This is a genomic window from Paenibacillus sp. J31P316 (assembly GCF_056269105.1).
In genome coordinates, this window is sequence record NZ_JBWDNI010000002.1 from 1149148 (window position 1) to 1237753 (window position 88606).

Below are 88606 nucleotides of genomic sequence, written 5' to 3' on the forward strand. Positions count from 1 at the left end.
ATCTCACTACTCATTATAGTCAGGGATTTTCGCTTTCATCATCGTCTTTCGCTAAATATATGCGGATGGTTGACCCTCTGTCGACGCGCGTTCCGGCTGCCGGCGACTGCCGGATGACCGTATCGCCGCTTCCTGCCGAAGAGAGGTTGAAGTTCATGTTCAAGTCTTCATAGATATCGGATACCGTCTTGCCGATGAGATTAGGAACGACGACGATCGGCGTCTCGCCGTACTTATATTCTTTGTTGATTTGCTTCGTGCTCGGCTGAACGCCCATGTAAGGCAGCGCATCCGCCATAATATTGTGTACGATCGGAGCCGCGACGACGCCCCCGAATTGAATGCCCTGCGGGTTATCGACCGCCACGTACACGACGATCTTCGGATTGTCGGCCGGCGCGAAGCCGACGAACGAGACGATATGCTCGTTTGGCGAATACCGGCCGTTGATGACCTTCTGCGCCGTACCCGTTTTGCCCCCGACCCTGTAGCCGTCGATGAACGCGTTGCGCCCGGTTCCTTTGGCGACGACGCTTTCCAGCGCGTTGCGCACCGTCGCGCTCGTTTGATCGGAGATGACCTTGCGGACGACCTCCGGTTCGACTTTGCTTACGACTTCGCCCGTATCGGAATTGACCCACTGCTTCGCGACATGCGGCTTATAGAGAGTACCCCCATTGATCGCCGCCGAAACAGCCGTGATCTGCTGGATCGGCGTAACGGATACGCCTTGGCCGAAGGCCGTCGTCGCCAGCTCCACCGGACCGACCTGGCTCATTTTGAACATGATGCCGTTCTCCTCGCCGCCGAGGTCGATGCCCGTTTTCTTGCCGAAGCCGAAGTTCTTAATATACTCGAAAAGTTTATCTTTGCCAAGCCGATTGCCCAAGGCCACGAAGCCGGGGTTGCAGGAGTTTTGCACGACCTCGAGGAAGGTTTGGCTGCCGTGTCCGCCTTTCTTCCAGCACCGCAGTCGCGCGCCGCCGATTTCAACCGCGCCGGGATCGAAGAAGTGATCCTGCGTCAGGTTGACTTTGCCTTCCTCCAGCGCTGCCGCCAACGTGATGATCTTGAACGTGGAGCCCGGCTCGTACGTCATCCAGATCGGCAGGTTGCGATTATAGATCGCCGGATCGACTTCCTTGTATTTGTCGGGATCATAGGTAGGCCTGCTGGCCATCCCTAATATTTCCCCATTATTTGGATCCATTGCAATCGCGATAATATCGTCGGCCTGGAACTTGACCATCGCCTGATCCAGCTCGCGTTCCATGATCGTCTGGATCTGCTTGTCGATCGTCAGCTCGAGATTAAGTCCGTCCTTCGGCGCCGCATAGGTATCGGACGAGCCTGGCATAAGATCGCCCTTCGCATCCGACAAGAACGAGACGTTGCCGTTGATGCCCTGGAGCAGGTCATCGTATTTGGCTTCGATGCCGGTCAACCCTTGATTGTCGATCCCCGTAAAGCCAAGAACGTGAGAGGCGAAGCTGCCAAGCGGATAATACCGTTTGTTATCTTCCGCTACCACGATGCCGGGGAGATTCAATTCTTTGATCTGCTGCGCCTTCTCGGTCGTGATTTTGCGTCCACCGGGCTTAATATAGACGATGAGCTGTTTCTTGGTAATCGTCGTGTATACGCTGTCCTCCGTCATGCCGAGCACGGCGGACAGCTTGGCCGCCGCGTCATGGGCATCCTTCACCTGCGCGGGAATCGCCATGATCGTCGGGGAACTAATATTATACGCAAGCAGGCTTCCGTTTCGGTCCATGATCTCGCCGCGTTTGGCAGCGAATGGAATTTCCCTTCGCCAAGAGTCCTCCGCTTTTGCCGCAAGCTCCTCGCCCTTCCACAGCTGCACGTACCCCAGCCTTCCGGCTAGAAGCCCGAAAGCAAGAACGCCAATGAGAAGCGCCGTGAATAAACGGCGCCTGATCGTTACGCTGGAAACCTTCACGTATCATCCCTCCGAAAAAGCTCGTAAAACGGGAACGTTCGTCCAACCGTCTCCTAATCCAAGCCTATTCGAAGAGAAAGGGGGATAGAACAAGCTATCCCCCCGGAATGCATTGGTTGGGGCTGGCCGTAATCAGCCATCCCCTTTGTCGTTGCCACTGTCTTCGTTGTCTCCGTCCCCGCCGCCCTCGCTGCCGGCTTTGGCGTTTATCTGCCGCAGCATTTCTTCATCCGGCGGCGCAAGATTCAGCTGCAGCACGGGCTGGCCGTTCAGCTTCGCCTGCATCTGCGACTTCACGAAGCCTTCGCCGTTCGCGATACAGCGCAGTTGAAGGTTGGTGCACATCTGCATCGCATCGCGAAGCGGCAGGCCGCTCATGTTCGGCGTCGCCAGCTTGCTCTGCTCTTGGGTCAGCAAATACACCTTCTGATCGGAACCGACGGCAGCCCCTGCTTTCGGGATCTGCTTCAGCACCGTGCCGCCGGTACCGACGACGATATAGCCCAGCTTCTTGCCGTCAAGCGTCTGCTTCGACTGCGAAAGCGTCTGGTTCGTTACGTCAGGCACCGCTACGGTCAATTCCTTGTTCGGCTCATCGTCCGCCTCGTTCTTCACGCGGATCGGTTCGACGCCAAGATGGCGAAGGCTCTGCAGCATGATTTGCTTGAAGATCGGGGCGACCGCCGAGCCGCCGGACAGGAGGCGATCGTTCGGTTCGTCCATGACGATGTAAAGCACGACCTTCGGATTGCCGACCGGCGCGAAGCCGATGAACGACAGCACGTATTTATCTTCCGCGTACTTGCCGGTTCCCGCGATAACCTTCTGAGCCGTCCCCGTCTTGCCGGCCACGCGGTAGCCTTCAATATAAGCGGCACGTCCGGAACCGACCTTCTGATCGGATACGACCTGCTCTAAATATTCGTCGACCTGGTCAGCCGTTTTCTCCGTGACGGCCTGTCTGACTACCTGCGGCTTGGTAACGACCGTTTTCTTCGTCACGGGATCATCGATCTCCTTGACCAAATGAGGTACGAGCAGCTTGCCTCCGTTCGCAACCGCCGCTACGGCAGCCACTTGCTGGATCGGCGTCACTTGAACCTTCCCTTGGCCGAACGCCGCTGTTGCGTATTCGACCGGATAATGCGGATTTACTCTGCCGGCAATTTCGCCGGGCAGTTCAATGCCGGTTTTCTTGCCGAAGCCGAAATCGTTGATGTAGCTCATCAGCTTGTCAGGCTTGAGACCCTCATAGCCCAGCTTGACGAACGCGACGTTACTGGAGCGTTTCAATCCCTCCAGGAAGGTGATGGTTCCCCAATCGGTATGAATATCATGGATCGTATCGCCTGGAACTTTAATGGAACCCGACTTATAGAATTCGTTCGGGTGGAACAAGCCTTCCTGGACGGCGCCGGCGAGCGTGACGATCTTGAACGTCGAACCTGGCTCGTACAGCGATTTGATGGCATGGTCATAGAAATTCGTCTGCGGATAACTCCAGTACGTGTTGGGATTGAAATTCGGAAAATTAGCCATCCCGAGAATTTCCATCGTCTGCGGATCCGCGGCGATCGCCGTAATGCTGAGCGGATGGTATTTGTCATACGCTTCCTTGAGCGCGTCTTCGATATAGTTCTGAATATCCGCGTCAAGCGTCAGCTTGACGTTCTTCCCGTCGATCGACGGCGTAAAATCGACGTTGCCGTTCGCGATAATAATCCCGTTGCCGTCCTTCTCGTACTTGATCTGTCCCTCGGTGCCGCGCAGCGTGCTGTCCAGCGACGCTTCCAGCCCCGTGACGGCATTCCCTTCCTTGTCCTCGTAGCCGAGCACATGCGAGGCGAGCGTCCCTTTCGGATAGAAGCGTTTCTTCTGATCGATGAGATAGATGCCGACGTCTTTCTTATTCGTCTGTTCGATCAATTGATCCCGGAAGCGAACGATGCGATCCGCGAGTTCCTTGTCGATCTTCCAGCCTTCGCTGCGAACCTCTCGCTGCTCGTAATAGGCGCCATTCTTCGTCTTCGCCTCGACGATGGCACGAAGCTCGTTCTTATCCTTGTTGAGCACGGTGCTCAGCTTGTTCACGATGACGTCCTCGAGCTTCAAATCATGGATGATCTTCGGATTGACCGCAACGGTGTACGCCGAAATATCCATAGCCAGTACGTTGCCGTTGCGGTCTGAAATCGTGCCGCGCGCCGGTATCAGCTTCTCCGACCTCGCCCACACTTCCTTCGCCTTCTCCGTCCAGAAATCCGCCTTTACGACTTGCACCCAGTAGATTCGGCCGACAAGCAAAACAAAAAGGAGGGTGATAACCCCTCCGACCAGCAGCGTGCGTAATTGTATGCGTTTCGTCATCGTCTTCACCTAATCCTTGTTTGCAAGCGTCGTATCGCCCGCAGATCCTGGCACCGTGACTTTAATCGACTGATCTTCTTTTTCGTCCACTTTCGCATAGCCGAGATCTTTAGCTTTCTGCATCAGCGTCTTCGGATCGTTCGCAATTTCCCGCTGTTTGACCAATTCGTCGATATGATTTTCAAGTTCCGTTTGCTTCGCCGTCAGCGTCGAAATCTGCTGCTCCATCTGATAGATTTGCGCGTAGCGGAAAATGACGACGCCCGCTACGACCACGCATACGAGAATGGTGAACAGGTACAGCAGCTTCTCCTGTACGGGTATCGACTTGCGCTTGACAACGACTTTCTTGGTCTCGCGATACGAAGGCTTCTGGTCAGGCTTTCGCTTCGGCTGCATCGCGAGATTCCCATTTACATAGGCCATTAAACGTTCCTCTCTCTCCTCGTGCTTCGTGTCGCTCGTCTATGTGTTCATTCATGATTGACGTCGTGATGTGTTCTTCCCTTGCTTTACAGCTTCTCCGCGACTCTTAGCTTGGCGGAACGTGCTCGCGGGTTCTGCTCCAGCTCGGCTTCGCTTGGCACGATCGGCTTGCGCGTCACGAGCTTCAGCTTCCCGTCGCCTCCACCGCAGACGCACATCGGAAAATCCGGCGGACAGGTGCATTTTTCAACAAATTTCGCAAACAGCTGCTTGCAAATCCGGTCCTCCAGCGAATGAAACGTAATGACGGATGCTCTTCCGCCCGGTTTGAGCACGCCAACCGTCTGCTCCAGCCCTGTTTCTTCCGCGCCAAGCTCGTCGTTGACCGCGATCCGCAGCGCTTGAAACGTCCGCTTCGCAGGATGAGGGCCCGTCCTTCTGGCTGCTGCCGGAATGGCGGATTTGATGATCTCGACCAGCTCGCCTGTCGTTTGAATCGGCGCTTTCTCCCTGGCCGCAATGATTTTGCGGGCAATCGATCTAGCGAATTTCTCTTCGCCGTAATTCGTTATGATTCGGGAAATTTCCCGTTCGTCCCAGCTGTTTACGATGTCGCTTGCCATCAGCATGCCGTCTTGGTCCATCCGCATGTCGAGCGGCGCGTCGTGATTATAGCTGAAGCCGCGTTCGCCCTCGTCGAGCTGCGGGCTCGAGACGCCAAGGTCAAACAAGACGCCGTCCACGCCATCGATATTCAAGTCGCGCAGCACATTCGCCAAGTAGCGGAAATTGCTCTTCACGAGCGTTACCCGCTCCATGTAAGCCGCCAATCGCTGCTTCGCGTTATCGAGCGCCCAATCGTCCTGATCCAGCGCGATAAGACGTCCGCCTGGTCCTAGACGCGAAGCGATGAGCTCGCTGTGACCGGCTCCTCCCAAGGTGCAATCCACATAAATGCCGTCCGGTTTGATCGCAAGTCCGTCAACCGCTTCTTCCTTGAGCACCGTTATATGTTGAAACATGATGTCATCCTCCCGGCTCTAAGGTCGCCGCCGTTCTTCCGAACATTATCGTCAAGAATCGGCTAAAAGTTAAAATCGAAATCCACAAGCTTCTCCGCAATTTCATTGAATGTTTCTTCCGACTGCTTGAAGTAGCCCTCCCAAATCGGCTTGCTCCAAATCTCCACCCGGTTCGAAACCCCGAGCACGACGCAATCCCGCTCCAGCTTTGCATATTCGCACAGCGTGTTCGGTAAGTTTACCCTGCCCTGTTTATCCAGCTCGCATTCCGTGGCACCGGAGAAGAAAAACCGAGAAAACGCACGCGCATCCGACTTCATCATCGGCAGCGATTTCAGCTTCTGCTCAAGCTGGCTCCACTCGCTTGGCGGATAGACGAACAAGCAGTTGTCCAATCCGCGCGTGATGACGAATTGATCGCCAAGCTGCTCGCGGAATTTCGCGGGAATAATGATACGGCCTTTGTCATCGATGCTGTGCTGATACTCACCCATGAACATGGACCGCTCCACCTCTCCCCCTAAATCCACCACTTGGCCCCACTTTTCACCACTACGGTTCAAGTATTCGCCACTGGAAAAGTAATTCCTGCTCTCCTTCCATGAATTTCTGAAAATAATTTATGGGATTAACCTTGTTACGATTTTGAAACCTTTTCGCTCTCTCGTTCGTGTAAACTGGAAAGCGGAGGAAGATCTACCGTCCATGAAAGCCGATCAACGAAGGCTCACGGCAACCTCCCGACTTCCTTGGAAGTCTAGAATCATTTGCACTTGAACCATCTTATCAGGGGGGCCTGCCCATGAACGGCACTACCGCCTTGCACGATATATGCGCCTTGCTCCGAAGTGTGGAACACTATTGTTATCAGGTCGCTTACTACGTGCTTGGCAATGACGGCGATGCTGCCGCTGCCAGTGAAGGCGCACTGCTTGCATTGGCTTGCGACTCGGCATTTGCAGCCGCCGCCGCTGAAGAACGCCGCGCGCTGGCGAAGAAGGCCGCTGTCGCTTGCGCCATGAACCGCGCGCGGGAGCGCCGCGCCTCGAGCACGCCAAAAGAGCTGAATCCCCAAGTCGCGAACGACTAGGAGATCCAGCTCTTTCAATTGCGCTGTGCGCTTGTTGCTTTATTTGTCAGCTTCGCCGTCCGCGTTCGGCTCTTCCTGCTCGGTCTTCGAGGCTTCGGCCTGCTGCGGGGCCGGAAGCGATACCGGGGCATGCAGTCTCTCGGCTGCGCGCTTCCTGCTGTTGTTTCGATAGACAACGTAGGACGGTATGCCGATGACGGCAAGCACCACGACGACCGGAATAGCCCCTGCGAGCACGACGACCAAACCTTGCAGGAACGCATACATGACATCCGCGCTGCCGCGGACCGCATCCGTAATCCGCTCCGCGAAACCGCGGTTCGCCTCGTCTTTCGTTGCGGCCGCATCCGTTACTTCATACATCCGAAGATCGATGGTCGAATAGGCGACGTTGTTATCCAGATAACGGATGCGGCCTTTGATGCGCTCGATCTCCGTCTGGACGTCGCCGAGCTGCGTCGAGATTTGCAGCAGATCGGCCGTCTTCGTCGCCTTCGACATGAAGTCGAGCAGTCTGGCCTCGACGACCTGCCTCGCTTTCAGGCGCGCCTGCATGTCTACATATTCTTCCGTTACGTCCGTCCCCTGCGCGCTGCTTTGAATGCTTAGATGCTCGATTTTCTCCAGCCCGTTCAAGAAACCGTCGAAGCCGGATGCCGGAATCTTGATCGTGAACGTGCCCCCCCTCTCCACCGCCGTCTTCTGATCCGCGAACTTCAACAAATAGCCGCCGGAGAGATGGATGAGATTGCGCAGCGCCGTCTGCGCGGTGTCATAAGCTTTCACTTCCATCGTAACGTTGCCTTTATAGACGATCTTGCGGTCGAAGCTTGGATCGGTATCGCTTGACGTTTCGCCCAAGACGGCTCCCGCCCCCGAACCTGTTCCCGAATCCGTCGCCGCAGCCGTCTCTTGAGAAGCAGGTTGGTCCGACGTTGCTTCATTCGCCGTTGACGAATTCGAGCTGGACTGCGTAGTCGCCTTTAACCTATCCATCGACATGTCGGCATTGCCGCCGTTCCCGGCGTCTCCCGCGGTACTCTGGTCGCTGTTCGCCGCCGAGCATCCCGCGAGCAGCCACGCCATCAAGATAAGACCTAACCATGCCGCCATCCATTTCCTGCCGTTACGCTGTCTCTCTGTACTCTTCCCTGCGTTTGTCATTGAATAGCCCCCTCTATGATTGATACGGCCTACTTACCAAACGTAGAAGAGCTTCCAAATGTTGCAAGCGCTTCTCGATAGCAAAAAGAGCCCTTCCGCAAGGAAAAGGCTCTTGATTCATCCAGCAACGTTATGATTAATGCTCCTGCCAGCTGTCGAGGTACGACTTCTGCTCGTCGCTCAGCTTGTCGATGCTCGTGCCGATCGCTTCCAGCTTATAGCGCGCGACCTGCTCATCGAGTTCGTACGGCACGTTCACGACTTTCTTGCCGATCGATTCGAAGTTGTCGTTGACGTATTTCAGCGACATCGCCTGCAGCGCGAACGTCATGTCCATGATCTCCGCAGGGTGTCCGTCTCCTGCCGCCAGGTTGACGAGACGGCCTTCCGCCAGCAAGTAGATGCTGCGGCCGTCCTTCAGAAGATATTCCTCTATATTGCGGCGCACGACCCGCTTGCTCGTGGACAACGCTTCCAGTTCCGGTTTGTTCACTTCGACGTCGAAGTGGCCGGCATTGGACAGAATCGCACCGTTCTTCATCACTTCGTAATGCTCGCCGCGAATAACGTCGCGGTTCCCGGTTACCGTGACGAAGAAATCGCCCAGCTTCGCCGCTTCGCTCATCGGCAGGACGGTGAAGCCGTCCATATACGCTTCCACCGCGCGGATTGCGTCGATTTCGGTTACGATGACCTGCGCGCCAAGTCCCTTGGCCCGCATCGCTACGCCTTTGCCGCACCAGCCGTAACCGACAACAACGACGGTCTTGCCCGCGACGACCAAATTCGTCGTCCGGTTGATGCCGTCCCATACGGATTGGCCCGTGCCGTAACGGTTATCGAACAAATACTTGCAGTAGGCGTCGTTCACAGCCACCATCGGGAAGTTCAGCGAACCGTCCTTCTCCATGGCTTTCAGGCGAAGAATGCCCGTCGTCGTTTCTTCCGCGCCGCCGCGGATTTGCGCCATCAGCTCCGGACGCTCCGCATGAAGAATGGACACGAGATCGCCGCCGTCGTCGATGATCAGGTCCGGCTTCGTTTCCAGCGCCTTGATCAGCAGCTCCTTGTATTCCTTCGGTTCCGGATTGTATTTGGCGAAGACCGTAATTCCGTCCTCCACCAATGCCGCGCACACATCGTCCTGCGTCGACAGCGGATTGCTTCCCGTAATCGTGACTTCAGCGCCGCCTGCTTGGACGACTTTCGCCAAGTAAGCGGTTTTCGCTTCCAGATGAAGCGAGATCGCAACCTTCAACCCTTTGAACGGCTGCTCCTTCTCGAACTGCTCCCGAATGCGGTTCAATACGGGCATATGCGCCGCGACCCAGTCGATTTTCAGATGCCCTTCAGGCGCAAGCGCCATATCGCGCACGATGCTGTTTTGTTTCTCGTTCACCGTCATGTTCAGCTTCCCTTCGTTTATAAATAAATCAAATAATGGCCGCCCGACCGATCATACGGCGCATCCAGCAGCTTATCCAGCCATGCGGAACCCGAGCGGTTCCAAATATCCGTCATATTCAATACCCGCTCTTGCGGCTGGTTATCCGGCCACAGCGCAAGCGCAACGCTGTCCTGTTGCTGCAGCGCGGTATCGAAGCGTCTCGCATGCGCCTCTTTGGTCCGTTTCTCCAGGTACGAGATTTGGTCCTGAATCCGGCGAAGATTGACTGCTCCCAGATCCTCCAGACCTCGCCCGATCGATGCCGACATCTCCATCACCGGCTTGTAAATCGCTTCGAATCCCGTCCGCGCGGCATCGAAACGTCCCTCGATATCGAGGTCATCCCGTTCTTTGAGCCAGCCAGCCCGATGTTCGTCGTAATGCTGCGCCACGTCGTAGAAGCTTAAGCCGTATTTGGCCATATGCTTCTCGACCGTCCCTTCCACGAGCGTGTAGGACATCCGAGGAATGATGAGCGGCATCTCCATGCCCAGGCAGCGGAAGGCTTCCCCGGTCAAGGTCCAATACGCGATTTCGCCATTGCCCAGGACGGCTCCGAGCACCGGCAGCAAATAATCCTGCATTAGAGGGCGAGTCAGCACGTTGTTGCTGAGCCGCTGCGGTTCTTGCTCCGCGATGCGAAGCAGCTCCTCGCGGGGCACGCGCACCGTTTCCTTGCGGTTACGGAAGTCGCCGTCCTGCTTATACAGCAGCACCCGCTCCTCGTCTTCGAACAGGAACACATTCGCGCAGTTCTCCGACACGTCGGCCGGGAGCGCATATCCGAGCTCCCGGACCGCGTTGGCCGTGCGCATATACGCGGCTTCCAGCTCATCGTTACGAAGAAGAATCTGTTTGAACATCTGCGCTTCCAACGCACGAACGCCGGCATCGTCGGAGTCCATGAGCACGAGACCGTGTTTGCCGAACAACCATCCCAACGTCAGGGCGAACCACTCGGACAAATCGCTGCAGCGCGCGGCGAAGCCCTCCAGCGTTTCCAACAGCTCGCGCTTGAAGGCGGTGTCAGGCAGCGAAGCACTCAGGCGCTGAAGCGCTTCGGTCAACTTAGACTGCTCCAGCTTCGTACGGCTTACCGACGTGCGGACGCCGAACGGTCGCGACACGGATATGCGCGTCAGCGCCGCTTCGCCGCTCCGGATGAAGGCATGATTCGCTTCTTCCCAATCATGATCCTCCCCCGCGATCCAGAAAACGGGCACCACTTGCGTCCCCGTCAACTGAGAGGCATCTTTGGCGGCCGCGATCGCGGTAATGGCTTTATGTATGACAAGCAGCGGCCCTGTCCAAAGACCCGCCTGCTGGCCGGTGACGACGACCGGCGCTCCGGCCCGGATCGCCTCGATATTCGCCAGCACGGACGGATGATCATTCGTTCGTTTATTATACGCCAGCAAAACCTCTGCTAGACGCTCGGACTCTACGCGTTTGTCCGCATGAGCTTTCAGCCAATTCAAGCGTCGGTGCCAATGCGCTTCCTCGGCGGGATGACTGCCGAATAATGCTTCTATCCCGGGGTGGCTTCGCTTTATGTAAGCTTCGGCGATCGGTTGACTGAAAGGCAGCTGGACCGATTCTGTTCTCATCGGGCAGTCTCTACCTTTCTTTTTCCGGTTTACAGGCTATGCATGGAGTGCGTTTTTTCTCACTTATTGTACACATTGTTTCGGTAACCGTCAAAATAAAACACCCTCCCATGATAGGAGGGTGCAGGTTCGGGATCATGCCGTGAACAAGCTCTTCCCGATGCCGATGCACATCAGGATCACATAACAGAAGCTCATTAAAAAAAAGCCGAGCCGCCAAATCGCCCGCATGATCCGCTGCATGTTCAGCGTCCCCTTGGAACGGTATTGCACGTTTCCGAGCAATCCGCCGCCGAGAAGCAGGATGAGCAGGATGCCGTACAGGCCGAAGCTGCTATTGAAAGTCTCGTTGAACAGCACCGCGACGCAGCCGATCAGGAGCGCTGTCGTAATGTCCATCGCCATGCGAAACGCTTTCTTGCGATCGCCGGTGACGCTGGCATAACCGAAATAGACGAGCAGAAACGGAATGACAGGAAGAACCGCCGAGATGGCATAGACATGCTTGATGCTTTCCCAAATCCACTGCATCCCGATTCCCCTCCTCCAGATCGATCAAGAAACATGCAGCGCCTCGACCAGCGCCAGTACGGCTTCGTTCATCGGCGACGGCAATCCGAGCTGCTTCGCGCGCTGGGCGATTCCGCCGTTTATCCAGTTGATCTCGGTCATTCGGCCCGCGCGAATATCCCGCAGCATGGATGACTCGTTGGCAGCCGTAGCGGCGCATACGCCGAGCAGCCGCTCCCAATGGTCGGCATCCGATTGCAGTCCGGCTGCACGCAGTATGCGTTCGCTCTCGTCGTGAAGTGTTCGCATCAGCTGAAGGCGGTATGGATCCTTGGGCAGCTCGCCGTTCTTGACTTGAAATATCGCCGTAAGCGGATTAATGACCGCATTAACTAACAACTTTAGGAAAACTTGATCTTTCATCTCTTTCGACAGTTTGGCTTGAATTCCTGCACCAATCAACGCTTGAAGCAACATTTTTTGCGGTTTGACATCGTTTTTCTCGCTTTCCGTCCAGCTGCCGAACGTCAACTGCCCCGTTCCGGTATGCATGACCGTTCGTGCATCCTTCCGAAGCGCGCCTTCTGTCGTTACGGCGGCATATACCGGCGATTGCGGCAGAGCTTGTCGAAGAAGCTCCAAATGACCGATGCCGTTTTGGAGCGCGACCAGCGGGACGCCGCCGGCCATGAGCAGCTTCAGCTCCCCGATCAGCTCCTCATTCAGGTTCGGCTGCTTCACGGCCAAAAGCACCCAATCCGGAGCGAACGCCCGTTGTCTTCCCGCTGCCGTATAAGCGTTCAAAGAGCTGGCAGGTACCGGCACCCGTAGCTGCGTTCCCGCGATCTCTATTAATAGAAGGCCTTCCGTCGACAAGGCTTCCGCCTGCTTGTCCGTTCGCGTCAGCAGCATGATTTGTTCCCCAGCCCGTGCCAGCCTTGCCGCATGGAGAAGCCCTATCGCACCGCCGCCGACGATGATGATTCTCATGCTCCCGCCTCGGCTTTCTTGTAAGATGTATACGGCTATCGTAGCAGAAACAAACTAAAAAATCCCGCCGCGGCCGATAGAGGCACGGAGAGATTTTAAGCGTGCTGCCGCCTTGCAGCGGCAAGCTAGTTATTCGATTCGTTCCAAATTGCCGTTCGCGTCCATTTTGAACCTCGGCTTTGCTTCGTCCTCTTCCGTCAAAACGGTGAGGCGGCGGGCGCGATCCATGATTTGAATGAGCGTTTTGTAATCGTCATTCACGGCACGGTAATCGGTTTGCGCGTTGTTCACTTCCAGCGACAGGCGTTCATTGATCTCGCGCAGCGTATGCAGCTCCTCGTCTTTCTCGCGCAGCTCGCGTTCAAGCGACTTGATCTGACGGTTGAGTTCCTGGTACGTGCCCTTCCACTGGCGCAAAAACCGAATGACGGTATCGATCGACAACGACTCTTCCGTCAACGGGTCGTTCTTGTATGCGCGTTCCTCGACGTCCACGACATGAATGGACGACACATGAGGGGCCGCGGCGTACGTTTGCTTTTTCATATAATTCCGTTTCTGACGCTGCTGCTTCGCGATCTGGATGGCATCCTCGTACCGTTTGCGTACGCAGCTGTTCCAGCGAAATCCGCAAGCGGCCGATGTCCGGCCAATTCGCTCGCCAACTTCCTCGAACGCGGCTAGCTGCGTGCTGCCTTCACGAATGTGCCGCAGCGTAACCTCGGCCAGGATAAGATCGTCATCCGGGCTCCAGGCATCTTGTCTCACTGCTGTCATGCAACCAAAACCTCCCAACATTAGGCGCTTACTTTATCTCTATGCCCTTGGTAGAGTTCATAGAATCTATCGGATACTAATTTGTATATCCATTTTTTTTTAGGCTCATACATGTTTTTTCACAAATTGAAGCAAACTTGTCTTATAGCGCGTCGACAAGGCAAAAAGTTTGCCAATTCGTCACGAGTGAAACAGTTTACAGTCGTTACCTGAAACGTTATAATGGGCAATAGAAATCGGGTCTAGACTGACGAGAGGGGGAGAAATCATGGCACGCATGTTCCGAGTGCTCGGTTTTTGGACGCTTGTAATCGCATTGATGGCGTTTGCAGGGCATATGAACGAGATGGCGCTCTTGTTCTTTATCCAAACCGCTGTGTTTGTCCTGTTAGGCTATTTGAACTTTTCCGAAAGAACTTACATGCTGATGTTCTGGGGATACATGTTTATCTCGTTCGTCGGCTTCACGTATTGGACGGTATTTGTAATGGGGAACCCATTCTAAATATACGGCTCCATCACTTTCAAAAAATAGCCAAAAGGCTGTTCCGGGAGACAAGCTCTCCGGAACAGCCTTTTTCAATGCCATGGAATCGGTTAACGGGCTTTCGGCAATCCAGATTTGTCCAGCACGAGCACTTTGAATGTCTCGCTCATCGCGTCGCTGAGCAGCAGCTGCCGTATGGAACGGTTATGCCGCGCTGCTTCGCTGAACGGATCCATGCCGTCATGCTGCAAGAGACCGGACAGCAAGCCCTCGTCGAGGAGAAACTGCTTCTGCGTGCCGTAATAGCGAGGCTTCCACCCCGCCTCCTCTCCTGCTGCCAGGCAGCCGGTGAAATTCACGTGCGCGGTCATGTCCTGACCTCCAGGGTTCTGAAACGGTTCATCCCGGGCAATATGGTCCTTATAGCAGAGCAGCGTGCCGTGCATGCGGTGAGAAGCCGTGAGTTCATGCGCGTCATGGCCGTAATCGATCAGCACGAGGCAGCCATGCCGAATGAGTCCGCCCAGCCTTTTGATCCAATGCTCGGCTTCCAGGTTCACCTCGGTGATCTGCCCCTCTCGAAGCTGGATGTCGTCCCTGCCAAGAACGCTTGCGATACGCTCATCGGACAACGGCATATAGACGTAACGGAATGCCTGTCCCTCTTGCTCTTGGACAGCAGCCGCGACGCCTAGCTCCCACAGCCTGCCAGCCTTCCGGACGACGCGGTGAACCGGCAGCGCGTCCAGCAGTTCGTTGGCGAGCACTACCACGTATCGCTCTTCTCCGTTGCCCTGCAGCGTTTCTTCCGCCTCCTGCGGCGTCATGAATGCAACAGCAGGCCCTTCGCCGAAATTCACGCTTCCTCTCGCCGCTAAACGGCGCTTCGCCTCGTCCAAATGAACGTCATTCCCATCCACAAGAGCGTAATGCGCCGAGGCCAGCCACAGAGCCGCATTCTCCTCCCACGCCGACAGCATTTGAACGGCCAAAGCGCCGGTGCCCGCTCCCCACTCCATGATCCATGCCGGTCTATCTTGCGCTTCGGCCAGCCTCGTAACATATCCCGCAAGCTTGCTGCCCATAATCGATCCGATAGCGGAGCTCGTATAGAAGTCGCCGGATTTGCCAATGCGAACGGATCCGCTCTTGTAATAACCGTCGGACTCGTCATATAGACACATCGCCATGTAAGCATGAAACGTGATAGCGGGAAGCCCAGCTTCACTTACCGGAACAGCCGCATCCAGCCAGCCTCTTCTCTCGCTTTGTGCGATCGTAGTTAAGATGGTCGTCTCCAACCGATTGAACTCTTCCAACGCCGTCATGCACCTCCAAGCCTAGGACAAAATCAAAGGTTCCAGATATAATAGATGCGTAGCGCGCATATAGTAGTGCATCCGCAAACGCCAGAAAGGGGGACGGGCCGTGCAAGGAACGAAACGCCGCTGGATTGCCGCCCTGACGGCAGGTGCGATCGCAAGCTGGCTGGCTATCTATCCCGTTCTCGCCGAACCCGCCGTGCCGCAAGACGAAGAGATCCGCAGCGTGCTCGAGAAAAGCTTGTCCGTTGTCGAAATCGACAAGGAGATTACGCGCATCCAAGCGGAACAAAGCGGTATCCAGGCCAAGCTGTCGTCCGCTCAAGCCGAGCTTGAGAAACAACAGACTGCCATCGACAAGAAGCGCGAGGATGCCGGGAAGGTTCTGCGCGCTTATTATACCGGAGAACGGGACGTGCTGCTGACCGCCGTGCTGTCCGCCCGCAATTTATCGGCCTTGCTGACGGTCATGGACTATTTCGATTATATTTTCTCCTCCGACAAAACGACCTTGAACGACTATACGAAGCAGTACAAGGCGCTTAAGAAATCGATCGCTTCGCTGAACTCGCAATCCGCGCAGCTGGATGAGGTCGAAGCCCGCTTGCAAACGCAGCGCAGCCGCGTAACCGCTCTGCAGAACGATGTCGATGCCTCGCTGAGCGGACGGTCCGATGCCGACAAGCTGCGATCGCTGATCGACGAATATACGGATTATTGGCAGAACGTCGGCCTTGTCGAGGTCAACCGTTATTTTAAAGCGTTGTCCAAAGCGATGGGGCATATCCCCGAGTGGGTGGAGAAAAACAAAGACATGCTGGATATCGACGGCTTTAATTATACGCTGACGATTCCGGACGACAAGCTGAACGCGTTCCTCCGCGAGCAAAACGAGATTTTCGACAATTTCGCCTTTGCCTTCGAGCCGGACAAAGTAATGATCACCGGTAAACGCGACGACCTCGAGGTCGAGCTGCTTGGGCATTATACGCTGGAAAAGAACGGCGCAATCCAGTTTCACGTCGATGAACTGATCTTCAACGGGCTTGCTTTGCCGGATACGACGCGCAAGCAGCTGGAGAGACAATTCGATCTCGGCTTCAATCCAGCGCAGATTGTTTCTTTCCTCAAAGCAAAGTCCGTGGCCGTAGAGAACGGAAACCTCATCATCAAGCTCTCCATCAGCCTATAGCTTTACTTAGAGGGCGGCGCTTCGGCGCCGTTTTTCGCTGTCTCCAGGGGCTCTTCGTTCCACTCCGAGATCAGCCCCGCCGCCGTCTCCGGTAAGAAGTCTTTCCCGTTGCCGCCAAGCGATGCGCATAATTCCGACCAGCGAACCCACCGCTCGCGCCATGGCGGATCCGGAGCCGCTGCCGCAGCCTGAAGCATGCGAGCGAGAAAATGGGGCGGCCGGTCCGCGATTTCGTTATAGACGAACTCGCCCGTCATGACGGATACGCGTGCCGGAAGCCGTCCGAAGATTCGATAACGGTCCAGCTGTTCGTTCGAAGCGGTCATGTCCTGGACCCATTCTCTTGCTTCGGCCAGCTTGTCCGTCTCTGCCGTCAGTACGAAGCTTCTTCCGTTCGTGCGCACGACCGGACTCTTCGTCGATCCGACCGTAAGCAGCGACCGCTCTTCATCCGTCATCGCGAAATAAACCGACCACGGAATCGTAGCGCCGAGCAGCGTCTCCGTACGAAAGGCTTGGAGCAGCCCGGCCCGTTGCGTCAACGGATCGAATCGCGTCAATTGCTGCGCATGCTCCGCCGCGAATTGCAGCTGCTGTTTCTGGCTGGCGTTGAACGGAGACAGTCCCGCCGCCGCTTCTGCATTCTCCGGGAATAAGCCGATCCAAGCCGATAGATCTCTTGCATCTGCCGTATTCAGGTTGAACGGGCTGAACCCGTCAGGCTTCAGCTCAGACAGCGTCGATACGATATTCTTGAAGGCGTTCATGCTTGAAGGCGGCTCTTGATTGCCTGCCGCTTGGAGCAGCTTCTTCGACCATACGTTCAGCGATGGGTTGCTGTCTACGGGCACGCCCCACAGCGAGCCGTTCCACTTCACCATGCCTGTGAGCGCTTCCAACAAGTCTGCGGCCGAATCTCCGGTTACGATCTCATCGACGGGAAGCAAGTATCCCAGCATCGCGAATTCGCGAACCCGGTCATCGTCGAGGAGCATGATGTCGAAGGACTCGCCGGCTTCGGATGCTTTCTTGAGCGCCTCGTCGGCATCCTCGGTATGGATGTTTGTCATCTCGATCGAAACGTTCGGATGACTTTGCTGATAGCTTTCGTTGCCTTTGACCCAATATTGAAATTCCGCCTCATCCATCGAGACGGCAATCGACAGCGTTGTCCGTTCGTGATCGTCGCCGTTCGCGACCTCCGGCTGCTGGCTGGAAGGTGTCCCGCCGCCTGGCGGCGTGATGGGCGAACCCGGCTTGCTGCTTAGGGAAACGAGCAAAGCCGCGCATAGCGTAAATCCGCTTAGCAGCAAAACAACCGCTTTTCTGCGTGACACCTTATCCCTCCTCGCCCATTTAAGCTAACTTACATTGTAGCAAGAAAGCGCTTTTTTGTCGCTATTCAATTCTTTCCCGCCCTGAATTGCTTCTCTCCGAGATATCCCTCATACTACCGATAGACGCTGAACAGAAGGAGAATGTTGCTCATGAAGACCGTTTGCAGCCTTGAACTGCATCTGCCCGAAGGCAAGCTTCCAGGGTATTACGCCCAAATCATCAAAGGCATCGCGGACATCGTTACGCTGCTCGACCGCCACAAAACGCTGCTGTTCGTGAGCGGGCCGGAAGAGTGCGAGGCCATCATCCAATTTACTTCCAAGTATAAAGTGGACTGCGAGGTCGGCACGTGGCTGCAGCTTGGACCGGGCTGGGAGCCGAACGATCGTACGTTCACCGACTATGGACTGCGCACGCGCGAGGGAAATGCATTCGTGGATCTAGGACTTGCCGCTGTCGTCGCGTTATCCGCTGCGGGGGATCCGTCTTCGGAGCTCGAACAAGCGCTCGAGCAGGCGGACGAGCATGCCATTGCATCCCTGACGCAAGAAGACGGCCGGCGGCTGCTGGCCGTCGACCGTCATCAGGTGGAGCTGATCGCAGGAATCGCCCGCGCCTACCGCTGCACGTATGAACTCATCCAACCAGCCGCCGCGCCGTCTATCCGTTAAAGCAAATCCGCCGCCAGCTGGGCGAGCTTGGAGCGCTCGCCCTTCTCCAGCGTCATATGGCCGCTGACGCCTTCCTGCTTGAAGCGCTCCACGATATGCGTGAGTCCGTTGCTGATGGAATCGAGATACGGATGGTCGATTTGCTCCGGATCCCCCATCAGTACGATTTTACTGCCCTCGCCCACCCGCGACACGATCGTTTTCACTTCATGACGGGTCAAGTTTTGGGCTTCGTCCACGATAATGAACTGCCCCGGTATCGACCGCCCCCTGATGTAGGTCAACGCCTCCACCTGTATGCTTCCGAGACCCATCAATATTTTATCGATATCCCCCGACTTCTTCGTATCGAATAAGAACTCCAAATTATCGTAAATCGGCTGCATCCACGGACGCAGCTTCTCTTCTTTCTCGCCTGGCAAGTAGCCGATATCTTTGCCCATCGGCACGACGGGTCTCGCGATCAGCAGCTTTTTGTATTTATGCTCATCCTCGACTTTCATCAGTCCTGCGGCCAGGGCAAGGAGCGTCTTCCCCGTTCCCGCTTTGCCCGTCAACGTAACGAGCGGGATGTCGTCGTTCAGCAGCAGCTCCAGCGCCATCCGCTGCTGTGCGTTGCGCGCCGTTATGCCCCACACGGGATCGTTGCTTAAGTACAGCGGTTCCAATCTCGCTCCATCCTGGCTCACCTTGAGCAGCGCGGATTTCGATGTCCCCATCTCGTCTCTGAGGATGACGAACTCGTTGGGGTGCAGCCTTATATGGAGCAGCAGGTTTTTGATCGTCAGGAAGCGGTACGTATAAAATTCGTCAATGACGGACGGATGCACCTTCAGCGTCAAATAGCCGGCATAAACCTCGGAAGGCGCCACCACCTGATCGGACAAATAATCCTGTGCGTCGATGCCCAGCACGTCGGCTTTGATCCGGACGAGCACGTCCTTGCTGACGATGATGACCGGCCGTTTCTCCCCCTTATCCTGCTCTTCCAAGTGATAATTCAAGGCCACCGCGAGTATGCGGTTGTCGTTCGACATTTCGCCGAACATCTCCTGCACGCGCACGAAGCTCCGATGGTTCAATTCGACTTTAAGCAATCCGCCGTTATCCAGCACGATACCTTCATGCAAGTGTCCGTTCTCTCTCATATGGTCCAGCAGCCGGGAAACATGCCGCGCATTGCGTCCAAGCTCATCGGCCAGCCTTTTCTTCGAGTCGATCTCTTCCAACACCACCGCGGGGATAATGACCTCGTTATCGTCAAAGGCAAAGATCGCTTGCGGGTCATGGAGCAGAACATTGGTGTCGAGCACGAATATTTTTTTCATCGTGAGCCCTCCTGGCGTTGGAATTTCGTTCAAGGCATACATAGCGCAACCCGCTTCTAGGTAAACTAGGTAGGATGCAAACCCGAGCTGTAAGCGGTGCTTACGTCAAGGGTAGGATGCATACCCGAGCAGTAAGCGGGGCTTACGACTAGGGAAGGCTCCGTACCCGAGCTGTAAGCGGAGCTTACGACAAGGGCTTGAACAAAAGATGCAGACTTTAGAAAGGTCAGGTGGCGAATATGAGGAAATGGCTGGTACCCGCTATGCTCCTTTGTTTGCTGGCAGCAGGGTGCAACACCGTTGCCCGCAATGAGACATCACCCTCTCCGCAGAATGATAATCGCGTCCATGCACAGCAGAGCTCCCCGCAGAAGAAAACCATCAGCAGCCCGAAGCAGGTCGCCGCGCATTTGGAGGAATTGGCGCGTCATGTGCCGGGCGTAAAGGGCGCGCACTGCGTGGTCTTTAAAAATAAAGCAGTCGTCGGTATCGACGTCGCCGGCAACCTGGACCGTTCACGCGTCGGTACTGTCAAATACGCGGTTGCGGAAGCGTTCCACAAGGATCCCTACGGCGTCGACGCCATCGTTACCGCAGATATCGACCTCTCCCACAGGCTCAGCGAGCTCGGAGCCGATATTAGACGCGGCCGTCCAATCGCCGGCTTAGGCGAAGAAATGGCCGACATCATCGGCCGAATCGTGCCGCAAATTCCGCGGGACGTGCAGCCTATGAAAATGGAACCGAAATCCACGGAACGGAAGAACCTCGATCGCCAGCTCCAGCAGGCCGGCTCGAAAAACCAGAAGAAGCTTTAAACGTGATGTTGTTCGAAACTAGTTGAGACAGATCAAGGTCAAACAGGTGGAGCAGCAATGCGGTTACGTCGGCGTTGGAGTCTGCCGGAATAAGAAAACACCGTCAATGAACAGAAAAAGCCTAGTGAACGCTCACTAGGCTTTTCTCATGGCTGCAAACACCTGTCCATCCAGTTTGTCCGCAGCTCTTTTGTCATAGGTTTTCTCATGTTCCGGTCCAGCGGACAAGCGCGCGCCGTAAAACATCGCATCGCGGATTGAAGCGATGTCAATGTCGAAGCAGACGAGCTTAAAGGGTACTTCTTCCAATGCTTCCGAAGCAAGCTTCGCTGTGCCGTAGATCGTTTGAACGGTTCCCGGCGCAAACAGCGTAACGCTTACTTCCGCTTTCGAAGTCATGTTCGTAGACAAGCGCGAGCGGCCGTCAATCGCGAATCTGAGCGTGGTACGGTCGACCGCATAAATCCACGAGATCGCGCTGGACGTTGGGGAGCCGTTGTCCGTATCGATGGTGTGCAGAAGAACGAACGGGTCGTGATTCAGCGCGCCAAACAATTCGTCAGTAAGTACTGTGACGGGTTCGGTCATCCGCATGCCCTCCTTGCTTAACGTGTCATGAATGCTCCGATGGACCCATTATAGCATAGCAGTGTCCCTACTTCCACCCGTCATTCAGCCAGTTTTGCTTGAAGCGCATCCTTCGCGGCCTGCAGCTTGCTTTGGTCCAAATAGACGTAAGGGCTCTTCCACGTTCCTTCGAGCGGAATGAACGTAATGTCGCTGCCGCTGATGCCGTAATACGTCTTGAGCAGGTTCTCGACTTCGCTTGACGGGATGTCCATCCGCAAATTGTTGCCTACCGCACGGATGACGCCGGCGATCTTGGGCACGCCGGAGAATGACTTCAGCTTGTCAGCGATTTGGCCAAGCACTTGGCTCTCCCGCTGGTTGCGGTCGAAATCGCTGGACATGTTCTTGCCGTCATTCGACTTGCGGTAGCGGACGAAATCAAGCGCATCGTCGCCCATCAGCTTCTGACGGCCTTTGGACAAATCGATGTCCGTACCGTCGGCTTTATCCACGTAATGCATGTCCATGTCGACATCGACCGTTACGCCGCCAATCGCATCCACGACATCGGAGAAGCCCTGGAAGTTGATCATCGCGGTATAGTCGAGCGGAATGTCGAAAAACTTGCCGAACATCGTACGCATGCCTTTTTTCGCTGCTTGCTCCGCTTCCTTGTCTTTCAAGCCGTCGTTATGCTCCTGCCTGAGGAAATTCGCGTAATACGCATTCGCCTTGCGACTGTTGTAGCCGCTCACCTGAATGCGCGAATCCCGGGGAATGGAGACGACTACGGCAGACTTGGTCTTGGGATTCATCGCTACGATCATCATGACGTCCGTATTCATCGTCCCCGTCTTCTTGCGGGTGTCAATGCCGAGCATCATTAAGGTGACCGGCTTCACTTTCACGGAATCTTCAGGCGCCACGACAACGGTCGGGTCTGCATCCGTCGTAATATCCTTCAGCGCTTGTTTGGACTCAAATATCAGGTAGCCAATGTAGCATGCAGCTCCGACGAGCACAAGGAGAAGAACAGCCATGATACGGCGCGGCCAGTAGTTTTTCTTCTTCGGTCGTAAATCTTTGTCAGCCGTCCTTGTCATAGGGGTCCACCTTCGTCAGTTGTATTTCGGATTCTGGTTGATGTCGGTCAGCAGCTGCTCGGCGGCTTCTCTCGGGTACATCTGCAGCTTCGTGCGGTCATCTTTGACATACTTCACATGTATCATCGTGTCATCCGTCTTATGTACGAGCAAGCCCGTCACGCCATGGTCATCCGTCAAGATTTCGAGAAAGAAATCGCGGGTGTCCGCAGCGGCGCGGTCATCGGGACGCTGCTCGGCAACGAGCTGAATTTGCAGCCAATTAAACAGGGCATCCTCGAGGCGCAATGGCGTTAGACCCCTTCCGCGTCGGATCTGCTGCTGCGTTTGGCTTTGATTTTGTCGTAGAGCTGTCTGCCGCGAAGCAGAAGCATCATGAAGACGGCAACGGCCATGCATTGGAGAATCGGCAGCTTGTCGAATTGCAGGACGAACAGCACGAAGGCGCCAAAGGCCATGATGGCATGAACCAAAATCTCTTTCAGAATCGGCAAACGCTTCTGCGCGCGGAAAACGGCATTAAAGATATAAATGGTAAACGCGAGAATCAACACATACGTTAAGACGGGATGATCATGAAGCCAAGTTTGCATCCGCTCTCTGCCTCCTTCTATTCCTCTTCTATAAATAGCATATTGAAGCGCCTGACGCAAACGGCAGGGCAACCGATCTCCATATAGGAAATCCGCTGCCCTGCCTCCGTCAAAGCTGTGGCGATTCTAAACTTGCCTTAAATTATACGCCTGCTTGGGCGGTTTTGCGTTGTTTCTCCGCACGTTCGCGCTCGCTCTTATTCAAGAGCTTCTTGCGCAGGCGGATCGATTTTGGCGTTACTTCGCAGTATTCATCGTCGTTCAAGTATTCCAGCGCCTGCTCCAAGGAGAACAGCACCGGCGTTTTCAGACGGACAGTGTCGTCTTTACCCGCGGAACGAACGTTCGTCAGCGCCTTTTCTTTGCAAATGTTGACGATGATGTCGCTGTCGCGGTTGTGCTCGCCAACAATCATGCCCTCGTATACGTCAGTTGCCGGTTCCAGGAACAGCAAGCCGCGGTCTTCCACGCCGAGCATGCCATAGAATGTCGTTACGCCAGTCTCGCTGGAAATCAATACGCCTTGATGACGTCCGCCGACGGAAGATCCTGCAAGCGGTCCGTAGTTGTCGAAGGCATGGTTCATGATGCCGTAGCCGCGCGTGAGCGTCAGGAAGTTCGTGCGGTAGCCGATCAGGCCGCGCGCAGGAATGATAAACTCGATACGGACTTGACCGTTGCCGTTGTTGACCATGTTGACCATTTCGGCTTTGCGCGATCCCAAGCTCTCCATTACCGCACCCATGTTTTCTTCGGGTACGTCGATAAGCAGGCGCTCGTAAGGCTCGCATTTCACGCCGTCGATTTCTTTCACGATAACTTCCGGTTTGGATACTTGAAGCTCGAAGCCTTCACGGCGCATATTCTCGATCAGAATGCCCAGGTGAAGCTCTCCGCGTCCGGATACGATAAAGGCATCCGGGCTCTCGGTTTCTTCGACGCGCAGCGCAACGTCGGTTTCCAATTCTTTGAACAAACGCTCACGCAGCTTACGGGACGTTACCCATTTGCCTTCGCGGCCCGCGAACGGGCTGTTGTTGACGAGGAACGTCATTTGCAGCGTCGGCTCGTCGATCTTCAGAACCGGCAGCGCCTCCGGATTGGCCGGATCGGCGATCGTCTCGCCGATATTGATCTCCCGGATACCCGCGATGGCTACGATGTCGCCTGCGCCGGCTTCTTCAACCTCGACGCGCTTCAAGCCTTGGAAACCGAACAGCTTCTCGATGCGCGCTTGCTTCGTGATGCCTTCGCGATTGATGACCGCGACGGATTGACCTTGGCGGATTTTGCCGCGGTTAACGCGTCCAACCGCAATTCGGCCGAGATATTCGTTATAATCAAGCAGCGTAACGAGGAATTGCAGCGGTTCTTCGATGCTCTCCGTCGGCGCAGGGATATGCTCGACGATCGTCTCGTACAGCGCCTGCATGTTCTCGTCTTGCTTCTCCACGTTCATGCTTGCCGTACCCATAAGCGCGGAAGCGTAAACGACAGGGAATTCCAGCTGTTCGTCGTTCGCGCCTAGCTCGATGAACAGATCCAGCACTTCATCGACGACTTGCTCCGGACTTGCGTTCGGACGGTCGATCTTGTTCAGGACGACGATCGGCGTCAATTGGCTCTCGAGCGCTTTACGGAGTACGAATTTCGTTTGCGGCATACAGCCTTCGAAGGCATCGACCACAAGCAGCACGCCGTCGACCATTTTCATGATCCGCTCCACTTCTCCGCCGAAGTCGGCGTGTCCAGGGGTATCCACGATGTTGATCAGGTAGTCCTTATAGTTAACCGCCGTGTTTTTGGCCAAAATGGTAATACCGCGTTCCCGTTCCAAATCATTGGAATCCATTGCGCGCTCTTGCACCGTTTCGTTATCGCGGTACGTGCCCGATTGTTGAAGCAGTTTATCGACTAGCGTTGTTTTACCATGGTCAACGTGCGCGATGATGGCGATGTTTCTGATGTTCTCTCTGGCTTGCATTGTAAGTTATCCACTCCACTTTTTATTTATAGTCTGTTTAACACCAAGCTTCATAAACCGTGCCAATCCATTGCAACCTTACCAGCGGGCCTTCCGTCCCAGCACAAGCCATGCACCCGCCGCGATCAGCAAGACAGCTATGATGTATAACCCCCAGCCCCATACCAGCATGATCAGGAACAGGCATACCGCCGCAAGCGCCAATACGATGGCAAGCGTTAGCGGAAATCTCGGACGGTACGTGTCGAAAAGATGATATTCGTACAATCCGGCTGCGACGCTTAAAATCATAAACGGCCATACGTACTGCATGTTGTTCCAGCCGAGTGCCATACAAAAGAAAAAAATAAAGGCGTTAATCGTCAAAATCGCTCCAGGGACCAATACGTATGGAGGCAGCAATCGTCCGAAAAACAGCACGTGCAGCAAAATGCCGGGTATCAACAGAAAGAGTGGCCAGAAGTTTGTGCCGATAAACGCAAACAGCCCCAATTTTCCGAGTAAAATCACAGCGCCGGCGACCAAAAAGAGAAGTCCGACGGTGTATTGATTTTTCGACATGCCTAAGTTCCTTTCTCTCGACACTTTTTTAACATTTACTAGTGTAATGGAACGGAAGGCAAAAAACCAGTGAAAGTACTGCAAATTACTGAAAATAATAGGTTATTTCATTTTTTGATGCGCAAGAGTGCCACAATTATGACGAATGGAACGAATAAGACGGGCAGCGCTTTGATCATTACGGCCGCATTCTCGGCCAGCAGCCGGTGGATAGCCGGGTCGTGGACGAGCATCTCTCCGGATGCGTAACCAAGCAGGCCTCCGCCGATATAGACCAGGGAAGGAAATTTACGAAGCATATCGCTGAGCAGCTGGCTGCCCCATACAATCATCGGGATGCTGAGCAGGATTCCAAGCAGGATAAGAACGGGTTCTCCTTGCGCTACGGCTGCAATCGCCAGCACATTGTCGAGGCTCATGATAAAATCCGCGATGACGATCGTGCGGACCGCTCCCGCGAGCGAGCTGACCTTGCGCATGGCATGAAATTCTTGGGCATGATTCGACGCGTCCATGATGAGCTTCACGGCAATCCAGAATAACAATATGCTTCCGCCGGCCTGGAGGTACGGAACCTGCAGCAGCGATAAGGCAACCAGCGTGAGCGCACAGCGCAGACCAACGGCTGCAACGGCCCCCCAGAGAACGGCCTTGCGCCGCTGCGCGGGCGGCAGCTGCTGGCTTGCAAGCGCTATGACGACGGCGTTATCACCGCTTAAGAGCACATTGATAACCATGATTTGAATAAACACGATCAAGCTGTCCAATTTGTCCGCCTCCTGCGAAGAAACGGCTATAGCCCGTCCTGATCGAGGACGAAGCTGGTTTCTTCCTTTTGAAATAGTTTCCAGGGAGGATGGTGGAAAGTGCGCTCCGCGTAAAGAAAGCTCCCGTCTATGAACGGTATGTTCCAAATGGACAGCTTATGTTTGCGATTTTTTTTGAATCCTTTCGCCTCCGGGCTCGTATGAGGTGTTAGCTATCGCAAGCAGAAAGGGTGTTGAAACAAAATGGACTTCTTCTCACTTGAATTTTTCACGGCACTCGCGACGATCGTCTTCATCGACTTGATCCTTGCCGGAGACAACGCAATCGTTATCGGGCTAGCTGCCAGAAAGCTGCCGAAAGAGCAGCAGAAAAAAGCGGTCATCTGGGGAACAGTCGGGGCCGTCGCCATCCGAGCCGTCGCAACCGTGCTGGTCGTCTACCTGCTCCAGGTGCCTTGGCTGATGGTGGCAGGCGGTGTCCTGCTGCTGTGGATTGCTTATAAATTGCTGGTCGATTCGGACGCGCATGACGATGTCCAAGCCGGCGGTACGCTATGGCAGTCCGTTCGGACCATCATCATCGCCGACGCGGCCATGGGGATCGATAATGTCATCGCCGTCGCCGGCGCCGGACACGGCAATATCCTCCTCGTCGTCCTTGGTCTCATCATCAGCATTCCCATCGTCGTATGGGGCAGCACAGTATTCATCAAGGTCATATCGAGTTATCCATGGATTGTCTATATCGGTTCCGCGGTCATCGCTTATACCGCCGCGAAGATGATTACCCACGAGAAACGGCTGGAGGAACTATTCGACGCAAGTCCGGCTTTCGAATGGTCGTTCATGATTTTGGTCGTAATCGCCGTCGTAGCTTTCGGTCTGCGCAAGAACCTCAGACGCGGCAGATCGGTCCAAGTCGAAACCGGCAGCGAATCCCTTTAAGCGGCCATGCCATTCATATCCAAACAAAAGATCGCCTTCCCGATTGCGGAAGGCGATCTTTTGTTTGGCTTGCGATTGTAATGCAACAACTGTCGAGCCAAGAGCAGCTTAATGCCGCTTAACTCTTTAGTGTCCCATCATCATGGCCGGATCCGGTGCATCCCCGCCGGCTAATTTATCTTCTTCTTTCAACCGAGGTTTGCGAAGAATCAAGGAAAGCAATACGCCTACGGTCGCAATGCAGGCGGACAGGAAGAACGTATCGCCGTAACCGGCTACGACCGCCGTCAGCGGATTCGCTCCTTCGCCCGCTCCTGCGGCATGAGATGTGATTTGAGAGGTCAGATAGCCCGTGAGACCGGCAACGGCGAACGATACGACAACCTGTTGCGCTGCCGTCGTAAGCGGCGTTACGCGGCTTACCAGCCGCCTTGGAGCCGAATTCAGCACATGCGTGTTCAGCGGCATCATGGAGAAGCCCATGCCAAGACCCATCATGCAGATAGCTACGATAATTAGCCATAAGCTCGTGTCGACCGTAACGCCCGACAGAATGAACAAAGCTGCGGAAACGACGGCAAGACCGGCGAAAGCAAGCGGCCGCGCACCGATTTTATCGAAGAGTCTGCCGCTGATCGGCATGCCGATCCCTGCGCATATCGCCTGCGGCATGAGAATCCATCCCGTGTCCAGGGCCGAATAGCCTTTGACGCCTTGAAGATAGAGCGGCACGATCAGCATGGCGCCGAACAACGCGAGCTGTACGATCCAAGTCAGAATGATGCTGCGCGTAAAGTCGGACGATTTGAATACTTTAAGCTCCAGCAGCGGCTGCTTCTGGCCTAGCTCGACAAAAATGAAGATGATTAAAGCGACCCCGCCTACGATAAGACCGGTCAGCGTCGATGTCGAAGTCCAGCTCGTGCCGCCTTCGCTTACTCCGTATGCCAGCATGGCGAAAGCAATTGGCGCCAGGCACATGCCGATGACGTCCAAGTGAGGCGCAGTTTGACGGTCGGATCGAGGTAAAAATTTAACGCCAAGGAAAAATGCGATGATGCCGATAGGCAAATTGATGATGAAGATCCAATGCCAGCTGACGGAATCGACCAGCCATCCGGACAGAACCGGCCCGAAAGCCGGCGCCATCAGCATAGGAATGCCGAGCACGCCCATGATGGAACCGCGGCGCTCCGGCGGCGCAAGCTTGAATACCATCGCCATCCCGATCGGGGAAACCATTCCTCCGCCCAAGCCTTGAAGCACGCGGAAAATGATCAGCTGCTCCGGGGTCTGCGCTACTCCGCACAGAACGGATCCGAGGGTAAACAACGTAATGGTCACCAGGAATATCTGCTTGGAACCGAATTTATCCGTCAGCCAGCCGGCAAGCGGAATGACTGCAGACAGGGCCAGTGTATATCCGGTAACCGTCCATTGGATGGTTTTCAAATCGGTGTCGAAATATTCGACTAACTTCGGAATGGCATTGTTGACGACCGTGCTGTCTAGAATAACCATGATCATGCCTACGATAATGGCCATCAGCGGTGGAAGAATGACTTTCATCGAGAAATTATCGCCGCCATTTGCGGGTAGTTGCGCTGGAGGTCGAGCGGACATAGATGCCTCAGCTTTCTGCTCTGCGAGCGGTATATTTGTAAAAATAATGATCCAGAAAAAAATCGATTTGTTCCTCGACGGACGCGCTGATCAGCAGATCTCCCGCTTCCATCGCTTTTTGCTTGTGCGCGAAAGTGCCCTTGATGATGGGCGACAGAATCGCCGCGAACATTTGCTGCATGATGAGCATCGTCGTTTGCCTGCTGGACGGACCGATGATTTCCGTCAGCACGGCTCTCAGCTTCTCGAACCCCTGACTTTTGAGAAACTCGGCATATTCCGTTTGCGATTCGAAAAAATGCTCTTGGCCAAGCAGGCGTTTGATCAGCTCGGGATGCTCTTGAAGCGAGTTCGTGTACGAAAGCATGAAATTCTTCAATCGCGCAAGCGGAGGCAATTCAGTTTCGTCGAATGCAGAGAAGGCTGCCCGAAACGAAGTAAGCTGCAGCTTGAGCGTTTCACTGATTAGCTTCTCCTTCGAGCCAAAATAATAATTGACGAGCGCTACGTTTGCTTCAGCTATGCTGGCAATTTTGCGGATCGTTACCCCTTCGAGCCCTTCGGCTTTAATCAATTCCAAGGTTGCGGCAAGAATTTTTTCTTTTGTCGAGGGAATCACTCCGATCGGAAACGTTGATCCATGCTTAAACATCCACTTAAACGATGATTTAAACATTGATTTAAACGTTGTTTTAAACAGTGTTTAATATACCTTGAAAATCGCCCGGCTGTCAAACCTTATTGTTGCTGCGTTCCGTCTGTATATGCAAAAAAGAAGCTGCCAGCGAAGTCATCATGAGCAGATGATTCGCGGACAACTCCTTCTATTCCCAGCTGTTCCTTATACTTGAATTCTTTAACTCTCACTTCCTATTTACTCCATCCTTAAAACCAATCGTCTTGGCCCGCCGATTCCGCTGCCGATCGAATCTCAGGGGTTATCGTCATCGTCTCCACCGTCAGAACCGCCTGATGAATCATCTCATCCAGGTTGCCAATGCTCGCTTCGGCTTTCTCGACAATGCTCAAGTTCGGATTCGTCGTCGGATTCTTCGGTACGAATAAGGTGCAGCAGTCCTCATACGGCAGGATCGACGTTTCGAACGTCCCGATTTGCCTGGCAATGCGGATGATCTCGTTCTTGTCCATCGTTATGAGCGGCCGCAGCAGCGGAAGCTCCGTCGTACGGCCGATAACGTTCATGCTGCCGAGCGTTTGGCTGGCCACTTGTCCTAGACTGTCGCCTGTCACAAGCCCCATCGCTTCCCGCTGCCCTGCGATCTGCTCCGCGATGCGAAGCATGGATCGGCGCATCAGCGTGATGATGAGCGAATCATGGTTGCATTGCGCGATGGCCGTTTGAATATCGGTAAACGAAACCAGATGCAGCTTAACGGAGCTGCCCGTGAAATGCACCAGCCTGCGAACCAGCTCGATGACCTTCTCCGTTGCCTTCTCGCTCGTGAACGGGTAACTGTGGTAATGGACCGCTTCCAGTTCCAAACCCTGCCGCATCGCGAGGTACCCGGCAACGGGACTGTCTATGCCGCCCGACAGCAAGAGCAGCGCCTTGCCGTTCGTGCCGTACGGATAGCCGCCCGCGCCCGGTACGACGCTATTGAAGACATAGGTGCCTTCCGGCTGAATCTCGACGCGGAGCTCGACCTCCGGCTCGCGGACGTTAACCTTAAGGCCCGGCAGTTCGCGGAGCACATGTCCGCCGACCAAATGGTTCATTTCTTGCGAATCATGCGGAAAAGCTTTATCGACGCGGCGAACGGATACCTTGAACGTCTCCGGCTGCTTCGGAAGTGCCTGCATGACAGCGAGCGCAGCGTTTCGAATGGCCTCCAGCTCGCTTGGCGCACGGAGAATGGGGCTGAAGGAAGCGATGCCGAAGATCGACTTCAGCTTCACCGCCATCTCCTCATAGGGCTCGCCGTTCAAGGTAACATAAATTCTGCCATACGCCCTGACGATTTCGGCGCGCGTATAGTCTGCCAGTGCTTTCCTCACTTGCTCCGTGATTCGTTTGTCGAACTTATCCCGGTTCTTGCCTTTCACTGTGAATTCCCCGAATCGAAGCAAAATCATATCCGGATTCATGCCGTTATCCCTCTTTTCGTTCCAGCGGTTTTAATTTGTGCACGACTTTGCGGAGCATGCCGCACAGCCATTCAAGCTCGGCCTCTCCGTGCTCGTCCCCGAAGCTGATGCGGATGCCGCTTGCTGCTCGGTCTCTGGATAATCCCATCGCGAGCAGCACACGGCTGGGCTCATCGCTTTTCGAAGAACAGGCCGATTTGGTGGATGCCAATATCCGGTGTTTCTCGAGCATATGAACAATAACCTCGGGCTTCATGCCGGGGTATGAGAAATTAACGATGTTTGGCGCGGCCCTGCCGCCGACCGTGACGTCCGAACTGCCGTTCAATACGAGCTCAGGGATCGCCGAGATACAAGCCAGCAGACGCGCTCGCAGCGCGTACATGCGTGTCTCCCTCTCCGACTGGCTCTCAACCGCGAGCCGAAATGCCTTGGCCGCCGCCACGATCGCCGGAACGTTCTCCGTGCCCGGACGAAGGTTCCGTTCTTGGCCGCCACCCTGATACACGGGCGCAAGCTGGAGCCCCGGACGGACATAGAGCAGGCCGGCTCCTCTCGGCCCGCCCAGCTTGTGAGCAGAAGCCGAGAAGAGATCGATCCGGCTGCCTTCGAGATCGACCTTCACTTTACCGACGCTCTGCACCCCGTCCACATGAAAAATGATGTTGCCGCGGCTCTTCAGACGGCTGCCTATATCCGCAACGGACTGAATCGTCCCGGTCTCGTTGTTCACGTGCATGATGCTGACGAGCGTCGTCTGCTCCGTCAACGCTCCTTCCACGTCGTCGGCGGATACGATTCCCTCTTCGTTGGCTGGCAAGTATGTCACCGTCCAGCCTTCCCGTTCCAGTTGCTTGCATGTATCGTATACGGAAGGATGCTCGATGGCGGAAGTAATCAGATGTTTGCCTTTGCGCCCCAAGCTGCGGGCTGCGCCGACAATCGCCATATTATTACTCTCCGTCCCCCCCGACGTGAAGAGCCAATCAGCCGCTGCAGTGCCGGGAAATAAGCCCGCAACGACCATTCTGGCCCGTTCCAGCAAATGTCCGGCCTCTTGTCCGCCGCGATGAAGCGAGGATGGATTCGCATAATGCTTCGCCATGATTTCGGTCATCGTGCGGATGACTTCTTCATGCGGCGGCGAGGATGCGCAATGATCGAAGTAGTGCATGTTCAAGTATTCCTTTCAAAACGCGTTTCCTACTAGTATCGCATATAAAAGAAAAAGATCAACGAAAGAAGGCTTTTGCGGCATATCCTTGCCGCAAAAGCCTTCTCCGCGATCTTCCTGTAAACTGGCATCTAGACTCGAGACTCGGCTCTACGCCGAATAGCCCGACTTTGCGTTCAATACCTTCGTTACATAACGCTGCGTCTCGTCAGGCAGACGGCTCATCAGCGACCGGAAATCGCTGTCCGTTTGGATGCCCGCCCGGTCCACTCTGCCGGGACCGGCATTGTAAGCCGCCAAGGCCGCTTCTTCATTGCCGCCGTATTTGCGCATCAAATAAGAGAGAAACTTCGTGCCGCCTTCGATATTCTGCTGCGGATCGAATGAATTCGCCACGCCCAGGCTGCGCGCGGTGCCATCCATAAGCTGCATCAGCCCTTTGGCGCCGGAAGAAGACTGCGCGTTCGCGTCATAGCCGGATTCCGTATGGATGACCGCTTTGATCAAGGTCGGATCGATACCGTACTTCGCCGCCGCTTGATCGATCCATGCATCGTAATCGGCTGTATTGCCGGTGCCCGAATCAAGCTGCGCATTCAAGCTGCTCAGCATCGGAGCGAGCGAGCTCAAGCCATTCGCAGGCATTAAATTGGCATATGTAGAGAGATCGTCCGTTGTGGAAACACCGCCTGAACCGCCGGCCATGTATTGTTGAAGCAGCGTATCGAACATCGAGGAACCGTCTGCTCCCGTTGTGGTGGACAATACGTTTTCGTTGCCGTTCAAGTCCAGGCTCGGCAGCATTTGCAGCTGCAGCAGCGATTTCATAATCCGCGGATCAATGCTCATGTCGTAAGTTACCCCCACCGTCTTCTGCTTTTATTCGACAAAGATTAACACTATTTTACATCGAACCGCGATTTCGCGCCAATGAGCCGATAGTCCCATGCAGGAGCAGGAATCGTAAAAAACCGGCCAGGGAATATCCCCAGCCGGCCGGTTCTTAGGTTATCGCATAATAAAAAGGGACAAGGACCAGATAAGCGAGAACGGCGATCATGCCAAGCGCAATGGACGTTATGCCCAGACCGCGCGCTCCTTGCCAATAAGCGATGAAGCCGACGACGACGGCAGTCGCGCCAAGCACCACCGGCCAAACAATCCAAGACAAGACGGCCAAAACAAGTGCTGCCCAGCCTGTTGCCACGCCAGCCGATTTGGTTTCCCGAACGACTTGATTCGTCAACCTGGTTGTCTGACGGTCCGGATAATAATCGCGCATCGAGGCGTTCGGAACGGCAATTTCCGCCGCTGCTTCCTCGTTGTACGCCCTCATATCGGGGTGGTACAACGGGCCTGTCGCCGTGTCGTCGTGCGGACTATGCTCGAACCTTTCGTGACCGTGGTTTTCGCGTTCCATGCGGCTTCACTCCTTTGGTTTAAAGGTTTGACAGCAAGTGGACGCACTGTTATCGGCTTTGTCCTGATGGTCGTGCCCGAAATGTTCTTCGGCGAATTCGGCATCAAAGTCGACGTTGGCATGACGGTCGATGTCGACCATGATTTTGTCGGCGCCGCATTGATTTCCTTCGCCCCAGAAAGAGCAGTTTGCAACGCTGCAGCTTACGCTATTCGGCATAAAAATCACCCCCGGTATCAAGTTGCCCGTACCGGGGGTGAGTTATGTCTGCCTTATTTTTGTCCTTGCATGCGGCGCTGCGTCATGTAGTCGCTCTCGTAGTACGAAAGGTCGTCGCGCAGCTCCTCGAAAACTTTCGAAACGGACAATACGATGTCGCGTCCCGTACGAACCGGCTTCTTGCGGAAACGGATAGCATCTTGTCCCGTGTAAGCATAACGGCCGTCTTCGGAATAGCATTCGTTCTTCGGATAGAAAAATGCATTAACGCATTGGTGGTAGACTTCGTAAAGCGCGCGTTCCGCGAAATCCGTATCGAAATTAGGCCGTCTTAGCGCAACGCCCAGCTTCTCGTACGCTACTTCGGAAAAAACCAGCATGTGGCGGAGATCAGACAGCAATCCTTTATAGAAAAGCTCCGATTCGTTTCCTTGGTCCTCGGCAGTGAGCTGCGGAAGAGCATTTTCGTTCAGAAACGATTCCAGTTGGCTGATGGCTAGCTTCAATTTTTCCCTTGTTGATTCGCTAATCGCTTTTACGTTAGTCGAAGGCATGATTGGTAGATCCCCTTTCATCATCGCGAACAATACTTAAATCATCAACATCGTACCACAAATATGAAACAGATGGTACTGTCGTTTCAACCGGAAGACCGTATATTTTCCCCCGGCGGACGTTACCCTAAGGCTTAATGGCGAGGCGCGGAGCTCACTGTCATCGCGCTTGCAGGCGTCAATTCAGGGAGGAAAATACGATATGACTCGACGTAAATGGATCGGCTGGTTCGCGGTGCTGGCCGCGATCGCTTTGTTGATACCGCTCACCCCATGGTTCAGCGGTCGCGCACCGGGCGAGACGAATAAGAATACGAAGCAAATGAGCACGATGACGGCGCATCAGGAACGCCAGATGAAGCTGGCTGCCGTGAAATCGGACATGGATGCAACCGCGCTGCTCTGCACGACGGAGTGCTCGCGCAACTTTGAAAAGCTGATTCGTCACGAGGCAGCAGCGCCGATGAACAAGCAGCATCTGCAGCATATGATGAAGATGCATAAGCAGATGGTCTATGTCTGGTGGCATCATCAAGGCGGCAGCATTGCGCAAGGGGATAAGCCTGCCTCCGATAAACTGAATGCGTTGGTCAGCCAAGCGAAGAAGCAGGTTATGGCTGGTACAGATTTTGCCTCCTCCCCTCTTCAAGCGAATGGTCACCGTTATATGGTGATCGGAGAGGCGGATAAGAAGCATAAAGGCGACGGGATCGTCGGCGTGCTGCTGCAGGATATCGTCATGAAGGTGCAAGATCATCAGCGCCGTAATCTCCGTCTCGTTCCGTATCCGGCGGAAGGCAAATACAAGATCGAATCGGTCAAACCGAATTCCACGACCGACATTACGGTCAACAACGGCGAGCAGAACGGGAACGCCAGCCATTACCATCTCAACGAAGTCGTGGTCAGATTCAAGGTGCAGCCTTCCGCCGACGAAATAGCTCGCATTCAGCGGGATATTAGCGCGCTTTCGACGAGAAAGCTCGGTTATACGTATGTTTTCCGCTCGCGGGTTATGGAAGCCGACGATATGATGAGATATTTCCAACGCAGCCGGAACGTCGTCTATGCGGAGCCTCATTATTTGTATATGACCAATGATGCTCGAACCGGAACCGAAACTCAAAAAAAATCTGGACATGGCTCCGTTACTGGCAACGTGGGCACGGATTCCGTTGCGAATTCGAATTCGGATACGGACATCACGCCGAACGACGCGCTCTACTCCCAGTACCAATGGAATCTTCCCGTCATCGAGGCGGAGAAAGGCTGGAACCTCTCCAAGGGCAGCGATCAAGTGCTGATCGGCGTACTGGATACGGGCGTGCAGGCCGATCATCCGGATTTGATCGGCAAGCTTGAAAAAGGCACCAATTTGGTCGACGACACGAGCCCGCCCGACGACGACGTCGGACACGGGACGCATGTATCCGGTATTATCGCGGCTTCCGTCAACAACGGCGAAGGCGTGGCAGGCATCACATGGTACAACAAAATCGTTCCCGTCAAGGTGCTGGACTCGAGCGGCGCCGGATCCACCTATTCCGTCGCGGAAGGCATCATTTGGGCGGCGGACCATGGCATTAAAGTCATCAACATGAGTCTCGGCAATTATGCCGAAGCCCAGTTCCTTCACGACGCCATCAAATACGCGTATGACAAGGATGTCGTGCTGGTCGCAGCCAGCGGCAATGACAATACGGAACGCCCGGGCTATCCAGCGGCGTATCCGGAGGTGCTGGCGGTCGCATCCACCAATGCGGACAGCACGCGTTCCCCGTTCTCCAATTACGGCAATTACATCGACGTGGCGGCCCCTGGGATGAGCATCGCGAGCACGTACCCCGGCAGCCAGTACGCCGCACTCTCCGGCACTTCGATGGCCAGTCCGCATGTCGCGGCGCTGGCGGGGCTGATCCGCTCCATCAATCCGGACCTCAAAAATACCGAGGTGATGGATATTATCCGTCAATCAGCGAAGGACCTCGGCAATAAAGGCAAAGACAATTATTTTGGATACGGGCAAATCGATATCGACAAAGCGCTGATGGCCGCCCGTCAAACGAAGGTCTCGCTGCAGCAGTTCCCGCAGCAGGTGGAGCGGCGCTTGGCGCAGATCGCCCGCAAATACAGCTAAGCCCCTGCCGGCTCAACTGATGCCTTCTAGCCGGGCTAGCTCCGCTAATAGTCGCTCATGACGCCATAGACGAAATAACCCGCAAGGCATAAGCCTTGCGGGTTATTTGAGCATATGGAAAGCTTGCCGTAAGCCGGGTTCTGTACTTCGCGTGGTATAACGGGAACTACCCTTCCACTTGTGAAGCGACAATCATCTATCTAGGCCTGCCATTGCTGACCGGCTCCAGCGACACACCCGAACGCTCCCCGGGCAAGGGTGCAGCGCGAAGCTGCTGCGTTCTCTCGGTCTTGCTCCAGATGGGGTTTACCAGCACCGTTGTCACCAACGGTCCTCGTGGTCTCTTACACCACGGTTCCACCCTTGCCTGTGCCGCGCGCGAAGCGCGGCCATCGGCGGTCCATTTCTGTGGCACTATCCTTCGGCTCGCGCCGACTGGACGTTATCCAGCATCCTGCCCTTCGGAGCCCGGACTTTCCTCTCGCGGCAACGAGGCCGCCAGCGATTGTCTGTCAAACTTTCCGTGTAGTCATCAGTATACTAAGAAAAGAGACAAAGCTCAAGCCGGAAAGATTCCCTCCGTTTCCTCTACAGGAATCGGAACGGTTCCGTATTGATTTGCGACGGAATAGCTTCCGTCGCGTAGCTGCGCTGCTGCAGCTCTTGGCGCAGCCAATCTGCGAGCCGCGGCTTCATCAGTTTCTCGATATTATGGCCGGGATCGATAATCGACAGACCGGCAGCCAAGGCGTCATGCGCCGTATGATAATCGATATCCCCCGTCACAAGCACGTCTGCGCCTGCGAAGGACGCATGGCGAATATACCTGGACCCAGCCCCGCCGAGCACGGCAATCTTGCGGACAGACCGCTCAGGATCTCCGACTAACCGAAGGGCAGGCACATCGAAGGCTGACTTAGCCCTCGCTGCGAGCTCCCCTAATGTAATCGGCGCAGGCAGCTTGCCGACCCGACCCAAGCCGAATACGCGGCCCTTCAGCTCGACAGGATACAGATCGTACGCCACTTCCTCGTACGGATGCGCCTTCAGCATCGCTTGGACGACCTTCCGATGCGCGCTGTGCGGCACGATCGTCTCTACCCGGACTTCGCGAACGCGCTCCAGGCGGCCGGCTTCGCCAATGAATGGCTTGGCTTCCTCGCCCGGTTTGAACGTGCCGACGCCCTCGATGTTGAAGCTGCAATGGCTGTAGCCGCCGATTTGACCGGCTCCGGCATTCCAGATCGACTGCAGCACCTTTTCGTGATGCGCTTCGGGGACGAACACGACCAGCTTATACAGCTTATCGGTGTGCACATCCTCAAGCGAAGAACGTCCTTCCGCAGGGACGCCCAGCATGTCAGCCATCCAATCATTGATGCCGCCGTCCGCAACGTCGAGATTGGTGTGCGCGATATAAACCGCGATATCGTTCTTAATGAGCTTCTCGTACAGCTTGCCGGCAGGCGTCGACGTATCCAGCTTGGCCAGCGGCCGGTAGATGATAGCATGGTGCGCAACGATCAGCTCGGCCCCAATGGCGATCGCTTCATCGACTACCTCAGGCGTAACGTCAAGCGCCACCAGCACCTTCGTGATCTCCTTTTGAAGCGTGCCCAGCTGCAGACCGATTTTGTCGTTCTCCATCGCGATATGCTTCGGAGCCAGCTGTTCTAGCAGCTGGACGACGGTTTGACCGTTTGCAAACATGACAGTACCTCCTCGATCGCGTTGATCTCGCCGCGCAGCAGCGCCTCTTTCTCACGTGATTCGGGAAGCTCGGATTGCGCCATTTGTTTGCAAATCCGTTCAAGCTTCCTCATCTCGTGCCGCCATTTGTTAGGCAGGAGCTCCGCGCGTTGACGCAGCAAATAAGGACCCATGCGATAGAGCCACTCTTGCTTCAACCCGGGTTCCATAGCAGCCGGGAGGAACGAAGGGTCGTACAGACGCTCGTTCGTGATGTCGACTGGACTGTCCGCCGCGCGAAGCGCATGAAGCACCTCGTACATCTTCCCGTCTTCTTCCAGAAGCGTCTCGCTTTGGAGTACGTATCCATGCTGCGTCAACCATTTACGCACGATCTCTTCGCCTACGTTCGGCTGCAGCACCAGTTCCCGGACGCCTTCCAGCTTACCCGCCAGCCGTCCCGTTTCGAGGATGTCCGCCATCAAGGCTCCGCCCATCCCCGCAATCGTGACCGTATCCGCCTCACGTGGCGCAAGCACGCCTAAACCATTCCCTTGTCTAGCTTCGATGACCTTCGTAAGTCCCGCCTCGGCAATCTGTTTCCTAGCCGCCTGATAGGGACCGTAATTCAACTCTCCAGCGATCGCTGAAGGACATTTGCCGGACTGAAGCAGATACACCGGCAGCAGGGCATGGTCGGAACCGATATCCGCCGCGCGCGCGCCTGCCGTTACGCAGTCCGCAATCGTTTGTAATCGTTTTGACAGCTTTATCATTTCAAGCAACCCACGCAATCCATTGTTTTCGAAGCGAGAAGAGCAAGATGCCTCCCGCAATTATTTTGACAATAAGCTCCAATTGCAATTCGGCCGCACCGTCATTGAACATGGCCGTGTACAGCTCGGGCATGAACCAGGCCGCAGCACCCGCAATGAACAATATCGATGCCGATGATTTGGTCCACCGTTGAACGAACCAGCTGGACCAGCCGAATACGAACGAAAGGGGCAGCCAATACAGCTGAATTTGATACCATTCCGGCTCATCCGTATTATTCGACAGCAGCCAGGCATACACGAGGAAGGATGCCAGCCACCCGCACAAATGAAGCAGCGGAATCCTCGCGCCGATGCCGAAGGCTACCCATACGAGCGCGCAAAACGACAACAGACCTGCTTTCCAGCCCCATTCGCTCAAATCATGCAGCCCTAGTATGTACAATCCTGCGCCAAGCATGAGCAGCATTCCTGCTCCGATCAAACCTAGTCCCATCGACTCATTTTTAGATCGGTACTTATGACCTAGAAGCAACAGCAGATAGACGCCCGTCACCGACACGGCCATTTGCAATAGCGGATGAAAAACGTTAAAATAAAGAACAACAAAACAAATCAAGGAAAAAATTCCAAATGTAAGGAGCCATTGTTTCGCTGATGCTCCCTTCACCACAATCGCTGCCCTGCCTGCGAATGTTGCCGGAGCCCGGGTCTCCCCTTCCTCCAGATACAGGTTTAGCAGGAAGTCGCAGTATTGCTCTGGAAGCAGCTTCGATCGTTCCCAATGCTCGATTTCTTTAACAATCGTCTTTCGGCGCTCCTGATCCATAACAGCCCGTTGTCCCTTTCTTGGCGCATGATAATGACTTGCTGTAAGAAATATCGGCGGTAAGGCTTCGAACTTCCAAAAAAGACCTTGCTGCTCGCGCAGAAAGGTCCCGGATTGTTATTCAAGAAAATCTTTCAATCGCTTGCTGCGGGAAGGGTGACGAAGCTTGCGAAGTGCCTTCGCTTCGATTTGCCGAATCCGTTCGCGAGTAACGCCGAACACTTTGCCGACTTCCTCCAAGGTGCGGGTACGGCCGTCATCGAGTCCGAAACGCAGTCGCAGCACGTTTTCTTCACGCTCGGTGAGCGTATCCAGCACGTCCTCCAACTGTTCCTTCAGGAGCTCGTAAGCCGCGGCATCCGCCGGAGCGAGTGCTTCCTGATCCTCGATAAAGTCGCCCAGATGCGAATCGTCTTCTTCCCCGATTGGCGTTTCCAGCGAAACCGGCTCCTGCGCGATCTTCATAATTTCCCGAACCTTCTCGGTACTCAGATCCATCTCTGCCGCAATCTCTTCCGGGCTCGGCTCGCGGCCCAGCTCTTGAAGCAATTGACGGGAGACCCGAACGAGCTTGTTGATCGTTTCAACCATATGGACCGGGATTCGGATCGTACGCGCTTGGTCCGCGATCGCACGGGTGATCGCTTGTCTGATCCACCAAGTTGCGTACGTACTGAATTTGTAGCCCTTCGTATGGTCGAACTTCTCGACGGCTTTGATCAAGCCCATGTTGCCCTCTTGAATCAAATCCAAGAACAGCATACCGCGGCCTACGTAGCGCTTCGCGATACTTACAACGAGCCGAAGGTTAGCTTCAGCAAGCCGGCGTTTGGCTTCTTCGTCGCCGTTCTCGATCCGCTTCGCCAGTTCCACTTCGTCATCTGCCGACAACAACGGGACGCGGCCGATTTCCTTCAAGTACATCCGAACCGGATCGTTTATTTTAATGCCTGGCGGGAGTGCCAAGTCATCGTCGAAGTTGAAGTCGTCTTGTTCGCGTTCTTGATCATCCCTGTTGCCAATCGGAAGATCATCGTTCTCGTTCACCACTTCAATTCCGATATCGTCAAGCTGTTCGAAGAACTCATCGATTTGTTCCGGATCCTGATCGAACGGCGAAAGCTTCTCCATGATTTCTTTGTAGGTTAAGGAGGATCTTTTCTTCCCATGTTCAATCAGCTGTTCTTTGACGAGTTCCAGCCTTTGTTCAGTATCCAATTCAGTATGTTGATCATTCGCCATATTCCGACTCCCTCCTCCCTAGAACGATCATCCTACCGACCTTTCAGCTGTCTCTCTAGGGCTATAATCTCACTTGCAATTTGTGCCGCTTTCAGCATGTCGCCTGAGCGCTCCGCCCGTACCATGGCTTCTTTTTTCTGTTCGACCTCTCGGAGCTTAGGCACTTTCACGATTTCATTCACGTAATCGTCGAGCAATTGCTCGTCGAAAGGCATGTCATCGTCCATCATGAGAATGGAGGCGGCCGCCCGTTCAAGACGGTCATCCTGAAGCGACGCTACAAACCGGCTAACATCCGGATCATGGCCTTGCGCATAATAAGCGTATAAGTAAGCAGCAAGCGCTGCGTGATCCTCTACATGAAAAGCTTCTCCAAGCTTCCGATGCACCGTGTTCGCGACATCCGCGCTTTGCAGCATTTGCGCAAGCAGCTTGCGCTCGGCTACCTGATAAGCGGGTAATACGGGCGGTGCAGAGGATGTACGACGGTTTTCACGGTTTTCATTCCTACCATTATTCCACGAATTGTCGTTATTATCCCTTTGCGGTTTCATTTTTTGAAGCTGCTGGCGCTGCGCAAAACAGTCCTGCTTCAGCGAATCCAAGGACATATCGAACTCCCGGGACAGCTCTTTCAAATAAAATTCCCGCTCTGTCGGTGAATCCAGCACGGCAATAATGCGCACGGCTTCAAGCAAGTAATTTTTCTGTCCCTCTTCTTCTAGGAGTATATGGTTTTTCTTTGCATATAGTAATTTAAATTTTGTTGCAGAAACCGGATGTTCGATAATTTCCCGCATGAACGTATGCGCACCGTTCTGTTCGATAAATTCATCCGGATCCATGCCTCTAGGCAGCATGGCTACTTGTACGCGCAGCCCCGCTTTCTCCAAAATCGGTATCGTCTTGAGCGCAGCGGCTTGTCCCGCATTATCGCCGTCGTAGCACAGCACCGCATCGTCTGCATTACGCTGCAATAACGCCGCATGCTCCTCGGTCAATGACGTTCCCATGGAGGCGACGCCATTCGTCACTCCCGCACTCCAAGCCTTGATGACATCCATATAGCCTTCGAACAATACAACACGCCTGCTCTTGCGCAGCGCCGCCCTTGCATGATGAAAGTTATACAAATTCCGACTTTTGTTAAACAGCATCGTTTCCGGCGAATTCAAATATTTCGGTTGTCCTTCACCGAGCATCCTGCCGGCCAGTGCAATCACTTTACCGTCGCGGTTCCATATCGGGAACATGACCCTGTCCCTGAATCGATCGATATACCCGCTCTTGTCCTGCTTCCCGATCAACAGCCCGCCTTTCTCCATCAGGGAATTATCGAACTCCCGCTTCTCCAAGAAGCGCGCGAGCGTATCCCATTCCGGAGGTGCATAGCCGATCAGGAATTGATCGATCTGCTTGTCCGTAACGCCTCGATCCCGCAAGTACTTCAGCGCCGGTTGTCCATGCGTCGTGTTCATAAGCAGATAATGATACAGTTTGGCTGCCAATTCATGAGCTTGAATCAGCTTGTCCCGATCTCCGTTTCCTTCGTTCGACGGACCCTCGCCCGAACCGGTCCAAGCAATCGGAATTCCGGCTTCTTCCGCTAGAACGCGCACGGCCTCCGGAAACGAATATTCTTCGATTTCCTCGATGAACTTGATGGCGTTGCCGCCTTTGCCGCATCCATAGCAGTAGAAGATCCCTTTTTCCGGCGTGACGGTAAAAGACGGCGTCTTCTCGGAATGAAACGGGCAAAGCCCTTTCATGTATTTCCCTTGTTTCGAGAGGTGAACGTACTTTCCTACCGTTTCGACGATATCGTGATGCTTCAGCACCGCTTCAATGACGGAATCCGGTATTTTCCCGTAAGCCATATACTTCACCTTCATCCTAAATGACAAGTAATACTATTCGCTACGGTTCAGCATTTTCCTGCCGAGACGCCAAAACTTTTGTCAGCTTTTGCTGAAACCGAACCCGATCCTCGTTCGACATCGCTTTGGGGCCTTTCGTTCTTCCGCCTCCCCGGCGCCGCTTCGCCAGTTCATGCCTCCGCTCCATCAAATAATCGATGTTGCTGTCATCGTATTGCTGACCTCTCTGAGAAAGCGCAATCGCTCCTTTGGCGATAACGATCGTCGCAAGTCCGAAATCCTGCGTAACGACGATGTCCCCGCGCCGAATATGGTTCGCAATATACAAATCGACCGATTGATCGCTCCGGTCCACCTGCATGATCGCTACGCCGTTCTCCGCCTGAAGCCGATGATCATGTGAAGCTACCATAAGAACCGGCACAGCATGCATCCGAGCAATTTCGACAATTTCCCGCTTTACCGGACAAGCATCGGCATCGACTACGATCGTTGGCATTGCCGTCAATTTTGCACCACCGCATCTTCATGTAACTTCCGTACTATTATATACGGCAAATAACCAAAAAATCCTGCCGCTGCGCTCAAACGGATTCGATGTGCTCCAGAATGAGGCTCGCCGTCTCTTCCACTGCTTTGTGCGATACGTCAATGACTAGACATCCGAGCCGGTCCATGATGGATGCCGCATACTGCAGCTCGAACTCAATCCGTTCCGCCTTCGCATACGAAGCACTGTCCGGCAGGCCAAGCGCCTTCAACCGTTCCTTTCGAATGCCGTTCAGGTACCTGACGTCGATCGTCAGCCCGACGACCTTCTCCTTCGGAATTTGGAACAATTCAGGCGGCGGACCGACCTCTGGAATCAAAGGCACGTTCGCGACCTTGAACTGCTTATGCGCCAAATACATCGACAGCGGCGTCTTGGAGGTACGCGACACGCCTACAAGCACGATATCGGCTTTCAATATCCCGGTCGTGTCGCGCATATCGTCGTACTTGACGGCAAACTCCACGGCTTCAACCTTGCGGAAATAATTTTCGTCCAGCACATGGTTGAGTCCCGGCTCTTGACGGGCCTTGCGGTCCGTCTTCAGCTCCAGGCTCTTGATGAGCGAACCGAGCAGATCAATCGCCGTTACGCCGTGCTTATCCGCGAACTCGACCATGCGTTCGCGCATGCCGGGCAGCACGAGCGTATACAGCATGATCGCGTCATGCTCTTTGGCGAGCCGCACGAACCGTTCAAGCGATGCCTCGTCATGAACGAAAGGCGCACGGCGGATATCGGTATGGATAGGATGAAATTGGGCTACCGCAGCCCTGACCACCAGCTCGCCGGTATCGCCGGCGGAATCGGAAACGACATAAATGATCACTTCAGGCTGCGAATCTGCCGCCATTTCAATCCCCTCCTAAACATCATGAATACGAAAGCGCGTGCTGCCGATTACCATACCAGCTTGGAGAAATCCGCGACCCGCGTTACGCTTCCCGCGATCGAGGCCAACGTTGCCAGCCGGTTCTTCCGTACCGCTTCGTCCTCCGCCATAACCATGACGTGGTCGAAATAAGCATTGATCGGCTCCTTCAGTCCCGCAAGCTTGGAGATAGCCGCAGCCGCATTGCCTTGTTCGACAAGCTCATTCACTTGATCACTTACAGATTGCCATGCACTGTAAAGCGAGCCCTCGGAATCGTCCGCGAACAATTGGGGATCCACATCATTAGACGCGGCTTTCGAAGCAAGGTTGCACACCCGATTAAGCGCGTCCACGACGGTCTTGAACTCTTCGCGTCGATCACCAGCGGCGGCCGCTGTAACCGCTGCGGCACGATCGACCGTTTGGCGCAAATCGTTGTATCCGACTGCCATGACCGCGTCGACGACATCATACCGGATGCTTTGCTCCGCAAGTACATTCTTCACGCGAAGCGCCAAGAACTCGTACAAATCTTTACGTATTTCGTCAGCATTCCGTTTCAATCCGCGCGCGCTGTGGACGTCAAGCGCCAGATCGAACAACGTGGCGAGCGGCAGCTTCAAGCCGTGCGCAAGCACGATCTGTACGATACCGGCAGCTTGGCGGCGAAGCGCGTAAGGATCCTGAGAACCGGTAGGAATAATGCCGATGGAGAAGCAGCCGACGATCGTATCGATTTTATCCGCCAAGCTGACAATCGCGCCTGCGATGGAAGCCGGAGCGCGATCGCCTGCGAACCGCGGCTGGTAATGCTCGTTGATCGCTTTCGCAACCGTTTCGCGTTCGCCCGCTTTGCGTGCGTAGTCTTCGCCCATGATGCCTTGAAGCTCAGGGAACTCGTAAACCATCTGCGTCACGAGATCGAACTTGCAGATCGCTGCCGTACGTGCGGCATCCTCGGAAGCTTGCGCATCCAAACCGAGCGCGGCAGTCAATTTGCCGGTCGTAGCCACGATGCGGCGGACTTTATCCGCGACCGTGCCGAGTTCCTCGTGATAGACGATCGACTCCAGCTTCGTCAGTGCATCGCTGATCGCCAGCTTCTGATCTTCGGCGTAGAAGAACTTCGCGTCGGACAGACGCGCGCGCAGCACCTTCTCGTTGCCCTTCGCGACATTCTCGATCGACGTCCGGTCGCCGTTGCGCACCGTAACGAAATAGGGCAGCAGCTTGCCGTTGCCGTCCAGTACCGGGAAGTAGCGCTGATGCTCGCGCATCGATGTGATGAGCACTTCCTGCGGAATGTTCAGGAACGATTCATCGAATGTGCCGAATAACGCATTCGGGTATTCAACGAGGAACACGACTTCTTCCAACAAGTCTTCCTTGATCGCGATATGCCAGTTTTTCTCTGCGGCCAATTCGTTGATCTGACCGACGATCAGCGATTCCCGCTCCGCCACATTGACGATAACATGCTGCTCCTTCAAGCGGGATACATAATCAGCCGGTGCCGGAATGTCCGTCTCCGAACCGAGGAAGCGGTGTCCGCGCGTCGTTCTGCCGCTTTGAACGGCCGTGATTTCCATCGGCACGATCTCTTCGCCGAACAAGGCGACCAGCCATTTGATCGGACGGACGAAACGCAGGTCGTAATTACCCCAGCGCATGTTTTTCGGGAAGGACATCGACGTGATGAGCGACGTCAAGCCTTCCGGAAGCACGTCGGCCGTAACGGTGCCGATGCTGCTTTTGTTCGCGTAGATATATTCGACGCCGCCGACTTCCTTGAAGAAGAAGTCGCTTGGTTCGACGCCTTGACTGCGGGCAAAACCAAGCGCGGCTTTGCTCCACTCGCCCTGCTCGTTCAAAGCGATTTTGCGTGAAGGCCCTTTTACTTCCTCGTTGACATCGGCTTGCTTCTCTTCGACGCCGCGAACGAGGATTGCAATACGGCGCGGCGTGCCGTACGCTTCGATTTCACCGTGTCCGATACGGCTCGTCTCCAGCCACTTGGCAGCCTTCTCCTTCAGTTGGTTCATCGCTCCGCGCACGAAACGGGCCGGTACCTCTTCCAATCCGATCTCAAGCAGCAAATCCTTAGCCATTGACGTTCACTCCTTTCTTCAGCAATGGGAATCCAAGACGCTCGCGCTCTTCCAAATACGTTGCCGCGCATGCCCGCGCAAGATTACGCACGCGCATGATATAACCGGTACGTTCCGTTACGCTGATCGCGCCGCGCGCATCCAGGAGGTTGAACGTATGGGAGCATTTCAGCACATAATCGTAAGCCGGGAAAACGAGCTTATGCTCCATCGTTTTCTTCGCTTCTTCTTCATACATGTTGAACAGCGAGAAGAGCATCGCCGCATCGGATGTTTCGAACGTATATTTGGAATGCTCGAATTCCGGCTGCAAGAAAACGTCGCCGTACGTCACGCCGTCCACCCACTCCAGATCGAACACATTCTCTTTCTCTTGAATGTAGGAAGCCAGCCGCTCCATGCCGTATGTAATTTCGACGGCAACCGGATTGGCATCGATACCGCCGACTTGCTGGAAGTACGTGAACTGCGTAATTTCCATGCCGTTCAGCCACACTTCCCAGCCCAAGCCCCAGGCGCCAAGCGTCGGCGATTCCCAGTTATCCTCGACGAAGCGGATATCATGATGAAGCGGATCGATTCCGAGGCGCTTCAAGCTCTCCAGGTACAATTCCTGAATGTTGTCCGGCGACGGCTTCAAGATGACTTGAAACTGGTGATGCTGGTACAGACGGTTCGGGTTCTCCCCGTAACGGCCGTCCGCGGGGCGCCGCGAAGGCTCTACGTAAGCGACATTCCATGGCTCAGGTCCGATCGAACGCAGGAAGGTCATCGGATTCATCGTGCCCGCGCCTTTCTCCGTATCGTACGGCTGAACAAGAATGCAATTTTGTTCCGCCCAAAACTGCTGCAGCGTCAAAATCATGTTTTGAAAATTCATGTTCGACTTCTCTCCTTTAATGATGATCCCCTTCATGTCCTTCCAGCAAGCGAGAACACAAAAAAAGCTCCCGCCTCTACGTCTGGTCTCAGACATAGGGACGAAAGCTTATGCTTCCGCGGTTCCACCCTACTTGGCTTTAAACCTGCAGCCACTCAAGTTCATGGCCTGCGGTTAAAGCCCGCTTTTAACCTTGCATCAAACTCCGGAGCGCCTTTCATCGATCTGGCCCGTCCGGGCTCCCACTATCCCCGGCTCGCTTGAAACGGACGATGCATATCGACTACTTTCTCCATCATCGCTTATTCACATAATAACCTATCTTATCAATTTCAGGACTTCGTGTCAAACTACGCCATCTATGCTTCAGCCGTCCTCAGATCGAATAACGATCCATCTGATCCAGGAACGAACGCGATTTGAGCGGAATACCGATCAGCGTATCCATTAATAGCCTCATGGCCGCTTTGAGCTGCAGCTTCGTTTCGTCCTTGACTTGAATGTTGCCTAGGCGCCTTAAGTCCATATGCTGGTAAAGTCGGAGCAGCTTAAGCGCTCCATCGCTGAGCGCTATCGCGTGCACGTCTTTATAGGCGCAGCGGCTGCATAATACCCCGCCGCCGTTCGCGCTGAGCGCCATCGTTCCAACCGTATTGCCGCAGGAAACGCATTCGCCGAACTCGGGGCCGTAGCCTGCCGCCTGGAGGATTTTCATCTCGAATACTTGCGTCGTAACCAATAAGTCCTTGCCTTCGGCGAATGCATTCAAGCAGGCATTCAGCTGTTCGAACATAAATGCGCTTGCGTCTTCTTCCTGCAATGCGCGGTCTACCAGTTCCGCCGCATAAGAAGAATAGGCCGTCATATCAAGCTGCTCACGCAAAACATGGTGAGACTCGATAATCTCACCATGCGTCAGCGTCCCAAGTCCGCTGTTCCGGAAAAAAAGATACTCCCCATGCGTAAATAGCTGCGAAAGGGAGCCGTGACGGCTTTTAAGCTTTTTTGCACCTCGAATGATGATGCCGGCTTTGCCGTGCGTATTGGTAAGCAGCGTCACGATTTTGTTGCCTTCCCCATAATCCGTGCTGCGGATGACGATACCTTCTGTCCGCACCTGCATGAGCTTCTCCCCCAACTCCAGCGTACGGCCATCCTTACACTGTTAAAGCGCCGTCGCTCTCGGCCGCCGAGTCCCCTTCTTCCTCCGGAGATTCGGCGCTTGCCGCCGCTTGCTGCTCCATCTCCCTGTAAAGCAAGAAAGCTTCTACATCGCCGGTCAGCGTAAAATACTTCCACGAAAAATTTCGCATTCGTATTCATCCTTTCCGCGCTCAGAAATGCTGCTCACGGATTAGGATGCGATGAAGGGATGCAGCTTATGCCCGCTCAATTATTGTCAGATTCGGGTTATAGCGGCATTAGTCGTTGCGGAAGCCAAGATCCTTGAGCACCCGATCCTGGTTGCGCCAATCCTTCTTCACCTTGACCCATAGCTCAAGGAATACGCGCGAACCGAGCAGCGTCTCGATGTCGCGGCGCGCTTCCTTGCCCACTTGCTTCAGCAATGCGCCCTGCTTGCCAATGACGATGCCTTTCTGCGAATCGCGTTCAACGAAGATGACTGCCCCGATATAGACGACGCCGTTATCCTGCACCTTCATATCCTCGATGGCTACGGCGATCGAATGCGGCACTTCTTCGCGCGTCAGATGCAAAATCTTCTCGCGGACAAGCTCTGCGCAGACGAACTGCTCCGGATGATCCGTTACTTGGTCGGCCGGATAATATTGCGGGCCTTCCGGCAAATAGCCGCCGAGCACTCTCAGCATCGTATCGACGTTGTTGCCTTTCAAGGCGGAGACTGGAATGATTTCGGCGAAATCATGCAGCTCTTTATATTGAACGATGAGCGGCAGCAGCGCTTCCGGCTCGATCTTGTCGATTTTGTTCATGATGAGAAATACCGGCGTCTTGACCTTCTTGAGCGCTTCGATGATGAAGCGATCGCCGCCGCCGAGCCCTTCCGAGGCATCGATCAGGAACAACGCCGCATCCACTTCGGCGAGCGTGCTGATCGCCGATTTAACCATGAAATCGCCAAGCTTGGACGTCGGCTTATGAATACCCGGCGTATCGAGGAAGACAATCTGTGAATTGTCAGTCGTATATACACCATGGATCTTGTTGCGCGTCGTTTGGGGCTTATCCGACATAATGGCGATTTTTTGCCCGATGACTTCATTGATCAGCGTCGATTTGCCTACGTTCGGCCTGCCGACGATCGCCACGAAGCCGGAGCGGAATTTTTCTTTGGATCCTTTGGATCCGTTAATAGTCGTTGCATTCATAGGTGGTCTAATGTCTCCTTCTTATCCAAACATTACGCAATGTTAATTTCGGTTCAGCTGCGCGGACGAAAATGCGCCCGGCAGCAGCTCGGCGACCGTCGAAATCCGCCAGTCGCCTTTCATGTTCCCCATGATGACGGGCATGTCAGGCGGGCATAGCTCCACGAGCACCTGCCTGCATACGCCGCATGGCGTAATCGGCTCGTCCGTATCGCCGACGACGGCAATCGCCGCAAAGCTGCGCGCTTCATGGCCGTCCGCGATGGCCCGGAACAAGGCGGTTCTCTCCGCGCAGTTCGTAGGGCTATATGCCGCGTTCTCGACATTGCAGCCCGCATGCACGCTGCCTTCTGCATCCAGCAGCGCAGCGCCCACTCGAAATTGCGAATACGGGACGTAGGCGCGTTTTCGTGCTTCGATGGCTTGAGCCATCAGATGACGGTAGGGATCCAGAAGATCCTGCTTCGTTAGTTCGGACATGCTGGACACTCCTTCTCTTCTTCTAAGAATCGGGGATGATATGCGGCACGAATACGATAAGCCCGACGACGACCGCCGTGACGGCTGTCAGCAGCACCGCGCCGGCTGCGGTGTCTTTTGCCGCTTTCGCGAGCGGATGCTGCTGCGGGCAAGCTAGATCAACGACATGCTCGACGGCGGTATTCAGCAGCTCGGCTGCCAGTACCATCCCCTGGACGATTACGATCGCCAGCCATTCCATGCGGGATAGACCGAACAGCAGCCCAGCCGTATTCACGATGATAACAGCCGCGAGATGGATTCTCATATTCGCCTGCGCAGCCAAGGCGCCTCGAACACCGCTCCAGGCGAACGCTACGCTGCGCAGAAAACGGCTCATTAACGGGTCAATCCAGCTTGCTGCAGCACCGCTTCCTGCTTCTTCGTCATGACGGCTTCGCTTTCGTCATCCTGATGGTCATAGCCGATCAAGTGAAGGAACCCGTGTACGAACAGGAAGCCCAGCTCCCGCTCCAAGGAGTGCCCGTACTCTTCGCTTTGCAGCTTCGCGCGCTCGACGGAAATAATGATATCCCCAAGCATGCCTTCGTAAGGGATCGGGTCGCTCTCGTCCTCGACTTCGTAGATGATGCCAAGCTCTTCGTCGGTTTCTTCCTGCATGGCGAACGACAACACATCCGTCGGACGGTCGATGCCGCGGTAATCTTTGTTCAATTGATGAATCTCATTATCGTCGACGAAAGAAAGCGTCACTTCGCCTTCCGTCAAGCCTTCCGCTTCGCCGGCCAATTGAAGAAGCTTCTCCAATACACCGACGAACGCTTCGGAAATGTTCACTTTTTCTTGATCATTGCTCCAATCCAACTGCAAACTCATGCCAGCCGCTCCTTTGGTTTCACGTCTTCCGGATATTCAATGCGCGAATGAAAAATACCGATGATGGTTTCTTTCAGCGTTTGCGCGATTTTCTCAAGCTCTTTCAGCGTCAGGTCGCATTCGTTGAATTGACCGTCGTCCAAGCGGCCTTTGATGATTTTGTGGATCATCGACTCGACCTGTTCCATCGTCGGGCTGCGCATGCTCCGCACCGCCGCCTCCACGCTGTCGGCGATGCCGACGATTGCCGCTTCCTTCGACTGCGCTTTGGGGCCGGGGTAACGGAAATCGTCTTCCGTGAAATCGGGCTCTTCGCCCGCTTCTTCCGCCAGCTTGATTGCTTTGACGTAGAAGAACTTCAAAAACGTCGTGCCGTGATGCTGCTCCGCGATGTCGCGAATCGGCTTCGGCAGCTTATGGTTTCTCAGCATTTCCACCCCATCGCGCGCATGGGCGATAATGATCGATTTGCTCAGCTTCGGCTCGATGGAATCATGCGGATTTTCATAGTTTGTCTGATTCTCGATAAAATAACTGGGCCGCTTCGTTTTTCCGATATCATGGTAGAAGGAGCCTACCCGGCAAAGCAAGCCGTTCGCCCCGATCGCTTCCGCGGCCGCCTCGGATAAATTGCCCACCATGACGCTGTGATGATACGTCCCCGGCGTCTCCGTCAACAGCTTGCGCAAGAGCGGATGGTTGGGGTTGGACAGCTCAACCAGCTTCAGCGCGGACAGAATGCCGAACGTGACTTCGAAGAACGGCATAAGACCCACGACCAGAATCGCCGTCAACAAGCCGCTCGCGAACGCGAACGCGACCGTCATGATGAGATCGCTCTTCGCCGGCAGCTCGCCTAGCAAAATGATCGCCAGCACGCTCGCCGAACCGAACAGACTGGCCATGATGCCGGCTTTCAAAATCGTGGAACGCTGGCTGGCCCGGTGAATGGCGAAGATCGCGGCGAACGATACGACTGCCGTCGTGAACCCGTAATTAAAATCGAATATGCGGCCGGATTCCGTATTGAAGATGATGCTTCCCACGATCGCGAACAAAAACGAGCTCACGACCGCCAACTGAACGTCCAGCAGCATGACGATCAACATAGCTCCCATCGCGGTCGGCGCCAGATAACCGACATAAGGCATCGTCTGCGTCTGCGTCAGTTCGATAATGGACATGGCCAGGATGTTCAAGGCATAGATGAGCAGCAGCATCGTCAACTGCGCATTGCTGTACCCCGTCCGCGTGCCGCCGCTTAAATTCGTCGCTCGCTCGAGATAACCGTAAATCACGATCAGGAAGAGGACGGAGAATAAAAGCAGTCCCAGCTGCGGCCAGTAATTTTTCTTCGTTTGCAGCAAGCCGAAGGAAGACAGACGGTCGTACATTTCCTTGGATACGACTTCGCCTTTATGCACGATAATATCCCCTTGGCCGAATACGACGGGCGGGGTATTCTCCTTCGCCGCCACGCGGGCGTCGTTCGTCGCCTGCTTGTCGAGAAACTTATTCGGCATGATGGCATAGCGAGCCAGCTCCTGCACGATCTCCCGCGATTTGCGCTCGCTGAGCGCGCTGGCGTTGACGAGCTCCGCTACCTTCGTTCGCGCCGTTTCCGCTTCGCGCAGCGAATCGCCCATCAGCTTGTGGACGATGGATACCGCCACGACCTGCATATCGCCGAGCTGAGCAGGCGTCAGCTGCGGCATTTTGTAGAAGGTTTCCTCCGGAATGCGATACGTCTGCTGCTTGACAACGTTTGCCATTTCATCAAGCAGCGAATCGTTATACGTGCCGTTGCCTTTGTTCATTCGCACGAACTGATCCACGTAATCGACATACATTTGAGGAATTTCGCTGCGGTAGATCGATACTTTGTTCTCGAGCGTCACTTGATCGTCCTGATTCAGCTGCTCCATCCGGGCAAAAACCTGCTCGAGCAGCGTCTCGCTGCGTAGCGCCACGATGGAATAGATCGGTTCCACCTGCTCGGCCGCCTGCTCCTGCGCTTGGAGCGTCGCTTTCTCATCCTTGATCTCCATCGGCGCTTCGATGTCGCGATCGCTCGCTTTATTCAACTGGATGTTATACGTCTTGGGAAGAACATGCGATGCCAGACTAAAATAAAAAAGCAGAACGAACAGAAGCAGCAATAACCATCGAACGGCAACGCTGTTCTTCCATCCACTCCAACCGATTGACTTTCCTTCATTTTGGCCTGTCTGCTGATTCGCCATCGTTGCTATCCTCCTAGAACTTGCATCCCCCTGATCCCCCGTACTTCGTGGGACCTTCAGGGACTTCGTCCCTTGGACCCTATCTAGAGCATGACTTTTACTTTAATTTTATAGATTAATACGTTCGAAAACTTAAATGAGTTCAATACTTTTGAAAGTACCAAATTTTGATTAAGGTCAAAAACTTGGTTAAGGTCAAAACCTTTTTAAAGGTCAAAACCTTCACCAACTAATTTGAATACCATCAAAAGAGTTTCACAACCCCCTAAATCCCCCTTGCCTAAGGGGGACCCCAGAGACTCCGTCCCTGGACCCGGATGGGGCGTGACTTCTACGGGGCCGTCTTCGAAGCTGCTTTGTTCGAGGGCTCGTTTTCGTCCGCTCGTGCGGACACACTTTTCAGGCGGCGTTCTTACGGTGCTTGGGCTCCCCTTCAAAGCAAAACTTCAAAGCGAAACTTCAAAGTAAAACTTCAAAGCATTCTTAAAGAGTTTCGCAACCCCCTAAATCCCCCTTGCCTAAGGGGGATTTAGGAGACTCCGTCCCTGGACCCGGATGGGGCGTGATTTCCACGGGGCCGTCTTCGAAGCTGCTTTGTACGCGGGCTCGATTTCGTCCGCTTGTGCGGACTCACTTTTCAGGTGGCGCTCTTACGGTGCTTGGCTCCCCTTCAAGGCATCCCTTCAAAGCAAAACTTCGGAAGCATTACTTCTTCCAACTTGCTATCGACATATTTCGGCAGCTCTTGGCTAATTATGACGGTGCCGCCTGTCTTCCTTGTGCCGTGAAGCTTTCAATAAAATAAAGGAGCAAAGCGAAATCATTCGCTTTGCCTTGTCTGCTGTTTGTGTTAGGCGTTGAATAAAGAGGCCGGAGCGGTAAGGCGTTCGTAATTGGTATCCTTACCGACTCCTATGCGAGCGGTTTCTGCCGTTGCTACGCTTGGCTCTCCGCGTCGATATTATAGGCCGTGATGATCTTCTGAACCAATGAATGCCGTACGACATCCTGCTCGGTAAAGATGATGAAGCCGATCTCCGGAATGTTCTGCAGGATGCGCTGCGCTTCGATCAGGCCGGAGCGTTTGCCCCGCGGCAAATCGATTTGGGTGACGTCGCCGGTGATGACCATTTTGGAGCCGAAGCCTAGACGGGTCAGGAACATCTTCATCTGTTCCGGCGTCGTGTTCTGCGCTTCGTCCAAAATGATGAACGCATCCTCTAGCGTCCGTCCGCGCATGTACGCAAGCGGCGCGACTTCGATCAGCCCGCGCTCGAACGCCTTCGTCGTTTGATCCGGTCCGAGCACGTCGTGCAGCGCGTCGTATAACGGCCGCAGGTACGGATCGACCTTCTCCTGCAAATCCCCCGGCAGGAAGCCGAGATTCTCGCCTGCTTCAACGGCGGGCCGAGTCAGGATGATCCGCTTCACGGAGCCTTCCTTCAGCGCGGCAACCGCCAGGACGACGGCCAGATACGTCTTGCCCGTACCGGCTGGTCCGATACCGAAGACGACGTCCATTTTTTTGATCGTTTTCACATAGTGGCGCTGGCCAATCGTTTTTACCCGAATCGGTTTGCCCCGAAACGTCGTCGTGATCTCCGCCTTGAACAGATCAAGAAGCTGATCGGCCTGCAACGTCTTGGACAACTCGAGGGCATAGGCGATATCCCGCTCCGAAGGCGTGTACCCGCCTCTCACCAGCTGCTGCAGCACCGTATAGAACTGCTCCAGCGATTCTACGTCGTCCGCCGGGCCGGAAATCGCGATTTCCGCATCGCGCGACATGATATCGGATGACGATTGCTGCTGGACGAATCGTAAATATTTATCCTGCGGGCCAAACAAAGCCAGCCCTTCCGCTGCATTAGCAAGTGGAATTTTGACTACCTTGAATTCATTCGGCAAAAATACTCAGTCCCCTTGCATCTGAACTAACGGTCTCTCTTTCACGATCGATTGATCCACTTCAAAAAACACTTTCATATAAACTTTACCATTGTCCGTCTTTTGATGCAAAATGTTTTCCGCGACGATCTGCGCATCGGGGCCGACCTTGGCGAGCAGATCCGCCCGCGCCTGCTGGATGCCCTCGGCTTTGGCTTCTTCGGCGCTGATCGTCTGCTGCTGCATCTTCACTTCCATGATCGTCTCTTTCATCCGCCCGAAAGGCAACTTCAGCGTACGCCAGGCGGCCTTCTCCTCCTGCACCACGCGCTCGTACATCGCGTATGGAATCTTGCCGTAGCCGCTCACCTGGAGGGCGCGTCCGCCCGCAACGCCATACCAGATGACCTTCTTATTGCCGGTGTACACTTTCGACGTCCTCGTGAGCGGAGACACGATATCGTATTCATGCCATACGATTCCCTTCACCTCGCCCTTAGCCACGACAGCTTTGCCGTTCGTCTCGTCGCCCAATAAGCCCGAGATCAGGACATCCCCCTGCTTCACCTTCGTATGGGGCTTGACGACAGGCCTGCCGGACTCCGCCATGACCTTCGTGACGACCGCGTCCGTCGAGGCGACCAGATGACGCGGACTAAGCGGCGTCTTCGCATCCGGCGTCTTCGATTCCACGACCCGGATCGTAATATGCGTGCCGCGTTTCTCGACGCCGATCCACGCCGCCCCGGGCAGCTTTTGCGCAAGATGTCTTGAAAGCACGGACGTGTCTTCCAGGCGGAACGACCATTGAAACGGATAAAGCCCTTCCGACTTGGCCGCCTGCATGATTTGCTCCTCCGACAGCTTGTCGTTGCCCTTAACGTCGATCGACCATATGAGCGAGGACAGCAAATACATGCCGATGAAGAACAGGACGAGCCCGGCCGCAAAAAAAACACGCTTCCGCATGCGCTGCATCCAGAACGGAAGGCCCGTACGCGTCTGCACGTGCACGCGGCAGCCTGTCCGTTTCAAGATCGGACGAAGCCGAAAAAAATCGTTCACGACGACTTGGCACTGCAGCCCGTCCTCCTTCGTGCGGCGAATGGACCACAGCTGCAGTCCATCCGCGAGCGCTTCGTTCACGAGCCTTTCAATCGCCTGGCCGCGAACGGTAATGGTAACGAAACCCCGCAGCCAGTGCATCCATGTCGCATCCATTCCTCTATGCCCCCTTATTCTCGCACCTCGATATTCTTGATTAAGCCCTCTATGAATACTTCTTCCGTCCAGATGGTTCGGATGATCAGATCGCTGCCGGTCACTTCGAGCTCTCCTTTGCTGAGCGCAAGCCGCAGCTTCTCGCTCGAGAAATGAAGGACGCCGCGATGGTTTTCAATATACAACTGCCGGTCGCCGATCATCGTAAGCCTTGGAAGATCCATGACGACGTCCTGCGGCAGGTCCAGCAAATCGGCAGCCATTTTTCGAAGTTTGCGGTTAATGCGGCGCATCCAATCAGAGGCCCCCTTCCCGTACTGTACCAAACTATGCGGGAGCGGCAGGAAATATGAGAAACGCCAGGCAGCTCGCAGGATGATGAAAAAATAAAAAAAGCATCCGCCCCGAAGGAACAGATGCTTTCAAAAATAGTTTCGTTTATTTGCGCTGTAACGGCTTCTTCGATCTAGGCGGCCCCAGGATCTCGGACAAGATGAAAGCTTGCCGTAATTCATTGCCTTTCGGCATATGGAAGGAAGCGCCCTGCGGCGCCTGCCTCTTCGAAGCAACTGTCATGGCACTGCTGGCCGGTTTAGGTTTCGGAACGGGAGTCTTCTCCTCTTCTACAGACCAGTCGTACATCGCGATTCCCAACTCTGGGTGCTCCATGCTGACGCCTTCGCCGGAAGGCTTCGTCTGCGACGTATTCAGCGTGCCGCCGACTGGACGGCTTTGTTCAGGTGCCTGCCTGCGCTGATCCGCAGGGCGCCGTTCCGCCTCCGCAGGGATAGGACGCGGGCGCTCAGGCTGCGGCGGGCGCTCGGTCTGAGGATGTCCGGCCGCCGGCCGGCCGTTCGGTCCGCCGCCAAACGGCGGCATCCGATTCCCACCCGGTTTTTGCTTGCCGCGCGCTTTGTTCAGCATCGTTAGCAGAAACCCGACGATGATGATCACAACGTAGAAATTGGACAACAGCAGCTTCAACAGCTCTTGCATGCGTTCACCTCCAGCCGAGTATGGACACGCTCATGACCAGCAGTCATTACCGTTCTTCCTTCTCGGGCCCGTCGCCTTTGCCGATGGAATTACGCATGCTCGTATCTGCTTCGATGTTCTTGAAGTTCATATAATCCAGTACGCCGAGCTTGCCTTGCTTCAGCGCATCGGCCATAGCGAGAGGGACTTGGGACTCGGCTTCCACGACGAGCGCGCGCATCTCGACGACGCGTGCTTTCATCTCCTGTTCATGTGCGACGGCCATAGCGCGGCGTTCTTCCGCTTTCGCTTGCGCGATGCGTTTGTCGGCCTCGGCTTGCTCGGTTTGCAGATGCGCGCCGATGTTTTTGCCTACGTCAACGTCCGCGATATCGATGGACAAGATTTCAAATGCCGTTCCGGCATCCAAGCCTTTGCCTAACACCGTACGGGAGATGAGGTCTGGATTTTCAAGCACGTCCTTGTGGGATTCCGAAGAACCAACCGTCGTGACGATACCTTCGCCGACACGGGCTATGATCGTTTCCTCGCCGGCGCCGCCTACGAGTCTGTCGATGTTCGCGCGGACGGTTACCCGTGCTTTAACCTTCACTTCGATACCGTTCTTGGCTACCGCGGCAACGATCGGCGTTTCGATGACACGCGGATTAACGCTCATTTGGACCGCTTGAAGCACGTCGCGGCCGGCAAGGTCGATCGCCGCGGCACGCTCGAATTCAAGCTCGATATTGGCGCGCTGCGCCGCGATCAAGGAGTTGACGACGCGGTCGACGTTGCCCCCCGCGAGAAAATGGCTTTCCAGCTGATTGATCGTTAAGCCAAGACCCGCCTTGGTGGCCTTGATGAGCGGATTGACGATCCGGCTAGGCACGACGCGGCGCAGCCGCATGGCTACAAGCGTAATGATGCCGACGCGCACGCCCGATGCCAATGCGGAAATCCAAAGCATGATCGGGAAAAAGCTCATAAATACGGAAATGGCGATTATAGCCAATACGACGATGATAATAACGGTTACTGTCGGATCTAATGTCAATTGAACCCCTCCAATTTATTCGTTTTCGTGCAGCTGCCTGACAACGACGCGAGTGCCTTCCACTTGTATGACGACGACTTCCGCATTCGGCTGAACGAATTCGCCCAATGTGACGACGTCGACCCGTGCTTCTCCGATTCGGATCGTACCTGCGGGTCTAAGCGGCGTAATCGCAATCCCGCGCTGGCCGAAATAATCGGATTTGTTCACCGAAGAACGGTAGCCGTGCTCATTGGTGAGCTGATCGCGGAGAATGAATTTATGCCAAACTCCCTTGTGCGCGAATCGCTTCGCGACGATGATGACGATGACGGCCGCGATCACGACTGCAGCTGCAAGCGAGAGGAGAGCCGACTTCGGATTCGGAGCCGCGAGCAGGACGCCAGAGACTAATGAGGCCGCTCCCAGAATGCCAAGTATACCGAAGCTCGGGATAAAAAACTCCGAGAGCAGCAGCAGCAGCCCGATGATGAACAGCGCGACGTCTTCGAATCCGGCGAACCCCGATACGTAATGGCCGAAGAAATAGACAACGAAGGCCAGCATGCCGATAATGCCAGGTGCTCCAAAGCCGGGAACCATGAACTCGATGGCAATGCCGGCAATGCCGATGATCATCAGGATCGTCATCACCGCGGGATGCGTCAGAAATTCGCCGATCTTCTCCATAACGCTAGGCTCGTACGTGACGACGTTCGGCTGATCGAGGTGCAGGCCATTCAGCGCCTCTTCCACCGTTGCAGCCGTATATTCCGCATACCCTACCTTGACCGCGTCCTGCGCGGACAGCGACAGAATATCGCCCTTCTCCTTCGTCCGCCCGAGTTCTTTGAGCTCGACGACGAGCGACGTGTTAACCATGGCCGCTGCGATATTAGGATCGCGCTCGTTGAGCAGCGCGGCCGCCTTCATCTCCTCCGTCCAGACGGAAATCGTCTTGGGATTATCAATGAGCGTGCCGCTCCCGTCCACGACAGCGGCCGCGCCGATCGTGCTGCCCGGCTGCATGACAATTTGCTGCGCGTTCAACGAAATGTACGTTCCCGCGGACACTGCTTTCCCTTGCACGTACACCGTGGTCGGAACCTTGCTTTCGCGGATGAGCTCGCCGATATCGAGCGCGCTGCTGACCGTTCCGCCGAGCGTGTTCAAGACCAGCAGCACCCGGCTTGCTTTGGCTTCCTCCGCTTCTTCATAAGCCCGTTCCAAGTAGTGATACAGCCCCGAATCTACCGATCTGTCCGCCTCGACGACATATACGGTTGCACCCGCGGACGACGATGTCCCTCCGTCCGCCGCCGATGCGGATATGCCCGATAGAACGAGACCGAGCAGAACCATGACGGGCAGCAGCCAATTGATTTTGCGCCGAACGAATTGCCGCACAGATGTCCCTCCTTCGCGATTGAACGTACGACGTTACTCGATCCTCTATTACGGCTGATGCGTGAAAACGTTCCAATTAGCTGTGCGACGCCTCTTTCAGCCGCACCGCCGTCCAATCCGTCCGGTAAAACCGGATCATGATGGCGAGACCGAAGACCATCAAGAACGAATAGAGCGCCAGCCAAGCTCCCATGCTGCCCCAATGGAAGACGAAAATGAACAAATACGCGAGCGGGACGAAGAGAAGCCAGCTGACGACAAACGATATGCGAAGAAGGAACGTCGTATCCCCGATTCCGCGCAATCCGCCGGCATAGAAATTAAGCAGCCCGTCAAAAATTTGCAAATAGGCGGACACCTTAATGAGGTAGGCGGCCAGCACATACACCTCTGAATCATCGGTATACATATGCGTAATTTGATCCGCGAAAATAAATTCAACGGTTCCGAGCACAATGAGAAAGATCGATCCGAGGATAGCCGTATCGGTGCCGACTCTTCTTCCGAGCAACGGCGTACCCTTGCCCACGAACTGGCCGACCAGAATGGTCGCCGTGGAGCCGAAGGCGAAGGCCGGCATAAATCCGAAGGACATAATGCTCAGAGCCACCTCGTTGGCTGCCAGCGCCTGGTCGCCGAGCCGCGCTACGAACGCGGTAAAGATATACATGGATAAGCTGAGGGAGAATTCCTGCATGCCCAGCTTGCCGCTCTCCAGCATGATCAGCTTCATTTCCACCCATTTGAAGGTTAGCGTCAAATATTTGCGCGTCTGGAACTTCTTGTTCAAAATGACGAAGAAGATAAATGCGCAAATGAGCGTCTGGGCGCTTTCTCCGATTAGTATGGCGATCCCGGCACCCTTTAACCCAAGTTCAGGCAGTCCGAACTTGCCATAGGTCATGGCATACGTGAGGAGCAGAATCGGTACGTTCGCCATCAAGGACACGACCATGGACATCTTCGTTGCCCCAATGCCGCGAAGGAAACCATGAAAAGCAAAATTAATGATTCCGAAGGACATGGCATAGAATCGCAGCTCCAAATAAAAGCTGCCTGTTCGCACGAGGTCCGCCGAGCCGCCGGTCCATCGCAGCACGTCATCCGCGCCGACGAATCCGACGAAAGCGATTAACAGCGCGAAGGCCAGACACATATACATGGCAATATAGGTCCGCTGAATCCCCCGCTTCATATCGCCCGCGCCGTGATTTTGCGCAACGAGATAATTAACCGTATGACCGATACCGGAAAACAGCGCGAACGCATTATACATGATGATGTTGGAGACGCCGACGATCGCGATGATGAGCGAACCGAGCTGACCGACGATAATCAGATTAATCGTCCCGACCACGGTAGCGCTTGCAAAGGAAACCAAGGAAGGGATGGCCAGCAGCAGGATCTCTTTCCAATTACGTAACATGTGCTTGGATGCCTCGTTTCTGTAGGTTAGCCCTAATTGTCCCCCAGCCGGAGACGATATGTCAATAGCCTCCAATTGCAGGAAAAACGAAAAAACACTCCCCACGTAGAGGAGTGTTTGGCTGTAGCCTATGTTATTGCAGAAATTGCTGCACAAATGTGTTTACTAGTTTACCATCAGCACGCCCTTTTGTTTTAGGCAAAAGTGCGCTCATGACTTTCCCCATCTCGGCTTTCGAAGAAGCACCGGTCTCCTGGATGGTCTGCTGAACAATCAACTTGATCTCTTCTTCGGTCAGCTGCTGAGGCAGGTATACACTAATAATTTCAATTTCTGCTGCGACATCTTTCGCAAGATCATCGCGGCCGGCTTTGTCAAATTCTTGGAGGGAATCTTTACGTTGTTTGATCTCACGACTTAAAATATCAAGCACTTCAGCGTCTTCGAGCGGCCGCTTCAGATCAATCTCCTGATTCTTGATGGATGAACGAATCATCCGAATCGTAGTGAGCTTGAACTTCTCTTGGCTCTTCATCGCCTGCTTCATATCGTCGTTCAATCGTTCGCTAAGGTTCATTGTGGAAGGATCCTCCTAAAACTTTCTCTTGCGCGCAGCCTCGGACTTCAACTTACGCTTCACGCTAGGCTTCTCATAATGCTTGCGTTTCTTCACCTCGGCCAATACGCCATCCTTTGCGATGGTACGTTTGAAGCGGCGGAGTGCAGCATCGATCGTCTCGTTTTTGCGAACTTTTGTTTCAGACACCAGTTTTCCCTCCCTCCGAATCAGACCGTCCAAGAAAGTTAACACGGTTCATCAAATTTAATTATAGTGGATAAAGAAAGGCAGTGTCAACTTGATTGGACATGCTATTTTTTGCACGTTAGTTTAAGCCCTTTAATTTGGCCCCGCCAAGCACGTGAATATGCAAGTGATAGACGACTTGTCCACCTTCGTTGCCGACGTTATTGACAAGCCGATAACCGGATTCCGCAATGCCCTGCTCTTGCGCGATCTGGCGGGCGACGGTGAACAATTCCGCGATCAGAGCGTCGTCTTCGGCCGTCACGTCGTTCATGGTCGGGATATGTTTCTTCGGAATAACAAGAATATGTATGGGTGCCGCAGGCTGAATGTCGTGAAACGCAACGATGCGCTCGTTCTCGAACACTTTCTTCGACGGGATGCTGCCTTCGATGATTTTACAAAAAATACAATCCATGCATGACTGCTCCTTTCCATCGAAATGTTGCCTTCTATTTTCCATCATAACGAAAAAAAGGCAGCAAGTCCAATGCCGCGAACCAGCGTCCGCCGGGGCACGCTGGTTCTATTCGCGCAGCGCGAAGTTTACTGCGGGCGGTTCAATAGAATGGCAGAAGCGATAAGCCCAGCAAGGCGCCAAGCGGAAACACCTGCCGGTAGAAACGGCGGCGCGGAAAGTAGGGATAAGGATAGATCGGCGGGTAGAACGGGCCAGGGAAAAACGCGCGGTCCATCCCTCCGCAATGCGGTACCGCGATGCAGACGACCTCCTCGTCGATATGCTCGACGAATCCGTCGCAGCACCAGCCGTCGTGCGTTTGAACGAGCACGTAACGATGCATATGGTCGTGACACCATTTTTTCATATCATGCTTATCGTTCGTTGCCGGTTTGCCCGGGACTGGTCCTGTAGGCGTTTTGGACGCCGGGGAGACGACTGTTCCCGTGGACTTTTTACCCGATGGGGAGACAACCGTTCCCGTGGACTTTTTGCCCGCTGGGGAGACGACCGTTCCTGTGGACGCTTTGGCGCCGACAGGGGAAGTGGACACCTTCTTCTCCATGCTCAACATGACCTCCTTTATTCTCCTACCATGATATTCGCCCGTGGGCAAATGGCGCCTGGGAACGCGTAAAATGGGCGTTTGACGGGTGAGAATCGATGCCGATTTGATAGGACGAACCGTCCAAAATGAGATGGATTGGCCAAAACGCCGGACGTATAATGGGTTACAGATCCAAGCGCGGCGCGGCGCTTGGGAGGTAAGGACGAGCTGCTCGTCAAGCCTTGCGCGCGGTCAGGCCCAAGAGGCCGTCAAAATCAGGGGGAGAAGATTCACGATGAAAATAGCGATTATCGGAGGCGGACTTGCCGGGCTCACTGCAGCCGCTTATTTATCGGAACAGCCGGATACCGAAGGCGTATTGTTCGAGAGGAGCCCTCAGCTCGGCGGACGGGCATTCACGTATGAGAAGGCAGGCTTCACGTTAAACTACGGGGCTCATGCCATCTATGGTCTTGACCGCCATACGCTGTCCGTCATGGAGCGCGAGCTGCATCTGCGCTTCGGCAGCAAGCAGGTCGACAAGCGCAAGGTGATGTACGAGAAAGGCGAGCATCTAACGCCGGCCCCGCTCGATTTCAGAAATTTGGTCAAGACGGATATTTTGTCGGGCATGCAGAAGGTGCGGTTCGTCGGGGAAATCACGGCCATCATCGCGAATATTCATCAAATCAAGCATTATGCGACGCTTGGCGACTATTTGGCGGAATCCGGCGCAGCCGAGGACGTCAAAGAGCTGTGGGAGCATCTGGTATGCAGCAATTTCTTCATCGCGCCCGAAGACGCACGCCGCGTTCCGGGCGCCGTCATCAGCGAATACTATCATAACCTGTTTCTCTCCAACCGGCCCGTCAATTACGTGCTGGGCAGCTGGGCAGTCATTACCGACCAGCTCCGCGACAAAATCGAGTTGGCGGGACGCTGGTCGATCGCCATGCAGGAAGGCGTCGACGGCATTCAGTACGATCGCGGCAAATACGTGCTGAAGACGAAAGCACGCGAAGAAGCGTTCGACCGCGTCGTGTTCGCCATGCCCGTTCAACAGGTCGTCAAGCTGCTGCGAGGCACGCCATGGGAGCCTTTCCTCGAGCCGTACGAGCATAACTCCGCGACGGAGGTCATGGTCTATGACGTCGGACTCAGCCGCGTCGTCGCCCGGCCGTTCAGCTACATCAGCGACATGAACCATAAAATGTTCATTTCCGACGTATCCGCGACGGATCATACGCTCGTTCCGGAGGGCGGACAGCTGCTGCAAGGAATCGCGTATCTAAGCGACGAGAACGCCGGAGGCGAAGGCGACCGCAAAACGTATTTGGAGGAGCGGACGCAGCAAATGGAGGCCCTATTCGACCGGCATTATCCCGGCTGGCGAGATGCCGTTGCCGTCAAGCGCGTATCCAAGAAGGCCATGGTGCAGAGCGTCAAGAACGTTGCCGGCAACAAGCTTCTGCCGATCCGGATCGAGAACATGCCCTTCTACTTCTGCGGCGACGGCTGCGAAGGCAAAGGCGAGCTGGCAGAGCGCGCTTTCTCCAGCGGGCGACTAGCTGCGGAGCTGCTGGCGAAGGAATTGGCCCGGGTGTGAGGAATGTGGAAGTGAAATGGGAATTAACAAAAGAACGGCCGCGTATCCTGCGAGGGATACCGCGGCCGTTCTTTGTTGTACTTACGTGTTTACTGCTACGTGTTTACGTGCTTAAAGATAATGGCGATATTGACGGTCGTTTGAATCAGCCTTTGAAGCTCAAATCGGCTGGCGCGTTCATCTGCTCCAGGAGCTTGCCGGCGATCGGCGGCCATTCCTTGTTGACCAGAATGATGAGCGCCTGCTCCTGATTGATCGTGTCCTGCTGGAAAGCCGACAGCTCTTTCTCGCAAGCTTGATAGATTTGAACCAAGCTCTGCAGATAAGCCTTTTCTCCATCGTTCAGTGGCCCATCATGATTGCCGATCGCTTGCAGCGACGCCAGCGTCTGATCCATGAAATCGGCTGCGCTGCGTTTGGCTGCCGGAAACGGCTTGCCGTTCACGTCCTCCGCCTCCCGGATGAAATCCGTCACGGCCGATGCATTCACGTAAGACGCGAGCAACTTGCTCTTGGCTGTCATGCGGCCGGCAGCATCCGTCGCGCCTGCCATTGCCGCCGACTGCTTCTCCGCCTCGCTCAGGAAGACTTTCGCGGTTTGAGCGGACTGCAGAATCCCGGTTCCTTGATCGACGCGGTCCGTTTGCGCGTTCTGAAGGTTTCTGGTGTATAAAAACACGTTGCCGATTAAACTGAATGTCAGCAACAGAAGTACGACCGGCGTGAATATCGGCCGTTTCGTGCGCGGCTCTTCCACAAAGCTGCCCCCTACATCGATTGTTCCGCCATCGGCGGGCTTAATGCCCGTCCCATCGGCATTCTCTTCCCTACGTTAGCGGTTTCCCGCCCAGAAAGCAACCGGGGGCAAGCAACGTTAACAGATCCGTCACATCGTTTCGAGTTCGACGGAGCTTCCTCTGCCGAACGGTTCCGACGGCGTGACGATCAGCCTGCGCGGCAGTCTCGCCCGGAGCTCCGGCACGTGGCTGATGACGCCGACCGCGAGCGTCTCGTGATGCAGCTTCTCGAGCGCGGTGATCACCGTATCAAGCAGCTCGGGGTCGAGCGTGCCGAAGCCTTCGTCCAAGAAGAAGAACTGCAGCGGATACTTGCCGCGAAGCTGAATCTGACTAGAGAGCGCAAGCGCAAGCGCGAGCGAGGCCAGGAAGGTCTCCCCGCCGGAGAGCGTCGAGACCGGCCGGCGGATGCCGCCTCCGGCGTCGTCGCGGATCACGAAGCCGCCCGCCGAGTCGACCTCGAGCGCATACCGCCGCTTGGTCAGGAAGCCGAGCCGCTCCGATGCGGCTCTGCATACCTGAACGAGCTGCTCCTCCGCGACGTACTCCACGAACGCATTGCCGCGGAATACCGTCTGCAGCGATTTGAGACGGCCTGTCAGCCTTTCCATGCCCAGGCGCTTGGCTTCCAACGCGTTCCACCGCTCCTGCTTGCCTCGGAGCGATTCCAAGTCCCGATCGGCCTTGGCCGCGAGCTGAAGAAGCTGCTCGTTCTCGGCTTTCAACCGCTCCACGTCCGCGGTCGATTGCTCCCACTCCTCCTCGGTCAGCGTACGCCCGCCGAGCTGGTCGCGGAGCAGCCGGATCTGCGCGGCGTATTGCTGCTCCTGCTCGCGATGCCGGGCGATAATGTCCGCCATCGCAGCTTGCTGCTGCAACAGCGGCTCCAGAGCGGCAATCTCTTCCGCGCCGTCGAACGGCGAGCGTGCCAACGCGGCTTCCCATTCGCCGGCTGCTTCCCGGTTCCGTTCCAGCGCAGCGCGCTCCGCTTCCGCGGCGCCCGTACGCTGCTCGGCCGCCTGCTGCAGCGCTTGCTGGGCCGCTTCATGGCTTTGCGTCAGCTGCATGTTCCGATCGCGGAGAGCAGCGAGCTCCCGCTCGGCGTCCTGAATGAGCTTGACCGCGGCTTGACCATCCGTGACGGCGTTGACCTGCTGTTCTTTCTCGGCCAGTTGCTGCCGTTGGGCGGTCAGCGTCGCTGTCAGTTGAACGGCTTCCAGCTGTGCTTCTTGAGCCAGCCTGCCGCTCTCTTGCAGTGCTTGCGCCGTCTCCTCGATGTACGTGACGCTCTTATCCAACCGAACGCGCAGCTCGTCAGCAGCTGCCTCCCTCCGGTCGAGCTCCTGCAGCGTCTCTTCCGCCGCAGTCGGCTGAAGCTCTGGGCCGAACAGCGTCAGCCATGCGGAGCGTTCGCGATCCAAATCTGCCTCGCATTGGTCGAGCTGAGCCAACGCGCGGCCTGCAAGCGCCTGCTGCGTCGATAATGCCGCCGTGCTTTGCTCCAGTCGGCGAGCCGTTTCTGAGCAGCGCATTCGCGCATTCGCAGCCGATTTATCCGCCGCGGCGAGTTGTTGCCCATTCTGGTCGATCAGCTCCCGCAGCGAGGCGAGCACCTGCTCGCCATGCTCAAGCGCCTCCGAGGGTTGCGCAGCCCCGGCCGGATCCAGCGCTTCGAGGCTGACGATGCCAGCCGGAATCGCGGCTTCTGCAGCCGCTGCCGCTTCTGCCAGCCGGAACGACTGACTGTCCATAGAGCTGGCGGTTTCTTCGCCGCGTCCAGCTTCTTGGAGCGATTCCAGCACGCGTTCCACAGCCGATTCCGCTTTGGCCTGCAGCGGAGAGAGCTCCAGCTGCAGCTGCTGATAACGGCCGCCCAGTGCTTCCCATGCCTGAAGCAGCGCGTCGTCTGACTCGTTCGCCGCCGATGGCGCGGCGTGGCGAACGTGGCGTTCACTGGAGCCGCAGACTGGACAAGGCTCCCCGTCCTTCAGATCTGCGGCTAACTGAGCAGCCAACTGCAAGCGCTGCTGCTCGCGCAGTCCTTGACGGACGCGCTCCATCCATCCGGGAAGCGCTGCTTGCATCGTGCGAAGCTTGCCGCCGATATCGGCAAGCATGCTTCGTACCGGCAGCAGGCGTTCGGCTTGCGCGGTTAGGGCTGCGACAGCCTGTTCATGCTCGGCCTTGGCGGCATCCTTAGCCCGCCCTACCTGATCGCGCAGTGCTTCAGCCGCGCCCTGTTCCTTCCGCGCCGCTTCAGTCTGCGCTGCGAGCCCGTTATATTGCTGCAGCCGCTTCGTCAAGCTGCTGCGCTTCTCCCGGTCCGCGGTTGTCAGCTCCACGTCCTTCAGCTCCGCGCGCAGCGCCGTTTGTTTGGCCGTTGCGCGGCCCAGCATCTCCTGCGCCTTCGCGGCTTGCTCGCCGAAGCTGCGCTGGCGTTCCGTTGCGCTGTCCGCTCGCTGCGCGACGTCCGCGATGCCTTCCGCGAGCGCGGCGGCTTCGCCCTCGAGGCGCTGCGCGCCCGAGAGCTGGTCGAGCCGCCGCGCCAGACGCGGCTCGCCTTCAGCGGCCTCGGCGGCGGCGGCCGACCAGGCTGCGGCCGCGGCCGTGGCCGCCTCCTGCCGCGCGGCATGCGCCAGCGCGGCGTTCTCGCGGCGCGAAGCGGCTGCGCGCAGCGCCGCTTCGGCCGTGCCCGCGGCGGCGAGCGCCGGCAGCAGCCGCTCCGCCGCCGCCAGGCGCTGCAGCTCGCGCTCCAGCTCCGCTACGCGCGGAGCTTCCGCCTGCAGCTTCGCGTGCAGCGCTTCCTTCTCGCGCAGCGCCGCCAGCCGCTCGCGCACCTGCGCACGCTCCGCGTGCTGCCGATCCGCTTCCGCGAACAGTGCCCGCGCCTCGGCGGCTGCGGCTGCCGCTTCGCGGTACCGGTCCGCAGCCGCGGAGACGGCCGCGTCGGAGGCGTCGCCGAGGCCCAGCTGCTCGGCCGCTGCCTCCTGGAGCGCGGCATCCGCCGCTTTCATGCGCTGGCTGAGCTTCAGCGCCAACCCGTCGCCGTACCGTTCCATATGGAACAGGCGCTGCAGCATGGAGCGCCTGTCCTTGCCGGTCAGCGACAGGAACTCCGCGAATTTCCCTTGCGGAAGAACGACCGCCCGCGTGAAATCCTGCATGTTAAGCCCGATCTGCGCTTCCACGCAGCGCGTGACGTCAGCCAGCTTGTCCGCGATGACGACATCCCCGGCATCCGTCACTTCCACGAAGCGGCTCAGCGTATTGCTGACGGACACGTCGCTGCCGCGCTTGAACTGCCGTTCGACGCGGAACCGCTTCTGCTCTCCGCCGCCGGACAGATCAAACGTGAACGCCACGGCCAGCGTCTTCTCGGCTTGGTTCATAATGCCCTGCGTCCCGTTAGCCGCACGCTCCACTTTGCCGTAGAGCGCAAGCGTCACGGCGTCCAATATGCTGGACTTGCCGCTTCCCGTAGGACCGAAAATACCGAATACGCCGGCTTCGCACAGGCGCTCGAAATCAACTTCCTGCACCTCGCGATAACTCTGCAGTCCGCTCAATCGCAGTTTAATCGGCTTCATGCGCCTTCACCTCCTGCCTGAAGTTCGCGGCCATCCTCGTCCGAGGCGGCTGTCGGCGCTTCATTCTCTACATCTTCCGCGATCAGCTCCAGAAACAATTGAACCGTCTCCGCATCGGGCTCTCCGCCCCCAGTCTGCCTGGAGAAGAACCGGCGGAACAGCTCCTCGGCGGGCAGCTGCTCGCGAGCTCTCGCATCCAACTCGACCATCGCCTCCATCTCAGGATAAACCGGTCGGATGTGGACGAGACCTTCGTGCTGGCGCCTAAGCTGCTGAATATGCTGCAGCGTCATCGCCTCAGACATATGTATGCTGAGATCAATCCATGATCTTGCATCCCGCCCCTCCTCGAGCCAGCCGTACACTTCGGCGAGGCCGCCCTTGGCATTCCAGCTGACCAATGGCCTGCCTGCGCTGAGCGGAATTTCGCGCGGCACGACGAGCTTGCCCGGCTCCGCTTCAAAAACGGTCACGGCTTTGGCCTGCCCGGCTTCCGAGAAGCTGTAGGCGAGCGGCGAACCGCTGTAACGCATCGTTTCATCGCCGGCTACCCGCTGCGGTCGGTGCAAATGGCCCAGTGCCACGTATTGCGCGCCGATTTGGAGTGCCGACGGATCGACCGTATAAGCGCCGCCGATCTGGATCGGCCGCTCGGAGTCCGTCTCCAACCCTCCCAGCACGTAAATATGACTCATGGCCAAATTGACCGTGTCGCTGCGGAAAGCCGATCCCAGCTGCTTCATCAGCCGGCCGACCCGCTCCGAATAGGCGCTCCGAAGCTGACCTTCATCGGTCGCTTCGCTCAGCAGCTCGCGCAAGCGGGATTCCGACGGATACGGAAGCGCCGCGATGACCGCCTGCTCGCCGGTTCGAGGTACGTCGATAATGAGCGGTATATCCGTTGGCATGCCGACAAGCCGGATCCCGCTGCGCGCGGCTAGCGGCGCGGAAGCAGCTACGCGGTCCGGATGATCGTGGTTGCCCGCGATAACGGCAATCGTCCGTTGTCCGCCGTCCGCGAGCCGCGAAACGGCTTCATAGAAGAGCCCCTCCGCCGCGGCGGGCGGATTGACGGAGTCGTAGACGTCGCCGGCGAGCAGGACGAGGTCGATGCCCTCGTCCTTCACCAGCGCGGCAAGCTCGTCTACGAAGGCCGCTTGCTCCTCGATCCGGCTGCGGCCTTCCAGCGAACGGCCGAAATGCCAGTCCGCCGTATGCAATATGCGCATGTGTATTCGTTCCCCCATCCCATGATCCAAGATGACGCGGCTGACGTCGTCCCAAAGCGGCGCAGCGTCGTTCAATCCTTGGACATACAAAGCCAATTTATATTCGTCATACTCGGCATGCTTGTAAGTTAAAACAATTTGACCGCTTTCCCGCCGTCCAGGAAAAAGACATAACATTCATCCACCTTGCGGCCAAGAATGCCTGCAATCGCATCTGCGTAAAGCGTTAACTGGAAGCGATGGCGCTCCGCCGCTTCCGTCCAGCGTCCCATGCGCACGCGATCCGTTTTGTAATCGAGCAGCACGAGTCCGCGGTCGTCCTCGAAGAGACAGTCGATGACCCCTTGAATCAGGATCGGTTCATCGCTTACGCCTTCCGACAGTCCCGGATAGACGCGGGAAGCCGGCAGCGTGCAGCTGAACGGCGTCTCTCGTCTCACCCATGGCGCCGCGAGCAACCGTCGCCCGACCTCTTCGCGGAAGAAGGCTGCGGTTCCCGCAACGTTCACCGCGTCCGCTTGCTGCTTCGTAAGCATGCGGCGCTCCACAAGACCAGCGACCGAAGCGGCTATCGTATCATCCGATACGCCTTCATGTGCGCCGAGCGGTATATGCTGCATGACCAGATGGCTGACCGTGCCTCGTTCCGCCGGCGTAAGCGATACCTCCTCCATGAACCGCGGACGCCGCAGCCGGAACGTATACTCTCCGCCTCGGTTAGCGTTTCGAGCGGAAAATCCGCCGCTCGACTGGCCCGGCTCCGCATCGATACTCGCTTCATGCTGCACGCCTTCCGCTAGCCCATCCCCAGATTCAACCGATAGCGGCTCTGACAACGAAAAGTCGCTGCTGAATAAGTCCAGCTGCTCCAGCACCAGCTCAGAGTCAGTAAGCTTCGTCAGCAATGCCTCTGCATTTGGCATTGCCTCTCCGCTTCCTGCTTCTTTAGCCGCTGCATCCTCAACCAGCGAATGGCTTTCGACTTCTTCCAAGACCGCATCGTCATCTGCGCTTGCAACCTCGGGAAGGAGCAGCGCATCTTCATCCATGCCCATTTCCGCATGGAGCCGCTTCATCTCCGTGACCGATGTTTTCGCGGCGGTCATTGCCGCCTGCAAGAACGGATACTGCCAGCTGAGCCGCCGGTCGATTTCGGCCGCGGTACCCGAATCAGCCGCTTCGTCAACGAGAGCAAGATGCTGAACGGCAGTCATCCGGCTTTCGAACTCGGCTCTGGCCGCCTCGTCTGCCTCCAAAGCTGCGGCTGCCTCTAAGCCGAGCAATGCCGCGGGGACAACCGACGTACGCCAATCGCGGAACGCAATAACCGTCCCTTCTGCGGCTGCCGAAGGCGAAGTCCCGCTTGCTGCTTCATTCTCTGACAACATACCTTCCGTGCCCGCCAGGATGCCGTCCTCCATAGGCTGGACGATCGCCCCTGCCGTTTCAATAACGGCATCGCCAGCCACAATGGATCCGGCAGCTCCATCGTCGGTCTCGCCTGCCTTGAGCGCTCCGTCTGCGTCATCCCCGATCTCCAGCGCATCCACGCGCTCGACCGAGAGCGGAATTCCCGCTCCCATCGCAAGCGGACCGAGCCAATCCAGAAACCGCGCAGCGCCCGCGATGCGGAAATCCGGCAGCTGGCCCTCCGCGTCAAGCGCAGACTGCCATCGCTGCAATTGCTTCTCGGCATCGCCGACGGTGCCGACGAGGAACATTTTCTCCTTGGGCCGCGTCAGGGCGACGTACAGAATTCGCATTTCTTCCGCCAGCGATTCCATTGCAAGCCGCTGCTTGATGGCCAGATACGGCAAGGTCGGATAAGCGACTCGAAGATCCGTATCGACGTAACGAGGGCCGAAGCCCAGCTGCTTATGCATCAAGAACGGACTATGCAAATCCCGGCGGTTGAACGACTTGCCAAGACCGGCCGCGAAGACGACAGGGAACTCCAACCCTTTGCTCTTATGAATGGACATGATGCGCACGACATCTTCCTGTTCCCCGAGCGCCCGTGCCGTACCAAGGTCACCGCCGCTGTCCCGCATCCGGTCGATAAACCGGAGAAAACGGAACAAGCCGCGCAGCGTCGTCGCCTCGTACTGGCGCGTGCGGTCGTGCAGCGCGCGAAGATTGGCCTGACGCTGCAGGCCTCCGGTCATGCCCCCTACCAAATCGTAATAACCTGTTTCCCGATAGATCCGCCATAAAAGATCGGCCAGCGACCCTTGGCGTGCCTCATTCCTCCATGCTTCGAGCGCTTCCAGGAAACGGTTCAGCCTGGTCCGTGTCTCGTCACGCACCGATAGATCATCCGCAGCTGTCCGTACGGCCTCGAAATAAGACACGCGTCCGCCTGCGATACGAATGCGAGCCAGCTCCTCGCCGGATAAACCGACGATCGGCGAACGCAGCGTCCCGGCGAGCGGAATGTCCTGGTACGGATTATCGATAACGCGCAGCAGAGAGAGCATCGTTTCGACCTCCGTCGCTTCGAAGTATCCGCTGCTCAGCTCGGCGTAAGCAGGAATGCCTTGCTGCTGCAGCTCTTCGATAATGACGGGCGCCCACTGCTTATCGGCCCGAAGCAATATGACGATATCCCGCCATGCCAGCGGACGCTTGCGCCCTTTCTTGCCGTCATAGACGAGAAAAGGTTCTTCGGCTTCCGCTCCGGCCATCCCCTTCAGCCGCAAAATCTGACTGGCAATCCAGCGAGCTTCCAGCTGCACGACCTGCAGATCCTCTGCGTTTTCGGTCGGCGACTCGCCGTCTTCGGCTTCCGAAATCGCGTCAACGTCGGCAGCTTCGGTCCGTTCCTCTCCGTCCTCGCCGTTTCCGCGGTCGAGCACCGCAAATTCTACCGCATACCGCTCGGGCGGCCCGCCGTCACTCGCAGACGGATACGAGGCGCCGCATACGAGCTCGGCCCGCTCGTCATAGTCCATCTCGGCCGCCTTCTCCCGCATGATCGCGCGGAACACTTCATTGACGCCGTCCACGACCTCTTGGCGGCTGCGGAAATTGCGGGCGAGATCGATACGCACGCCATATTCCGCATCTGGATTTTCGCTAGCCGCAGCTGCTTTTCCGACAGGAAAATTCCCAGCATCCCTAATCTCCTTAACCCCTTTAATCTCCGAGGCCGCCGCGTAAGACTTGTATTTGCGCAGGAACAAACCCGGCTCCGCCAGACGGAACCGGTAAATGCTCTGTTTCACGTCGCCGACCATAAAACGGTTGCCTCGGCCCGGCCGGCTGATCAGCGTCACGATCGCTTCCTGCACCATGTTCGTATCCTGATATTCGTCCAGCAAAATCTCATCGAACTGCTGTTGGTACTCCAATGCCGCCGGAGACGGCGTCATGCTGTCCGGCGTCGAGGAGGCGTCCCGCAAAATCCGCAGGCAATAGTGCTCCATATCGCCGAAATCGATCAGACCTTTCTCCAGCTTCGCCGCCTCAAACCGGGTACCGAACTCATCCACGAGCCCAGCCAGCGTCTCCATAAGCGGCGCGGATTCCCGAAGCTCCGCGGCAAACTGTTCCGGAGTCCTCATGAACAGCTCGTCGTTCAAGCCGCCGATCATCTTCTTGGCCTGCTCGCGCAGATCCTTAGCCTGCTGCTGCAGCGCTTTGTCGAACGTATCGCCGCGTTGGCTCTTCAGCTTGCCGAAGCTCGCCGACGCAAACGCCTCATGCCAGCTATCCCATGAGCCGTTCCCGACTTTGCCGATCAGCGCGCGCACAACTCCGAGGTCATCTTGAAACGTCTCGCCGTACGCATCGGGACCTGCCGGCAGTTGCGTCAGGACCAGCGCCTGTTCCAGCAGACTCTCAGCACCCTGCAGCGTCAGCGCGACGGCGCTGCCCAGGCTCGACACCCATTCCGAGCGTCCAAGCTCCGCAGCATCCTGCACGCGGAACGAGGCGGCAGCGTCTTGCAGCCACGCCTTCGGCCAGGGATGGCTCTGCGCGAAATTGTACAGCTTCAACACGAGCGCATAGAGCGGCTCATCCCCGCGCTCGCCGCCGAACCGGTCTACAAGCGATAGGAACGCCCCGCCTTCCGGTCCGTCCAGTTCGGCATAGCGTTCTTCGAACAGCTCGTCCAGCACGTCCATGCGCAGCAGCTCCGCTTCCGTCTCGTTCGCGATCCGAAACCCCGGATCAAGTCCGATGAGCGAATAGTATCGTCGGATAACGTCCAGACAGAAGGAATGCAGCGTCGTTATCGATGCGCGGCCCATGAGCGCGAGCTGTCTTCGCAGATGGTCGGAGTCCGGTTTCTTATCGAGCTCCTTCTCGAGCGCGATCCGGATTCGCTCTTTCATCTCGGCGGCTGCCGCTTTCGTGAAGGTCGCGACGAGCAGCCGGTCCACGTCGGTATCGGCGGCGATCTTGCGTATGATCCGCTCGACAAGCACGGCCGTCTTGCCCGACCCGGCCGCCGCCGCGACGAGAATATTGCTGCCTCCCGTCACGATGGCGCGCCATTGATCGTCCGTCCAGGTGCTGCCCGGCGGCTTGGCCGGCACCGGCATCGTTTGCTCACTCATCGTCATCGTTCTCCTTCCTCATTATCTGTTCGTCCCTGCTGCTGCGGATCGGCCAGATCCGTCTCATTCGCTTCATCCGAGTCTTGGCCCGCGGCGAGCAGCGTCCACACCTCGTCCTTGCCCGTCTTCTGCAGCTTGTTGTACTCGTTGCCTTCGATCAACGGATCGAATTGGCAAACCGGCTTGTAGTCGCAGAATTGGCACGGCGTCTTACCGCCTAGGCGATAAGGCGAGATGGACACGTCGCCTCCCGCGATCCGGTCGCCGATTTTGCGCAGCGTGCCGCGCACGGATTTGCGCAGCGTGCCCCACTGCTCGTCCGATACGACGGAAGAGCTGCCGTAGAAGCCGCCGTCCTTCTTCAGCGCCAGCGGAAGCAGGTCGGAATAGCCGGTGGAGAGCGCATTGTCCATCAGCTTGACCGTCTCCTCGTCCGCGAGGACAAGGCCCTTCAGCTTGAAACGTTTCAGCATCTCCGATCTCGCCTTCGCCGGCGGCATGCCGTTCGAAGACGAGAGCAGCGGATTGTGCACGTGAAAATAAAGCGCGCCTGCCGCTTTGGCCGGCTGCCCCAGCCATTCCGGCGCGTGCGTCAGCAGCACGTCCAGGTACGTCAGCATTTGCAGCGCCATGCCGTAGGCGACTTCCTCCAGCCGCAGCTGCTTCGCGCTGGATTTGTAATCGATGACGCGCAGCAGCAGTCCGTCCGCGGTCTGCGCGGCATCGACGCGGTCGATTCGGCCGACCATCTCAAGCGTCCGTCCTTCCGAAAGCGGAATGGTTACCGCCGGCAGCGGACCTTCGGGCCCGAAGCCGATCTCCAGCCCCACCGGGCGAAACTCCGCCCGACGCGCATGCTCGCCGAGGATTACCGCGGCTTGGCTGACAATATCGCTAAGCTTGCGCGCCACGTATTGATGGCGGCTGCTGCTGAACAGAATCTGAGACTGCAGCCGCAAAGCCAGCTCGTTTACGATTCCCGTGCAGTGCACGCGCAGTTCCTCTGCCGTCAGCGAACCCCACCGGTCGCCGAGCGTCTCCGTCAGCCGGGTAAGCGCGGCGTGGAACAGCTGCCCGATATCCGGCGCGGCCAGCTTGTACTGATCCCGCTCGCGCAGGCGAAGCCCGTGAATGGCAAAATGCTGGAACGGACATGACACGAAACGTTCCATTCGGGATACGCTCCCCCGCAGCAGCTTGCCGTACAGCATATCCGCCGTCTCGCGGGACAATGCCGGCTCCTCGTTCGTATAACGCAGCGAGCCGACCAGCCGCTGCAGCTTGTGCTGCCACTCCGGTCTGACCGCATACCAGTTGTACGACTCCCACCAGAGGGGAGCCATGACGGTACCATGCCGCCAAGCCCGCAGCTGCGTAATCAGATACGACAGCGTCCGATCAGGGTGAGCGATAAACGACTGCTGCTCTTCTTCCGGCATGCCTGGCACCGGCTCTACGGCCGTGCCGTGCTCTTCCAGTCCGGGCAGCAGCCCCTTCACATGCCGAATAACCTCCGACGGGAGCAGGCTCTTGCCTTCCTCGTCCGCGAGCGGCCAGCTGATCCACAGATGCCGGCTCGGCGTCGTCAGCGCGTTATAGATCATGAACCGCTCGTCCAGCAGCTTTCTGCGGACGCCGGGCGCCATGACGATCCCGCCGCTCTCGAGCTTCTCCCGTTCCTGCTCCGTCAGCACGCCGTCCTCTTTCATCCGCTGCGGCATAACGCCGTCGTTCGCTCCCAGCAGGTAACAGACGAGCACGTCGCCGGAGCGCGTGCGGTCCATGCTGCCGATCAGCACCTGATCCAGCGAAGGCGGCACCGAAGCGAGCTTCAGGCTTTCGAGTCCCGTTTCCGCCATGCCGGCGAACAGCTCGATGCCCAGATCCTCCGATCCGGTCATTTCGGTCAGCTGGTCCAGCAACTCCATGACGCCATCCCAGATTTGCCGATGCTCTCTCGCGCGCAGCGTGTTGCCTGCGGCAATTTCCTTGCGGCTCCAGCGTTCCAGACGGTCTGCCGCCTCTACGTTCATCAGCAGGCGGTACAACGCCTCGCACATGCCGCGGACATCCGCCGCTTTCTTCAGCTCCTTGATAAACTTCTTCAATACGGGGACAACGGCTTCGCGCGCGGCCAAGACCGCTTGAAATTCGCGCAGCTCCCGTTCGCCGGCCTGCACGGGATCGCCGTCCAGCGTATCGCGCGCAAGCGGCTTCCACTGGCTGAGAGACAGCCACTTGTTCCCGTTCATGCCCGTTGCGAGCGCGTAATTCTCCAGCAGGTCGAACGTTTCCCGGGTTAGACTGCCGTCCTCCGGCAGGAACAGCTCTGTTTTGATGCAGCGGAAAACCGCCTCGAACCGCCAGCCATAGGTCGCGATCTCCAGCGCGGAGCGGATAAATTCGACGAGCGGGTGGTGCAGCGCGGCATTCTTCTGATCGAGGAAGAACGGAATTTCGTAATCGGAAAAGACGGCCTTGATATAATCGTTGTAATCCGGCGCATTGCGGACCATGACTGCCAGGTCCCGGTACCGGAGACGCTCGTCCCGTACCCGCCGTACGATGTCGCGCGCCACGCCCTCCACTTCAGCCCTTCGGCCGGATGCGGCATGAAGCGAGATCGCTCCGTCTTCAAGCTCCGATTCCGTCAGCTGGAGGGGCTTCCTCCCGCCATGACCGTAATAACGCTCCACGTGCGCAAGCATCGGGCTGTCCTTGAAGCGGTAAGGCGTGCCGTCAAGCAGCAGCGGCTCTTCGACGTCCACCCCATTGTTCACGGCGAGCTCGCGGAGCTTCAAGAACGTTTCGGCCGTCGGACGGAACAAGTCCAGCTCATGCGGCATTTCCCCGTTATCATAGTGCTTGTCCAAGCAGAGGGTCACGGTCATATTGCCGGCATGCTTCATGAGCGCTTCCAGCGCTTCCAGCTCCTTAGGCGTGAAGCCGTGGAAGCCGTCGACCCATATCTCGCAATCTTTCATGGAAGGCGATTCGCCGAAGCCGCGTACCAGCCAGCCCAAATAATCCTCCGCGTCGACGTACAGACCGGCGAGTTCTTCCTCCAGCCGGCTCGAGATAAGCTCCAGATCGCCAAGCTTGCGTCTCAGAAGCGAGCTTCCGGACGCAGGGAGATGATGCTCTCCGAATCCTTGCAGCGCCTCGGCGTCGATGCCGTACCTCTTCCATTCCGTCATCAGCTCGCCCAGCCGTTCAATGAAGCCGTGCTGGCTCTCGCTGCCTTGAAATAGCTGCAGCTGCGCGTTCAGCCGGGACACGATTTTGTAGAGCAGCATGTTTTTGCCGTTCTCGCTGATCGGGGTAAGCGCCGTGCCCCCGGTTTCCTGCATCACCCGAAAGGAGAGCCGCCGGAAGCTGAGCGCCTGCGCCCGGATCGTTCCCGTTAGCGGCGACTTTCGCCCCCCGAGCAGCGCGTATTCCGTTTGGAAGGTCGCCTGCTCCGGTACGAGCATGATCAACGGAGCGCCGTCCGGCTTCTCCAAAATCCGGCTCGTGATCGCCGACAAGCAATGATGGGTCTTGCCAGCCCCCGAGCGGCCGATTACAAAACGAAGCGCCAATGCGCTCACCTCCCCATTCTCATTCTTCGATTCTTCTATTCTAGCATACCGGCTGCTATCTGTTCATTAGAAATACGAATGTTTGTTCGTTAATGGAGCAGGTAAATCCTGTTCCGCCAGCCGTAGCAGCGTGGAAGCAATCAAAGCAGGAACAAAAAAAGCGACCCCTCAAGGAGCCGCCTCATCTTTTGCCTATTTTTCGAACTACCATTCTATCCGATCTAACCGAGTTATCCGATATAACCGTCTCACCCGTTGCCGGAGCAACCCGCTTCTTCCTGCTAAGCTTTGCTGCGAACCTCGAAAATGCCGAATTTCAAGTAATGACCCTCGTTAACGCCTAGAATCTGCGGATGGTCCTTCCCGGCGGCACGCCACTCGATGAGACGCAGAATTTTGCCCGCATCGGCGGCCGCTGCCTGGATCGTCTCCAGGAAGAGCTCTGGACGCATATGGTACGAGCAGCTTGCCGTCACGAGATAACCGCCTTCGTTCACAAGCTTCATCCCGTGCAGGTTGATGTCCTTATAGCCTCGGACCGCTCCTTCGACCGCATGCTTCGATTTCGCGAAGGCCGGCGGGTCCAGGATGACGACATCCCACTTCCGCCCCGCGTCGCTGCTCAGAGGCTTCGAGGTGTCCAGCTTCGCCCCTTTGGCATTCGCCGCGTTACCGCGATCTATCCGCTCCTCGACGCCCTTCACCTGCGTGCGCAAGTATTCGAAAGCATCCGCGACGACAAACTCAACGCGATCCGTGAAGCCGTTGCGCTCGACATTGCGCTGCGCCGTCTCGATGGCATGGGCGGAGACATCCAGGCACGTTACTTTCTTCGCGCCGTACTTGCATGCATGGAGCGTGAAGCTGCCCGTGTGCGCGAAGCATTCCAGCACCGTGGCGCCGTCCCAATACGGGAAGGTGACGATTTTGCCATTGGCATTGACCGGCACGAGCGCAGGCTCCTTCAATTCGTCGATGACGCCCGTATCGTCGGCTTCCGCTGCCGCTTGACCGGTACCGGCCCGGTCGACGAGACGAATGCCGCTTCGTACGCCCCAGCCCTTCATAAGCGGAGCGATCGAGGCGCGATTCTCCCGCTGATCGAAGAAATAGCCGGTTTTCTGCCCTTCCACGATATCGACCTCAAGCTTCAGTCCATTCTCGATGATCTCTACGATCCGCGGACACTCGCCGTATAAGGTTCCCGTGCGCTCTTCCAGCCCTTCCAAGCCGCGAACGGAAACATCGCTTCTCTCGTAAATGCCCTTCGGCTCGAAGACCGCGACGAGCGCCGCTACAAGCGCTTCGCGATGGACTTCCATGCCGAGCGTCAGCAGCTGAACGACGAGCACTTCACCGAAGCGGTCGACGATGAGTCCAGGAAGAAAATCCGCTTCGCCGTAGACGAGGCGGCAATCGCTGCCGTTCACGAACCTGTCGCGATGCTGCTTGCACCGCTGCAGCCGTTCCGTGAAGAACGCTTCGTCCATCGCTTCCAGCGGCTTGTAAGCCGTCACGCGGATCGTAATCTGAGAGGCGGGATTCCAATACCCGGTCGCCAGATAACGCCCTTGATGATTGATGACGTCCACCAGCCCTCCAGGAGCCGCTTCGCCTTCCATCCGATCGATTTCACCGGCAAATATCCAAGGATGGCCGGATTCCGTTCTCTTTTTGCGTTCCTTCTTTAATACCGCTTTTGCGCGTTCCATTTCGTGATCTCCGCCCTTTTCGCTGCTGAATGCTTGTCATGCCTGTCTTCTTGTGCGCATATGTATCGTTACCTGATTGTAAAGGAGTTCAAATCGTTATGCTCTATGCGATCGCGCTGCCCATGATCGGCGGCTTCGTCTTGTTCCTGTCCGGCATGCGGACGATGGAATCCGCTCTCCAGCGGTCCGTCGGCCGTCGTCTTCACCGGATTCTGGCAAGGTTCACGTCCACGCCGCTGCACGGCCTTGCGGTCGGAACCGCAGCAACGGCTGTCCTGCAGAGCAGCACAGCCGTTACGGTTATGTCCATCGGAATGGTGAATGCCGGACTTCTGACGTTTCCGCGCACGCTCGGAATCGTGCTTGGCACCAATATCGGCACCTGCTTGACAACGGAGCTGCTCGGATTGAACCTGGGCAGATACGGCCTGCCGCTGCTAGGCTTCTCCGTCGCGTTATGGCTGCTGACGGCGCTCTTCGGCGAAATGGGATTCGCCCGCAGCCGCACCTCCGGTACGGGAACTGCACGTCTACTCGCCCCGCTGCGTACATGGGCCGTCGTGACGGGCGGGTTCGCCCTGCTGCTCATCGGAATCAGCATGATGCAGTCCATTGCGCCAGCCGTGCGGTCTACCGCCTTTTTCGACGCTTTCCTGTCCCGCGCCGATGCCAGCGTTTTCTGGGGGCTGGCGGCCGGCATCGTACTGACGGCCGCGATTCACAGCAGCGCCGCCGTGATCGGGATCGTCATGGGCTTGGCGGAAACCGGCGCCATGCCGGTCGAGGTCGGCGTCGCCATCGTCCTCGGCGCCAACGTCGGCACCTGCGTCACAGCCGTCATCGCGGCCATCGGCGGCACGCGCTCCGGCCGTTTCGTCGCTTGGTCGCATGTGCTGCTCAACGTCGGCGGCGCCGCTCTGTTCGCGCCGTTCACCCCGCAGCTGGGAGCGGCTGCAGCTTGGCTGAGTTCATCTCCTGTCAGTCAGATCGCCCATGCGCAGACCTTGTTCAACGTCGCCTGCTCGCTGCTCGCGCTGCCGCTCTGTTATCACCCGCGCATCAGGAAGCTGAACGCCGCTTGATGCTTAATGATCAGCGTCGAACGGGCCGTTAAGATTCTTCCGCGATTTTCAGCCCGAGCAGCCGCAGCGCGCCGCCCAGGATCCGGTCGTTATTGTGATAACCGGACTGCTTCTGACGTCTCCAAGCTTCCGTTGGCGCAAACCATTCGACGCCGCGGATTTCCTCCACCTGCGCCTGAAGCTTGCCGCCGATGGCTTCGACCAGATAATAATGGACCTCTTTATCGACGAGCCCTTTAGACTCATGGCTGTAGCGATATTTGATCTGATCGATCGGAGACACGATGGCGCCTTGTATGCCGGTTTCTTCCACAATTTCGCGCAGAGCCGTTTGCTCCACCGTCTCGCCCGGCTCCATCTTGCCTTTCGGCAGCGATATCTTGCCGTAACGGTCTTGAATAAGCTGGATTTGCAATTCGCCGTTTACCCGGCGAAATACGACGCCGCCTGCAGAAATTTCCTTCATTTCGCGTCTCCCCTCCGCCCTATCGTGATTGGCTCATTATGTAGAGCAAAGGATTCTTCCGCCGCCATCGAACAGGGGCTTCAGAATCCTTGCAGCGAACACTATTCCGTTAGGCTTGCGCCTGCATCGCCTGCGGCAGCGGTTTGCGCTTCGCTTCTTCCGCGCGCGCCGCGCCTTCCGGACGCACTGCGGCGGACGTGTGCTCATCCACGACGCGAACCAGCTGGCCGTAGCATTCGTTGACGCCGGCCTGCGTGACTTTCACGCGGCACAGCTCGCCTAGCAGCGATTCGGAACCCTCGAACACCACTTGGATGTAGTTGTCGGAGTAGCCCATGACGCGGCTTTCACCGGATGGTCCCTTAAGCTCGCGCTCCGGAATGACGTCCAGCACTTGGCCGACGTACTTCTCGGCGTATTTCAGCTGCATCCGCTCGGACAAGTCGATCAGTTGATGAACGCGTTCGTTCTTCACTTCCTCGTCAACCTGATCCTCCATGCGCGCGGCAGGCGTTCCCGTCCGTTTGGAATACGGGAAGACATGCATTTCCGCGAAGCCGAGCTCTTCCATGAACGCAAAGCCGTTGTTGTACATCTCTTCGGTTTCGCCGGGGAACCCGACGATGACATCCGTCGTGATCGCGACGCCCGGCATCGCCTCGTGAAGCCGGCGGATTTTTTCCGCGAACTGTTCGACCGTATATTTGCGGCGCATCCGCTTCAAGACGTCATTATCGCCCGCTTGAAGCGGGATATGCAGATGCCGGCACATTTTGCTCGACTTGTTGAGTACCTCGATCATCTTGTCGTCGATTTGGCTCGCTTCGATCGAGCTGATCCGAATGCGCTCCAAGCCTTCGATGGCGTCAAGATCCCAGATCAGATCCGTCAAACGGTAGTTCTCCATATCGTCGCCGTATCCGCCGGTATGAATACCTGTCAGTACGATTTCCTTGTACCCTGCGGCCACAAGCTGACGCGCTTGTTCCAGCACGCTCTGCGGATCGCGGCTTCGGGACAGACCGCGCGACCACGGAATGATGCAGAACGTACAGAAGTTGTTGCAGCCTTCCTGGATCTTCAGGAAAGCGCGCGTGCGCTCTGCGAAGTCCGGTACGTCGAGCTCTTCGAACTCGCGCGTCTTCATAATGTTGCGAACGGCATTCACGGGCTTGCGATCGTTCTGCAAATCCGTAATATAGCCCATCAGTTTGTCGCGATCCTGCGTGCCGATGACGAGATCGACGCCCTCGATCGCGAGGATCTCAGCCGGCGATGTCTGCGCGTAGCAGCCCGTCACCGCGATAATCGCGTCCGGATTACGGCGGATGGCGCGGCGGATGATCTGCCTGCTTTTCTTATCCCCCGTGTTCGTCACCGTGCATGTATTGATCAAATAAACGTCCGCGGTCGTCGTCTCGAAATCAACCTGTTCATAACCTTCGTTCTTGAACAGCTGCCAGACCGCTTCCGTATCGTAGAAGTTAACTTTACAGCCCAATGTGTAAAAAGCAACCGACGGCATGTCGTTAAACGCCTCCCATTTCTCCGGATTCATACATGAGGCAGGCGAGCCCAACCATCGCAGCGGTTTCCGTGCGCAAGATTCGCTTGCCGAGACCGACGATAACCGCGCCGGCCTTCTCTGCTTCTTCGGCTTCCCGTTCGGTGAAGCCGCCTTCCGGGCCGACGATGAGGAGAACGCGTCTCGCCTCGTCACCCCAATTTGCGCATTGATCGGCGACGGCTTCTCGCAAGCCCCGACCTCCGCTTTCCTTCTCATAGCAAAACAACGCCAAATCAAACGCAGGGATCAATGCCAGCAGCGCCTTCCACGGCTCGACGGCATGGATGGCCGGAATACGGCTCCGATGCGCCTGCTCGGCGGCTTCCTTGGCAATTTTGCCCCAGCGTTCCAGCCGCTTGGCTTCTTTCTTCCCGTCGTACTGGACGATCATCCGCTGGGACTCGAACGGCACGAATGCCGCTGCCCCGATTTCGGTGCCCTTCTGGATGACCAGCTCCATCTTATCGCCCTTCGGCAGGCTTTGCGCGATCGTTACCGACCATTCCGGCTCTCCGCTGATCGGCAGCCACTCCGCTGCTTCCGCTTCCACCTTGCCAGGTGATAACGAGACAATCTTCGCCTCCGCCACGCGGGAAACGCCGTCGCTCACCATGATGACGTCGTCCGTTTCCATGCGCATGACGCGCGTTATATGATGAGCATCGTCTCCGGCAAGCGCAATCCGGCTTCCTTCGATCTGCTCTGGCGTTACAAAATATCGCTGCATGGCTGGCATTACCTTTCCCGTCAAATCGCAGGCCGACCTATCATCGGTCTACGTGAAAACTCCAACCTACATCATACACGTTTTGCCCACGCTCCGCCAGCCGTCTTAAACATTTTCCAGCGGGCCGTCAAAGGGTTAACGTGAAGCATCGTAAGAAAATTTAGCCCAGTCGACGTTGTCGAACACCAGTTCGCAGGTGCGGATGAGCCACGATATAATATCGCCGGAATACGCGAACAGCGGATCCAGCGTCTCCGCGCGCAGCGATGGAATAAACACGATCAGCAGGAAAACGAAAATGCCCCAATGCGCGTTCTGATCCATTCGGATGCGTACGTTCGTCGGCACAAGATCTTGAATGATGCGATAACCGTCAAGCGGCGGAACCGGAATAAGGTTGAAGATGAAGAGCATGATGTTGATCGTGATCAGATAATACAAGAAATGCACGATTGCGCGGTGAGCGCCGATCGAGCCTGCATCCAGCAGCCCGGTCTGATTCAATACATGGACCGCCAATACGCCGATGGCAGCCAAAATCAAGTTGCTGATCGGCCCCACCGCCGATACGACGATGCCCATGAGTCGAGGATGCTTGAAGTTCCCCCGGTTCACGGGAACAGGCCTCGCCCATCCGAAGCCGGCAATCAAGATGAGCACCATGCCGAGCACATCCAGGTGCATCCGCGGATTAAGCGTCACCCGGCCGGCGTCGTACGCCGTCCGATCTCCGAACTTATAAGCAGCGTACGCGTGCGCAAACTCGTGCACCGTGAACGCCAGCATGATAACCAGAAAAATGAACGGGATATCCTTGACCGGATACCATAAAAGATCCGACACGCTTCAACCTCCTAAAAGTTTTGTGCGAATCTACTTGAGCAACCTTCATTGCGAGCACAAAACTCGCTTCGGAAGCATACGCCAAGTTTTGTGCGAATCTACTTGAGCAATTTCATTGCGAGCACAAAACTCGCTTCGGAAGCATACGCCAAGTTTTGTGCGAATCTACTTGAGCAACCTTCATTGCGAGCACAAAACTCGCATCGGAAGCATACGCCAAGTTTTGTGCGAATCTATAATTATTCCGGCTTCTGCGCCACGAACGCGATCCAGTCCTGCTCGCGCTGGCGGTCCACGATCTTGAAGCCGGCAGCTTCAAGGCCTTTCTCTACCGCTTCCTCTTTGTTCTTGAAGATGCCGGAGGAGATATAGATACCGCCCGGCTTCAGCGCCGCGTAGACGTCATCGAGGAACAGCAAAATAATCTCCGCGAGAATATTAGCTACGACGATATCGACCGGAACCGTGACGTTCAGCGGAACGGCAGCCTCGCCTTCCTCCTGATTGTTCAAAACACCGAGCAAGTCGCTCAAATGTACTTGGATGTCACCTTGGAGATTGTTTAGCTGGCTGTTTTCCTCCGCCGAACTTACCGCCACGGGATCCAGGTCCAGCGCAAGCACGCGGCGGGCGCCGAGCAGCATCGCGCCGATGGCCAAAATACCCGAGCCCGTGCCGACGTCGATGACTTCCTCGTCGCCTTTAATGACCGACTCCAGCGTGCGCAGGCAAAGCGCGGTCGTCGGGTGTGTCCCTGTTCCGAAAGCCATGCCGGGATCCAGCTCGATGATTCGCTCTTCCGGCGAAGGCGTGTAGTCTTCCCAGGTCGGCTTGATCGTCAGTCTTTCCGTAACGCGGATCGGCTTGAAATATTGCTTCCAAGCATTTGCCCAATCGTCTTCGTCGACCAATGCGGTCGTAATCTTGTATTCGCCCGGATCGATATCGAACGTGCGGAGCTCATCGATTCGAGGCGGGAGCGATGCGACAAGAGCGTCGAGATCGGAGTCCAGCTCGGAGAAATAGCCTTTTATGACGGCCTGTCCCTCCGGAATATCGTTCAGCGGATGCTCGTACCATTGGCCGAACGACGTGTCGCGCTGCTTGTTCAGCGTACCTGATTCTTCAATGGATACGCCGTCCGCGTCCAGTTCATGCAGGAAGTTCGAAATCATTTCGATTGCTTCTTCCGTCGTCTCGATCGTTATTTCATGCCATTTCACGTTCTATGTCCCCCTGTTATTCAACGTTCACTTATTTTCTTATGTAAACCTATGACGTCTATTCTACACTAGAAGCCGTATCTGCACAAAATCGCCAAAACGCTACGAAACGCAAACAGCCCGTTCCCGACGCGGGAACGAGCTGCTTGCGACCGAGCTACCGGCGCGTCTGCCTGCTTGTCGACATTAGCCGTTAATAAATTGCGCCTTGACGAGCATGCGCTTGATCATGGCTGCCGCTTCACCGCGAGTCGCCTTGCCTTGCGGCAGGACGGTTCCATCGGCATAACCCTTCATCAGACCGGCTTGAACCGCCGCCGCGATTTCGGGTTTTGACCAGCCAATCTTGGCTGCATCCTGGAACGCGCCGATAATCGCTGCTTGATCATTCGACGATACGGCGAGACGAACATTCGCATAGTTCAAAGCACGAACGAGAATGACCGCGATTTCTTCGCGCGAGATTTGCGCGTTCGGACGGAACGTCCCGTCCTTGTAACCCGTGATGATGCCGGCATCGACCGCTGCGCCGACTTCTTTCGCATACCAAGCAGCGTCCGCTACGTCCGCGAACTCGCTACTGCTCGGCGCCACGGACAAACCTAGCGCACGAACCGCCATTGCCGCGAACTCCGCGCGGGACACATTGCGGTTTGGCTCGAATTTGCTATTCGACGTACCGTCGATAACCAGCTTGTCGGCCAGCAGCCCGATGTCGTCTTTGCCCCAATATGAAGCGGTATCCGTAAACGGCTTGTGATTCGTGACGACGGCATAAATGCTGTTGCCGTTACGCTTGATGGTAGCCGTCGTCTGTCCGCCGGTCGTTTGGAATACCGTCGGCACGAATTTCAGCGTTTTCGTAGTCGGATCATAAGTGACGCCTGTAGCGTGGGAAGGATCCACGTTGCCGCTCAAAACAATTGAACGGGAAACATACGAATGGCCGTAAGGCACATCGATCGCTTTGCCGTCGGTACCAACGGCTTGAACGTTGAACTCTACCGGGTTAGTAACCAAGGTAACTCCTTGAAGTTCAGCTGCCTCACGAACGTTGTCCGTACTTGCTTTCGCAATCGTAATCTTGATCGTCAAATCATCCGGGTTAACGCCCAAACCCTTGGCCAATTGCGCCACGTCCAGCACGCTAAGCGGCAGTTCATAGTTGCCGGCCGCCGAAACGAAATGAATCGATTTGCCGCCTTGAATGCCTGCCGTCAGGCTCGAAGCGGGGAGAACGACCGAATCGGTGGCCAGGTTGACCGTGACTGCATTGAATGCCGCAAGCGAAGCCGTCAATTGCTTGCCGTCCACTTGGCCCTCTTTATCCGCGTCGATCGTCGCTGCCGGCGTTTCCGGGTTCTCCGGCGTGCCTACCGGCGGATAGTATGGGCCCGAGGTGTCGGAAGCGAGCGTGAACGCTTGGCTCAGCGACTTGGCCTTTTCCGGACCGTCCGTATCCACCCAGATGCCAGGCAGTGCAGTCGCGTCGGCAGAAGCGCTCTTCGCCTTCAGCGTTACGTTCACCGTACCGCCATTCGGAAGCGATAAGCCATCCAGCACCACATAGGAGCCGTTCTCCTTCACTTCGCTTGCGCGAAGCGCGCGTTCAGCGGAACCGCCGAACGATACGCTGTCCGAAGCCGCTGCCGACAGTCCCGCTGGCAGCTGCAAAAGCAGCGTTCCCAATGTCGAAGCTTCGTTCAGCTTGATCGCGTAATGAATATCCTTCGTCGAAGCCGATACATTCGCGACGCTCATGCTTACGGTGCCCGCGGCGCTTGTTACGGTCGAAGAATCTTCGGCCGGCACGCTCAGCGTGTACAGCCACATCTGGATCTTGTCCGGATCCAGGACGCCGAAGTCGTTGTCGTTCGCGATCAGAATCGAGTGGTCGTTCGGCATGTAGATGCCTTCCAGCTTCGAGTTCGGATAGCCGAACTGCTTCGTATCCAGTTTCAACGTCTTCGTAATCGGCGTGACCGATACGGCTTCCGCGCTCGGCGGCGTCACCGTGTACGGCGCGCTTGCCCCTTTCACGATTACGCCCTCCAGCGTGCTGTTTGCCGCCGCGCCTACCGCGCCGACGTTATCCAGCTTGCCGAGGAAGTCCGTCGCGTTCGTCAGATCCGCGTCGAAAACTTTCTTGTACTCGTAGTTCGCGTCGCGCTCGTCGACGATCAGATGGTTCTCGTCCACCGCGATCAGGTCCGAAATATAGTTGCTCACGTTCGCTGCATCATCCATCACGTAGACATATTCCGCGACCGCCGTCGGCACCGCTTGCGTGACGTCCAGCTTAATGATGCGTACCGCGCGGGACGCCTTATTCACCGCGCCCGTCGCAGAGATCGGATTGATCATCGGCGATTGGATCGCCGCGAACAGGTACTTGCCGTCCGGCGTCAAGGACGAGCCTTCCATGCCGCGATTCGGCATGCGCGTGCTCCATACGGCCGGCAGCGATTCGTTGATCGGTACCGCCGTCGCGTCCTCGTCGATAAACTTCTGCTTCAGCCCCGCGGGCACGATGCGCTGCAGGATCGTTCCATCGCGCTTCACCTGCACGATGCTCGGACGGTACTCCTCGCTCATCCAAAACGTATTCGTATGCTTATCGTAACTGATGCTCTCGAGGTCGAGCGCGTACGGATCGGGATTCAGCGTGGTGTAGTTCTTCACCGTGCCGTCTTCGTTATAGCTAATCGAACCGACCGGCACTTCGTCTCCCACGCCGTTGCCGACCAAATGGCCGCTGTCCTTGTTCGCTTCCGGGAAGTTCGATACGCCGCTGATGAAGGGCGTGCCCGTGA

General features: G+C 56.3%; 77 protein-coding genes and 1 other RNA gene. 9 read left to right on the forward strand and 69 right to left on the reverse strand.

The features are described 5' to 3' along the window. Nucleotides 1-19: 19 nt before the first annotated feature. The 5 genes from AC0YNU_RS10800 to mraZ form a co-directional block, all read right to left on the reverse strand. Complete coding sequence (locus AC0YNU_RS10800) at nucleotides 20-1960, reverse strand: stage V sporulation protein D (protein ID WP_475756047.1); 1941 nt, start codon at nucleotides 1958-1960, stop codon at nucleotides 20-22. A gap of 132 nt (nucleotides 1961-2092) precedes the next feature. Continuing rightward, entirely contained in the window at nucleotides 2093-4327 is a 2235-nt protein-coding gene (locus AC0YNU_RS10805) for a penicillin-binding transpeptidase domain-containing protein (RefSeq protein WP_475756049.1), read from the reverse strand. A 9-nt stretch (nucleotides 4328-4336) separates the two neighbouring features. After that, complete coding sequence (locus AC0YNU_RS10810) at nucleotides 4337-4753, reverse strand: septum formation initiator family protein (RefSeq protein ID WP_475756051.1); 417 nt, start codon at nucleotides 4751-4753, stop codon at nucleotides 4337-4339. An 86-nt stretch (nucleotides 4754-4839) separates the two neighbouring features. Further along, nucleotides 4840-5775 carry a 16S rRNA (cytosine(1402)-N(4))-methyltransferase RsmH gene (gene rsmH / locus AC0YNU_RS10815; RefSeq protein WP_475756053.1) on the reverse strand — a complete coding sequence of 312 codons (936 nt, stop codon included), beginning with the start codon at nucleotides 5773-5775 and terminating at the stop codon, nucleotides 4840-4842. 62 nt (nucleotides 5776-5837) lie between these two features. Beyond that, nucleotides 5838-6275 (reverse strand): division/cell wall cluster transcriptional repressor MraZ, encoded by a 438-nt coding sequence (gene mraZ / locus AC0YNU_RS10820; RefSeq protein ID WP_475756055.1) that lies wholly within the window; start codon nucleotides 6273-6275, stop codon nucleotides 5838-5840. 302 nt (nucleotides 6276-6577) lie between these two features. On the opposite strand from mraZ, the gene AC0YNU_RS10825 reads away from it, so the two are divergent. Continuing rightward, the gene (locus tag AC0YNU_RS10825; RefSeq protein WP_475756057.1) at nucleotides 6578-6865 is read left to right on the forward strand and encodes a hypothetical protein; all 288 of its coding nucleotides are present in this window, start codon (nucleotides 6578-6580) and stop codon (nucleotides 6863-6865) included. Between the two features lie 39 nt (nucleotides 6866-6904). On the opposite strand, the gene AC0YNU_RS10830 is transcribed toward AC0YNU_RS10825, so the two are convergent. The 6 genes from AC0YNU_RS10830 to AC0YNU_RS10855 all read right to left on the reverse strand — a co-directional run bounded on the left by AC0YNU_RS10830 (nucleotide 6905) and on the right by AC0YNU_RS10855 (nucleotide 13360). Beyond that, complete coding sequence (locus tag AC0YNU_RS10830; RefSeq protein ID WP_475756059.1) at nucleotides 6905-8029, reverse strand: DUF4349 domain-containing protein; 1125 nt, start codon at nucleotides 8027-8029, stop codon at nucleotides 6905-6907. Between the two features lie 136 nt (nucleotides 8030-8165). Next, the gene (locus AC0YNU_RS10835; protein WP_475756061.1) at nucleotides 8166-9434 is read right to left on the reverse strand and encodes an adenosylhomocysteinase; all 1269 of its coding nucleotides are present in this window, start codon (nucleotides 9432-9434) and stop codon (nucleotides 8166-8168) included. A 17-nt stretch (nucleotides 9435-9451) separates the two neighbouring features. Then, a complete protein-coding gene (gene bshC, locus AC0YNU_RS10840; protein WP_475756063.1) occupies nucleotides 9452-11083 on the reverse strand; it encodes a bacillithiol biosynthesis cysteine-adding enzyme BshC in 1632 nt (543 codons plus the stop codon). Between the two features lie 135 nt (nucleotides 11084-11218). Then, nucleotides 11219-11614, reverse strand: coding sequence for a DUF3397 domain-containing protein (locus tag AC0YNU_RS10845; RefSeq protein ID WP_475756065.1), 396 nt, complete (start codon nucleotides 11612-11614; stop codon nucleotides 11219-11221). A gap of 24 nt (nucleotides 11615-11638) precedes the next feature. Beyond that, entirely contained in the window at nucleotides 11639-12583 is a 945-nt protein-coding gene (locus tag AC0YNU_RS10850; RefSeq protein WP_475756067.1) for a ketopantoate reductase family protein, read from the reverse strand. A gap of 129 nt (nucleotides 12584-12712) precedes the next feature. Beyond that, nucleotides 12713-13360, reverse strand: coding sequence for an RsfA family transcriptional regulator (locus AC0YNU_RS10855; RefSeq protein WP_475756069.1), 648 nt, complete (start codon nucleotides 13358-13360; stop codon nucleotides 12713-12715). A gap of 268 nt (nucleotides 13361-13628) precedes the next feature. Between AC0YNU_RS10855 and AC0YNU_RS10860 the strand changes: the two genes are divergently transcribed. Further along, a complete protein-coding gene (locus AC0YNU_RS10860) occupies nucleotides 13629-13865 on the forward strand; it encodes a DUF2626 domain-containing protein (protein WP_090638377.1) in 237 nt (78 codons plus the stop codon). Between the two features lie 92 nt (nucleotides 13866-13957). Here AC0YNU_RS10860 and AC0YNU_RS10865 read toward each other — a convergent pair whose 3' ends face one another. Further along, entirely contained in the window at nucleotides 13958-15175 is a 1218-nt protein-coding gene (locus AC0YNU_RS10865) for a class I SAM-dependent methyltransferase (protein WP_475756071.1), read from the reverse strand. A 100-nt stretch (nucleotides 15176-15275) separates the two neighbouring features. Between AC0YNU_RS10865 and AC0YNU_RS10870 the strand changes: the two genes are divergently transcribed. Further along, entirely contained in the window at nucleotides 15276-16361 is a 1086-nt protein-coding gene (locus AC0YNU_RS10870) for a coiled-coil domain-containing protein (protein WP_475756073.1), read from the forward strand. A 2-nt stretch (nucleotides 16362-16363) separates the two neighbouring features. Here the strand turns inward: AC0YNU_RS10870 and AC0YNU_RS10875 are convergent, their stop codons facing one another. Further along, a complete protein-coding gene (locus tag AC0YNU_RS10875; RefSeq protein ID WP_475756075.1) occupies nucleotides 16364-17698 on the reverse strand; it encodes an ABC transporter substrate-binding protein in 1335 nt (444 codons plus the stop codon). A 150-nt stretch (nucleotides 17699-17848) separates the two neighbouring features. Here AC0YNU_RS10875 and AC0YNU_RS10880 point away from each other — a divergent pair, with 150 nt between their 5' ends. Beyond that, entirely contained in the window at nucleotides 17849-18370 is a 522-nt protein-coding gene (locus tag AC0YNU_RS10880; RefSeq protein ID WP_475756077.1) for a hypothetical protein, read from the forward strand. On the opposite strand, the gene AC0YNU_RS10885 is transcribed toward AC0YNU_RS10880, so the two are convergent. Further along, on the reverse strand, nucleotides 18367-19698 hold the full coding sequence (locus AC0YNU_RS10885; protein WP_475756079.1) for a PhoH family protein: 1332 nt from the start codon (nucleotides 19696-19698) through the stop codon (nucleotides 18367-18369). The genes AC0YNU_RS10880 and AC0YNU_RS10885 overlap by 4 nt on opposite strands. A gap of 239 nt (nucleotides 19699-19937) precedes the next feature. Between AC0YNU_RS10885 and AC0YNU_RS10890 the strand changes: the two genes are divergently transcribed. Continuing rightward, nucleotides 19938-20516: a YhcN/YlaJ family sporulation lipoprotein gene (locus AC0YNU_RS10890; protein WP_475756081.1), complete on the forward strand. Its 579-nt coding sequence runs from the start codon at nucleotides 19938-19940 to the stop codon at nucleotides 20514-20516. 135 nt (nucleotides 20517-20651) lie between these two features. On the opposite strand, the gene AC0YNU_RS10895 is transcribed toward AC0YNU_RS10890, so the two are convergent. From AC0YNU_RS10895 to AC0YNU_RS10925, 7 genes are all read right to left on the reverse strand, one after another. Then, nucleotides 20652-21104, reverse strand: coding sequence for a PNPOx family protein (locus AC0YNU_RS10895; RefSeq protein ID WP_475756083.1), 453 nt, complete (start codon nucleotides 21102-21104; stop codon nucleotides 20652-20654). A gap of 80 nt (nucleotides 21105-21184) precedes the next feature. Continuing rightward, nucleotides 21185-22189 carry an LCP family protein gene (locus AC0YNU_RS10900; protein ID WP_475756085.1) on the reverse strand — a complete coding sequence of 335 codons (1005 nt, stop codon included), beginning with the start codon at nucleotides 22187-22189 and terminating at the stop codon, nucleotides 21185-21187. A gap of 15 nt (nucleotides 22190-22204) precedes the next feature. Further along, entirely contained in the window at nucleotides 22205-22477 is a 273-nt protein-coding gene (locus AC0YNU_RS10905; protein ID WP_475756087.1) for a hypothetical protein, read from the reverse strand. Between the two features lie 5 nt (nucleotides 22478-22482). Then, nucleotides 22483-22782, reverse strand: a complete 300-nt coding sequence (locus AC0YNU_RS10910) for a YlaH-like family protein (protein WP_475756089.1) — start codon at nucleotides 22780-22782, stop codon at nucleotides 22483-22485. A gap of 142 nt (nucleotides 22783-22924) precedes the next feature. Continuing rightward, a complete protein-coding gene (typA, locus tag AC0YNU_RS10915; protein ID WP_475756091.1) occupies nucleotides 22925-24766 on the reverse strand; it encodes a translational GTPase TypA in 1842 nt (613 codons plus the stop codon). 78 nt (nucleotides 24767-24844) lie between these two features. Then, nucleotides 24845-25327, reverse strand: coding sequence for a hypothetical protein (locus AC0YNU_RS10920; protein WP_475756093.1), 483 nt, complete (start codon nucleotides 25325-25327; stop codon nucleotides 24845-24847). 107 nt (nucleotides 25328-25434) lie between these two features. Further along, nucleotides 25435-26094, reverse strand: coding sequence for a TerC family protein (locus AC0YNU_RS10925; protein WP_475756094.1), 660 nt, complete (start codon nucleotides 26092-26094; stop codon nucleotides 25435-25437). A 243-nt stretch (nucleotides 26095-26337) separates the two neighbouring features. On the opposite strand from AC0YNU_RS10925, the gene AC0YNU_RS10930 reads away from it, so the two are divergent. Then, complete coding sequence (locus AC0YNU_RS10930) at nucleotides 26338-27039, forward strand: TerC family protein (protein ID WP_475756096.1); 702 nt, start codon at nucleotides 26338-26340, stop codon at nucleotides 27037-27039. Nucleotides 27040-27165: 126 nt separating this feature from the next. Here the strand turns inward: AC0YNU_RS10930 and AC0YNU_RS10935 are convergent, their stop codons facing one another. From AC0YNU_RS10935 to AC0YNU_RS10970, 8 genes are all read right to left on the reverse strand, one after another. Continuing rightward, nucleotides 27166-28608: an MDR family MFS transporter gene (locus AC0YNU_RS10935; protein ID WP_475756098.1), complete on the reverse strand. Its 1443-nt coding sequence runs from the start codon at nucleotides 28606-28608 to the stop codon at nucleotides 27166-27168. A 61-nt stretch (nucleotides 28609-28669) separates the two neighbouring features. After that, nucleotides 28670-29338 (reverse strand): TetR/AcrR family transcriptional regulator, encoded by a 669-nt coding sequence (locus AC0YNU_RS10940; RefSeq protein ID WP_475756100.1) that lies wholly within the window; start codon nucleotides 29336-29338, stop codon nucleotides 28670-28672. Nucleotides 29339-29547: 209 nt separating this feature from the next. Beyond that, nucleotides 29548-30768: a tRNA uracil 4-sulfurtransferase ThiI gene (gene thiI, locus AC0YNU_RS10945; RefSeq protein WP_475756103.1), complete on the reverse strand. Its 1221-nt coding sequence runs from the start codon at nucleotides 30766-30768 to the stop codon at nucleotides 29548-29550. 4 nt (nucleotides 30769-30772) lie between these two features. Continuing rightward, entirely contained in the window at nucleotides 30773-31942 is a 1170-nt protein-coding gene (locus AC0YNU_RS10950) for a cysteine desulfurase family protein (protein WP_475756105.1), read from the reverse strand. Between the two features lie 150 nt (nucleotides 31943-32092). Then, nucleotides 32093-32791 (reverse strand): lytic transglycosylase domain-containing protein, encoded by a 699-nt coding sequence (locus AC0YNU_RS10955; RefSeq protein WP_475756107.1) that lies wholly within the window; start codon nucleotides 32789-32791, stop codon nucleotides 32093-32095. 154 nt (nucleotides 32792-32945) lie between these two features. Then, entirely contained in the window at nucleotides 32946-33362 is a 417-nt protein-coding gene (locus tag AC0YNU_RS10960; protein ID WP_475756109.1) for a hypothetical protein, read from the reverse strand. A 6-nt stretch (nucleotides 33363-33368) separates the two neighbouring features. Then, nucleotides 33369-33581, reverse strand: coding sequence for a DUF1540 domain-containing protein (locus tag AC0YNU_RS10965; protein WP_475756111.1), 213 nt, complete (start codon nucleotides 33579-33581; stop codon nucleotides 33369-33371). A gap of 53 nt (nucleotides 33582-33634) precedes the next feature. Continuing rightward, nucleotides 33635-34135 carry a YpuI family protein gene (locus AC0YNU_RS10970; protein ID WP_161703083.1) on the reverse strand — a complete coding sequence of 167 codons (501 nt, stop codon included), beginning with the start codon at nucleotides 34133-34135 and terminating at the stop codon, nucleotides 33635-33637. A 202-nt stretch (nucleotides 34136-34337) separates the two neighbouring features. On the opposite strand from AC0YNU_RS10970, the gene AC0YNU_RS10975 reads away from it, so the two are divergent. Next, on the forward strand, nucleotides 34338-36272 hold the full coding sequence (locus AC0YNU_RS10975) for a S8 family peptidase (protein WP_475756114.1): 1935 nt from the start codon (nucleotides 34338-34340) through the stop codon (nucleotides 36270-36272). Between the two features lie 114 nt (nucleotides 36273-36386). On the opposite strand, the gene rnpB is transcribed toward AC0YNU_RS10975, so the two are convergent. From rnpB to AC0YNU_RS11115, 28 genes are all read right to left on the reverse strand, one after another. Next, nucleotides 36387-36793, reverse strand: an RNA gene (rnpB, locus tag AC0YNU_RS10980) — RNase P RNA component class A. Between the two features lie 67 nt (nucleotides 36794-36860). Then, a complete protein-coding gene (locus AC0YNU_RS10985; RefSeq protein ID WP_475756116.1) occupies nucleotides 36861-37982 on the reverse strand; it encodes a Nif3-like dinuclear metal center hexameric protein in 1122 nt (373 codons plus the stop codon). After that, nucleotides 37946-38737, reverse strand: coding sequence for a tRNA (adenine(22)-N(1))-methyltransferase (locus AC0YNU_RS10990; protein ID WP_475756118.1), 792 nt, complete (start codon nucleotides 38735-38737; stop codon nucleotides 37946-37948). The genes AC0YNU_RS10985 and AC0YNU_RS10990 overlap by 37 nt, the downstream gene beginning before the upstream one ends. A 1-nt stretch (nucleotide 38738) precedes the next feature. Beyond that, entirely contained in the window at nucleotides 38739-39221 is a 483-nt protein-coding gene (locus AC0YNU_RS10995) for a hypothetical protein (protein ID WP_475756120.1), read from the reverse strand. Between the two features lie 462 nt (nucleotides 39222-39683). After that, the gene (rpoD, locus tag AC0YNU_RS11000) at nucleotides 39684-40808 is read right to left on the reverse strand and encodes an RNA polymerase sigma factor RpoD (protein ID WP_161703094.1); all 1125 of its coding nucleotides are present in this window, start codon (nucleotides 40806-40808) and stop codon (nucleotides 39684-39686) included. A 32-nt stretch (nucleotides 40809-40840) separates the two neighbouring features. Next, entirely contained in the window at nucleotides 40841-42685 is a 1845-nt protein-coding gene (gene dnaG, locus AC0YNU_RS11005) for a DNA primase (RefSeq protein WP_475756121.1), read from the reverse strand. Between the two features lie 40 nt (nucleotides 42686-42725). Continuing rightward, on the reverse strand, nucleotides 42726-43184 hold the full coding sequence (locus AC0YNU_RS11010) for a YaiI/YqxD family protein (RefSeq protein WP_475756275.1): 459 nt from the start codon (nucleotides 43182-43184) through the stop codon (nucleotides 42726-42728). An 85-nt stretch (nucleotides 43185-43269) separates the two neighbouring features. Further along, the gene (locus tag AC0YNU_RS11015; protein ID WP_475756122.1) at nucleotides 43270-44088 is read right to left on the reverse strand and encodes a pyruvate, water dikinase regulatory protein; all 819 of its coding nucleotides are present in this window, start codon (nucleotides 44086-44088) and stop codon (nucleotides 43270-43272) included. Nucleotides 44089-44135: 47 nt separating this feature from the next. Further along, a complete protein-coding gene (glyS, locus tag AC0YNU_RS11020) occupies nucleotides 44136-46217 on the reverse strand; it encodes a glycine--tRNA ligase subunit beta (protein WP_475756125.1) in 2082 nt (693 codons plus the stop codon). Further along, complete coding sequence (gene glyQ / locus AC0YNU_RS11025; protein ID WP_162639151.1) at nucleotides 46210-47097, reverse strand: glycine--tRNA ligase subunit alpha; 888 nt, start codon at nucleotides 47095-47097, stop codon at nucleotides 46210-46212. Before glyQ ends, glyS begins: the two co-directional genes overlap by 8 nt. A gap of 376 nt (nucleotides 47098-47473) precedes the next feature. Next, entirely contained in the window at nucleotides 47474-48220 is a 747-nt protein-coding gene (gene recO, locus AC0YNU_RS11030; protein ID WP_475756127.1) for a DNA repair protein RecO, read from the reverse strand. Nucleotides 48221-48254: 34 nt separating this feature from the next. Continuing rightward, the gene (locus tag AC0YNU_RS11035; RefSeq protein ID WP_161703106.1) at nucleotides 48255-48410 is read right to left on the reverse strand and encodes a YqzL family protein; all 156 of its coding nucleotides are present in this window, start codon (nucleotides 48408-48410) and stop codon (nucleotides 48255-48257) included. Between the two features lie 108 nt (nucleotides 48411-48518). Then, nucleotides 48519-49448 carry a GTPase Era gene (gene era / locus AC0YNU_RS11040; protein WP_475756130.1) on the reverse strand — a complete coding sequence of 310 codons (930 nt, stop codon included), beginning with the start codon at nucleotides 49446-49448 and terminating at the stop codon, nucleotides 48519-48521. A gap of 42 nt (nucleotides 49449-49490) precedes the next feature. Then, nucleotides 49491-49928 carry a cytidine deaminase gene (gene cdd / locus AC0YNU_RS11045; protein WP_475756132.1) on the reverse strand — a complete coding sequence of 146 codons (438 nt, stop codon included), beginning with the start codon at nucleotides 49926-49928 and terminating at the stop codon, nucleotides 49491-49493. A 22-nt stretch (nucleotides 49929-49950) separates the two neighbouring features. Continuing rightward, a complete protein-coding gene (locus tag AC0YNU_RS11050; RefSeq protein ID WP_475756134.1) occupies nucleotides 49951-50307 on the reverse strand; it encodes a diacylglycerol kinase family protein in 357 nt (118 codons plus the stop codon). Next, on the reverse strand, nucleotides 50307-50804 hold the full coding sequence (ybeY, locus tag AC0YNU_RS11055) for an rRNA maturation RNase YbeY (protein WP_475756136.1): 498 nt from the start codon (nucleotides 50802-50804) through the stop codon (nucleotides 50307-50309). The genes AC0YNU_RS11050 and ybeY overlap by 1 nt, the downstream gene beginning before the upstream one ends. Then, complete coding sequence (locus AC0YNU_RS11060) at nucleotides 50801-53047, reverse strand: HD family phosphohydrolase (RefSeq protein WP_475756138.1); 2247 nt, start codon at nucleotides 53045-53047, stop codon at nucleotides 50801-50803. The genes ybeY and AC0YNU_RS11060 overlap by 4 nt, the downstream gene beginning before the upstream one ends. Nucleotides 53048-53983: 936 nt before the next feature. Next, nucleotides 53984-54955: a PhoH family protein gene (locus tag AC0YNU_RS11065; RefSeq protein WP_475756140.1), complete on the reverse strand. Its 972-nt coding sequence runs from the start codon at nucleotides 54953-54955 to the stop codon at nucleotides 53984-53986. A 6-nt stretch (nucleotides 54956-54961) separates the two neighbouring features. Next, complete coding sequence (gene yqfD / locus AC0YNU_RS11070; protein WP_475756142.1) at nucleotides 54962-56155, reverse strand: sporulation protein YqfD; 1194 nt, start codon at nucleotides 56153-56155, stop codon at nucleotides 54962-54964. Nucleotides 56156-56169: 14 nt separating this feature from the next. Next, nucleotides 56170-56448 carry a sporulation protein YqfC gene (gene yqfC / locus AC0YNU_RS11075; protein WP_475756144.1) on the reverse strand — a complete coding sequence of 93 codons (279 nt, stop codon included), beginning with the start codon at nucleotides 56446-56448 and terminating at the stop codon, nucleotides 56170-56172. A gap of 145 nt (nucleotides 56449-56593) precedes the next feature. After that, nucleotides 56594-57151: a hypothetical protein gene (locus tag AC0YNU_RS11080; protein WP_475756146.1), complete on the reverse strand. Its 558-nt coding sequence runs from the start codon at nucleotides 57149-57151 to the stop codon at nucleotides 56594-56596. Between the two features lie 46 nt (nucleotides 57152-57197). Next, nucleotides 57198-58187 (reverse strand): flotillin-like protein FloA, encoded by a 990-nt coding sequence (gene floA / locus AC0YNU_RS11085; RefSeq protein ID WP_475756148.1) that lies wholly within the window; start codon nucleotides 58185-58187, stop codon nucleotides 57198-57200. A 15-nt stretch (nucleotides 58188-58202) separates the two neighbouring features. After that, nucleotides 58203-59573: an NfeD family protein gene (locus AC0YNU_RS11090; RefSeq protein WP_475756150.1), complete on the reverse strand. Its 1371-nt coding sequence runs from the start codon at nucleotides 59571-59573 to the stop codon at nucleotides 58203-58205. Between the two features lie 76 nt (nucleotides 59574-59649). Beyond that, a complete protein-coding gene (locus tag AC0YNU_RS11095; RefSeq protein ID WP_475756153.1) occupies nucleotides 59650-60999 on the reverse strand; it encodes an MATE family efflux transporter in 1350 nt (449 codons plus the stop codon). Nucleotides 61000-61132: 133 nt separating this feature from the next. Next, the gene (locus AC0YNU_RS11100; RefSeq protein ID WP_161703132.1) at nucleotides 61133-61576 is read right to left on the reverse strand and encodes a GatB/YqeY domain-containing protein; all 444 of its coding nucleotides are present in this window, start codon (nucleotides 61574-61576) and stop codon (nucleotides 61133-61135) included. A gap of 15 nt (nucleotides 61577-61591) precedes the next feature. Next, entirely contained in the window at nucleotides 61592-61765 is a 174-nt protein-coding gene (gene rpsU, locus AC0YNU_RS11105; protein ID WP_090573672.1) for a 30S ribosomal protein S21, read from the reverse strand. A gap of 118 nt (nucleotides 61766-61883) precedes the next feature. Next, complete coding sequence (locus tag AC0YNU_RS11110) at nucleotides 61884-62222, reverse strand: histidine triad nucleotide-binding protein (RefSeq protein ID WP_475756155.1); 339 nt, start codon at nucleotides 62220-62222, stop codon at nucleotides 61884-61886. A gap of 142 nt (nucleotides 62223-62364) precedes the next feature. Next, nucleotides 62365-62829: a hypothetical protein gene (locus AC0YNU_RS11115; protein WP_475756157.1), complete on the reverse strand. Its 465-nt coding sequence runs from the start codon at nucleotides 62827-62829 to the stop codon at nucleotides 62365-62367. A gap of 277 nt (nucleotides 62830-63106) precedes the next feature. On the opposite strand from AC0YNU_RS11115, the gene AC0YNU_RS11120 reads away from it, so the two are divergent. Continuing rightward, on the forward strand, nucleotides 63107-64417 hold the full coding sequence (locus tag AC0YNU_RS11120) for an FAD-dependent oxidoreductase (RefSeq protein WP_475756159.1): 1311 nt from the start codon (nucleotides 63107-63109) through the stop codon (nucleotides 64415-64417). Nucleotides 64418-64562: 145 nt separating this feature from the next. Here AC0YNU_RS11120 and AC0YNU_RS11125 read toward each other — a convergent pair whose 3' ends face one another. From AC0YNU_RS11125 to AC0YNU_RS11150, 6 genes are all read right to left on the reverse strand, one after another. Continuing rightward, the gene (locus AC0YNU_RS11125) at nucleotides 64563-65174 is read right to left on the reverse strand and encodes a hypothetical protein (RefSeq protein WP_475756161.1); all 612 of its coding nucleotides are present in this window, start codon (nucleotides 65172-65174) and stop codon (nucleotides 64563-64565) included. 129 nt (nucleotides 65175-65303) lie between these two features. Further along, on the reverse strand, nucleotides 65304-68801 hold the full coding sequence (locus tag AC0YNU_RS11130; RefSeq protein ID WP_475756163.1) for an AAA family ATPase: 3498 nt from the start codon (nucleotides 68799-68801) through the stop codon (nucleotides 65304-65306). Then, nucleotides 68798-70030, reverse strand: coding sequence for an exonuclease SbcCD subunit D (locus AC0YNU_RS11135; RefSeq protein ID WP_475756165.1), 1233 nt, complete (start codon nucleotides 70028-70030; stop codon nucleotides 68798-68800). The genes AC0YNU_RS11130 and AC0YNU_RS11135 overlap by 4 nt, the downstream gene beginning before the upstream one ends. Nucleotides 70031-70158: 128 nt before the next feature. Then, a complete protein-coding gene (locus AC0YNU_RS11140; protein ID WP_475756167.1) occupies nucleotides 70159-74592 on the reverse strand; it encodes a UvrD-helicase domain-containing protein in 4434 nt (1477 codons plus the stop codon). A 2-nt stretch (nucleotides 74593-74594) separates the two neighbouring features. Then, nucleotides 74595-78182 (reverse strand): helicase-exonuclease AddAB subunit AddB, encoded by a 3588-nt coding sequence (gene addB, locus AC0YNU_RS11145; RefSeq protein ID WP_475756169.1) that lies wholly within the window; start codon nucleotides 78180-78182, stop codon nucleotides 74595-74597. Between the two features lie 272 nt (nucleotides 78183-78454). Further along, nucleotides 78455-79885 carry a class I SAM-dependent rRNA methyltransferase gene (locus AC0YNU_RS11150; RefSeq protein ID WP_475756171.1) on the reverse strand — a complete coding sequence of 477 codons (1431 nt, stop codon included), beginning with the start codon at nucleotides 79883-79885 and terminating at the stop codon, nucleotides 78455-78457. Nucleotides 79886-79983: 98 nt separating this feature from the next. Here AC0YNU_RS11150 and AC0YNU_RS11155 point away from each other — a divergent pair, with 98 nt between their 5' ends. After that, the gene (locus AC0YNU_RS11155) at nucleotides 79984-80967 is read left to right on the forward strand and encodes a Na/Pi cotransporter family protein (RefSeq protein WP_475756173.1); all 984 of its coding nucleotides are present in this window, start codon (nucleotides 79984-79986) and stop codon (nucleotides 80965-80967) included. 28 nt (nucleotides 80968-80995) lie between these two features. Here AC0YNU_RS11155 and AC0YNU_RS11160 read toward each other — a convergent pair whose 3' ends face one another. From AC0YNU_RS11160 to AC0YNU_RS11185, 6 genes are all read right to left on the reverse strand, one after another. Further along, complete coding sequence (locus tag AC0YNU_RS11160; RefSeq protein WP_475756175.1) at nucleotides 80996-81433, reverse strand: NUDIX hydrolase; 438 nt, start codon at nucleotides 81431-81433, stop codon at nucleotides 80996-80998. Nucleotides 81434-81542: 109 nt separating this feature from the next. Then, nucleotides 81543-82958 (reverse strand): tRNA (N(6)-L-threonylcarbamoyladenosine(37)-C(2))-methylthiotransferase MtaB, encoded by a 1416-nt coding sequence (gene mtaB, locus AC0YNU_RS11165; RefSeq protein WP_475756177.1) that lies wholly within the window; start codon nucleotides 82956-82958, stop codon nucleotides 81543-81545. A gap of 4 nt (nucleotides 82959-82962) precedes the next feature. After that, a complete protein-coding gene (locus AC0YNU_RS11170) occupies nucleotides 82963-83727 on the reverse strand; it encodes an RsmE family RNA methyltransferase (protein WP_475756179.1) in 765 nt (254 codons plus the stop codon). Between the two features lie 135 nt (nucleotides 83728-83862). Beyond that, a complete protein-coding gene (locus AC0YNU_RS11175; RefSeq protein ID WP_475756181.1) occupies nucleotides 83863-84570 on the reverse strand; it encodes a site-2 protease family protein in 708 nt (235 codons plus the stop codon). Between the two features lie 239 nt (nucleotides 84571-84809). Further along, on the reverse strand, nucleotides 84810-85793 hold the full coding sequence (gene prmA / locus AC0YNU_RS11180) for a 50S ribosomal protein L11 methyltransferase (protein ID WP_475756183.1): 984 nt from the start codon (nucleotides 85791-85793) through the stop codon (nucleotides 84810-84812). Nucleotides 85794-85979: 186 nt separating this feature from the next. After that, on the reverse strand, nucleotides 85980-88606 hold a 2627-nt coding region (locus AC0YNU_RS11185), incomplete at its 5' end, for an esterase-like activity of phytase family protein (RefSeq protein ID WP_475756185.1).

Excerpts from the sequence above, each read along its gene's own strand:
- AC0YNU_RS10805 (WP_475756049.1), bottom strand. The coding sequence starts at position 4,327 with ATGACGAAACGCATACAATTACGCACGCTGCTGGTCGGAGGGGTTATC.
- AC0YNU_RS10810 (WP_475756051.1), bottom strand. The coding sequence starts at position 4,753 with ATGGCCTATGTAAATGGGAATCTCGCGATGCAGCCGAAGCGAAAGCCT.
- rsmH (WP_475756053.1), bottom strand. The coding sequence starts at position 5,775 with ATGTTTCAACATATAACGGTGCTCAAGGAAGAAGCGGTTGACGGACTT.
- mraZ (WP_475756055.1), bottom strand. The coding sequence starts at position 6,275 with ATGTTCATGGGTGAGTATCAGCACAGCATCGATGACAAAGGCCGTATC.
- AC0YNU_RS10825 (WP_475756057.1), top strand. The coding sequence starts at position 6,578 with ATGAACGGCACTACCGCCTTGCACGATATATGCGCCTTGCTCCGAAGT.
- AC0YNU_RS10830 (WP_475756059.1), bottom strand. The coding sequence starts at position 8,029 with ATGACAAACGCAGGGAAGAGTACAGAGAGACAGCGTAACGGCAGGAAA.
- AC0YNU_RS10835 (WP_475756061.1), bottom strand. The coding sequence starts at position 9,434 with ATGACGGTGAACGAGAAACAAAACAGCATCGTGCGCGATATGGCGCTT.
- bshC (WP_475756063.1), bottom strand. The coding sequence starts at position 11,083 with ATGAGAACAGAATCGGTCCAGCTGCCTTTCAGTCAACCGATCGCCGAA.
- AC0YNU_RS10845 (WP_475756065.1), bottom strand. The coding sequence starts at position 11,614 with ATGCAGTGGATTTGGGAAAGCATCAAGCATGTCTATGCCATCTCGGCG.
- AC0YNU_RS10850 (WP_475756067.1), bottom strand. The coding sequence starts at position 12,583 with ATGAGAATCATCATCGTCGGCGGCGGTGCGATAGGGCTTCTCCATGCG.
- AC0YNU_RS10855 (WP_475756069.1), bottom strand. The coding sequence starts at position 13,360 with ATGACAGCAGTGAGACAAGATGCCTGGAGCCCGGATGACGATCTTATC.
- AC0YNU_RS10860 (WP_090638377.1), top strand. The coding sequence starts at position 13,629 with ATGGCACGCATGTTCCGAGTGCTCGGTTTTTGGACGCTTGTAATCGCA.
- AC0YNU_RS10865 (WP_475756071.1), bottom strand. The coding sequence starts at position 15,175 with ATGACGGCGTTGGAAGAGTTCAATCGGTTGGAGACGACCATCTTAACT.
- AC0YNU_RS10880 (WP_475756077.1), top strand. The coding sequence starts at position 17,849 with ATGAAGACCGTTTGCAGCCTTGAACTGCATCTGCCCGAAGGCAAGCTT.
- AC0YNU_RS10885 (WP_475756079.1), bottom strand. The coding sequence starts at position 19,698 with ATGAAAAAAATATTCGTGCTCGACACCAATGTTCTGCTCCATGACCCG.
- AC0YNU_RS10890 (WP_475756081.1), top strand. The coding sequence starts at position 19,938 with ATGAGGAAATGGCTGGTACCCGCTATGCTCCTTTGTTTGCTGGCAGCA.
- AC0YNU_RS10895 (WP_475756083.1), bottom strand. The coding sequence starts at position 21,104 with ATGACCGAACCCGTCACAGTACTTACTGACGAATTGTTTGGCGCGCTG.
- AC0YNU_RS10900 (WP_475756085.1), bottom strand. The coding sequence starts at position 22,189 with ATGACAAGGACGGCTGACAAAGATTTACGACCGAAGAAGAAAAACTAC.
- AC0YNU_RS10910 (WP_475756089.1), bottom strand. The coding sequence starts at position 22,782 with ATGCAAACTTGGCTTCATGATCATCCCGTCTTAACGTATGTGTTGATT.
- typA (WP_475756091.1), bottom strand. The coding sequence starts at position 24,766 with ATGCAAGCCAGAGAGAACATCAGAAACATCGCCATCATCGCGCACGTT.
- AC0YNU_RS10920 (WP_475756093.1), bottom strand. The coding sequence starts at position 25,327 with ATGTCGAAAAATCAATACACCGTCGGACTTCTCTTTTTGGTCGCCGGC.
- AC0YNU_RS10930 (WP_475756096.1), top strand. The coding sequence starts at position 26,338 with ATGGACTTCTTCTCACTTGAATTTTTCACGGCACTCGCGACGATCGTC.
- AC0YNU_RS10935 (WP_475756098.1), bottom strand. The coding sequence starts at position 28,608 with ATGAAAGTCATTCTTCCACCGCTGATGGCCATTATCGTAGGCATGATC.
- AC0YNU_RS10940 (WP_475756100.1), bottom strand. The coding sequence starts at position 29,338 with ATGTTTAAATCATCGTTTAAGTGGATGTTTAAGCATGGATCAACGTTT.
- thiI (WP_475756103.1), bottom strand. The coding sequence starts at position 30,768 with ATGAATCCGGATATGATTTTGCTTCGATTCGGGGAATTCACAGTGAAA.
- AC0YNU_RS10950 (WP_475756105.1), bottom strand. The coding sequence starts at position 31,942 with ATGCACTACTTCGATCATTGCGCATCCTCGCCGCCGCATGAAGAAGTC.
- AC0YNU_RS10955 (WP_475756107.1), bottom strand. The coding sequence starts at position 32,791 with ATGAGCATTGATCCGCGGATTATGAAATCGCTGCTGCAGCTGCAAATG.
- AC0YNU_RS10960 (WP_475756109.1), bottom strand. The coding sequence starts at position 33,362 with ATGGAACGCGAAAACCACGGTCACGAAAGGTTCGAGCATAGTCCGCAC.
- AC0YNU_RS10965 (WP_475756111.1), bottom strand. The coding sequence starts at position 33,581 with ATGCCGAATAGCGTAAGCTGCAGCGTTGCAAACTGCTCTTTCTGGGGC.
- AC0YNU_RS10970 (WP_161703083.1), bottom strand. The coding sequence starts at position 34,135 with ATGCCTTCGACTAACGTAAAAGCGATTAGCGAATCAACAAGGGAAAAA.
- AC0YNU_RS10975 (WP_475756114.1), top strand. The coding sequence starts at position 34,338 with ATGACTCGACGTAAATGGATCGGCTGGTTCGCGGTGCTGGCCGCGATC.
- AC0YNU_RS10985 (WP_475756116.1), bottom strand. The coding sequence starts at position 37,982 with ATGTTTGCAAACGGTCAAACCGTCGTCCAGCTGCTAGAACAGCTGGCT.
- AC0YNU_RS10990 (WP_475756118.1), bottom strand. The coding sequence starts at position 38,737 with ATGATAAAGCTGTCAAAACGATTACAAACGATTGCGGACTGCGTAACG.
- rpoD (WP_161703094.1), bottom strand. The coding sequence starts at position 40,808 with ATGGCGAATGATCAACATACTGAATTGGATACTGAACAAAGGCTGGAA.
- dnaG (WP_475756121.1), bottom strand. The coding sequence starts at position 42,685 with ATGGCTTACGGGAAAATACCGGATTCCGTCATTGAAGCGGTGCTGAAG.
- AC0YNU_RS11010 (WP_475756275.1), bottom strand. The coding sequence starts at position 43,184 with ATGCCAACGATCGTAGTCGATGCCGATGCTTGTCCGGTAAAGCGGGAA.
- AC0YNU_RS11015 (WP_475756122.1), bottom strand. The coding sequence starts at position 44,088 with ATGGCGGCAGATTCGCAGCCTGAAGTGATCATTTATGTCGTTTCCGAT.
- glyS (WP_475756125.1), bottom strand. The coding sequence starts at position 46,217 with ATGGCTAAGGATTTGCTGCTTGAGATCGGATTGGAAGAGGTACCGGCC.
- glyQ (WP_162639151.1), bottom strand. The coding sequence starts at position 47,097 with ATGAATTTTCAAAACATGATTTTGACGCTGCAGCAGTTTTGGGCGGAA.
- recO (WP_475756127.1), bottom strand. The coding sequence starts at position 48,220 with ATGCAGGTGCGGACAGAAGGTATCGTCATCCGCAGCACGGATTATGGG.
- AC0YNU_RS11035 (WP_161703106.1), bottom strand. The coding sequence starts at position 48,410 with ATGCGAAATTTTTCGTGGAAGTATTTTACGCTGACCGGCGATGTAGAA.
- era (WP_475756130.1), bottom strand. The coding sequence starts at position 49,448 with ATGAATGCAACGACTATTAACGGATCCAAAGGATCCAAAGAAAAATTC.
- cdd (WP_475756132.1), bottom strand. The coding sequence starts at position 49,928 with ATGTCCGAACTAACGAAGCAGGATCTTCTGGATCCCTACCGTCATCTG.
- AC0YNU_RS11050 (WP_475756134.1), bottom strand. The coding sequence starts at position 50,307 with ATGAGCCGTTTTCTGCGCAGCGTAGCGTTCGCCTGGAGCGGTGTTCGA.
- ybeY (WP_475756136.1), bottom strand. The coding sequence starts at position 50,804 with ATGAGTTTGCAGTTGGATTGGAGCAATGATCAAGAAAAAGTGAACATT.
- AC0YNU_RS11060 (WP_475756138.1), bottom strand. The coding sequence starts at position 53,047 with ATGGCGAATCAGCAGACAGGCCAAAATGAAGGAAAGTCAATCGGTTGG.
- yqfD (WP_475756142.1), bottom strand. The coding sequence starts at position 56,155 with ATGGATGCGACATGGATGCACTGGCTGCGGGGTTTCGTTACCATTACC.
- yqfC (WP_475756144.1), bottom strand. The coding sequence starts at position 56,448 with ATGCGCCGCATTAACCGCAAACTTCGAAAAATGGCTGCCGATTTGCTG.
- AC0YNU_RS11080 (WP_475756146.1), bottom strand. The coding sequence starts at position 57,151 with ATGCAAGAGCTGTTGAAGCTGCTGTTGTCCAATTTCTACGTTGTGATC.
- AC0YNU_RS11095 (WP_475756153.1), bottom strand. The coding sequence starts at position 60,999 with ATGTTACGTAATTGGAAAGAGATCCTGCTGCTGGCCATCCCTTCCTTG.
- AC0YNU_RS11100 (WP_161703132.1), bottom strand. The coding sequence starts at position 61,576 with ATGAACCTTAGCGAACGATTGAACGACGATATGAAGCAGGCGATGAAG.
- AC0YNU_RS11110 (WP_475756155.1), bottom strand. The coding sequence starts at position 62,222 with ATGGATTGTATTTTTTGTAAAATCATCGAAGGCAGCATCCCGTCGAAG.
- AC0YNU_RS11115 (WP_475756157.1), bottom strand. The coding sequence starts at position 62,829 with ATGGAGAAGAAGGTGTCCACTTCCCCTGTCGGCGCCAAAGCGTCCACA.
- AC0YNU_RS11120 (WP_475756159.1), top strand. The coding sequence starts at position 63,107 with ATGAAAATAGCGATTATCGGAGGCGGACTTGCCGGGCTCACTGCAGCC.
- AC0YNU_RS11130 (WP_475756163.1), bottom strand. The coding sequence starts at position 68,801 with ATGAAGCCGATTAAACTGCGATTGAGCGGACTGCAGAGTTATCGCGAG.
- AC0YNU_RS11135 (WP_475756165.1), bottom strand. The coding sequence starts at position 70,030 with ATGCGCATATTGCATACGGCGGACTGGCATTTCGGCCGTTCGCTGGAA.
- AC0YNU_RS11140 (WP_475756167.1), bottom strand. The coding sequence starts at position 74,592 with ATGAGTGAGCAAACGATGCCGGTGCCGGCCAAGCCGCCGGGCAGCACC.
- AC0YNU_RS11150 (WP_475756171.1), bottom strand. The coding sequence starts at position 79,885 with ATGGAACGCGCAAAAGCGGTATTAAAGAAGGAACGCAAAAAGAGAACG.
- AC0YNU_RS11155 (WP_475756173.1), top strand. The coding sequence starts at position 79,984 with ATGCTCTATGCGATCGCGCTGCCCATGATCGGCGGCTTCGTCTTGTTC.
- AC0YNU_RS11160 (WP_475756175.1), bottom strand. The coding sequence starts at position 81,433 with ATGAAGGAAATTTCTGCAGGCGGCGTCGTATTTCGCCGGGTAAACGGC.
- mtaB (WP_475756177.1), bottom strand. The coding sequence starts at position 82,958 with ATGCCGTCGGTTGCTTTTTACACATTGGGCTGTAAAGTTAACTTCTAC.
- AC0YNU_RS11170 (WP_475756179.1), bottom strand. The coding sequence starts at position 83,727 with ATGCAGCGATATTTTGTAACGCCAGAGCAGATCGAAGGAAGCCGGATT.